This is a genomic window from Planococcus sp. FY231025, assembly GCF_052078085.1.
Lineage (GTDB): Bacteria > Bacillota > Bacilli > Bacillales_A > Planococcaceae > Planococcus.
The window spans coordinates 1-115343 of sequence record NZ_JBQJJG010000003.1 but is presented as its reverse complement, the minus strand read 5'-3'; the positions used below and the strand labels follow the sequence as shown (position 1 = coordinate 115343).

105 protein-coding genes, 1 tRNA gene and 1 other annotated feature (1 of these 107 running past the window's edge) are annotated in these 115343 nt (G+C 49.9%); of the genes, 28 read left to right on the top strand and 78 right to left on the bottom strand.

What is annotated here, in order from left to right; genetic code table 11:
* The 5 genes from ACTL32_RS02830 to ACTL32_RS02810 form a co-directional block, all read left to right on the top strand.
* On the top strand, positions 1-714 hold the 3' portion of the coding sequence (locus ACTL32_RS02830) for an ABC transporter ATP-binding protein (RefSeq protein WP_441340057.1). The gene continues 393 nt to the left of window position 1, outside the view; only the last 714 of its 1107 coding nucleotides appear in the window; the start codon falls outside the window, past its left edge; it ends in the stop codon at positions 712-714.
* Positions 704-1528: an ABC transporter permease gene (locus ACTL32_RS02825; protein WP_441340056.1), complete on the top strand. Its 825-nt coding sequence runs from the start codon at positions 704-706 to the stop codon at positions 1526-1528. Before ACTL32_RS02830 ends, ACTL32_RS02825 begins: the two co-directional genes overlap by 11 nt.
* Positions 1512-2315, top strand: coding sequence for an ABC transporter permease (locus ACTL32_RS02820; RefSeq protein WP_441340055.1), 804 nt, complete (start codon positions 1512-1514; stop codon positions 2313-2315). Before ACTL32_RS02825 ends, ACTL32_RS02820 begins: the two co-directional genes overlap by 17 nt.
* A complete protein-coding gene (locus ACTL32_RS02815) occupies positions 2312-3388 on the top strand; it encodes an ABC transporter substrate-binding protein (RefSeq protein WP_441340054.1) in 1077 nt (358 codons plus the stop codon). Before ACTL32_RS02820 ends, ACTL32_RS02815 begins: the two co-directional genes overlap by 4 nt.
* Before the next feature lie 108 nt (positions 3389-3496).
* Positions 3497-4687: an MFS transporter gene (locus ACTL32_RS02810; protein WP_441340053.1), complete on the top strand. Its 1191-nt coding sequence runs from the start codon at positions 3497-3499 to the stop codon at positions 4685-4687.
* 430 nt (positions 4688-5117) lie between these two features.
* On the opposite strand, the gene ACTL32_RS02805 is transcribed toward ACTL32_RS02810, so the two are convergent.
* The 14 genes from ACTL32_RS02805 to fadH form a co-directional block, all read right to left on the bottom strand.
* A complete protein-coding gene (locus ACTL32_RS02805; RefSeq protein ID WP_441340052.1) occupies positions 5118-7691 on the bottom strand; it encodes a VWA domain-containing protein in 2574 nt (857 codons plus the stop codon).
* Positions 7672-9408: a vWA domain-containing protein gene (locus ACTL32_RS02800; protein ID WP_441340051.1), complete on the bottom strand. Its 1737-nt coding sequence runs from the start codon at positions 9406-9408 to the stop codon at positions 7672-7674. Before ACTL32_RS02800 ends, ACTL32_RS02805 begins: the two co-directional genes overlap by 20 nt.
* Before the next feature lie 11 nt (positions 9409-9419).
* Complete coding sequence (locus ACTL32_RS02795; protein ID WP_441340050.1) at positions 9420-10277, bottom strand: DUF58 domain-containing protein; 858 nt, start codon at positions 10275-10277, stop codon at positions 9420-9422.
* The gene (locus tag ACTL32_RS02790; RefSeq protein ID WP_441340049.1) at positions 10274-11266 is read right to left on the bottom strand and encodes an AAA family ATPase; all 993 of its coding nucleotides are present in this window, start codon (positions 11264-11266) and stop codon (positions 10274-10276) included. The genes ACTL32_RS02795 and ACTL32_RS02790 overlap by 4 nt, the downstream gene beginning before the upstream one ends.
* A 14-nt stretch (positions 11267-11280) precedes the next feature.
* Positions 11281-12684 (bottom strand): hypothetical protein, encoded by a 1404-nt coding sequence (locus tag ACTL32_RS02785; protein WP_441340048.1) that lies wholly within the window; start codon positions 12682-12684, stop codon positions 11281-11283.
* Between the two features lie 12 nt (positions 12685-12696).
* The gene (locus ACTL32_RS02780) at positions 12697-13542 is read right to left on the bottom strand and encodes an ABC transporter permease (protein WP_441340047.1); all 846 of its coding nucleotides are present in this window, start codon (positions 13540-13542) and stop codon (positions 12697-12699) included.
* On the bottom strand, positions 13539-14474 hold the full coding sequence (locus ACTL32_RS02775) for an ATP-binding cassette domain-containing protein (RefSeq protein WP_441340046.1): 936 nt from the start codon (positions 14472-14474) through the stop codon (positions 13539-13541). The genes ACTL32_RS02780 and ACTL32_RS02775 overlap by 4 nt, the downstream gene beginning before the upstream one ends.
* A complete protein-coding gene (locus tag ACTL32_RS02770; protein WP_441340045.1) occupies positions 14471-16831 on the bottom strand; it encodes a hypothetical protein in 2361 nt (786 codons plus the stop codon). The genes ACTL32_RS02775 and ACTL32_RS02770 overlap by 4 nt, the downstream gene beginning before the upstream one ends.
* Before the next feature lie 561 nt (positions 16832-17392).
* Positions 17393-18508, bottom strand: coding sequence for an N-acetyldiaminopimelate deacetylase (locus ACTL32_RS02765; RefSeq protein ID WP_441340044.1), 1116 nt, complete (start codon positions 18506-18508; stop codon positions 17393-17395).
* Positions 18509-18521: 13 nt separating this feature from the next.
* The gene (gene dapD / locus ACTL32_RS02760; protein ID WP_204892647.1) at positions 18522-19235 is read right to left on the bottom strand and encodes a 2,3,4,5-tetrahydropyridine-2,6-dicarboxylate N-acetyltransferase; all 714 of its coding nucleotides are present in this window, start codon (positions 19233-19235) and stop codon (positions 18522-18524) included.
* A gap of 66 nt (positions 19236-19301) precedes the next feature.
* Positions 19302-20177, bottom strand: a complete 876-nt coding sequence (locus ACTL32_RS02755; protein ID WP_441340043.1) for a LysR family transcriptional regulator — start codon at positions 20175-20177, stop codon at positions 19302-19304.
* On the bottom strand, positions 20170-21645 hold the full coding sequence (locus tag ACTL32_RS02750) for an MDR family MFS transporter (protein WP_441340042.1): 1476 nt from the start codon (positions 21643-21645) through the stop codon (positions 20170-20172). The genes ACTL32_RS02755 and ACTL32_RS02750 overlap by 8 nt, the downstream gene beginning before the upstream one ends.
* A 68-nt stretch (positions 21646-21713) precedes the next feature.
* Positions 21714-22157 (bottom strand): cyclic-di-AMP-binding protein CbpB, encoded by a 444-nt coding sequence (cbpB, locus tag ACTL32_RS02745; protein ID WP_204892650.1) that lies wholly within the window; start codon positions 22155-22157, stop codon positions 21714-21716.
* A 104-nt stretch (positions 22158-22261) separates the two neighbouring features.
* Complete coding sequence (fadH, locus tag ACTL32_RS02740) at positions 22262-23029, bottom strand: 2,4-dienoyl-CoA reductase (protein WP_441340041.1); 768 nt, start codon at positions 23027-23029, stop codon at positions 22262-22264.
* Positions 23030-23163: 134 nt separating this feature from the next.
* Here fadH and ACTL32_RS02735 point away from each other — a divergent pair, with 134 nt between their 5' ends.
* The gene (locus ACTL32_RS02735) at positions 23164-23634 is read left to right on the top strand and encodes a YkyB family protein (RefSeq protein ID WP_441340040.1); all 471 of its coding nucleotides are present in this window, start codon (positions 23164-23166) and stop codon (positions 23632-23634) included.
* Positions 23635-23668: 34 nt separating this feature from the next.
* Here the strand turns inward: ACTL32_RS02735 and ACTL32_RS02730 are convergent, their stop codons facing one another.
* The 5 genes from ACTL32_RS02730 to ACTL32_RS02710 all read right to left on the bottom strand — a co-directional run bounded on the left by ACTL32_RS02730 (position 23669) and on the right by ACTL32_RS02710 (position 28237).
* Positions 23669-24532, bottom strand: a complete 864-nt coding sequence (locus ACTL32_RS02730) for an NAD(P)-dependent oxidoreductase (protein WP_441340132.1) — start codon at positions 24530-24532, stop codon at positions 23669-23671.
* Positions 24533-24703: 171 nt separating this feature from the next.
* Positions 24704-25927, bottom strand: a complete 1224-nt coding sequence (locus tag ACTL32_RS02725) for a hypothetical protein (protein WP_441340039.1) — start codon at positions 25925-25927, stop codon at positions 24704-24706.
* Positions 25924-27114, bottom strand: coding sequence for a DUF58 domain-containing protein (locus ACTL32_RS02720; RefSeq protein ID WP_441340038.1), 1191 nt, complete (start codon positions 27112-27114; stop codon positions 25924-25926). The genes ACTL32_RS02725 and ACTL32_RS02720 overlap by 4 nt, the downstream gene beginning before the upstream one ends.
* Positions 27080-28015 (bottom strand): AAA family ATPase, encoded by a 936-nt coding sequence (locus tag ACTL32_RS02715; protein WP_441340037.1) that lies wholly within the window; start codon positions 28013-28015, stop codon positions 27080-27082. Before ACTL32_RS02715 ends, ACTL32_RS02720 begins: the two co-directional genes overlap by 35 nt.
* 33 nt (positions 28016-28048) lie before the next feature.
* Positions 28049-28237, bottom strand: a complete 189-nt coding sequence (locus ACTL32_RS02710) for a hypothetical protein (RefSeq protein ID WP_441340036.1) — start codon at positions 28235-28237, stop codon at positions 28049-28051.
* Positions 28238-28449: 212 nt separating this feature from the next.
* Here ACTL32_RS02710 and ACTL32_RS02705 point away from each other — a divergent pair, with 212 nt between their 5' ends.
* Together ACTL32_RS02705 and ACTL32_RS02700 are read left to right on the top strand one after the other, a co-directional pair.
* Complete coding sequence (locus tag ACTL32_RS02705; RefSeq protein ID WP_441340035.1) at positions 28450-29064, top strand: CPBP family intramembrane glutamic endopeptidase; 615 nt, start codon at positions 28450-28452, stop codon at positions 29062-29064.
* A gap of 54 nt (positions 29065-29118) precedes the next feature.
* On the top strand, positions 29119-29817 hold the full coding sequence (locus tag ACTL32_RS02700) for a hypothetical protein (protein WP_441340034.1): 699 nt from the start codon (positions 29119-29121) through the stop codon (positions 29815-29817).
* A 53-nt stretch (positions 29818-29870) separates the two neighbouring features.
* Here ACTL32_RS02700 and ACTL32_RS02695 read toward each other — a convergent pair whose 3' ends face one another.
* The 10 genes from ACTL32_RS02695 to ACTL32_RS02650 form a co-directional block, all read right to left on the bottom strand.
* Complete coding sequence (locus tag ACTL32_RS02695; RefSeq protein ID WP_204892660.1) at positions 29871-30314, bottom strand: MarR family winged helix-turn-helix transcriptional regulator; 444 nt, start codon at positions 30312-30314, stop codon at positions 29871-29873.
* Positions 30315-30504: 190 nt separating this feature from the next.
* A complete protein-coding gene (locus ACTL32_RS02690; protein WP_441340033.1) occupies positions 30505-31854 on the bottom strand; it encodes a TrkH family potassium uptake protein in 1350 nt (449 codons plus the stop codon).
* A gap of 113 nt (positions 31855-31967) precedes the next feature.
* Positions 31968-33170 carry an anti-sigma-I factor RsgI family protein gene (locus ACTL32_RS02685; protein WP_441340131.1) on the bottom strand — a complete coding sequence of 401 codons (1203 nt, stop codon included), beginning with the start codon at positions 33168-33170 and terminating at the stop codon, positions 31968-31970.
* A complete protein-coding gene (gene sigI, locus ACTL32_RS02680; protein WP_441340032.1) occupies positions 33170-33919 on the bottom strand; it encodes an RNA polymerase sigma-I factor in 750 nt (249 codons plus the stop codon). The genes ACTL32_RS02685 and sigI overlap by 1 nt, the downstream gene beginning before the upstream one ends.
* A 172-nt stretch (positions 33920-34091) precedes the next feature.
* Positions 34092-34880: a TerC family protein gene (locus tag ACTL32_RS02675; RefSeq protein ID WP_441340031.1), complete on the bottom strand. Its 789-nt coding sequence runs from the start codon at positions 34878-34880 to the stop codon at positions 34092-34094.
* 217 nt (positions 34881-35097) lie between these two features.
* A complete protein-coding gene (locus ACTL32_RS02670; protein ID WP_441340030.1) occupies positions 35098-36177 on the bottom strand; it encodes an SDR family oxidoreductase in 1080 nt (359 codons plus the stop codon).
* Positions 36178-36251: 74 nt separating this feature from the next.
* Positions 36252-39311: an efflux RND transporter permease subunit gene (locus ACTL32_RS02665; RefSeq protein WP_441340029.1), complete on the bottom strand. Its 3060-nt coding sequence runs from the start codon at positions 39309-39311 to the stop codon at positions 36252-36254.
* A 153-nt stretch (positions 39312-39464) separates the two neighbouring features.
* Positions 39465-41033: a peptide chain release factor 3 gene (locus ACTL32_RS02660; RefSeq protein ID WP_441340028.1), complete on the bottom strand. Its 1569-nt coding sequence runs from the start codon at positions 41031-41033 to the stop codon at positions 39465-39467.
* Between the two features lie 109 nt (positions 41034-41142).
* The gene (locus ACTL32_RS02655; protein ID WP_441340027.1) at positions 41143-42603 is read right to left on the bottom strand and encodes a UDP-N-acetylmuramoyl-L-alanyl-D-glutamate--2,6-diaminopimelate ligase; all 1461 of its coding nucleotides are present in this window, start codon (positions 42601-42603) and stop codon (positions 41143-41145) included.
* Positions 42604-42613: 10 nt separating this feature from the next.
* Positions 42614-43669, bottom strand: a complete 1056-nt coding sequence (locus ACTL32_RS02650) for a M42 family metallopeptidase (RefSeq protein WP_441340026.1) — start codon at positions 43667-43669, stop codon at positions 42614-42616.
* A 101-nt stretch (positions 43670-43770) separates the two neighbouring features.
* Here ACTL32_RS02650 and ACTL32_RS02645 point away from each other — a divergent pair, with 101 nt between their 5' ends.
* Positions 43771-45351 carry an ATP-binding protein gene (locus ACTL32_RS02645; RefSeq protein ID WP_441340025.1) on the top strand — a complete coding sequence of 527 codons (1581 nt, stop codon included), beginning with the start codon at positions 43771-43773 and terminating at the stop codon, positions 45349-45351.
* 458 nt (positions 45352-45809) lie between these two features.
* On the opposite strand, the gene ACTL32_RS02640 is transcribed toward ACTL32_RS02645, so the two are convergent.
* The 6 genes from ACTL32_RS02640 to ACTL32_RS02615 all read right to left on the bottom strand — a co-directional run bounded on the left by ACTL32_RS02640 (position 45810) and on the right by ACTL32_RS02615 (position 51734).
* Positions 45810-46433 (bottom strand): PepSY domain-containing protein, encoded by a 624-nt coding sequence (locus ACTL32_RS02640; protein ID WP_441340024.1) that lies wholly within the window; start codon positions 46431-46433, stop codon positions 45810-45812.
* A 107-nt stretch (positions 46434-46540) separates the two neighbouring features.
* On the bottom strand, positions 46541-47248 hold the full coding sequence (locus ACTL32_RS02635; protein ID WP_441340023.1) for a PepSY domain-containing protein: 708 nt from the start codon (positions 47246-47248) through the stop codon (positions 46541-46543).
* Positions 47248-48618 carry an ATP-binding protein gene (locus ACTL32_RS02630; RefSeq protein ID WP_441340022.1) on the bottom strand — a complete coding sequence of 457 codons (1371 nt, stop codon included), beginning with the start codon at positions 48616-48618 and terminating at the stop codon, positions 47248-47250. Before ACTL32_RS02630 ends, ACTL32_RS02635 begins: the two co-directional genes overlap by 1 nt.
* Complete coding sequence (locus ACTL32_RS02625) at positions 48602-49300, bottom strand: response regulator transcription factor (RefSeq protein WP_441340021.1); 699 nt, start codon at positions 49298-49300, stop codon at positions 48602-48604. The genes ACTL32_RS02630 and ACTL32_RS02625 overlap by 17 nt, the downstream gene beginning before the upstream one ends.
* Positions 49301-49362: 62 nt before the next feature.
* Positions 49363-50751 (bottom strand): aldehyde dehydrogenase, encoded by a 1389-nt coding sequence (locus ACTL32_RS02620; RefSeq protein WP_441340020.1) that lies wholly within the window; start codon positions 50749-50751, stop codon positions 49363-49365.
* Between the two features lie 59 nt (positions 50752-50810).
* On the bottom strand, positions 50811-51734 hold the full coding sequence (locus tag ACTL32_RS02615) for a Gfo/Idh/MocA family protein (RefSeq protein WP_441340019.1): 924 nt from the start codon (positions 51732-51734) through the stop codon (positions 50811-50813).
* Between the two features lie 123 nt (positions 51735-51857).
* Between ACTL32_RS02615 and ACTL32_RS02610 the strand changes: the two genes are divergently transcribed.
* Positions 51858-52001 (top strand): hypothetical protein, encoded by a 144-nt coding sequence (locus ACTL32_RS02610; RefSeq protein ID WP_441340018.1) that lies wholly within the window; start codon positions 51858-51860, stop codon positions 51999-52001.
* A gap of 96 nt (positions 52002-52097) precedes the next feature.
* On the opposite strand, the gene ACTL32_RS02605 is transcribed toward ACTL32_RS02610, so the two are convergent.
* The gene (locus tag ACTL32_RS02605) at positions 52098-52934 is read right to left on the bottom strand and encodes a DNA-3-methyladenine glycosylase family protein (protein ID WP_441340017.1); all 837 of its coding nucleotides are present in this window, start codon (positions 52932-52934) and stop codon (positions 52098-52100) included.
* 98 nt (positions 52935-53032) lie between these two features.
* On the opposite strand from ACTL32_RS02605, the gene ACTL32_RS02600 reads away from it, so the two are divergent.
* From ACTL32_RS02600 to ACTL32_RS02590, 3 genes are all read left to right on the top strand, one after another.
* Positions 53033-53740, top strand: a complete 708-nt coding sequence (locus ACTL32_RS02600; RefSeq protein WP_441340016.1) for a thermonuclease family protein — start codon at positions 53033-53035, stop codon at positions 53738-53740.
* A 15-nt stretch (positions 53741-53755) separates the two neighbouring features.
* A complete protein-coding gene (locus tag ACTL32_RS02595; protein ID WP_441340015.1) occupies positions 53756-54277 on the top strand; it encodes a 2'-5' RNA ligase family protein in 522 nt (173 codons plus the stop codon).
* Between the two features lie 52 nt (positions 54278-54329).
* Positions 54330-54402, top strand: a tRNA-Val gene (locus tag ACTL32_RS02590).
* A gap of 88 nt (positions 54403-54490) precedes the next feature.
* On the opposite strand, the gene ACTL32_RS02585 is transcribed toward ACTL32_RS02590, so the two are convergent.
* The 5 genes from ACTL32_RS02585 to ACTL32_RS02565 form a co-directional block, all read right to left on the bottom strand.
* The gene (locus ACTL32_RS02585) at positions 54491-55186 is read right to left on the bottom strand and encodes a hypothetical protein (RefSeq protein WP_441340014.1); all 696 of its coding nucleotides are present in this window, start codon (positions 55184-55186) and stop codon (positions 54491-54493) included.
* A 325-nt stretch (positions 55187-55511) separates the two neighbouring features.
* A complete protein-coding gene (locus ACTL32_RS02580; RefSeq protein WP_441340013.1) occupies positions 55512-57545 on the bottom strand; it encodes a TRAP transporter permease in 2034 nt (677 codons plus the stop codon).
* A complete protein-coding gene (locus tag ACTL32_RS02575) occupies positions 57535-58059 on the bottom strand; it encodes a DUF1850 domain-containing protein (RefSeq protein WP_441340012.1) in 525 nt (174 codons plus the stop codon). Before ACTL32_RS02575 ends, ACTL32_RS02580 begins: the two co-directional genes overlap by 11 nt.
* Before the next feature lie 74 nt (positions 58060-58133).
* Positions 58134-59114 carry a TAXI family TRAP transporter solute-binding subunit gene (locus tag ACTL32_RS02570; RefSeq protein ID WP_441340011.1) on the bottom strand — a complete coding sequence of 327 codons (981 nt, stop codon included), beginning with the start codon at positions 59112-59114 and terminating at the stop codon, positions 58134-58136.
* A gap of 121 nt (positions 59115-59235) precedes the next feature.
* The gene (locus ACTL32_RS02565; RefSeq protein WP_441340130.1) at positions 59236-59820 is read right to left on the bottom strand and encodes a phosphatidylglycerophosphatase A family protein; all 585 of its coding nucleotides are present in this window, start codon (positions 59818-59820) and stop codon (positions 59236-59238) included.
* A 111-nt stretch (positions 59821-59931) separates the two neighbouring features.
* Here ACTL32_RS02565 and ACTL32_RS02560 point away from each other — a divergent pair, with 111 nt between their 5' ends.
* From ACTL32_RS02560 to ACTL32_RS02550, 3 genes are all read left to right on the top strand, one after another.
* Positions 59932-60654 carry an alpha/beta hydrolase gene (locus tag ACTL32_RS02560; protein ID WP_441340010.1) on the top strand — a complete coding sequence of 241 codons (723 nt, stop codon included), beginning with the start codon at positions 59932-59934 and terminating at the stop codon, positions 60652-60654.
* Between the two features lie 77 nt (positions 60655-60731).
* The gene (locus tag ACTL32_RS02555; RefSeq protein WP_441340009.1) at positions 60732-61250 is read left to right on the top strand and encodes a YjcG family protein; all 519 of its coding nucleotides are present in this window, start codon (positions 60732-60734) and stop codon (positions 61248-61250) included.
* Positions 61251-61679, top strand: coding sequence for a GNAT family N-acetyltransferase (locus ACTL32_RS02550; RefSeq protein WP_441340008.1), 429 nt, complete (start codon positions 61251-61253; stop codon positions 61677-61679). It abuts the gene before it with no gap.
* Between the two features lie 49 nt (positions 61680-61728).
* Here ACTL32_RS02550 and fabI read toward each other — a convergent pair whose 3' ends face one another.
* Positions 61729-62499: an enoyl-ACP reductase FabI gene (fabI, locus tag ACTL32_RS02545; protein WP_441340007.1), complete on the bottom strand. Its 771-nt coding sequence runs from the start codon at positions 62497-62499 to the stop codon at positions 61729-61731.
* A 79-nt stretch (positions 62500-62578) separates the two neighbouring features.
* Positions 62579-63949, bottom strand: coding sequence for a magnesium transporter (gene mgtE / locus ACTL32_RS02540; RefSeq protein ID WP_441340006.1), 1371 nt, complete (start codon positions 63947-63949; stop codon positions 62579-62581).
* Positions 63950-64046: 97 nt separating this feature from the next.
* On the opposite strand from mgtE, the gene ACTL32_RS02535 reads away from it, so the two are divergent.
* The gene (locus ACTL32_RS02535; protein WP_441340005.1) at positions 64047-64784 is read left to right on the top strand and encodes a metallophosphoesterase; all 738 of its coding nucleotides are present in this window, start codon (positions 64047-64049) and stop codon (positions 64782-64784) included.
* Here the strand turns inward: ACTL32_RS02535 and ACTL32_RS02530 are convergent.
* Genes ACTL32_RS02530 through ACTL32_RS02515 form a run of 4 tightly spaced genes read right to left on the bottom strand, consistent with a single transcriptional unit; the run spans position 64769 to position 67553 of the window.
* Positions 64769-65665 carry an RluA family pseudouridine synthase gene (locus tag ACTL32_RS02530; protein ID WP_441340004.1) on the bottom strand — a complete coding sequence of 299 codons (897 nt, stop codon included), beginning with the start codon at positions 65663-65665 and terminating at the stop codon, positions 64769-64771. The genes ACTL32_RS02535 and ACTL32_RS02530 overlap by 16 nt on opposite strands.
* A 2-nt stretch (positions 65666-65667) precedes the next feature.
* Positions 65668-66468, bottom strand: a complete 801-nt coding sequence (locus tag ACTL32_RS02525) for an NAD kinase (RefSeq protein WP_204892692.1) — start codon at positions 66466-66468, stop codon at positions 65668-65670.
* Positions 66465-67142 carry a GTP pyrophosphokinase gene (locus tag ACTL32_RS02520; RefSeq protein WP_204892693.1) on the bottom strand — a complete coding sequence of 226 codons (678 nt, stop codon included), beginning with the start codon at positions 67140-67142 and terminating at the stop codon, positions 66465-66467. Before ACTL32_RS02520 ends, ACTL32_RS02525 begins: the two co-directional genes overlap by 4 nt.
* A 21-nt stretch (positions 67143-67163) precedes the next feature.
* Positions 67164-67553, bottom strand: a complete 390-nt coding sequence (locus ACTL32_RS02515) for a hypothetical protein (RefSeq protein WP_441340003.1) — start codon at positions 67551-67553, stop codon at positions 67164-67166.
* A 114-nt stretch (positions 67554-67667) separates the two neighbouring features.
* Here ACTL32_RS02515 and ACTL32_RS02510 point away from each other — a divergent pair, with 114 nt between their 5' ends.
* The 3 genes from ACTL32_RS02510 to ACTL32_RS02500 all read left to right on the top strand — a co-directional run bounded on the left by ACTL32_RS02510 (position 67668) and on the right by ACTL32_RS02500 (position 69555).
* Positions 67668-68270: a CYTH domain-containing protein gene (locus ACTL32_RS02510; protein WP_441340002.1), complete on the top strand. Its 603-nt coding sequence runs from the start codon at positions 67668-67670 to the stop codon at positions 68268-68270.
* A gap of 92 nt (positions 68271-68362) precedes the next feature.
* On the top strand, positions 68363-68761 hold the full coding sequence (locus ACTL32_RS02505) for a globin domain-containing protein (RefSeq protein WP_441340001.1): 399 nt from the start codon (positions 68363-68365) through the stop codon (positions 68759-68761).
* Positions 68758-69555 carry a ClpXP adapter SpxH family protein gene (locus ACTL32_RS02500; protein WP_204892697.1) on the top strand — a complete coding sequence of 266 codons (798 nt, stop codon included), beginning with the start codon at positions 68758-68760 and terminating at the stop codon, positions 69553-69555. Before ACTL32_RS02505 ends, ACTL32_RS02500 begins: the two co-directional genes overlap by 4 nt.
* A gap of 394 nt (positions 69556-69949) precedes the next feature.
* On the opposite strand, the gene pepF is transcribed toward ACTL32_RS02500, so the two are convergent.
* The 10 genes from pepF to ACTL32_RS02450 all read right to left on the bottom strand — a co-directional run bounded on the left by pepF (position 69950) and on the right by ACTL32_RS02450 (position 81930).
* A complete protein-coding gene (gene pepF, locus ACTL32_RS02495; RefSeq protein WP_441340000.1) occupies positions 69950-71758 on the bottom strand; it encodes an oligoendopeptidase F in 1809 nt (602 codons plus the stop codon).
* Between the two features lie 60 nt (positions 71759-71818).
* On the bottom strand, positions 71819-72886 hold the full coding sequence (locus ACTL32_RS02490) for a competence protein CoiA (RefSeq protein WP_441339999.1): 1068 nt from the start codon (positions 72884-72886) through the stop codon (positions 71819-71821).
* Between the two features lie 70 nt (positions 72887-72956).
* Positions 72957-73613: an adaptor protein MecA gene (gene mecA / locus ACTL32_RS02485; RefSeq protein WP_441339998.1), complete on the bottom strand. Its 657-nt coding sequence runs from the start codon at positions 73611-73613 to the stop codon at positions 72957-72959.
* Positions 73614-73864: 251 nt separating this feature from the next.
* Positions 73865-74260, bottom strand: coding sequence for a transcriptional regulator SpxA (gene spxA, locus ACTL32_RS02480; RefSeq protein WP_204891158.1), 396 nt, complete (start codon positions 74258-74260; stop codon positions 73865-73867).
* A 487-nt stretch (positions 74261-74747) separates the two neighbouring features.
* Positions 74748-75956, bottom strand: coding sequence for a putative glycoside hydrolase (locus ACTL32_RS02475; protein WP_441339997.1), 1209 nt, complete (start codon positions 75954-75956; stop codon positions 74748-74750).
* Positions 75957-76059: 103 nt separating this feature from the next.
* Positions 76060-76998, bottom strand: coding sequence for an ABC transporter ATP-binding protein (locus ACTL32_RS02470; RefSeq protein WP_441339996.1), 939 nt, complete (start codon positions 76996-76998; stop codon positions 76060-76062).
* Entirely contained in the window at positions 76998-78053 is a 1056-nt protein-coding gene (locus ACTL32_RS02465) for an ABC transporter ATP-binding protein (RefSeq protein WP_441339995.1), read from the bottom strand. Before ACTL32_RS02465 ends, ACTL32_RS02470 begins: the two co-directional genes overlap by 1 nt.
* 15 nt (positions 78054-78068) lie before the next feature.
* On the bottom strand, positions 78069-79088 hold the full coding sequence (opp3C, locus tag ACTL32_RS02460) for an oligopeptide ABC transporter permease (RefSeq protein ID WP_441339994.1): 1020 nt from the start codon (positions 79086-79088) through the stop codon (positions 78069-78071).
* Positions 79088-80023, bottom strand: coding sequence for an oligopeptide ABC transporter permease (gene opp3b, locus ACTL32_RS02455; protein ID WP_204890709.1), 936 nt, complete (start codon positions 80021-80023; stop codon positions 79088-79090). The genes opp3C and opp3b overlap by 1 nt, the downstream gene beginning before the upstream one ends.
* A gap of 194 nt (positions 80024-80217) precedes the next feature.
* Positions 80218-81930 carry a peptide ABC transporter substrate-binding protein gene (locus tag ACTL32_RS02450; protein WP_441339993.1) on the bottom strand — a complete coding sequence of 571 codons (1713 nt, stop codon included), beginning with the start codon at positions 81928-81930 and terminating at the stop codon, positions 80218-80220.
* 295 nt (positions 81931-82225) lie between these two features.
* On the opposite strand from ACTL32_RS02450, the gene ACTL32_RS02445 reads away from it, so the two are divergent.
* Both ACTL32_RS02445 and trpS read left to right on the top strand, forming a co-directional pair.
* A complete protein-coding gene (locus ACTL32_RS02445; RefSeq protein ID WP_441340129.1) occupies positions 82226-82507 on the top strand; it encodes a DUF3899 domain-containing protein in 282 nt (93 codons plus the stop codon).
* 50 nt (positions 82508-82557) lie between these two features.
* Positions 82558-82767: a binding site (T-box leader), on the top strand.
* Positions 82768-82814: 47 nt separating this feature from the next.
* On the top strand, positions 82815-83807 hold the full coding sequence (trpS, locus tag ACTL32_RS02440; protein ID WP_441339992.1) for a tryptophan--tRNA ligase: 993 nt from the start codon (positions 82815-82817) through the stop codon (positions 83805-83807).
* A 404-nt stretch (positions 83808-84211) separates the two neighbouring features.
* Here the strand turns inward: trpS and fabF are convergent, their stop codons facing one another.
* Both fabF and ACTL32_RS02430 read right to left on the bottom strand, forming a co-directional pair.
* Positions 84212-85453, bottom strand: coding sequence for a beta-ketoacyl-ACP synthase II (gene fabF, locus ACTL32_RS02435; RefSeq protein ID WP_441339991.1), 1242 nt, complete (start codon positions 85451-85453; stop codon positions 84212-84214).
* Between the two features lie 27 nt (positions 85454-85480).
* Positions 85481-86413: a beta-ketoacyl-ACP synthase III gene (locus tag ACTL32_RS02430; RefSeq protein ID WP_441339990.1), complete on the bottom strand. Its 933-nt coding sequence runs from the start codon at positions 86411-86413 to the stop codon at positions 85481-85483.
* A gap of 188 nt (positions 86414-86601) precedes the next feature.
* Here ACTL32_RS02430 and ACTL32_RS02425 point away from each other — a divergent pair, with 188 nt between their 5' ends.
* A complete protein-coding gene (locus ACTL32_RS02425; RefSeq protein WP_441339989.1) occupies positions 86602-86787 on the top strand; it encodes a YjzD family protein in 186 nt (61 codons plus the stop codon).
* 30 nt (positions 86788-86817) lie between these two features.
* Here ACTL32_RS02425 and ACTL32_RS02420 read toward each other — a convergent pair whose 3' ends face one another.
* The 3 genes from ACTL32_RS02420 to ACTL32_RS02410 form a co-directional block, all read right to left on the bottom strand.
* A complete protein-coding gene (locus ACTL32_RS02420; protein ID WP_441339988.1) occupies positions 86818-88959 on the bottom strand; it encodes an ATP-dependent Clp protease ATP-binding subunit in 2142 nt (713 codons plus the stop codon).
* 126 nt (positions 88960-89085) lie between these two features.
* Entirely contained in the window at positions 89086-89394 is a 309-nt protein-coding gene (locus tag ACTL32_RS02415; protein ID WP_204890717.1) for a metal-sulfur cluster assembly factor, read from the bottom strand.
* Positions 89395-89461: 67 nt separating this feature from the next.
* Positions 89462-90229 (bottom strand): prolyl oligopeptidase family serine peptidase, encoded by a 768-nt coding sequence (locus ACTL32_RS02410; protein WP_441339987.1) that lies wholly within the window; start codon positions 90227-90229, stop codon positions 89462-89464.
* 158 nt (positions 90230-90387) lie between these two features.
* Between ACTL32_RS02410 and ACTL32_RS02405 the strand changes: the two genes are divergently transcribed.
* Genes ACTL32_RS02405 through ACTL32_RS02395 form a run of 3 tightly spaced genes read left to right on the top strand, consistent with a single transcriptional unit; the run spans position 90388 to position 93415 of the window.
* A complete protein-coding gene (locus ACTL32_RS02405; RefSeq protein ID WP_441339986.1) occupies positions 90388-91197 on the top strand; it encodes a Cof-type HAD-IIB family hydrolase in 810 nt (269 codons plus the stop codon).
* 16 nt (positions 91198-91213) lie between these two features.
* Entirely contained in the window at positions 91214-92068 is an 855-nt protein-coding gene (locus tag ACTL32_RS02400) for a DegV family protein (protein WP_441339985.1), read from the top strand.
* A 12-nt stretch (positions 92069-92080) separates the two neighbouring features.
* Positions 92081-93415, top strand: a complete 1335-nt coding sequence (locus ACTL32_RS02395) for a CoA-disulfide reductase (protein WP_441339984.1) — start codon at positions 92081-92083, stop codon at positions 93413-93415.
* A 600-nt stretch (positions 93416-94015) separates the two neighbouring features.
* Here the strand turns inward: ACTL32_RS02395 and ACTL32_RS02390 are convergent.
* From ACTL32_RS02390 to ACTL32_RS02360, 7 genes are all read right to left on the bottom strand, one after another.
* The gene (locus tag ACTL32_RS02390; protein WP_441339983.1) at positions 94016-95467 is read right to left on the bottom strand and encodes an alpha-amylase family glycosyl hydrolase; all 1452 of its coding nucleotides are present in this window, start codon (positions 95465-95467) and stop codon (positions 94016-94018) included.
* 170 nt (positions 95468-95637) lie between these two features.
* Positions 95638-96009 carry a YisL family protein gene (locus ACTL32_RS02385; RefSeq protein WP_441339982.1) on the bottom strand — a complete coding sequence of 124 codons (372 nt, stop codon included), beginning with the start codon at positions 96007-96009 and terminating at the stop codon, positions 95638-95640.
* A 69-nt stretch (positions 96010-96078) separates the two neighbouring features.
* Entirely contained in the window at positions 96079-96978 is a 900-nt protein-coding gene (locus ACTL32_RS02380; RefSeq protein WP_441339981.1) for a fumarylacetoacetate hydrolase family protein, read from the bottom strand.
* A 43-nt stretch (positions 96979-97021) separates the two neighbouring features.
* A complete protein-coding gene (locus ACTL32_RS02375; RefSeq protein WP_441339980.1) occupies positions 97022-98200 on the bottom strand; it encodes a DUF418 domain-containing protein in 1179 nt (392 codons plus the stop codon).
* Positions 98201-98210: 10 nt separating this feature from the next.
* Positions 98211-101828, bottom strand: a complete 3618-nt coding sequence (addA, locus tag ACTL32_RS02370; RefSeq protein WP_441339979.1) for a helicase-exonuclease AddAB subunit AddA — start codon at positions 101826-101828, stop codon at positions 98211-98213.
* On the bottom strand, positions 101806-105282 hold the full coding sequence (addB, locus tag ACTL32_RS02365) for a helicase-exonuclease AddAB subunit AddB (protein WP_441339978.1): 3477 nt from the start codon (positions 105280-105282) through the stop codon (positions 101806-101808). The genes addA and addB overlap by 23 nt, the downstream gene beginning before the upstream one ends.
* A 69-nt stretch (positions 105283-105351) precedes the next feature.
* On the bottom strand, positions 105352-105978 hold the full coding sequence (locus ACTL32_RS02360; protein WP_377339288.1) for a TVP38/TMEM64 family protein: 627 nt from the start codon (positions 105976-105978) through the stop codon (positions 105352-105354).
* Positions 105979-106185: 207 nt separating this feature from the next.
* On the opposite strand from ACTL32_RS02360, the gene ACTL32_RS02355 reads away from it, so the two are divergent.
* Positions 106186-106878 carry an AzlC family ABC transporter permease gene (locus tag ACTL32_RS02355; protein WP_204890728.1) on the top strand — a complete coding sequence of 231 codons (693 nt, stop codon included), beginning with the start codon at positions 106186-106188 and terminating at the stop codon, positions 106876-106878.
* On the top strand, positions 106878-107186 hold the full coding sequence (locus ACTL32_RS02350) for an AzlD domain-containing protein (RefSeq protein ID WP_204890729.1): 309 nt from the start codon (positions 106878-106880) through the stop codon (positions 107184-107186). The genes ACTL32_RS02355 and ACTL32_RS02350 overlap by 1 nt, the downstream gene beginning before the upstream one ends.
* Positions 107187-107204: 18 nt before the next feature.
* Here the strand turns inward: ACTL32_RS02350 and ACTL32_RS02345 are convergent, their stop codons facing one another.
* The 9 genes from ACTL32_RS02345 to ACTL32_RS02305 form a co-directional block, all read right to left on the bottom strand.
* Positions 107205-107462: a DUF2198 family protein gene (locus ACTL32_RS02345; RefSeq protein ID WP_204890730.1), complete on the bottom strand. Its 258-nt coding sequence runs from the start codon at positions 107460-107462 to the stop codon at positions 107205-107207.
* Between the two features lie 12 nt (positions 107463-107474).
* Complete coding sequence (locus tag ACTL32_RS02340; RefSeq protein ID WP_441339977.1) at positions 107475-108623, bottom strand: PDZ domain-containing protein; 1149 nt, start codon at positions 108621-108623, stop codon at positions 107475-107477.
* Positions 108624-108709: 86 nt separating this feature from the next.
* Positions 108710-109819 (bottom strand): trans-sulfuration enzyme family protein, encoded by a 1110-nt coding sequence (locus ACTL32_RS02335; RefSeq protein ID WP_441339976.1) that lies wholly within the window; start codon positions 109817-109819, stop codon positions 108710-108712.
* Positions 109820-109831: 12 nt separating this feature from the next.
* A complete protein-coding gene (locus tag ACTL32_RS02330) occupies positions 109832-110410 on the bottom strand; it encodes a peroxiredoxin family protein (RefSeq protein WP_441339975.1) in 579 nt (192 codons plus the stop codon).
* Between the two features lie 118 nt (positions 110411-110528).
* Entirely contained in the window at positions 110529-111968 is a 1440-nt protein-coding gene (locus ACTL32_RS02325; RefSeq protein WP_441339974.1) for a murein hydrolase activator EnvC family protein, read from the bottom strand.
* A 71-nt stretch (positions 111969-112039) separates the two neighbouring features.
* Positions 112040-112924 (bottom strand): permease-like cell division protein FtsX, encoded by an 885-nt coding sequence (ftsX, locus tag ACTL32_RS02320; protein WP_204890734.1) that lies wholly within the window; start codon positions 112922-112924, stop codon positions 112040-112042.
* Positions 112914-113600, bottom strand: a complete 687-nt coding sequence (gene ftsE, locus ACTL32_RS02315; protein ID WP_204890735.1) for a cell division ATP-binding protein FtsE — start codon at positions 113598-113600, stop codon at positions 112914-112916. The genes ftsX and ftsE overlap by 11 nt, the downstream gene beginning before the upstream one ends.
* A 266-nt stretch (positions 113601-113866) precedes the next feature.
* Entirely contained in the window at positions 113867-114211 is a 345-nt protein-coding gene (gene cccB / locus ACTL32_RS02310) for a cytochrome c551 (RefSeq protein WP_441339973.1), read from the bottom strand.
* A gap of 49 nt (positions 114212-114260) precedes the next feature.
* Entirely contained in the window at positions 114261-115133 is an 873-nt protein-coding gene (locus ACTL32_RS02305) for a YitT family protein (protein WP_441339972.1), read from the bottom strand.
* Positions 115134-115343: the final 210 nt, after the last annotated feature.

Here is a 115343-nt window from a genome sequence, read left to right as displayed (position 1 = left end):
AAACGCGAAATCGCCGAGATGTCAGGCGGGCAGCGCCAACGTGTCGCGATTGCACGGGCAATCGTCAACGACCCTGAAGTGATTCTGCTCGATGAACCGCTGTCGGCGCTGGATTTGAAGCTGCGCACAGAAATGCAGTATGAACTCCGGGAATTGCAGCAGCGCCTCGGGAAAACCTTCATCTTCGTCACGCACGACCAGGAAGAGGCGCTGGCGATGTCCGATGAAATCTTCGTCTTGAATGCCGGTGAAATCCAGCAAAGCGGGACGCCGATGGATATCTACGACGAGCCCATCAACCGGTTTGTCGCTGATTTTATCGGAGAGTCGAATATTGTTGAAGGCGAAATGGCCGCAGATTACCGGGTGCGTTTTGCCAATAAGGAATTCCAATGCGTCGACCGCGGCTTGAATCCGAACGAGAAGGTCGAAATCGTCATCCGCCCGGAAGATCTGGAAATCACTTCCGTGGCCCAAGGGAAAATGGAAGTTGTCGTGGACACCCAATTGTTCCGCGGAGTCCATTTTGAAATCTCGACAATTGACGAGGTCGGCAATGAATGGCTGGTGCATTCGACCAAGAAAGCGGAAGTCGGCGCCCGCATCGGCTTGGATTTTGAACCGGAAGCGATCCACGTCATGCGCTTGAACGAAACGGAAGAAGCATTCGACGCACGGCTGGAATCATATGGAGCAGAAAGCCATGGGGAATAATTCATCGCGCCCACTGTACCTGATCCCTTACTACCTTTGGATTGCGCTGTTCGTAATCGCCCCGATCGCGCTTATCGCCTATTATTCATTTTTCGATCTGGCAGGCGATTTTACGCTGGCCAATTACCGGAACTTTTTCTCGTCCGTCTATCTGCAATTGACGATCAGCTCGTTTTGGTACGCTTTCCTGATCACGCTGTTTTCGTTGCTGGTCGCCTATCCAGCTGCCTACTGGCTGACCAAAACCAAGCACAAGCAATTATGGCTGCTGTTGATCATCGTTCCGTCGTGGATCAACCTTTTGCTGAAAGCGTATGCCTATATCGGGATATTCGGCTTGTATGGCCCTGCCAATAAATTGCTCGAAGGGCTCGGCATCGGCAAACAGCAAATCCTGTTCACCGACTTCAGTTTCATTTTTGTATCGGTCTATATTTTTATCCCGTTCATGATCCTGCCGATCTTCAATTCATTGGATAAATTGAACCCTGCGCTGATCGATGCTTCACGGGATTTGGGTGCTTCTTCCTGGATGACATTCCGCCGCGTGATTTTCCCGCTCGCCATCAATGGCGTGAAATCGGGTGTCCAGGCTGTATTCATCCCGGCCCTTTCGCTGTTCGTCATCACGCGGCTGATTGCCGGGAACAAGGTCATCACATTAGGTACGGCCATTGAACAACAATTCCTGGTCACCCAGAACTGGGGAATGGGTTCGACCATCGCCGTCTTCCTGATCCTGTTCATGATCATCATCATGATGCTGACCGGCCCGAGAGACAAAGGAGGTGCAGCCCATGGGAAAATTAAGTAATACCGGAAAAGCCTATTTGGCCGTGGTGTTCATCATCCTGTATGCACCGATCTTCTATTTGATGTTCTATTCATTCAATAGCGGAGGCACCATGTCGAGTTTCGAAGGGTTCACACTCGAACATTATGGAGCCGTATTCAGCGACACCCGCCTGATCATCATTTTGATGAACACGGTGATCGTGGCCCTCCTTTCTTCGTTGGCCGCGACGGCAATCGGCGTGCTCGGCGCAATCGGGATCGTCTTTTTGCGAAACCCGAAAATGCGCAATGCCGTCCTGTCGTTGAATAATATCCTGATTGTCAGCCCGGACGTCATCATCGGCGCTTCTTTCCTGATTCTGTTCACGATGGTGGGCATCAAGCTCGGATTCGCTTCCGTGCTGATTTCCCATATCGCCTTCAGCATCCCGATCGTCGTCATCATGGTGCTGCCGAAACTGCAGGAAATGAGCAGTTCGCTGCTTGATGCGGCCGCTGACCTCGGCGCCTCGAAGCGGGATATCCTGACGCGCGTCATCATCCCCTACATCAAGCCGGGAATTTTCGCCGGGTTCTTCCTGGCGCTCACGTACTCGCTCGATGATTTCGCGGTCACCTTTTTCGTCACGGGCAACGGGTTCTCCACATTGTCTGTCGAGATCTATTCGATGGCCAGAGCTGGCATCACGCTGACCATCAACGCATTGTCAACGCTGATCTTCGTGGTGACGCTAGGCCTTGTCATCGGCTATTATTACTTTAACCAGCGGTCGCGGAATACTACCAGAACGGGGGCTTCCAGATGAAAAGCATCATTCAGGCCAGTGTAACGATTCTTGCCGTTTCTGCTTTGCTGCTGTTCGGCGTGTCAATGCTCGAAAAAAGCTCTGCGACAACCGGCGGCGGTTCAATCAGCATCTACAACTGGGGCGAATACATCGACCCCGAACTGATCGAACAGTTCGAAGAAGAAACGAATATCAACGTCGTCTATGAAACGTTCGATTCCAACGAATCGATGATGACAAAAATCGAACAAGGCGGCACATTTTACGACGTTGCCATGCCTTCGGAATACGCGATAGAGAAAATGAAGGAAAATGACTTGTTGATTCCGATCGACTTGGACAAGATACCGAACCTGAAAAATATCGACCCTTACTTTCTGGATCTCCCCTTCGACCCGGGCAATGAATATTCCGTGCCTTATTTCTGGGGCACCGTCGGCATCGCTTTCAATCCGGAGCTGCTCGACGGCCAGACGTTCGAGAGCTGGGATGACCTTTGGGACCCTGGTCTTGAACAGGAAGTGATCCTTGTCGACGGCGCCCGCGAAGTGATCGGCATGGGCCTGAACAGCCTCGGCTACTCGCTCAACTCAAAAGATAGCGCCAAACTGCGCGAAGCGACCGATAAATTGAAAACGCTCGGACCGAACGTCAAAGCGGTTCTCGGCGATGAGATTGTCGAAATGATGCGGCGTGAAGAAGCGGCCGTCGCCTTGACATGGTCTGGCCAAGCGGCAGATATGATGTTCGTCAATGAAAACATCGATTTCGCCGTCCCTGAAGAAGGCTCCAATCTATGGTTCGACAATATGGTCATTCCGAAGACCGCCGGCAACGTGGAAGGCGCGCATCAATTCATCAATTTCATGCTTGATGCCGAAGTTGCGGCGCAAAACACGGAATACGTCGGCTACTCGACTCCGAACCAGGCAGCCACAGAGTTGATGGATCCGGAAGTCATAGCCGATGAACGCTTTTACCCGACAGAGGAAATGCGGGAGCGCCTCGAAGTATACGAGAACCTCGGACTCGAGATGCTCGGCACTTATAACGAACTGTTCCTGGAATTCAAAATGGATATGGAAGAGTAACAGGCAGATTTTTCTGCCTGTTTTTTTATTGGGCATGCGGGTATGGTATTTCTATAACTTTGTGATAAACTTTTAGTCACACGAAATAAATAGAGAGAAGGATACGATATGGCGCAACGCTCAAATAAATTCGCATTATATGTGCTGATGTTCAATATGTTTATCGCCATGAGCGGCATCGGACTCATCATCCCGATCATGCCTGAATACCTGGACACATTCGGAGTCGCCGGACAGGCTCTCGGCACGCTGATTGCCACTTTTGCCTTAGCGCAATTTCTGTTTTCGCCGCTATCTGGAGAACTGTCGGATAGATACGGCCGGAAAAAGCTGATCATCATCGGCCTCATCATCTTCGGTTTGTCCCAGCTGGTATTCGGACTGGCTCCAAGCCTTTGGGTGTTGTATGTTGCCCGGTTCTTCAGCGGGCTCGGAGCTGCGTTTCTGATTCCGCCAATGATGGCATTCGTAGCAGACATTACCACTTATGAGGAGCGCGGCAAAGGCATGGGGCTGCTCGGCGCCTCGATGTCGCTCGGCTTCATGGTCGGTCCCGGATTCGGCGGCTTCCTTGCAGAAGTCAGCCTGCAATTCCCCTTCTTCGTGGCTACTATTGTGGCTCTTGCAGCAGCAGGCATTTCTTTCATTGCATTGCCGAATGTGGCACCGACTATAGAAGTGGCTCCCGCAAAGCGTGAAAATCTTCTTCAGCAAATGAAGCGGTCCACCTACACGCCGTATTTCGTCATGCTATTGGTGATGTTCATCTTTGCATTCGGGCTGGCGAATTTCCAATCGACCATCGCCCTGTACGTCGATAAGAAATACCAGTTCACCCCTAAGGAAATTGCGGTACTTATCACCATCGGCGGATTTGTCGGGGTCATTGTCCAGACATTTGTCATCGACAAGCTCTTCAAACGCTTCGGCGAGATGAAAGTGATTTTGGTCAACCTGCTGATTTCTGCAGCCGCCATGATCGGCGTCCTGTTCGTCAGCACATTCTGGACGATTCTTCTTGTTTCTGCGGTCTTCTTTACAGCCGCCTCCCTGCTCCGCCCGGCAATCAATACCCTTATTTCAAAACTTGCCGGCAGTGAGCAAGGGTTTGCAGCTGGCATGAACAATGCCTATATGAGCCTTGGGAATATGATTGGCCCTGCGCTTGCAGGCATCCTGTTCGATATTGATATGAGCTTCCCGTATATTTTCGGAACTGCCATTTTGATTGCTTGTTTCTTTCTCGCAAATGTCTGGTCAATGCGCAAACAAGATCTGTTGGCTGAAAGCCGGACTTAAAGAAAAGCGAAGGCGCCTTGACAAGCCCGACAAGCGCTGGAGGGCTTGGCTTGAATGGCGCTTTTTGCCATTCAGGGCAAGACCGAAGCGTCTCGAGGGCTTAGGCGCCGGAGTCTGGACAATCGAAAAGCGAAGGCGCCTTGACAAGCCCGACAAGCGCTGGAGGGCTTGGCTTGAATGGCGCTTTTTGCCATTCAGGGCAAGACCGAAGCGTCTCGAGGGCTTAGGCTCCGGAGTCTGGACAAACGAAAAGCGAAGGCGGCCATCTAGCCCTGGCAAGCGCTGGAGGACCTGCAGTGAACGGCGCTTTTGCCGTTCGCAGCAGGTCCGAAGCGACCTCGAGGGGCTGGCCGCCGGAGTCTGGACATAGAAATGCGAAGGCACCTTGATAGGCCCGACAAAATAAAACACAAAAAAAGCGAAAAAGAGGTCATCCCCTCTTTTTCGCTTTTATTAATTGTTCAATAGACGCTGGTGCAGCCCTTTGTTCCGGTTTATGCTTCGGTTTGCGGACTGGAATCTTCAAGCCAAACCTCCTGATCGTGATGTCAGCGAAAAACAGCAGCATCGCCAGGAAAACCAGCAGATGGCGGATTGGCTGCCGGGTTCCGCCTTCATACGGAATATCCCGGAAAGATGCTTCGAGCGATTCCACAACCTGCCCTCCGCTCCGTTCAGCAAGCGCAGAAAGCATTTGAAGGTTCGGCTCGCTCATCTTGTATTCGTCGCCGTAAGGGATCGTCAGGCCGGTCTTATAGCGTTCACCATTTTCATTGGAAATGCTGAAAAACACAATGCCCGGTTCTGCATCGATGGAAACTTCCACTTTCCCGGGTGCCACCGGCTCTGCTTGAAGCGGCACGTTCTTCCCTTGCTCATCCACCGCCTTCACGTCGATTATGGCCGACTTGCGCGACGGGTCTTCCACCAAATAGACGCCTTGCCCTTGGCCTGTGACAGAAAACGGGATTTCTTCGAATGACGGCAAAAGTTCAGAAACGGTCCGGTTCCAAAAAGCCGGCCAGTTTTTCCAATTTTGGAATCCGCCGCTCCACGCGCCGCTTCCGGACGTGTATGCAACGGTTCGGCCAAGGCCATAATTCCATTCAGCCAGCAACGGATCTCCCTGATCGCTCTCCAGGGCAATTGACGCTGTGCTTTTCGCTGTCGTCGCAATATAGGCATTCATTTCGGGGACTCCATCATTGAACAGGTCGGACCATCCGCTTTGATAGACAGTCGGATAGAAGGGCTCGTCGACGATATACGTCCTCGACATCATGATCGTCTCTCGCGACAGGATGGCCGGGATCGTCGTTGCGTCCGATACATCGTAATAGCGTCCGCTCCCCGTTAGCGCAAGCGATTCAAGGAGGCCTTTGTCGGCATCGTCCCCGATCGAAACGGTCGACAGCGTAATGTTATTGTCCTTGCCTCCTTCGATCAAGGCATCATAGTCATTTGACGTAGCCGACTGTCCATCTGTCAGCAAAATGATGTGCTTGCGCTGAAGCTTCAAGTTTTCGAGCTGCGCGTACGCCTCTTCCAATGAACTGTAGATTTCCGTCCCGCCGCCCGGTGTGACCGAAAGCACTTTGTCAATCGCCTCTTTCGGATCGCCGAGCTTTTCCGTCGGGATGATCTGCCACGGCTTATCATCAAACGCTATAACGCCGACCGTATCATCTTCCCGTAAAAGCTCCAGGGAGCGGGCGGCCGCTTCTTTTGCCAATTCCATTTTGACGCCGCCCATGCTTCCTGAACGGTCCATGACGATGACCAATCCAAGCGATGGCAATTCATGCTTGCCTTTCACTTCCATTTCCACCGGCAGAATCCTCTCGATCGGCGTCTTGAAATAGCCGCCAAGGCCATAGCTCTGGTCTCCGCCGGCCATCATGAATCCGACGCCGAACTCCTGGACCGCCTGTTCAATGACATTCATCTGCTGCGCGCCGATGTCTGTGCCGGATACATTATCGAAAATAATGGCATCGTATTTGAGAATAGAGGAAAGGTTCGCCGGCAATGCTGCTGCCGGCAGTTCGGTGATGCCGATATTGCTGCTGTCGACCAGTGAGGGAATCGGGCTCCCTTCGCTCCCGCTGACTACCAGCAGTTCGGGATTCCCTTCCACTTCGGTCAAACTGGCCAGTGCATTGTTTTCAATGAACCCGTCCTGCTCCAATTCGAGGCGTGTCTCATATTTCACCAAGCCTTCGCTTGCCGCTGGAAAGGTGTAGGAAAAGAGGTTCTGGCCGGTAGCCAATGCAATGTTCTGGCGGGAAATTTCCGCATCGTCAGCCCTAAACACCAACTCGCCTGTTGTTTCTTTGTCCGAAAGGATGGTGACAGAAAACGGCTGTGCTTCGCCAAGAAAAGCATCTGCAGGCGTTTCAAAGCTTGCAATCGCAGCATCGCTTCCCGCTTTCTGCTCGAGCGGCCAGACATCGATCTGGACACGGTCGGAAGAGAGGCGCGCCAACTCTTCCAGCGCCGAGCCCCGGGTTTCATTGCCATCGCTTAACAGGACGATGCGGGTCGCCAATTCTGTGTCCCCGCTATTGGCAGCGAGTTGGAGCGCTTGTTCGATATCCGTATGCCGCTGGCTGCTCTGGACCGTATCGAGCGGCAGAGGCCCGAGGTCTTCCGAGACCGGCAAAAGCGTCTGGAAATCTTCCGCAAATGAATAAACGCCTGCAAGTTGCGAGTCCTTCTTATTGGCTGCCGCTGCTTCAATCGCTGCTGCCACCTCTTTTTCCATCCCGTCCATTGATGCAGACCGGTCGAACAGGAAGATGACCTGTTCTTTAGCCTCCGGCCGAAAAAGGGAAGGTTCGGCGAGTGCGAAGACCAAGCATAATACAGCCGCAACCCTCAGCAGGAAAACAGCCCGGAAAGGACGGGCAAGCTTTTTGAAGTTCCGGTAGCCGGCAAATGCGAAATATGCGGATGCGGGCACCAGGAGCCACAGCCAAAGAGGGTTATCTACGAGCAATTCCACGGCGGTACACCTCCCACTCTGCAATTAGCAGCAAAAGAATCACAACAATCAGCCACGGCATGACATAATGGCGCACCGTTTCAGCCTTTTCGGTAGCTTCGCCGATTCTGTAGGACGTTCCTGCGGCAAGCATCTTTTCTTCATTGCTGAGGCGGACAATCAGCTTCATGGCCTCATCTTCCCCGACCACATCGTAAACGCCCGGTTCCGCCGGCGCCTTAAAGGCTCCTTGTCCTTCTAAATAAGAAGACCGATATGCATCTTCTTTGAAAATCTCCCATTCTCCGCTGTCCGATGCAAGGGCAACGGACCGGTATTCATTGGGCTGAAAGAATCCGAGAAAATCACCGCTTTGCGAAAGCGACTGTACGGCACTCCACAAGAACAGCGGAAACGACGGATTCAACGGCCAATCGGTTGACTGGATATCTGCCAGAACGGCAATGTCCCCCTCCGGCGACAGCTGGATGAACGGCTGACCTCCAATGGAAGCCAGCGTCTCATACCCGTCAAACCCAGGGTAAAGCTGCGATACAAACACCCCATCAAGCGGAGCATAGGCAAGGAGCGGATGGTCCTTCCATTCAATTTCGCCGGATGCTTCGACAGGTGTTGCATCATTCCTGCCCAGCAGCAGGACCGGGGCCGGGTTAGCCAGCAAATCGGTCTGATTGGTGGCGATAGGAGCCCCGGTGCGCTTGCCGATGGCATCCGATTCCATCAAAACAGTTTCCATGCCCAATGCACCGAATCCGCTCGACACCAATTCGTGGAGAGCGGCATCCAGGAAGATTTGATCCACCGGCTGTTGAAGAATTGCGGACATCTCGTTATCGGCTTTATAATCATCGCCGATCTGCAATTCCGCACGCCAAACATTCCCGTCCGCCAATCCTTCGAACGGCACCACAATTTCAGCCTCTGCATCAAGAACAACCGGCTTCTGCTGCCGCGTTCCGCTATCGGACGTAATGACGATTTCCCCTGTCAGCTTTTCTGTGCCATGGTTTGCCGCCTGGACGATGGCCCGCAAGCCCCCTTCTCCTTCAGCAAGGCCGAACTGCAGAACCGAGGCATTTGCAAGCGGCCGCTCCATCCCATGAATGACATAAGCACGGCCGCTTTTGCCGGCTAATCGTCCACGGTCAAGCGCGTCGGTGAACACGTGGATCACGGCCGATTCATCGCCTGCGAGCGACTCAGCATACAACAGCGCCTGTTCCATTTCTTCATTTCCATAATCCACTTCCAAGCCGTCAATCGTTTCCAGCAATTTCTCGGTTTCCCGCTCATTCCGCGCCAACACTTCCGGCGACGCTCCGGCGGTGACGATGGTCACCGGTTTTCCGCCTGCCTCTTCCGCCAGTTCCCGCATTTTTTCCTGCTGCAATTCAAATTGGCTTGGCGAACCGGCTAGCATCGTCGCTGAAGTATCCACCACGAAGATGAATTCATTGCCTTCGAGCCCTTCATCTTCCAAATAAGGTCCCATCAAGGCCAACACACAAAGCACAAGCGCCGCCAGCTGCAAATAAAACAAAAGGTGATGCTGCAATTTTTTCAAGTAAGGCGATGCCTGGATTTCCTTCATCATCTCTTCCCAGAACAAAAGTGAGGAGATCTGCCGGTCCTTGTATTTCTTGCGGAAAAAATAATACAGAATGACTGCCAACGGCATGATCGCCGTCCAGAGCCAAAGCCAATTCGAGAAATTCATGCCGCTTCACCTCATTCGATCCATTTTTTTCGGGCCAGCTGCTTGAACAGGGCATGCTGGATGCCTTCTTCGATATGGAGCTGTTCGAGCCGGACTCCATGTTTTGCACAAAGCGACTCCAATCCTTTTTGGTGCATTTCCCTTTTCTTTTCATAAGCTGCCAGGGTCTGCGCCCCTATTGTTACATTTAGGGGTTCCCCGGTTTCTTGGTCGAGAAGCCGGACATCGCCTGTGAACCGGGGATTCCGTTCGTCTTCCGTGCTCACTTGCAAAAACCGCACATCGTGGGCATAGCGAGGTGCCTGGCGGAACAGCCCATGCCAGTCCTCGAGCGGCTCCAGGCCGTCCGAGATGATGAACAGCACCGTCGAATCCTTCCCGGCATGGAAACTTGCCGTTTTTGCAAAGGAAAGTTCTTCCGGCTCCGGCAATCCGGCCATGAAGTATTCGAAAAGCTTTCGCTGGGACTTCCCTTTTTTTCGAAATGGCGCTGCAGCCAAAGAGCCGATCGACATCGACAGCCGGTCGTCGTGGCTCAGCACCATCAAGCCAAGTGAAAACGCGAGCTGCTTGGCAAACAGCCATTTGTCCGCCATCGATTTCGAACTGTCGAGCAGGAGATGGACCCTCATTTCCTGCTCATCAAGAAATCTTTTTATGTAGACCCGCTCGGTCCGTGCGTAGACATTCCAATCGATATGCCGGACATCATCTCCCGCATGATATTCACGGAAATCCGAGAAGTCGAGCGAGGAGCCGAACCGTGCGGAGCGGTGCGACCCTTTATGGTGTCCACGTATTTTGGCTTTTGTGGCAATGGAGTAGCGGCTCAGATGGCTGATCCAGTCGGCTGGCAGCTGGAGGTTCATTTCAGAACGCCTCTTCCTGCACCTTGGAGAATCGCGTCTATCAGCACATCGGCCGTCTTTCCTTCCGCTTCCCCTTCGTAATTCAGCAACAAGCGATGCCGCAGCACGGGTTTGGCGACATGCTTCAAATCTCCGATCGACACGTGGTAGCGGCCTTCCATCAGAGCGCGCGCCTTCGCCAGCTTGATCAGGCTCTGCAAACCGCGCGGGCCGCTGCCATATTGGATAAATTGTTGGACTCCGTCAATTTCAGAAGCGTGCGGATGGGTGTTCTGGATAATATCCACCGCAACCATCAAGATGTCGTCTGCAATCAGAACCGACTTCACCATGTCTTGCGCTTCCAGAAGGGACCCTGCATTCATTTTTTTATTCAAAGCGATTGACTCGGATCCGGTAGTACGCCGGCTGATTTCCGCCAATTCCTGGCGCGTCGGATAGGCAACAAGAATTTTGCATAAAAAGCGGTCCATTTGTGCTTCTGGGAGCGGATAGGTCCCTTCCATTTCAATCGGGTTCTGGGTGGCCAGGACGAAAAAAGGCCGGGCCATCGGTTTTGTGTCGCCAAGCACCGTCACGGTTTTTTCCCCCATCGCTTCAAGCAATGCACTTTGCGTTTTCGGCGTCGCCCGGTTGATTTCATCAGCTAGAACCATCTGATGGAAAATCGGGCCTTCGCGGAATGAAAACTGCTGGCGCCCCTCCATATCCCGTTCGATCAGGCTGGTGCCTGTAATGTCAGACGGCATCAAATCGGGAGTAAACTGGATCCGTGAAAAGGACAAATCCAGGACATCGGAAATCGTCCGGATCAGCATGGTTTTCCCAAGGCCGGGCAGCCCTTCAAGCAACGCATGGCCGTCTGCCAAAACGGCATACAATGAAAAATCGATCGCTTCTTCCTGGCCGACGATAAATTGCTTGATTTCCTCCCGTACCTCCTGGAGCCGGCTGCTCATCCCGATAAACTGTTCTGCTGTATACGCCATGCTATCCCTGCTTTCTATTGGTTGGACTGGATTGTTGTAAAATATTGTTCGACTATCTTCTGGAGGTCTGCCGGCAGCTTCATTTGCTCGGCGCTGGAGAAATAGGAGTCGGAATAACTCCCGACTACTTCAGAATACGGCCGTACCATCCCTCGCTCTGCCGGAACTTCACCTTCCCGTTGTTCTGCCGCTTCCCCTTCGCCTGCTTCTCCGCTGTCCACTGTGGCCTCGCTTGACCCGCCGATGCGTTCCGGAACTGTCAGCAGTTCTCTGCTGCCCTGGCCAGAACCACCTTGGAGGCCTTGTCCCTGGCCTTGTCCTTGGCCTTGGCCCTGACCTTGGCCATGTCCTTGCCCTTGGCCCTGTCCTTGGCCCTGTCCTTGGCCTTGGCCCTGTCCTTGGCCTTGGCCCTGTCCTTGTGCCTGGCCTTGGCCGGTCCCTACGCTCGGTTCCGCTCCTTCACTTTCCCCAGCATCACCCGATTCCCCGATTCCTTCTGTTGACCCTTCTCCAGAAGCAGATCCGCTTTCTTGGCCGGAAGTCTGCTCTCCAGTTGAGCCGGTTCCTGCTTTGGCTCCGTTATTGGCGATTGTCTGCTGCAGCGGGAAAGCGACCGGCTTGCCCATATTGCTTAAAGCTGTCTGGGCTTTTCCAGCTTCTCCTGCCAGCTTCCCTGCCGCCTGCCCGGCATCTTTTCCCTGTTCTTTTGCAGTTTCCGAGGCTTCAGCAGCCAACTGTTTTTCCTGCTGCGCCAACTCTTTCTGTTTCTTAACCATTTCCTTCAATGCCGCTTCAGCCGTTTCGCTTTCTTTGACCTTTTCAGCCAGTTCCCGGAGCTCTTCTTTCACCCCTTCGGTTTCTGCTTCTTTTTCAGCTTCTTCGACTTTCTTCGCCATTTCTTCAATGATTCCGCGCTCCTGCTCGATGTCTTTTGCCTGCATCTGCGTAGAGCTCGGAAAAGCGATCAAGAAACCCAAAGCAATCAAAGCGGCTATTGAACCAAAAAGCCACCTAGCCTGCAGCCACCCTTTCGGCTCTTTTTGAAATAGTTTAAAGCTATACGGCAAGAGGTCTGCCGTTTTCTTCGCCAGATCCGCTCCTAATCCGCTCTTTCCGTCCGTCTGCCATACGGTCAGCAGCTGATTATGCGGCGTGAAGCGATCGAGTTCTAAGACTGCTTCGTGGCGGCCCGGCAATTTGCGCAATGTGATGCCAAGCCAAGCGGCCAGTAAAAGGCCACCGGATGCATATGAATAAAATCCATAATAAGGAAGCACGAACAACCGGGAAATCAGCAGCATCACCACTGCAGCTGCCAGCCCCCAAAAGACGGCTTGCTGGAAGGCCTGGCTGATCGCCAAAAGCTTCAAGTGGTTTCCGGTTTTATTGACATAGCGCACGATCTCCCGATTGTTCATGTGAATCCCTCCTTATTTGTATTTAGCCATATTGACGCGCAGCTTTTTGACTGCCAATAGCAGTGCACCAGCGGTCAGCAAAGAATAAAAGACCAGATATCCGGCCCATAACGGCAAGTTGACTGATGTCATATTGACGACCTCTTCTGCAAATGCCGGATGCAGGAGCGTCAGCATGACAACGCCTGGATTGATGCTCGCCCAAAAATAAGTCATTGGCGAGAATACGGCTGTCCCGGTGCTGCCATACTGTGAAATCTGCATGGAGATGATCATGAAAAATCCAGTGACTGCGACGAGTACGATCATGGTGCCATAAGTCGTGATCATGGAAACGATCGTCTTGCGGATCAATGTCGAGTACATGACCCCAAGGCTCCCGATTGTCAGCAGGGTCAAAAAGTAAAACAGGAAAATGACGGCGATCTGGCCTGGTGAAACGCCTCCATAAAGGAAAACCATGCTATAGATCGGCAGGCCTGCAACAATCATCAGAAGCAGGAACGCGATGGAAGAAGTCAATTTGCCAAAGATGATTTGGAAAGAGGTCTGAGCCGTTGTCAGCAGTATGTTCAAAGTCTGCTTTTCGCGTTCAGACGAAATTGTCCCCGCCGTCAGCCCAGGAGTGATGAATAGGATAAGCCCAAGTTGGATATAGGTCATCATGGTAAACAGCATGAAGCTTTCAGCGGGCCGGAAAAATCCGTTGCCCGTCAACGAAGTGGCCAAAAAGATAAAGCCGAAAACAAAAATGCTCATGGCGACCAGATAAAACAGGATGCCGGTGAAGCTTTTCAGGCTGCGGAAACGCAGCTTGATTTCTTTTACGAGGACCGGATTGGCCAGGAGTTCCTTCATTTCGCTTCCGCCCCTTTCGTGATGGCCATAAAGACATCTTCGAGATCGGTCTCTTCTTCGGCGAACGACAGGATCGGCAGCCCTTGGGAAACCGCTTTGCGAAGCAGCAGGACTTGATCCTCTACACTGCCCCTGTAGAGGAATTCGATCAGGTTGCTTTCCGGCTTCTCCGTAATTTGTGTGATAAATGGATCGTTTTCAAAAAAGCTGCTTGCTGCTCCGATGCCTTCCGCCAGTTTGACGCGCACGACGCGCTCGCTTTGCAGCTGCGCCTGTATCTGCGCGACAGAACCTTGCGCAATCAACCTGCCCGAATCGATTACACCGATATTGTCGCACATTTCAGCAAGTTCCGGGAGGATATGGGAAGAAATCAAAATCGTCTTGCCCATTGCTTTCAATTCTTTCAGAATGTCGCGCATCTCGATCCTCGCACGCGGATCCAGTCCGGAGGCAGGTTCATCCAGGATCAATATCTTCGGGTCATGAATCAATGCCCGCGCCAGGCACAACCGCTGTTTCATCCCCCGTGACAGGAGATCCACATATTCATACCGCTTCCCTTCCAAATTCACGAGTTCGAGCAGTTTCGGAATGAGCACTTCCCGTTCTTTCGGCTTCAGGCCGTAGCTGGCGCCGTAGAAATCCAGGTATTCATTGGCTTTCAATTGATCGTATACGCCGAAAAAGTCAGGCATATAGCCGATTTGTTTCCTGACTTCGTGCGGGTTGTGGATCACGCTCATGCCGTTGACAAAGGCATCGCCGGCAGTCGGCTGCAAAAGGGTGGACAAAATCGAAAAAGTCGTCGATTTGCCGGCTCCATTAGCTCCCACAAATCCGAAAACCGATCCGTCCTCGACCGTCAGATTCAGATCCTGCAATGCATAAAATGAACCGTATTTTTTCGTCAATCCGATTGTTTCAATCATGGTGCCACTTCCCCTTTCAGTTTGATTTTTGGAACCGTCACTTCCGGGGAATTTCCTGAAGCATTCATTTCCAGTTGGATGGTGATCGTGCCGTTATCCGTTATAAAGTCGCTGACCGATTCCGTCAAGACAGTCTGCTTGCTTGGCAATTCGATCGCTTCTCCTTTTTTGGCATGGACAAGCGTCGCTGTCAGGCCGGGTTTCGAGCTGGAAACGGTGAGTTCATTCCATACGGTGTCTGTGCCTTGCAAGGTCTTCGGCAATTGATAAGTCATTTCATATTTGCCATTCTCCAAATAATAAAGATAGGGATCATTCGAAATCTGCTCAAAGAATGATGTTGCGCTTGTGCCAGTCAAGTCCATCCCGAATGCGTCGGAATTCAAGTTGATTTCTCCTGAGAGCTTTATCTCCGGTTCAAAAGGCTGGGCGATCAGATGGACAGCCGAAACGGCCGCGCGCTTGCCTCCAAGAGCAATCGGCACGATGGCATCTTTTGCATAGCCCGCAATATAAGGGGCTTTGGCTTCTCCATCCATTTCGTTATAGGAGACGGAAAGGACCGATTGCTTTCTTGCTTTCTGCAATTCTTCCACATCGGCAATCGGCTGGTAGGAATTTCCGGAACCGATCTGAGCGGCAGGGGCCAAGAGGTCGGATTGGATTTTAGCGTTGACCTCCAATTGTTCGCCAGGCGCCAGATCTCCGAGTGCAATCAGCCGGGTTCCAGTCCAAATCGATACATCTTCCAATGCAAACGGAAAATTGTTTTTTACTGTTCCTGAAACACGCCGGTTCTCAACCGCTAATTGGATATCGTAATTCCCCGCATCTTCGATATAGGATTCACCAATGATGGAACCGACCGACCAATAGCGCATATCGCGCACCGTCAGGCTGTTTCCTTTGGCCAGGGGTTCGACAATGGCGGCTTTTTGCGGGGATTGCTGCATGAATTCCTCGCTCCGGCTGAAAGTCATTGAAGTGGAGGCAGGTGCAGTAAACTGATAATCCCCTCCCCGGTTTGATAATAGGGTATGCATGTAATAGCCATTCAGTCCGCCAGACGGGTCCGCGATAAAAAAGCCTGTCTGCTGGACTTGCGGATTGGCGATGCGGTCTTTTGCGCCGACCGCAAACAAACCGACCGACACCAGCACTGCTGCTACCGGGATGGCAATCCAGGCCATTTCCCGCTTGTCTTTTCTTTTCAGAATGATATAAAGCACCGGGACAATCAAAACGATGTAAATCAAGATGATGGAGATGATCAAAGTTTTCGACACCTGGAAACTCTCAAACAATTCGTTTACGCTGCCAATTTCATATGAAATGACTTCCTTCAAGGGTTGGCCGTAATTCATGGCCGCCTGATTGGCTGCAGGTGTTTTGAAGAAATTCTGCATGACTGCAGCATAGGCTTCCTGTGAAGCAACCGGCTCATCGCCCAGTGAAAAGCTGGTCTGCGTCAAGGCGCCGGAACCAATCGGCATGCGCCCTGCCAGCACTTGGCCATTTGACTCCATCAACGCCTGCGCCCCTTCTGCCAACTCCGCTTCAAATGCCGGGACCGGCATTGCCAGAGACGGAATTGCCGCCTGTTCAGCGCTGCCCAACTCCAACGGCAGATATCCGCTCAGATTGCCCATCGCCAGCTGCATGTTTTCAGTGGAGCCGACAACGACATGTCCTCCTTCACGCACCCATTGCAAAACAGCCTCTTGCACAGGTTCAGGCAGATCACCGTAAGCGAATTCATCAATCAGCAAGTAATCAATGAACTCCCATCCCATCGCTTCACGCGGCAAAGCGAATTGCTCCAGCTGATTCAAATGGAACACTTCTACCGAACCCTGCCCTTTCGCTCCAAGTTCTTTCAAGGCGATCAGCCGATCGGAATTATTCGTCAACGTTCCGATAAAAAGCGAAGCGGGGTCGAACAAATTCGCTTTGAGCGCTTTCGATCCTTTGAAAGCGATCGCGTCGCCATCTTCCCAGCCGCCTTCGTACAAAAAGATCATCTGCTGCTGAGTGCCGTTCATCATGTACATATCCGTTAATCCGGGGATAGCCACCTGAAGCGTTTTTGTCTCGCCTGCTGCCAATTCCACCGGCACTGCCAACCCTGCACCCAGGTTGTACGTTTCACTATAATTGATTACCAGGTCCCCCGAAAAATCCGATCCGCTGTTTGATAGCGTAATCCGCACGGGAACCCCCTTATCATACTTCACCTTGTTTTGAATTCCGGCCTCTGTCTCGATGGTGATTTGAGGAGAGGCAAGCGGCGCCTGCGGCAATATGAAAAACAAAAGGATAAATGCGCTTGCACAGAACGCCAGCAACTTCTTCGACATGGTAACACCCCTATTCTTCTCTATAGTAAGTAGTACGTAACAGGAAGAAAATGGTTCCATGTACACATAAAAAAGACGGACAGCTTTTGCTGTCCGTCCTTAACTTGTTGAGAAAGATATAAAATACTTGTCTCTTAATCGATATTCCGCAAAACAGCTTCGTAAAACCCTGTGCTCCTGCGCGCTATGCGCTCGTCGCAAAGACTTACCCGAAGCTTGCGAAGGCAAGTCTTTGCGACGAGCTTGCGCAGGAGCAGCGCCCTTTCATGTTTCGAAGCTAGCGCAGCGATGCAGAAACAGTACGGTTTTCTCCGCCGTTTTGCTTCATATCTCAGATAGCACTGCGAAAACGGATAAAGTGACAAGTTTTTAAAGAGCGAAACCAGCGCCGGCGCGTCCACGGGCTGGGCGAAGCTATGAGACGAGTGTACTTCTCGGCTCATGGCGAAAGCCATGCCCAAAGCCGCCGAAGCGAGGTGAAAAGTTCATATTTTTATTAACTTGTCTAAAGAAGGTTTCTCAACAGCCTGAAGACGGACAGCTTTTCAGCTGTCCGTCCTGTTAGCAATTTTTGAACAATGAATACAAAAAGTCCGGCATGAAGTCCAGCAGCTTTTCATCGGGGTTCAGCTTGGCATGGTGCAGGCCGAATTCCGAGCCGGCTCCCACCCAAAACATCAGCGCGGGCAGTTCTTCTGTAAAATAGCCGAAGTCTTCTCCGGTCATCGCCGCTTCACATCTTATTGCCTGGATGCCTGCTGCTTCTCCGGCAAAGGCGAGGAATTCTTCTGCCAGCGCTTCATCGTTGTCGACCTGAAGATAGCTTGCACCGTAATCGATGGTGACCCGGCAGTTATAGCCTTCTTCAATCGCCCGACACAGTCCTTCGATCCGGCATTTGATCCGGCGCATCGATTCCGCATTCAGTGTGCGGATCGTCCCCTCCAGCCGGGCATTTTCAGCGATGATGTTCTGGACCGTGCCCGCTGAAAATTTTCCGACCGTCAGAACGGCTGAATCCATCGGATCCACATTCCGGCTGACAACCGTTTGCAGCTGGATGAGAAGGGACGCTGCTGCCACCGCCATATCTTCTGTCAAGTGGGGATAGGCAGCGTGCCCGCCTTTGCCATGGAGGTCGATGAACAATTCCGAAGTGTTGGCAAACAGCAGCCCCGGTTTTGTTGCGACAGTGCCAACCGGCAATTCCGGTGCAATATGCAATGCATAAAGACGGTCGGGCAAGAACGAAGGCATGTCATGCTTAAGCCATTCCCGGAACGGCAAAGCGCCGCCCGGCCCTTCTTCTGCCGGCTGGAAAAGAATGACCGCATCATCTTTAATTGGCTCTGCCCCCAGTTTTTCAAGCAGTCCGAGCGCCACTGCCATGTGGATATCGTGGCCGCATGCGTGCATAAATCCGGGATGGACCGATGCGAACGGAAGTCCGGTCAATTCTGTTATCGGGAGACCATCGATATCCGTCCGCCATCCGATCGTTTTCATCGGTTCGGTGCCGCGGATTTTCACCGCCAGGCCTGTCTTCCATTGGACCACTTCCAGGCGCTCCTGTGGCAATTGGCCGATCACGTTTTTCAGATAGGCCTGGGTCTTGAATTCCTTGAATCCGATTTCCGGTATTTGATGCAATTCCCTTCTGATGTTCACTAGATCCATATGGAACCGCCTCTTACAACTGGCGAAGTTCTTGCTTGATTTCTGTTTTCGAACGCGTTTTCTCGTCCATCAATTTCAGGACGCGCGCCGGTGTGCCGCCAACTACTGAGTTTGCCGGTACGTCTTCGATAACGATAGCGCCTGCTGCAACAACTGCTCCTTCGCCGATGCGTACGCCTTCCAATACGACTGCATTCGCCCCAATCATGACGTTGTCTTCCACGATGACAGGAGTCGCTGATGCGGGCTCGATGACGCCAGCCAACACTGCACCTGCGCCGATGTGGCAGTTCTTGCCGACAGTGGCACGGCCGCCCAAAATAACGCCCATATCGATCATTGTGCCATCGCCGATGACCGCTCCAATATTGATAACAGCGCCCATCATGATAATGCAGTTATTGCCGATTTCCACATTTTCGCGGATAAATGCGCCCGGCTCGATGCGGCTGTTGATGTTTTTCATATCCAATAGCGGAATCGCTGAATTTCTGCGGTCGTTTTCTACCACTGAGTCTTCAATAGCTGAAGCGTTCGCTTCCAATGCTTTTTGTACTTCCGCCCATTCGCCGAACACGATTGCGTGATTGCCTTCGCCGAAGACTTTCGAGCCTGTGCCGTAGTCCAAAGAAGCAACGTCCTGGCCTTTTACATAGACTTTGACCGGCGTTGATTTTGTCGCATTCTGTATGTACGAGATAATTTCATTTGCATCCATTTGTTTCATCAATAAAAACCTCTTTCTTTGAGTGATGGTGTTATTATAACGGATTCAGAATAATAATTCAGTACTTCAGCTTAATAAAGCAGCATGTTTTTTCACTATATCGACAAATGCCTCTACTTGCCGCAGCTGGAATGCGGATTCATAGCCGATCAGCCACGTATCGCGCGTCAGTTGGAGTTCTTCTGCACTGCTCGACAACGGGATTTTATGGACGCCTTCTTCCCCGGTAAGCGTAATGGAAGGAAGGATTGCGTAGCCGATTCCGTTCACGGCCATCTGCTTGCACGTTTCGATCTGGTCAACAGTGATTTGGCGTTTCGGGCTCGAAGCGAAATGTTTTTGCCACCATTGCTGGATTTCTTCATAATAATTCGAATCGCTTTTAAACTGGATAAAAGGGCGTTCTGTCTTTTCGACTTGGTCGAGGGAATCGATTTCCTTATCGACCAGATACAAGGTATCCCGGAAAAGGTGCATTTTCGGGCCTTTCCATTCTGTCTGCCCCCGAACGATTCCGACATGTGCTTCCCCTTCATAAAGTGCGCGGACGATTTCCGAGCTCCAACCGGTAATCAGCTGGATCTTCGCTTCCGGGTAAAGCGTTACAAAATCCTTCAGCACTTTCGGCAGCCAATTTTGCCCGATTATCGAAGCACAGGCAATTTTCAGCGTGCCATGTACTTTGGAAGTCAGCGTATGCAACACTTCAAACACTTCTTCCTTCCGTGCGAGCACGTCATTCGAATAACGGATAACAAGCTCGCCGGCAGGTGTCGGCGTAAGGCCTTTCTGGGATCGGATGAACAATTGCTGGCCCCATTCCTTTTCGATCGACTGGAGGCGCTGGGACAAGGCGGGCTGTGATAAGAACAACCGCTCTGCAGCTTTCCGCATATTGCCTTCTTCCGCCAGTATTTTGATGATCAGCTCTTCATTAGCCATTCCCGCTCATCCCTCTCTTTCTAGGCAATCCGAATATCAGCAGCAACGAGATAAGCGCAAATACCGCTGTCAATCCGTAAACGTTCTGGGAAGCTTGTGCAAGCCCTTCCTGAAGGAAATCCATTGCATCCTGCGGCAATGCCGCCCGGCCGTCTTCGGTCAGCAGCTCGTTTACTGAGTTCAATGTAAAATTTTGTCCGGTGCTGTGGAAGTAATTGAGCAGCGTCGAATTCAGGACGCTTCCGAGGAGAGCCGCCCCAATGGTCGAACCGAGGTTCCGCATGAAAATATTCGATGCGGTTGCCGAACCCCGCTGTTCATAAGAAACAGCCGCTTGGATCGATACGATGAACGCCGTTGAAGTAAGCCCCATGCCGACGCCGATAAAGAAACTCGACATCGCCGCCCACCAAGGCCCGTATTCCGCCTGCATCAGTACGAACAGCACCGCCCCGATCACCAGTGAAACTCCCCCGAGGAGGGAGGTTTGGAAGTAGCCTATCCTAATCAGGAGCCTCCCTGAGAAAAAGGCGGCGATCGGCCAGCCGATTGACATAGCCGTCAGCGTAAAGCCGGCGACAGTCGCCGGCTGTTCCATCACCCCTGTGACGTAGGCCGGCAAATAGCTGGATACCCCAATCAAGATGATGCCGGTAAACAGCGACACCAGGTTTGCGAACAAGATTGACCGGTTGCGCCAAATATCAAAAGGCATCATCGGATCAACCGCTTTTCGTTCGACTTGGACAAACCAGAAAAAGACAGCCGCCGCTCCAGAGACCAATAGCAAGGACGGCGCGGAAAGCCAGGCAAAGCCGACGCCTCCTTCAACGAGCCAATACAAGAAACCGGACAATGCGACGGTCAACAGCAAGGCACCCAAATAATCGATGGTGGGCTTTTTCTTTGCGGCCGGCTCCACCAGAAAGATCATGACGCCCATCAGCGCCAAAATTCCGAGCGGGATATTGACCCAAAAGACATATTCCCATCCGATCGTGGCAACCAGTATGCCCCCGATGGCAGGGCCGGTGACGGCGGAAATCCCCCAGACGCTCGACAAATACCCCTGGATTTTTGCCCGCTCTTCAGCGGTATAGATATCACCGACGATCGTGGTGGCAATCGGCAGAACTGCGCCTGCCCCGATGCCTTGGACAAACCGGTAGAAGATCAGTTCCTCCATCGAATTGGCCAGCCCGCACAGCAAAGATCCCGCCAGGAACAGCAAGATACCGACGGCGAATATCGGCTTGCGCCCGAATATATCCGAAAGTTTTCCGTAAAGCAGTACCGTAACGGTGCTCATAAGCAGATAAGCTGAAAACACCCAGCTGTATTTGGAGAAGCCTCCCAGTTCTGCGGAGATGCTGGGCATCGCGGTCGAGACAATGGTCGCCTCCACTGCGCCGATAAACATTGCGAGCATGACCGAAGCCAGCACCAGGGGCCGATTAGTTGTTTTCATGATGTTTTCCTCTTTTCGACTGACAGAAAAAAGGCCCCGTAAGGAGACCTTTCTTTTACAGCAAACACTTATTTTTTCAATTGGTAGATCTGTTTTTTCAATTGTTTTAAAATCACACGGCGTGTCAAGATTCCCATGAATTGATCGTCATCGTCCACGACACATAAAAAGTTCTGGTCAATCAGCAGGTCCAAAGCCCGTTGGAAGCGCTCGTTGATATGGATCAACGGCAAATTCTTTTCCATGATATCATCCACTTTAATGTCCGGAAGCCGTTCATACTCGATGTGGTCCAATCCTAAGATGGCGTCGGTGATGCGTTGGGCATTGATCAGCCCGCGGAAACGGTATTTTGGATCAAGCACCGGTATTGCGGAATAGCCTGTTTTAGTTAACACCAGCAAGGCGTGTTCTGCGCTGTTTCCGATTTGGACATGCGCAACTTTTTCAGAAGAAATGATGAATTCTTCAATGGGGGTATCCAGAAAATCTCTGCTAGGTAATGAAATCATGTACTCTACTCCTTTAATATCCTAAACGAGCCTGACTTGTTTTCTTCGATTTCATCATAACATATTCCAATTACCGAAACTATTTTTTGCCTTATCCATTTTCTTTAAAATGGAAATTTGTTCAGCCATTGCCCGCCATCAAGCGTTACAATTTCGCCGTTCATATACGAAGCTTTGTCCGACATGATAAACGAGGCAAGCTCCGCCACTTCTTCCGGTTTGCCAAGGCGGCCGAGCGGAATCGATTCCAATGTGCGTTTTGCCGCCTTTTCGGATTCCCATAGCTTGTCTGCGCCGCCGGTCCGTTCAATGGGCCCTGGGGCTATGCCATTTACCCGGATGCCATACTGGGTCCCCCACTCAACCGCCAGCGTCCGGGTCAATGACATGACCCCCGCTTTGGCAGCTGCCGAATGGGCGACGCCGGCGCCGGCATTCCATGCATAGGTTGCCAGCATATTAAGGATGTTTCCTTTAGTGCCATTTTCAATCCAGTAGTTTCCTACTGCATGGGAGCAGAAAAAAGTGCCGTTCAGGACAATATCGATGACTGAGCGCCAGCCGTTCGGCGACAGCTTCTCAGCATGGACGATGAAATTCCCTGCGGCGTTATTGACAAGTCCGTCGATTCGCCCGAATTTGTCATGAGCAAACTTCACCATCGCTTTGGCATGTTCCGGTTCCCGCACATCCATCTGAAAAGCCTCTACAGTACCTTCCTCCGCCTGAATCGAAGTAATCGCTGCATTCAATTTTTCCATATCACGTCCTGTAATGACAACATTGGCCCCTTCTTTCGCAAACCGTTCGGCCATGTGGTACCCCATCCCGCTTGAACCGCCTGTCACAATAATCGTTTGATCTTTGAACATTTCCATTTCCCCTTTGCATTTTATATTTGCTCTAGAAATCCCTTGAATCCGCTTTCACTTTCCTATACAGCCTATACGATTTTTGATATGATGGATGTGCATTAAGCTAGCCAAGAACCGAAAGGAATGAGTTCATGCCCACCCAAAAATCGGATTCCGAGATTGCCCAAGCAATTTTCACTGTGAACCGGCATGCGAAAACCGCCCCTGACAACCAGTACCTATATGCGCTGAAAAAAGAAGCGCTGTCAGCGATGATCATTCAAAACCGCGCCCAGAAAATCGGTCTTCACTTCAGTAAAAACCCCCGGAAAAGCCAACAGCAATCTTCAGTCCTCGTAAAATGCGGCAATTACTATTTTCATATGCTTCCTAAAAAAGAAGATTTTGAACAACTAGAGCATTTGGGCCAATTGGATGAATCGTACCGCAATCCGCCTAGCCGCATGAATTTGAAGACTGCCAAAGAAATTTTGAGCGATCTCACCGGCCTTCAGCCGCAAAAAAAAGAGACGCAGCAGACGCAGGCTGCCCATTATGCAAAAACGTATAAACCGCGTCAATCCGACCGGTTCTATACGCCGAAGAAATCATATTTTGATTGAAAGATGATCCGGAGACTTCCCGTCCCCGGATTTTCTATTTCCCGTAATAATGGATAAGCGCCTGTGTGCCGCTTTCACTATGGCCCGACGAAGCAAGCTCTTCGTACATGCTGAGCGACAGTTTCAGCCCCGGCAAGTCAAGGCCCATCCGGACCGCTTCCTCCGCCGCTATTTTCATGTCCTTGATAAAATGCTTTATGTAAAACCCTGGAGCAAAATCCCCTTTGATCATGCGCGGCGCCAGATTCGACAACGACCAGGATCCTGCCGCACCAGAAGAAATCGACCGCAGCACCTGTTCGGGATCCAGACCGGCTTTTTTCGCATAGATGAGCGATTCGCAAACTCCGATCATGTTGGAGGCGATGGTGATCTGGTTGCACATCTTGGTGTGCTGCCCGGCACCGGCCGCTCCTTGAAAGACGATATTTTCCCCAAGAAGTTCAAACAGGGGCAGTGCTTCGTTGAAGGTTTCCTCGTCACCGCCCACCATGATGGACAATGTACCTTTCTGTGCACCGATATCGCCTCCGGAAACTGGAGCGTCCAGCGCTTTCAAGCCGTTTTGGGCGGCTGCCTCATAGATCCGCTCCGCCAATTCCGGCTTTGATGTCGTCAAATCGATCAAAACAGTTCCGGCTTTCGCATGGTCCAGGATGCCGGTTTCCCCAAAATAAACCTCTTCTACATCTGTTGGATATCCTACCATCGTAAAAAGGACCTGTGAGTTTTGTGCGACCTCTTTGGGAGACTCCATCAATTCTGCTCCCATGGCGACCAGGTTCTCCGCTTTTTTGGCCGTGCGAGTGTAGATGGCGACATCATGCCCTGCATTCAGCAGATGTTTAACAAGGCTATTGCCCATTACCCCTGTTCCGATAAATCCGATTTCCATTATTGCATCCTCCCTTTCTTTGCATATCTATAGTTTAGCAAAAATCTTCTGTCAATTCACAGGAATTTAAAAAGCCCCAAAAAAAGAAGCCGATCCGTTATCCGGACCGACCACAAAAGGGGGAAATGAGAATGTTGCTGTGTTCAAGTATACTATCCCCTTCAAAAAGCCTGCTTAAACCTCTAAATGAAAATATTCTGCTTTTATTTTTTTTATTTCTTCCAGAAACGGAATTGCGTCCTTTTCAGCAACCGTCCCTGACCCATAGCGGACCTTTTCGTATGTCCGGAAGAATGAGGCCGATGCCGGCCACTCCATCCGGTTCATCCATTCCTTCACCGTCTCGTGCGGATTTCTGCCCAAACCGGCGGACTGTGCTTCTTGTTCGAAAAGGTGATAGGATTGCCGGATGATTTCGAGCGGCATTTCCGAGTAGCGGACCTTTTCCGAAGCTTGGACAGCTTCCTCGGTCCCGATTGACGAAAAGCGGATCTCCTCTGCCGGAGAGGCAGGCATTTCCGTTTGCAGAGCCGGTTTTGTGCGGCGCATATAAAAGAACAGAAGCAGAATGATAAGGACCGCTCCGGCGCCGAAGAACAGCTCGACCGGAAACTCGGACGGTGAATAGTCCGCTGCTGCCTGCTGCAGCTCTTCAGGGGCTTCGGAAGTCTGCAACTTGGCAAATGTTTCTTGCGCTTCCTGCGTCGAGGACAAGCCCGAAAAATAATCGGCTGCTTTTTCCATCAGCGGCGCAAATGGCCAAAGAACTCCCTGCAGGAGCCAGCCGGCTGCAGTGCCGGCGAAATTGCGGGCAGCGGGGCCGATCCAATAAACGGCAAGGGCCGCGGCGGCGGCTGCCGATAAAACCGCCGCTCCCGCAACTGCCGGCTGCCACAGTTTTGCCCCAGCAGTACGTCCATGAAGGAACCTGTGCGCCAAATGGAACAGGACGTAAAAACTGAAAGCTGCCAGGATGATGGCATTCGCTTCTCCTGCCGCGCCGCGGTCAGCGGAAAGCAGATCAATGAAAAGAACTGCCAAATAGACCAGAACCCATAAGAGCAGCGTGTTGCCGTCTTGCCCGGCATCAGCATCCCATTCTGCGAAACGGGCATGGAGCAGATACACCGCCAATGCCGCGAGGATTGCCGAAAGCCAAAGTGGCATGCCCAGAAAGAGAGCGGGTACCATACTTGCAAGAACGATTGCCGCCGCCGAACCTGAATGATAAGGGAATTTCCAGAACGCCAAAAATGCAGCTCCTGCCATTAAAAAGCTGGAGCCGAGCCAAAGGAATGCCAATGGCTGAGCCGTTCCGTTGTCAAAAATCACAAGCACCAACGATACGGAAAAAGCATCGAACAAAAATCTTCCGGAAGAGGAGAAGCGTGGCATCATGCAATTCCACTTCCTTTCGGGCTGGCGATGACCTTCAATTGGGTCCTTCTGCTCCAGGATGCAACCACTTTTTCCATGCCTTTTAGATCTTCGGCCAAGAGAAAAGTAGTCAATGGCAATTCAATATGCATATCGAGATGAGCCGCCATGGAACGGAATGGGAGCGTTGAATGGTTTTTCGAGATAAGGGCGAGCAATTCAAGCGCCCGCTGACGGTGCACCTGTCCGTCACCTGCCGGCAAGAACAAGTAAGGCATTGCTCCTGCTGACCGGATGTTGATCGCCAGTGCAAACGGGATACTTTCTTTGAAGCAGCTATCCACATAAGATGCCAGTTCTTCGATGCGCGCTTCCAGGTTCGGGATGGTTCCATAAAATGCGGCTACATCCAGCATGAACAGCATCGACTCGTTTGCTACCGGCGAGAATATTTTGGTTTGGAAACTTTGCATGCGCGCACTCGCTTTCCAGTGGATATGCTGGAATTGGTCGGTTGGCGCGTATTCCCGGGTTCCTATGGGCTGGAATGGATCGCTAAAGAGCGAATGGTTCAAATTGAAATGGCCGGGCTTTTGCAGCGACGGTGAATAAGTGAACGGTTTGGGATGGATCTTCGGATACACCAGCAGTTCTTGAAGAAGCGTTTCCCGGTATTCAATAACCGCTTCGCCTTCCCCGAAAAGAAGCGGGACGGTCAATTCCATTTTCTTCAGCCTCGCCAATCCTCTCCCGCTCCCCGTTACAGGAATCTTCAAAGACAGTTTTTCCCGGAACCCGATGGTGAACGGAACGTCCATTTCCACCAGGCCGGTATAATTGGTCAGCCCGCCGCTTGCGGGCGTCACAGCGTCCTGGAACCAGATTTTCAGATTTCCGCCCCAGATCGGCATTCCCCTGTTTTCGAAATCGAGCTGCCACTCCGATTCGCCGCCATTTAATACGCGCTTACGGTTCAGGCGGTTTGAAAATTGGAGTCTGTTGCCGGCATGCTTTGCATATTGCCATTGCAGCATGGCAATGGCCAGCGCAAAGGTGATCACACCGGCTGCGGCAAATTGAAGGAAAATAAAGGAAATGAACAAAAAGACGGCCAGCATTCCGATGACGGCTTTTGTTTTTGCATCATTGTATTCATGGCGGATCCAGTGCATTTTAAAGCGCCTCGACAGGAGATGGTATAGACTCACTGATTTCCTTCAGCACATTTTCGGGTTCTGTAACGAGCATTCCTTCCGCTGTCAGCAGCAGCCGGTGAAGCGCGACCGGTTCGAGTATGTATTTCACATCATCCGGCGTCGTATAGCTGCGGCCTTCCAAAAAAGCCCTGCCTTGTGCTGCGTGGACAAGTGCAAGAGCTGCCCGAGAACTCAGACCCATTTCGATCAACGGATGATTCCGCGTAGCCCGCACCAATTCGATGATGTACTTTTCAATATCCTCATGCACTTCCACGCGCTTGGCCGCTTTCGCCCATTCCTGGACTTCTTCGATTGAGGCGACGGCATGTATTTCTTTTTTATGTGAGGCATTATCCCGGAATTCGCGGACAATCTTCAATTCTTCCTCATAATCGGGATAGCCGATTTTCAATCGAAACAAAAACCTGTCCAATTGGGCCGCCGGCAGCGGAAATGTCCCTTGCTGGGATTCGACCGGGTTCTGCGTGGCTATGACGATAAAAGGATCCGGCAAAAGAAGTGTTTCTCCGTCTATTGTGGCCTGCTTCTCCTCCATGGCTTCAAGCAAACTGGACTGGGTCCTCGGCGTCGCCCGGTTGATCTCATCTGCCAGCAGCAGATTGGTCAGGACAGCCCCTGGGCGCAATTCAAATTCCTGGAGCTTCGGATTGAAGAAACGGATGCCGGTCACATCAGACGGCAAAACGTCGGGCGTAAACTGCAGCCGCTCGAAATTCCCGCTGAAAGACCCGGCAAATGCCTTAGCCATCCACGTTTTCCCGGAACCCGGCACACTTTCCAAAAGGACGTGCCCTTCCTGCAGCAATGCAATCAACATAAAATCCAGCTCTTTCTCCCTGCCAACTACCATTTGGTTCAAATGCCTTCTTGTCACGTTCAATTTCTCCATAACGTTCCCCCTGGCTTCTTTTAGTGAGCATGCTTATTTGGATGGCTCTTCTGTATAAGTATAGATTGTGACTCCGTGATGATAAGCCGCACCCCTGAAATGCTTGAAGTCTTCCCGCTTTACCAAGATGTTCCGGAATTCCAGAAAATCCTCTTTCTGCACCGTAATCGATGGGATTTCTCCTTGCTTCAGTTGTTCGAGCATCGAGTTATAATCGTCCATAGCCGCTTCCTCCTTTCGCTTTCGATTCCCCTTGTTTGTTCTGCTATACTGGGTAAAAGATGAAATTAATCAGTTCCATTGGAGCAGCCATTTCTTTTTCCTGAACCTTCCAGAGAAATGCCATTAACTTCAATTATACAGAACGATAAGAAGTTGAACAGTACGATTTTTTGCTGAAAATCAACCCGCGGTTTATTTTTAGGAGGATTTCCATGTTGAATTTTTTCAAAGGACATCATTTGGCTATACTCTTGCCTATTGCATTCGGATTGTATTTTCTTGCGTTCCAGAATTCTGCGACGTTTTGGTATATGTATACTTTTTCCCTCCTGGTCCTCATGTCTTTTTCCATGTTGTTCATCAGAATTTATGATGAAATGCCGACTTGGAAATCGCTCATCTATGGCTTGGGCTATGGAACGCTGATCTATGCAATCATCGCTGGCGGCTACCAGGCCTTCCGGTTCCTGCCGTTCGATGCCGGAAGTTCAGTCAACCGTTTCCTCGAAACGTATGCCCCGTCAACAATCTGGCATTTCCTGCTCTTGATGTTCGTGATTGTTCCTGGAGAAGAGATTTTCTGGCGAGGCTACATCCAGCAGAAATTGAAAAAGTACATGTCCGGCCCCAAGGCTGTTTTGGCCTCCTCCGTGCTGTTCGGGCTTGCTTTGGGATTGGGAGGATTTGTTCCCGGCATCTTCGCTGCAATAGCAGCAGGCATTGTCCTCGGCTTCCTTTATGAATGGAAAAGAAGCATGCCCCTTCTGATTGTTGCGCATTTGGTGATGATTGTTCTGCTATTTTTAATTAAGCCCTTATCGGGATGAAATGAAACGTGTTAAGCTAGTTGTGCGTCAACTAAAGGAAAGGGAGGTAATATTATGAAAAAGAATTTATTTTTAGCGGCAATCCTATTTTCCGCCGGCGCTGTTCTGGCCGCTTGCGGTACTGCTGAAACATCGAAAGAAGATAACAACTCGACAGCAGGTGAACAAACTGCGGAAGAAACGCCGGCTGCGGAGACTGAAACGCCTGAAGAGCCGGCTGAAGAAACTGAGGCACCTGAAGAACCTGCAGCGACAAAAGACACTGAGGAAGCTGAAGAATCTTCAGAAGAACCTGCTGAAACGACAACGGAAGAACCTTCAAAAGCGGAAACGGAAGGCACGTTAACGCCAAGCGATGAACAGCCTTACCAAATCAAGATTGTCCGGGGCTATGAATTGACTTCAGAAGAACCCGGAAAGGATTCGCTTTTCCTTTCTGAAGACTCCGGTGTGTTCATGCGCATCGAGACTTTCCCTAAAGAAGACATATCGTTTGATCAGGCAGTCGCTGTCATGAAAGAGACCGTACAAGCTTCAAATCCTGATGCGGAAGCTTCAGAAACAGCTGGTCCTGAAGGGGCTGCATTCTTGAATTCGGCTGCTTATGAGGTCCCATCAACTGAAGGCAAAGTGACCGGCATCGTTTTCGAAAAAGAGGACATCATTGCACGCCTTACCATTTTTGACAGTACAGAAGCTACGGCGACCGAAGACTTTATTGACATGGCCAAGACCATCGAACCGAAAGAATAACAAAAAGAGGCATGCAGGAAAAATTCCTGCATGCCTCTTTTTCACTCTTTTTTTCAATAAGATAAATCTTTGATGGAAAGCCCCAGTTTTTTCATCAATTCGATGGCCTGGTCTTTCTCTTCCGGGGTCAGCGCATTCGTCAATTCATGCAGGTTCTGTTCATGCTCCGGAAAGATTTTGCCCATAAATTCTTTGCCGTCTGCTGAAATTTCCGCATATGTTACTCTGCGGTCGGTCGGGCAATTGACGCGCGTAATGAATCCCCGCTTTTCCAGTTTATCGATAACATAAGTGATCGAACCGCTGGCCAAAAGAATTTTTCCGCCGATTTTTTGCAGGGGCTGCTTCCCTTTATGGTAAAGAAGCTCCAGCACCGCAAATTCAGTCGGATTGATGCCGTGGGCCTGAAAAAAATGATTGGTCTGTTCCGTGATCGCTTTATGGGCGCGGGACAGCACAATAAAAAGCTTCAGCGATTGTTTGATATCTTCGTTCATAGTATCCACTCATTTCCAAATTAAAGATCTGCTATTTTCAATTATAGTCCTTTTGAATGAAAAAGGCACAAAAGATTGATTGTCCATCTTTAAAATGAACGATTATTGATGCCAGCCGGCCATTTAGGGGCGGCACGAGGGCCATGCCGAGCCGATGCGGACCTTCTCATTCGGTACAGGATTTGGCCGCTTATCCGATGATTACACGCTCTTTCGGGTAATGGAATTTAGTCGGATCCGTCTTTCCGCCTATGGTGAACAGGAACGAAATCAATCCCACCCGACCGATGAACATCAACATCATAATGACGACTTTGCCGAAGCTTGAAAGATCATCCGTTATGCCGAGCGACATCCCGCACGTTCCAAATGCCGAGGTGATTTCAAAAAGGATGGCGACTGCCGAAGCATGCGGTTCGGAAATGATCAAAGCCATCGTAGCGGCAAGAACCATAAAGCCTGCCAAAATGATGACGGCAAACGCCCGAAATACATCGATCAGCTCGATTTCCCGGCTGAAAATCTGGATGCTGTTCTTGCCTCGGGCAAAATTGATCAAGAACAGGACCGCTATCGCAAAGGTCGTCGTCCGGATGCCGCCCCCCACCGAGCTTGGGGAAGCACCGATGAACATAAGGGCGCTCAGGAATACTTCTGTCGCTTCGCTAAAAGCGGTGATATCCATTGTCGTTAATCCCCCTGAACGCGAGGAAACCGAGTGGAACAGCGAAGCAAAAAATTTCTCATGCCAGGACATGCCTTTCATTGAATTGGTGCTTTCCAGCGCCAAATTCCCGACGGTGCCGATCAGCAGCAGAATTCCGAACGTAGACGTCGTAATTTTCGTGAACAGCGAAAACCGGAAATTCTTGTTTTTGTTCGACAGGAACTCTTTCAATTCGATCAGCACCGGAAAACCGATGGCACCAAGAATGATGAGGATCATATTGATGATCTGAACGAAATAATCGTTGAAATAAGGTGCCAGCGAGTTGCCTGTGATGTCGAATCCGCCATTCGTGGTTGCAGAAATCGAAGCAAACACTCCATGCAGCAGCGCTTCACTAAATGTATCGTAGTATTGGGTAAAGTAAATGGTCAGGATGATAGCCCCTACCAGTTCAATCAGCAAAAGAATTTTTATAATGTCTCGAATCAATTTTACGACACCCGACATATTGAACTGGTTGTGGTCGGCCATGATCAGCTGCCGTTCACGCAGTCCAATCCGCTTGCCGATCAGAAGCCAGAAAAAGGTGCCGATTGACATGATGCCGATTCCGCCCAGCTGAAGGATGACCATCAGCATGACGATTCCGAACACGGTGTAAGTTTCTGATACGTTGATAACAGTCAGCCCCGTGACACTGACTGCACTGATTGCAGTGAATAAAGTATCGATGAAAGATAATTCTACGCCGGTCTGATGCACTTTAGGAAGCCTCAAAAGCAAAAAGGAAATAGCAATTGCGACAAAATAATAAGAGACAATTGCTTGCGCTGGTGTTAGATTGCGGATCTTTTGAAAAGATTGGTTCATGGAGCTCATTTCCTTTCGGCCTTCTGTTCTCTACTTATTCTATGAAAAGAAAATGTAAAAAGAAAGGGGCAATTCCATTTCTTTCGAAATCCAATGAAAAAAGGGCAGAAATATCACTTCTGCCCTTTTTTGCTGTTGCTGTTCTTTTTTTGTGAATCATTGAGTTTTTTCTTCTGCTCAGGAGTTTTACGATTTTTCGTAGTTCCCTGTACCGGCGTTTTTTTCTTTGTTTCCGGCGGTTTTACTTTCTTTTCTTTCTTGGGCGGCTGCACTTTCTTTTCCTTAACGGGAGGTGCGGTTTTTTCAGCTTTTGGCTTTGTTTTTTCCGCTTCTGTTTTAACTTTCGGCGCTGCTTTTTTCGCTTTCGGTTCTGCAGCCTGTGGAGCTGCCTTGGCAGGGGTTTGTACTTTTTTCCCTGCTGCAGGAGGATTCGCTTTTTGCTCCTGTTTTGGCGGGTCTGCCTTTTTTTCCTGCTTTGGCGGATTCACCGGATTTGCGTTCACACTGCCATCCGATTTTTTCTGCTGTCCAGGCGGCACAGTTTTCTTATCCTTTTTCACTTCAGCATCCGCTTTTTTCTGTTGTCCAGGCGGTACGGCAGGCTTGGAGTCCTCTGGATGGACATGTCCGGTAGGTGCACCAAAACCTTTTGTCTTCAGCGTCCCTGTGTTTTCTTCCACAGCCACAGGCGTGAAATTCTGCACTTTTTGGCCGACCGGCACATTTTCCTGGATTGATTTTTTCCATTGTTGATGCGTCGCTTTTTTCAGATGGATGTCGACATTTTTCTTAACAGCTGCCACTGCTACCGCCAGTACTGCTTGCTCGACGGGCAATTTTTCCGCTCCCGCGACTTCACCGGGAACCGTGGTGATGGTCACTTCTTCTGTTGTCGAACCGGCAGCCAGGTCGATCGAACGTGCCAGGATTTCATCCAGGGACTCGCCCTCCCAATCGCCCAGCTTCTCGATCATCCTCTTCCCATCATTGTTCAAGTGCCTGACTGAAATCACTTCAATGTCTTCATCAATCCCAAGCTCGATTCCGGGATTCGCTTCCAATTGGATATAGGCATACGCTTCTTCTGACGGCATCATTGTCGAGAACAGGAGCATCAATACCGCAGCCAATGCAACAGCAGGGGCAACAAGTTTCGCCCAGTGCATGGCAAAGCCGCGGGAAGCGGGTTCAAAATATCCTTCTTCGCCGACTTCCGTTGCGTTGACCGGCTTCCCTTCCAAGAAACGGCCATCCTCCAAGAGGAAAATGGAGCGGCTATTATTCTTTTTAACGCATATGCCTTTTTGCATTTTCATCAAATCAACCGCTCCTTTAAATAATCTTTTAAATAATGCAGCTCACTATTGATCAATAGGGCAACCGCAATTATAAATTTCCGGTTCCGTTCAATGGTCTTACGGGAAACATCCACCATTTTTTCAATCTCTTTAATCGGCAGCTTCTTCTTTTCCATCAAATACTCCAAATACTCATCCGTCTCAGCAACAAGCAAGGCAATTTGCATGCAGGATTTCCGGGAATCTTCATGCCCCGGGGAAACTTTCACCAATGTCTCGAAACTCAAGTCAAAGGAAGAAAGCATTTCTTCATATATAGCGATTTCTTCTCTGCGCATTACTGTCTGCTGTTCTATGGTAAAACTCTTGATAGCTTCTGAATCTTCGATCCACCCATTCCCCTCTTCTTCCTCAAAAACGGAATTGAACGGGTGGCTGAATTCGTTGCGCTGGCTTTCCTTGCGGATAAAATCGATGATCCGCCTGCGGATGATCATATGGGCAAATGTCAGAAACGAGGCGTTTTTGCCCTTTTCATAGCTTTTCACCGCTTCGTGAAAAGCTGACATCGCAATGCTGAATTCATCGTCATGGTCGTCTATGTACCGTTTGCAGACTTGGGAAGCAGCTTTTTTCATGAACGGTGCGTAGGAATGGAGCAGGTTATTCAACGCATTAGCGTCGCCTTGTTGGGCAAGCAAAGCCAAATCTTCTGCTGAATACTTTTCATTCCGACCGAATAAGCCACTCAATGCAGCAATTAACACACCGTTCACCTCTTCTCAACTTCTTGCTACATCTGATTGTAACGGCAGAAATTGTAAAAGAAAAGGTATAAAAGATATTACTTTATAGGTATTCGGCCTTCAAGCGCGTTTTATGTCCGTATTTCCAAATTCTTTCATAAAAAAAATGAAGCCCCCAAAGGGAGCTTCATTTTTACTCTGTTTCTTCTTCTTTTTTATTCTGGCGTACTCCCAGAAGTGCTCCAACTACAACGATACCGATGAGCACTGTCCAGAAGGTCAATGTCCAAGGAGTCGAGTGCGGGAAATCGTGCGGCAAGACATGGACATTTTCGTGAGATAATGTCATGACAAGGAGTTTGACCCCTACCCATCCGACGATAACGAATGCTGCTGTTTCGAGCTGCGGGTATTTCTCCAGCAACTGAACAAATTTATGGGCCGCGAAACGCATGATGATGACACCTATCAAACCGCCGGCCAGCATGACGAAGAACTGTCCGGAGTTGATGCCGCCAATGTCGTCCATTCCGAATACATTCAAATGCGGCAAGGTTACAGCAAGTGCTACAGCTGCCAGCATCGAGTCGATGGCAAACGCAATATCTGCTAATTCGACTTTCAAAACTGTCATCCAGAAACCAGAACCTTTTTTCTCTACTTTTTCGCCTTTATCATCAAGAATATGATCGCTGTCGCCTTTTCGCTGATCATAAATGCTCTTTATCGAGATGAACAATAGATATGCCGCTCCCAATGCTTGTATCTGCCAGATATTGACGAGCAGAGTAATCATGAACAATGCTGCAAAACGGAACACAAAGGCTCCAAGCAATCCGTAGAACAATGCTTTCTTCTGTTGTTCCTTCGGCAAGTGTTTGACCATGACGGCCATTACGACTGCGTTATCCGCAGCGAGCAATCCTTCAAGCCCGACTAGTACTAGCAGGACCCAAGCGTACTCCAATAAAACTGCTTCCATTCTTTCTCCTCCTAATTTTTGCCAGCAAAAAAGACCCCTGCCTAATAAAAGGCAAAGGTCTCGCTAAGCAATTAAAATCGCTATCATAACCGATGGTTACTAACCATGTATTGACGATTATGAAATAGGTTTCCCTACAGCTACTCCCCCTTGACTGAAAGTCAAAGTGTATTGAGTTGTATTGTTATTATAGCATTATTTCTATCGAAGTAAAACATTAGCGTATGGCAATATGGTATTTTTTGTTCTTTTTATGTTCTTCGTAGAAACGGACCATCACCGGCATCGATTCCAGAAAATCAGCGCATCGGATGCCGCTTCCCCTAAGCAGCTCTTGGGCCGTGGAGGTATCGAAAGACGCCTGCCAGGTCAGGTAATCCAAAGTTTCTTTTTCGACCCCTAAAAATTTACGGATCGCAGGAACTGACAATGAAATCTCTGCCGCTTTATGAGGCAAGCGGGATTTGGGTAGTTTCCCTGTCATTTCCGTTACCATCTTGCGGTATACTTCCTCAACTGGGTGGGGCTTCGGATCCGTCAAATGGAGCGTCTTTCCTGCAGCTCCAGGCAGCGAGCTGACATACATGCTCGCATCTAAAATATAATCGATCGGGACTACATTGATGAACGAAACCGAACTCCCCAAATAAGGGATAAAAGGCAACTTGCGCACCCGGTCAATCATGTTCAGGAAAAAGTAAGGGCCGTCGAACTTTATCGTTTCCCCTGTTCTGGAATCACCTCGTACAATGCCCGGACGGATGATCGTCAACGGCACTTTGCTCTTGAGCCCATCCACTAGCACTTCCGCTTCATACTTTGTTTCTTCATAAAAATTCTTGAATTCGTTTGGGCGGATCAGTTCATTTTCGTAAAGCGTCCCTTCCCTTTTTCCCGCTACATAAGCTGTGCTGAAATACATATATCGCTGCAAGCCGGAGATCGTCTCGATAAAATCATTGACATGCCCCGTCCCTTCTACATTCACTTTCCAGGCGATATCACGCGGCACAGCCAAATCATAGATGGCTGCAAGATGCCAGAAGACGACGCTTTCCTGTTCATGGATAAACGCGGAATCCACAGCACTAAGACCTAAACCGCTTTTTGTTATATCGCCGGCCATTAGCCGTATCGGGCTACCGGTCTCTCCTTGAATTTTTTCTGCTTCTTTTTGCGCCTTTTCCATCTCGCTTGGCAATACGACCGCTGAAACGGAAGATCCCTCTGCAATCGACCGCCGGATCAGCTGGCTCGCGATAAAGCCAGGAAAACCGGTAAAAATGCTTTCTTTCATCATTAAACACCCCTTTTGTTCATTATACATAATATTCCAACAAAATTCACAAAAGAAAAAGATGAGCCAATGGCTCATCTTTCGGACAATCTTCTCGTCTTTCGGTCGAATAAACTATAGACAATCGGCACGATATACAACGATAGGAATGTGGAACTGATCAAGCCGCCGATAACAGTGATTCCCATCGGCTGGTTGATTTCCGTCCCTTCACCAATCCCCAAAGCCAGCGGCAAGAGGCCGAGGATGGTCGTCAGTGCGGTCATGAGGATCGGCCGCAGACGGTCCCGGACGGAAGTCACGATTGCATCGTACGAATCCATGCCTGCAGCTTTCCTCTGGTTGATGTAGTCCACCAGGACAATCCCGTTGTTGACAACGATCCCGACCAGGACAAGCAGCCCGATAACGGCTGTGATGCTGATTGGAGTTCCTGTAATGAACCAGGCAATCGAGACGCCGATAGCCATGAGCGGTACTGTGAACATGATGACGAATGGATACTTGAACGATTCGAACTGCGCAGCCATTACGATATAAACCAGTACGACCGCCAGAATGACGGCAAGCATCATGTCATTGATGGCATTCTCAAACAACTCACGGTCCCCGCCGAAGGTGATCTGGGTGCCATCGTCCAAATTGAGGCTCTCCAGTGCAGCATCCACCTCGTCCGACATGTCGCCCAATGTGACATCGGAACGGTGCTGAAGCGTATACGCTACGCTGTCAGCTTGGTCAACCCGCTTGATATCGGCCGGCCCTTGGGACACTTCAATTTCAGCGAGGTCCTGGAGTTCGACAAACTGTCCGGAGGGCGTACGCAATTGAAGGGCGCGCAATTTATCGACATTGTCCCTGAAGACAGGATCAAGCTCTGTGAAAACGGTCAGGACTTCATCCTCTTCCGTCAGCACTTGCGTCGTCAAGACGCCGCGTGTCAGATTATTGACCGTTTGGGCAATTTGCGCGGGCGGCAGCCCATTTTCCGTAGCCGCCTCCCGATCGACACGCAGCTGGATTTCATCGATGGTCTCTTCCCGGTCATTCGTCAGTTCCGTTACCGCAGGCAATGCACGAAGCTCGGAACTGATGCGCCCGATCGCTTCATCAAGCCGCGCTTTGTCAGTGTCGGTGACCGTGAAGGACAATGTATTCGGCGAAGAGCCCGCCGCTGTCTGCAAATTGAAGCTGACCTCCGCCTTCTCGCCGATTTTCTCGATGATTCCCGGCTGGACATCATCTACGAATTCGAACACTGAACGTTCCCGTTCATCTAGCGGAATCATTTTAATATAAAGCTCTGCTATATTCGTCTGGGTCGTCCCCTGAGCTTGGCCTTGCTGGGTGCTGCCGACCAGGCTGACAAATACATCGATGTCATCCTCTTTCTTCAATTCCTCTTCGATCGAATCAACTACTTCATTTGTCGCTTCAAGAGATGAACCGGTTTCGAGGGCAATCGATACACTGACGAACCCTTCATCGGTCGCAGGCAGGAATTCAGTTCCGACCCGCAGCGCACCGAAGATGCCGACTCCGAGAAGGACCAATGCGGTCATAAGAACAACGAAGCGGTGGGCCAACGCCCAAGCGACGGATCGTTCAAAATTCTTCATGCCTTTTGAACGGCGCCGCCGGGCTTCAAGATTGCCTTTTGGCTTATCCAGCATGCGTGAAGCAAGCATCGGAATCACCGTCAAAGCGACAGACAAGCTGGCAAACAAACTGAACGAAATTGTTACAGCGAATTCAAAGAAAATCTCCCCGATCAATCCGGTGATGAACACGACCGGAACGAAAACCGCAACGGTCGTCAAAGTCGAAGCGGTGATCGCTCCGGCCACTTCTTTTGTCCCTTCAGATGCGGCTTGCTTCGGATTTTTGCCCATGGCCAGATGGCGCTCTATATTTTCTATGACGACGATGGCATTATCGACGAGCATCCCGATTCCGAGCGCCAATGCGCCCAGCGTCATGATATTCAACGCAAAATCGGCAAAATACATCAGGACGAACGTTACAATGACGGAATACGGTATTGCCACGCCGATAATGATCGGACTCTTGATGCCGCGCAGGAAGAAAAACAGCACCAGCATGGCAAAGATTCCGCCGTAAACGAGCGTTTGCCCGATATTGCCGACTGCCAGTCGGACATAATCCCCTTGGTCAAAAAGGACATCTGTCTCGACGCCTTCAAACCGTTCTTCCTCCAAGAGCTCTTCCAATTTCGACTGGAACGCGCTTGAAACTTCGGCTGTATTGGCACCCGATTCCTGCAGCGCCGACAGCAAAACGGCCGGCTCTTCATTGGCCCGTGTCTCACTGCTTTGTTCCTGTTCGCCGAGTTCCACTTGGGCGACATCGCCAACCGTAATATTTTCACCTTCAAGCGGATTCACCGTCACTACCAGGTCACGGATTTCATCGACACTTGCGAGCGAAGACACAATGCGCGTCGTCAGCTGGCGGCCGTCCTCAGTCTGGATGGGTTCGCCGGGCATCGAAACATTGTTCGCTTGGATCAGCTGGACGATATCGGAAAGCTGGAGGCCTTCTTCAACCAATTTTTCCTGGTCAAGCGAAATGATGATTTCTTCGGTCAATGATCCGGAAATATTGACGCTGGCCACCCCTTCTGTCTGAAGAAGCTCTTTTTCAAGTTCTTCTGCCAGGATGCGGACATCTTCTCCGCCTTCAGCTGCACGGACTGCCAGCTGGATGACGGGAAACTGAGCCGGATCGAACTTGAAAAACTGCGGCCGGTTGGAATCTTCCGGAATCGGGGTCTGGTCAATCCGCTGCATGATATCCGTCTGGACATCGTTCATGTCGGTGGACCAGTCAAATTCCAGCAGGATGAAATTCGATCCTTCTTCGGAAGAAGATTGGAGTGATTCAATTCCCGGAAGCGTTGCAAGATTCGCTTCCAGCGGCTTGGTCACTTTTTCACTGACTTCAGTAGGGCTTGCACCCGGGTAGTTTGTCACCACGACGCCGACGGGCGGATTCAACTCCGGAATCAATGTGACCGGAATTTTAAAGAATGATACCGCCCCTAACAGAATGACAAGAAACATGATGACGATGGTAAAAACCGGACGCTTTATGGAAAAATCGCTTAATTTCATTTGCTCCAAACCCTCTCTTTATCTCGTGCTTTTATCATAGAAAAAATCAAATGGAACCGCAAACTTTAATGACCCTTTTCACAGCCATTTCCCGTTCAGAACGAGTCCTTTTGCATAATTTGGACAAAAAAACCCGCCGAAGCGGGTCTGGTTTTATAGAAGGCTATAAAGCTTGATTTCCGGATTTTTATCCTGGAACCAGCGGGTAGCAAATTCATTCTCAAACAGGAACACAAGGTTGTCATAACGGTCCTTCACAAGCATTGAGCGCCCGCTCGACATCGACTCTTTGACATCTTCTTCGTTTTCGATCCACCGGGCAATCTTATTGCCGATCGGCTCCATGCGGACTTCAACGTTGTATTCGTTTTTCATCCGGTGTTCGAACACTTCAAACTGAAGCTGTCCGACCGCCCCGAGAATCACTTCTTCCAAATGAAGGGTTTTGTAATACTGGATTGCGCCTTCCTGCACAAGCTGCAGGATCCCTTTATGGAAGTGCTTCTGCTTCATGACGTTTTTCGCAGTCACTTTAACAAAAAGTTCCGGGGTGAACTGCGGCAGATTCTCGAACTGGAATTTCTTCCCGCTCGTGATGGTGTCTCCGATTTGGTAGTTGCCGACATCGTGCAGGCCGATTATATCTCCGGCAACAGCCTCACTGACCATTTCGCGGTCATCGGCAAGGAATTGTGTGGTCTGCGTCAGCTTGAAGGATTTTCCTGTCCTCGCCAACGACACGTTCATGCCTTTTTCAAATTTCCCGGAAACAATGCGCACGAATGCGATGCGGTCCCGGTGGGCAGGATTCATATTTGCCTGGATTTTGAAAATGAAACCGGAAAACGGCATTTCCAAAGGATCGATCAATTCTGATTCCTGCGTCAGCCGCGGCTGTGGCGGCGGCGCAAACTGGAGATATGTTTCCAGGAAAGTCTCTACGCCGAAGTTTGCGAGCGCACTGCCGAAGAATACAGGCGTCAATTCGCCTTTTTTCACCTGTTCAATCGAAAAGTCATTGCCAGCTTCGTCGAGCAGATCAATATCCTCAAGCGCTTGGGTATAATACGAAGTTTTGGTCATATCATGCTCACCGGCAAGCCGGCCATTTTCGTCCAAAGGCATGAAGCGGTCGCCTTCAGAACGGAAAGGTTCGATGCGTTTGTTGAAACGGTCGTAAATGCCGAGGAATTCTTTCCCCATGCCGATCGGCCAGTTCATGGCATACGACTGGATGCCGAGCACTTCTTCCAACTCTTCCATCAATTCAAGCGGCTCTTTACCTTGGCGGTCCATTTTATTGATGAACGTGAAAATCGGAATCCCGCGCATTTTACAGACTTTGAACAATTTCACTGTCTGGGCTTCGATTCCCTTGGCCACGTCGATGATCATGACGGCACTGTCGACAGCCATCAGCGTCCGGTAGGTATCTTCACTGAAGTCCTGGTGCCCGGGAGTATCCAGGATGTTGACGCGGTGCCCGTCATAGTCAAACTGCATAACGGAAGACGTTACGGAGATACCGCGCTGCTTCTCGATTTCCATCCAGTCGGATGTTGCGAACTTGCCGCTTTTCTTGCCTTTTACCGTACCGGCATCGCGGATCGCCCCGCCGAACAGCAAAAGTTTTTCTGTCAATGTCGTTTTCCCGGCATCCGGGTGGGAGATGATTGCAAAGGTTCTTCTATTTTGGATTTCTTCTTTTAATTGGTCTGGCATCATTATACGCTCCTTTAATTCTACTCTTCCCATATTAGAGAAGGGGGCCCGAAAAGACAAGAATTTTCAACAGGCCGCCAAGAAAAAAGAAGCCTCTCTAGGCTTCTTTTCACATAAATTTCTTTATGGTTTCTTCGATGGCGATATCCTTGTCGCTATGCGGATATTTGGTCGAACCGATGATTTGGTAATCTTCATGTCCTTTGCCCGCCAGAATGATGATGTCGCCCGGCTCTGCTTGCTGGACGGCGTGCCTCACTGCTTCCGCCCGGTCTCCGATGCAGGAAAACTCCTTGTGCTTCATGCCGGATTGGAGGTCGCGCAAGATGCTGTCGTATGCTTCATCCCGCGGATCATCCGTCGTCAAGACGACGTAATCGGCAACCGATGCTTTTTCCGCCATAATCGGCCGCTTGGTCTTATCCCGGTTTCCGCCCGTTCCGACGAGGAAAATGATGCGGTTTGTCTTGAAGTCCGCAACGGCGTCTATCGCTTTTTCAATCGCATCGGGTGTATGGGCATAATCGATGAAAATCGATATCGGCGCTTCCAGCTCGACTTTCTGCATGCGCCCTTCCACCGGTTCGATGCGCGATAATGCGGCAATGACCCCTTCGAGCGGATAGCCTTCCGCATAAAGCGCGGTGATGGCTGCCAGCGCATTTGAAACGTTAAAGCTGCCTAGAAGCTTCATCGAGACATCGAACTCACCCTGTGGGCAAACCAGCGTGAACTTCGTGCCGCTGTGCCCCAGTTCAATCCGTTCCGCTTTGAACTGGGCGGGCATCTCCACTCCGTAGGTAAAGACCGGATGGGAAGTCATGTCAGCATAGCGCTTCGACCAAGGGTCATCGGCATTTAGAACCGCCTGCTTTTTGGCTTGCAGGTCTTGGCCTAGCTGCGAAAACAGCAAGCCTTTTGCGTGGCCGTATTCTTCCATCGTGCCATGGAAATCCAAGTGGTCATGCGTCAAATTCGTAAAGACTGCCGTCTTGAATTCCACGCCGGCAAGCCTGCCAAGCACTAAGCCATGGGATGAGACTTCCATGGTCATATGGCTGCAGCCTTCTTCTTTTGCCCGCGCAATCATTTGCTGGGTCGTTAGCGCGTCGCTCGTCGTATTGGCCGACTGGTGCAGCTCGCCGTTCAAATTGAACCCGATGGTGCCGGACAACGCAGATTTTTCCCCAAGTTCCATCAGCATTGAATGCAGCATCCCGGCAACGCTTGTTTTGCCGTTTGTGCCGGTCACCCCGATCATATGCAAACTTTTCGACGGGTACTCATAAAATTTCGCCGCGAGCAGACCAAGCGCGCGGTCGGTGTCTTCTACAAGAACAACAGGCGTGTCCCCCACAATCAGCGGCCTTTCCGAAACGATAAGCGACGCCCCTTGTTCAGCTGCCTGAGCGGCAAAATCATGCCCGTCGACGGTATAGCCTTTGATGCAAACGAACAATGATCCTTGCAACGCTTCACGGGAATCCATGGTGATGCTGCTGACGGTTTCCGGCAATGAACCGATGATGCTGTTATAAGGAACATTTTCGAATAATAATTTTGTGTTCATGAAAATCCTCCTACTCTGTAACTAGCGGAGACAGGACATATGCATGGAGCAATGCTGCCGCTGCCTTCAATGAATCAGTATGTGTCCGTTCATACGAGTGGGATGCTTCGATGCCCGGGCCGAATAAGGCATGTTTGACATCGTGGCCGGCGCTGATCGCCGCTGAAGCATCCGAACCGTAATACGGATAAATGTCTACTTTATAATCGATGCTGTTTTCATTCGCGAGTGCGATCAGGTGGCGGGTCAATCCGTAATGGTAAGGCCCGCTGGAATCTTTGGCGCATATGGACACGGTGTATTCATCCGAAGACTGACCGTCGCCGATCGCTCCCATATCCACCGCAATATATTCCACCGTCTCTTCGGGAATATTGGAATTGCCGCCATAGCCGATTTCCTCGTTGTTGGAAATATAGAAATGCGTTGTGTGCGGCAGTTCCTCGCCGGTTTCGCTCAAGTTCTTTGCCAACTGCAAGAGCAGCGCCGTGCTGGCTTTATCATCCAGATGGCGGGATTTGATGAAGCCGGAAGCGGTCGCTTCGTAGCGTGGCGAAAACGATACAAAATCGCCCACCTCGATGCCTAACGCGCGCACTTCATCCGCTGAGAATACTTTTTCATCCAAGCGCACTTCCATATTGTTTTCGTCCCGGTCTGCAGTTCCGGCGTCTTTATAAACATGGACTGTGGTCTGATGCATCAGGATGGTGCCGGTTGCGGTAGTGCCGTCCGCTTTATGTATCAAACAATTCTCGCCTTCGATGGCGTTGAATTTGAACCCGCCGACCAGCGACAATTTCAGGCGGCCAGAAGATTTGACCTCTTTGACCATGGCTCCGAGCGTATCGACATGAGCAGTCAACAGCCGGTGCCGGCTTGTGTCTTTTCCAGGAATGGTCGCGATGACTGCCCCTTTTTTGGTGGTTTTAAACTCGACGTTCCAATTGCCCAAATGTTTTTTAATGGTTTTCATGATCTCCATCGTATATCCAGAAGGGCTAGGAATCTCCGCCAACTCTTTCAATAAATTGAGCGCTTCTTCTTTATTCCATTCAAATGACATTCTAAACGCCTCCTTAGTCCATTAATCATATCAAAATACACCATGTTCGCACAGGAAATTATATAGTAATATTAAATCATATCGACCAATCGAGGTGTAATATGGAAAGTCCCACAATCAAACGGAACAGGAACGGACTGTTTCTCCACCTTTTCGGCATAGCCGTTTTCTTGCTTGTTCTTATCTATCTATTGGCCGGCCATGCGCTGCCTGTCTATTCCCTTGCTTTCGGCATGCCGGCATATGTCATTTTGGCTTTTCTCCAAATGCGTGATACCCCAGTCCGAATCATGCAGGCGGCCATCCTCGGCATGATGAACATTTCCGTATTCATCTTGAATATTGAAACCTTGGCGCCGGTCAATATTGTCTTTTTTGTTTTTCCGCTGATCGTATCTGCCATGTATTATGATACCATGCCTGCTATCGCACTTGGCATCATTACGGCCGTCGAAATAGCAATGCTGGCTTTTCTATTTGGCGGTTTTTCCGAACGCCCTCCAATGAGCTATGTGAACGCCCAGCTTTTCATTTTCATTTTCTTCGCCCTCATTTTATCCATTGTCCATTCGATTTTCTTTCGGCGCGTTTTGTTGGAAGCCGAAGAAAAAAACAGTTCCATGGAACGTGCTTTAAGTTCCAAGGAAGGCTATCTGCATCTGTTTTTCCAAACCGCAAAAGATGCCATCGCTGTTTTTGATTCTGACAATAAAATCATTGCGATCAATCCCGCTTTTGAAGAACTCTATGGCTGGTCGCTGCCGGAAAGCATCGGAAGGTCTTTGCCGCTGGTTCCACCCGAGCGGATGGATGAGGCCAATATCAGGACGAAGGAAGTGCAAGCCGGAAGGAGCTATTCACTGCTCGAAACCGAAGATTTGAAAAAGGATGGTTCCCGCTTCGACGCTCAGATCACATTATCCCCCATTATTGACCTTTCCGGAAATGTCGTGGCGACCTCTGTTATATCCCGAGACATCTCTTACCGGAAAGAAGCGGAAAAATTGATCCTCCAAAGCGAAAAATTGAAATTGACAGGAGAAATCGCTGCAGGCGTTGCCCATGAGATCCGCAATCCCATGACTGTGATTTCAGGGTTCGTCCAGATGATGGAAAATGATGCTTTACACCTGCAAAAAGAATACATCGGATTGATCCGTTCGGAAATCGCACGCATCGATTTGATCATTAGTGAATTTCTGATGCTGGCGAAACCGCAAGCCACCGAACGGAAGGAGATCGCCTTTAAGAAGATGGTTGACGATATTGCACTGCTTTTCGGTCCCCAACTGAACCTGGATAATATCCTGTTCACCTCCCATTTTGAGCGGGACGATTTTGTGGTCGTCGGAGAAGAGCATCACCTTAAGCAAGTGGTGATCAATTTGATGAAAAACGCTGTCGAAGCGCTTGAGGGAATTGAGCGGCAAGGCCGCATTCACATGGCGATTGAAAGTTCCACCGGCCGTTCTGTTTCTTTATCGATCAAAGACAACGGCAACGGCATACCAGACGAATCCGCCCCTTTGATTTTTGAACCATTCTATACTACAAAAGCGACTGGCACCGGGCTCGGCCTGCTGATTTCCCAAAAAATCATCAAAGAGCACGGCGGCACTTTAACAATTGAAAGCGAAGAATGCCGCGGCACTACCGCCACGGTTACGTTGCCGCTAAAATGAAAAAGGAGCCCGTGGGCTCCTTTTTGCTTGTAGACAAAAGAATATTTATTCCTCTTTAAGAATGAAGAGTCATTTAGGCGAAGCTATCCCGGATCCTCCACTTCAGGCGCACGCTTTCCGCGGGCTCGCGCCGAACTAACAAAGAACTTGTGCTCCTGCGCAAGCTCGTCGCAAATACTTGCCCTCGCAAGCTTCGGTCAAGCATTGACTGGCGTCCGAGTGGATTTCGTCACTTCGCTATCCCGCAGGGAAAACCGGTGCTCCTGCATCGCTGCGCTGCTTCGTCGCAAACAAGTCGGCCGAACTGCCTTCGGCCAACTTGCTCGCCGCCTTCCGTTCCGTATACTGAAGCCGAGCCCACGGAAAGCGACGTAGCCAGCCCGGTCGGGCTTATACATCTCTATTCATTCAAATTATACTTTGTCTACAGTCTGAAAGGAGCCCGCAGGCTCCTTTTTTTAATCATCGCCGCGGTCATCATCATCGTCATCGTTGTCATCATCGTCTTCTTGGTCCTGCTCCTGTTTCAGAATCGTTCCATCTGCAGCATTCACATAGATTTCATGTTCTGTGCGGCCATCTTCGATTTTAACTTCGTAATAGACGGCGCCGTCCTCGTGTTCCAATTCCACTTCTTCCACGGTCCCTTTAGCTGCGGCTTGTGCCGCTTTTACCGCTTCTTCCGAGGAAATCAGATTTTCTGAAGCCGCCGGGCCATCCACTCCGTCGTCATCGCGGCGGTCATCACGGTCTTCTTTTTCGCGTTTTTGTTCGAGCACTTCTCCAGAGAAGGCATCGATTTTCACATCGTATTCATAGCCTTCGTGGTCAATGTCGATTTCGTAATGTGGAGTCCGGCTGTCCCGGTCCAGTTCAACGTCTGTGATGGTGCCGTTTGCAATGGCCAAGGCTTTTGCCGATGCCTCGTCAAAAGAAAGCATTTCCTCGCTGTTGGCCACGGGTGCTACAGGCTGCTGCCCTCCTGTGCCGGCTTTTTGAGAACCATCGTCCCCGTTTGCCCAGACAATTCCTCCGAACGCTAAAGCTCCTGCAACTACCGGAATATAAATGTATTTTTTCATGTTGTTCTCCTCCTTCTATGTTATACCTTTACTTTAGCCTCCGCTTCTGAGAAGAGGGTTAAAGCATTATTAGAAAAGGATGAGAATCCCATGAAAATCTTCTTATTTTAATCGTCCCATTCGACTGTCAGCGTTTCTCCCCGCACTGCATGAATTTGGACGGTCACTTCCTTGTCCAATTGATCATTCTCGATTTCCACTAGATAAGAGCCGCCGTCGCTGTCATCCGTGAAAGTGACTTCCTGCACTTCCCCGTCCAGTGTCTGCTTGGCAATTTCAATTGCTTGGGCTTCTGTCAAAACCGGATCCGGTTCCGGAGCTGGTTCCGGCTCCGGCTTTGCTGTTTCAGCAACAGGGGTGATTTTCCTGATTTCACCCGACACCGAGGATAGAATTACAATCTGTCCCCCTGCTTCTCCGGCTAAGCGGACTTCATACTCTTCCTGATCCTTCAAGTAGCGGATTCCTTCCACTGTCCCTCCCGTTTCTTTTGCAGCAATTGCGCCTGCTTGTTCTTCCGTCAGCCGCTCCGGTTCTTCAGGAGCCGCTCCTCCCAGCGCTTCCACCTTTTCCACATCCCCATTGCCGCGGTTGACCGTAGCGATGTACCTGCCGTCTTCACGGACAAATTCCACTTTGAAGTGCTCTCCTTCAAGGATGGTCTTCTCGATTTTTCCGCCGTAGACAGAAGTCACCGCCTCTTCGGCTTGCTGTGCATCGACCGCTTCACTGGCAGGCCGCGGGTATAATAGATATGCCGCGGCCACCGCTCCAAGCAATACTGTGGCAATCGCCATGAGCATCCATTTTTTCATCACGATCCCTCCTGATTCCATTGTAGGTCACGGACATTAAAATCTGATGAGAAAGTGATGGAAACGGTCGTCCCCATCCCTTCGATGCTCTCGATGCCCAGAACCACGCCAATCGAATCGGCCAGCTGTTTTGCTAGCGACAATCCGAGGCCGAAACCGCCGGACTCCCTGCTCCGCGCCTTGTCCACGCGGTAGAACCGGTCGAACACATACGGCAATGCTTCTTTCGGGATGCCGATACCATAGTCCTGGATTTTGATGGTTGGTGCGCCTTCCATCTTCAGCTTGACCTCTACGCGGTCTGAGCTGTATTTCCGCGCATTGTCCAGAAGAATATAAAGCAGCTGTTTCAGTTTCGCCAGATCGGTTGTTACCAGCAAACCCGGTTCCTGGCTGATCAGCACAAAGTCGCGGTTGAAGGAGGTCTTCATGACTTCTACTGTGCCTTGGAGCATCCTTTCAAGATTCACTTCAGACAGTTCAAGCTGCGTTTCACTTCTTCGGGCAATGTGGAGCAGCTGTTCGATCAATTTATTCATCCGGTCCGTTTCCGCCCTGATTGCCGAAAGCCCTTCCTGTGCAATTTTTTCATCCTGCATCCCGCGGCGCTCCAGCAATTTCGCATAGCTGCCGATGATCGTCAACGGTGTTTTCAGTTCATGGGAAGCATTTGAAACAAATTCCTCCTGTTTCCGGTAATTCTCTTCAAGCAATGCCATCATTTCATTGAATGTCCGGCCCATTTGCCCGATCTCGTCATTGGCCGCTTCTTCCATCGACAGTTTTTCATACTGTCCGCTTTTCTGGATATGCGTCATTGTCCGGGTCAGATCAGCAATGGGCCTGGTGACCAACCGACCTAGAACCGCACTGGATGCCACAATCGGAATCATGGCAATCAGGATAGCGGCAACCAGAACGAATCTGAGTGTCCGCAAGTTGCCGGTCACTTCTTCCATCGATTGGGCAATCGTCAGTTCTGCCACTTCACCCCCAGACCAGATGACCGGCATGGAAGCATACGCATAGCGGGTTTCCCCGGCAACTACCGTCCCGGCACGATCCGGCAATTCGGACGGGAAATCCGCTGCCACGTCCGGGTCCCGGATATCGGGAATCAGTTGTCCCGCTTCACCTGAAACACGCGCCAAGCCATTCGCCGGGACGTAACCCCGCACTACGGCCCGGGGATCGTCGGCCGGATTGTCGCTTACAGCTTGGACCACTGCATCCAGTTCTGCTTGCAGTTGGCTGATTTCCGTGTCGTAGGCAAGACGGCTGAATGCGAAATAGATGACGATGGCCAAAAGCAAAAGGATAACCAGCATCAACAAAGTTGACCAAAGATGGATTTTATTCTTCAGCTTCATTGCGGTGCTCCTTCAGGACATAGCCGACTCCGCGAACTGTCTGGATGTAGGTAGCAGGTTCGCCGGCGTCGATTTTTTTCCGCAAATAGCGGATGTAAACATCGATGACATTTGTGTCTCCGTAATAATCGTAGCCCCAGACCGCATTGAGCACCTGTTCCCGGCTGAGAACCTGGTTGGGATGCTGGAGCAGATACAGCAGCAAGTCGAACTCGCGCGGCGTCAGTTCTATCGGACGGTTGCCCCTGCTCACTTCCCGGGTGCTTTCGTTCAGCTTGAGCTCTGCAAAACTATGGACTGCCGGATTTGCACTCCCTTTTGAAAAGCGGAGGTTCGCCCGGATCCGCGCCAGCAGCTCCTCAATTTCAAACGGCTTGGTTATGTAGTCATTCGCACCCAGATCCAGCCCGGCCACTTTTTCTTTGACATCGCTTTTGGCTGTCAGCAAAATTACCGGTATTGCCGCGTCAGCCGAGCGGATGCGCTTCAATACATCAAGTCCATGGATTTCAGGAAGCATCAAATCGAGAAGGACAAGATCCCACTCCTGTTCGCGAAACTGGATCAGCCCTTCTGAACCCGTATATGCCATTCCGGTTTCGTATCCTTCGAAGGACAGTTCCAATTCGAGGACGCGCGCAATGCTTTTTTCATCTTCGACAATCAGAATTCGTTCAGCCACTGCTACCACTCCTTTTTACCATCATATCAGGAGAAAAAAGAAAAAAGCGACCCGCAGGCCGCTTATTTTAATAGTCTTCTGACAAACCGCACTTTCTTCTTGTAAGGCGGGAATAAAATATTCGTTGACAGCTTTGTCGACTTTTTCAGAATGGATTTCGTATGGGTAAATGTCTCAAAACTATATTTCCCGTGATAGGAATTCACTCCGGAAGTCCCGATTCCCCCGAAAGGCAGATGCGCACTGCCGACATGCGAAACGGTATCGTTGATACAGCCGCCGCCGAAAGGCAATTCGTCTAGGAAAAACTCGATCGCCCGGTCGTTCTCCGAAAACATATAGGCTGCCAGCGGCTTCGGCAACGTCCGGATTTTCCGGACCAAAGCAGGCAGGTCGCTATAGGTGATGACCGGCAGAATCGGGCCGAACAATTCGTCCTCCATCGACGGGCTGCTGAAATCGATATTATCCAAAACCACCGGTTCGATGTAAAGGTCTTCCCGGTCCATATATCCACCGGAAACAATATTCGCTTCTTCCTGTTTGACAATGGCAGCCAAACGGTCGAAATGCTGGACGCTGACAATGCGGCCGTAATCCGGGCTCGCTTGTACATCTTTCCCGTAGAAACTGCGGATGTTCTTGATCAATTTGTTCATGAACTCTGTCTTGACCGATTCGTGTACGCAGACATAGTCGGGCGCCACGCATGTCTGGCCTTTGTTCATCAGCTTGCCCCAGGCAATGCGCTTGGCCGCCAGGTCGATATTGGCTGTCTGGTCGACGATAGCCGGGCTCTTGCCGCCCAGTTCCAGTGTAATCGGCGTCAGCCGCTCAGCCGCTGCTTTCATGACCACTTTCCCGACATTGACGCTGCCAGTGAAGAAAATATAATCGAACGGCGCGTGGATCAGCGCTGTCACTTCTTCCCGCTCACCTTCAACGACGCGGACATAGTAGGGCGGGAACGCATCTTCCAAGACCTTGCGGATGGCTGCTGCCACATTCGGCGTCGTTTCGGAAGGCTTGACGATGGCGCAATTTCCGCCGATGATCGCGCCGATGAGCGGTTCCATGATCAGCTGGAACGGATAATTGAAAGGCCCGATGATCAAGACCGATCCGTAAGGCTCCCGCATGATGAAGCTTTTGGCCGGCTGCAGGTGAATCGGCGTCTTGGCCGGTTCCGGCTCCATCCATCCCTCCAGGTTTTCACTCATATAATTAATGCTGTCAAGCACAAAACCGATTTCAGTTGCATAGGCCTCAAATTCGCTTTTGCCCAAATCCTTTTTCAATGCATCGACAATGATCTCGTCATTCGCCTGGATCGACTTTTTCAGGCGCGCAAGCTGCGATTTCCGAAAAGCGGCCGGCTTCGTAGCGCCGGTATAATAAAACTCCTTTTGCTCTTCAATCATCCGTTCAACATCAACCGCTGTAAAATTCATCTAATGACCTCCTGTTTTCAATTGCTTCTAAGTACTTTACCCTGCTGCACGGAAAAAAATCATTCTTGCAAGAGAAGGTCGATATAACGCTGCACCACCAGGCCTTCTTCAAACGGCACTAGGAAAGTCGATTGCTGCTGCATCGCTTCAAACAGCGATGGCACTTCCGCAAAACCGTCCAGCAGCTCGCGTTCCTGGTATTTCCGCTCTAAATAAAGGTCCGACCAATTCTCCAGCGTCAGCACCCCTTCTTTTCCGTAGACCTTGAACTGAAGCAATTCTTTCTGCCCGGTGCCGCTTATGCCCGCGAGCAGGAAAGGAATTCTGCCGGCTGTGCGGCCATGGGCGATGATGCCTGTTTCGCATAGGTCCGCTTGCTCCGGATAAGAAACGAGATGGGAGTGGATATCCAGCTCCCCGAAAATGCGATGGATCAGCTGCAGGTAATGCGGGAAGACTTCGCGCACAAAGCCGCCTTGGCTTCTCGAAGCGATCCACGGGTTCTGCTGCCATAACCGCGGCCAATCCGGAAAATGCGTCTGCAGCTCGACACGCACCACTTCGCCGATATCCCCGCTTCGGATCCGTTTCGCCATTTCGTGGACTGCCGGCTTGTACATCAGCGGAAAATGCATCGCCGTCTGGATGCGGTTTTCATGTGCAGCCGCCACCATCTTCTCCCCGTCTGCAGCATCATGCGCCAACGGCTTTTCACTGAGGATATGGATGCCGGCGCTCGCAGCCAGATTCGCGACTTCCGCGTGGTAGGCGGGCGGCGTGCCGATATAGAGCCAGTCGATGCCGGCATGCAGCACTTCATCAAGCGACCCAGCCACGGGCACCCCATACGCCGACGCCAAGAATTCCAGGCGTTCCGGCTGTTCATCATAAACCGCTTTGATGGCAGCTTTTCCTTCTTGCTGGATTTGTTTGATGATCCGTTCCCCGACAATGCCGGCTCCGATAATGCCAATCGATATCACAAAGCATTCCTCTTTTCTGAATGGCCCAAAGGCTTATTTTTGGTTTCTCTGTTTATAAGTGTAACCTTTCGGGGTATAGAATAGTCAAACAATTAGAACAGCAAAATTCGAGGAGGAATTACAATGCAAAAAGAAGCGAATTGGTGGGAACCTATTTTTTCCGGTGAACTGGAAGTTGGATTGAACAAAGAACGATTGGAAGACCTGGAACAGGAATCGTTCCTTTATTATGGATCTGCACCTTCTGAAATGGAGACCCACGCCTAATTGAAAGCCTATAATGCCGCAACCCGACGCAGAAATACATAGAAACGCCTTTTCCAGTCATTGGACCGTGGAAAAGGCGTTTTGTTGTGGAATTTTTTATTCGATGCTGCGCCATAGGTAGAGCGCGGCATATGACAAATACGGCGACCAATCCGGCAGATGCCGCATGATTTCTTCAGCTTTCGGCTTTTCCTTCAGCTGCCACTGGATCTTCAATGCATTTTGCAGGCCGATATCCGCAATGGGAAACAGATTCGGCCGGCCCAGGCCGAACAGCAAAAAACTCTGGGCAGTCCATGGGCCGACTCCCCGGTAGGATACCAGTTCTGCAGCGACCTCCTCATCGGCTTTTAATTCCATTCCGTCAAGATCGAGCTTCCCCGATGCGATCGCTTCCGACAAGCCGATAACGTACTCCGCTTTCCGCGTACTGAACTGCATCTCCCGTAAATCCTCCGGCCGGAGCCTGGCGATGGTTTCCGGTGCCGGATAAAACCAAACGCCGTCGTTTTCATGGCCGAATGTCCGGACAAACCGGCTTGTCAGCGTGTGGGCGAACGACAAGTTCAATTGCTGATGGATAATGCTTTTCATCAGGGATCCATAAAGCGAAAATTCCCGGACGATCGGCGTGCCTTGGTGTTCGCTGAACAGTGCTGCCAGATTCGTATTGGCGAAATGTGCGTTGACCGCATCCAAAGAAGAGCTGAAATGGAAGATGTCCTTGATCCTGCCCAACTGCCCTTCTTCCAGGTTTTCCAGTTCGAAAACCGGCCGTCTGGAATTTCCTGCCGCCTTCACTTCCACGACGTTCCCTTCAGCCATCGGCACCCGGACGCTTTTAGCGGAAAGCGATACCGCGTGCAGCGGATCCAGCGACAACCGCTCAAGCACCCTGTCAAAATCATAATGGAAAGGCAATGTAATCTCCACTGCGCCCCCTCCTTTTCCTCCACCGTAGCCCAACCGGATCCGGTTTGCAAGAGCTGCACCGACAAAATATAATAGAACTAACGAAAGCAGGGATGTTCATGAAAAAGATTATCGGTTTAGTTGCAGCGATGTTTATAGCCGGCTGCAGCTCCTTCGATCCGACCGGCACGGGCGGCACCCAGGACCAGGTTCCTGTCGATGTGGTTTCCGTCATTGACGGCGATACCATCAAGATCGAATACGACGGAAAAGAAGAAACGGTCCGTTATCTGTTGATCGATACGCCGGAAACCAACCACCCCCGGCTTGGCGAACAGCCTCTCGGGCCCGAGGCGACCGCTGAAAACAAGCGGATCATCGAGTCCGGCGATGTTACCATCGAGTTTGACGTCGGCGGCCGGTTTGATGATTACGGCCGGATGCTCGCCTATATCTATGTCGACGGCGAAAGCGTCCAGGAACAGCTGCTCGAATCGGGTTATGCCCGGGTCGCTTATGTGTTCCCTCCGAATACGCGCTACGTCGATGAGTACGAGGAAGCGGAGCAGATTGCCAAAGAAGCCGGAATCGGCATTTGGGAGTACAGCAGTTATCCAACCGAACGCGGTTTTAATGAAGATGCGTATGGCAATACCAGTCACCAGCCAGAAGCCGGCGACTGCCGGATCAAAGGAAATATAAACCGCAGCGGCGAAAAGATCTACCACATGCCGGGCGAAGGCTCTTACGGCAATACCAACCCGGAGCAATGGTTCTGCTCCGAGCAGGAAGCCCAAGACGCCGGCTTCCGGAGTACAAACAATTAAGGAAAGGAGAAACCCATGCAACTACTCGTATTGCGGCTCGATTACCGGGCGTCCACTCAGATAGAATACCTGCAGCAGCAAGGGCAGACAGCTGCTCTACAGACAGAAAAAGCCTTGCCTCCCCACATTTCGCTTCAGTCTTTTGAAGGAGCCAATCCCTTAGACCTGAAAGGGGCCGTCGCCCAATTGGCGGAAGGAGCCAAAGCGGTCCCTTTGACGTTCGGCTCGCTCGGTTTTTTCAAACAAAAAGGAACGTTCTTCGCTTCGCCTGCCGTGACCCCTGCGTTGTCCGTCCTCCATCAGACAATCAATCTGGCTACACGGGATTTCTCTGGGCAGCAAGCTTATTACCAGCCTGGCAGCTGGGTTCCCCATGCCACCATCGTAAACAACATTGCCGCACCTTTCTGGGGGCCGATGTTTGCCCGGCTGTCGATGGAATTCGAACCATTTGCCGGGAAAGCGATCGCCTTGGAATGCTGGTCGATTGTAAATGGAAAAACAGCAACCGAATGGAGTATATTTTTAGCAGAATAGGTGTTGACTTTTGCTGTGGGCGCGATATAATTATATTTGTCCTGGTAATTGAGATTCCTTAGCTCAGCTGGGAGAGCGCTACCTTGACAGGGTAGAGGTCGCTGGTTCGAGCCCAGTAGGAATCATAAAATCTTCATGAACGTTGGGTTCAGAAGTACAAGAGGTCCGAGAGCATGTGCTCTCGGACCTCTTTTTTATTGCTGTTTTTTATCGTCATAAGATGCCTTTTAATCTGTGGAGCAATGGCTGTCCGACGGATTCAACAAAGTTTTCGTCCGCCTCGCCTATATCTTCCCCATGCATCGCGGCTGATGTTATTGACCAGACTTCGAGGATGGCGTTTAACATGTTCGGTTCGAATATACCTTGCTGGCTTAAAGTTTTAACTAATTGGAGGACTGGCTTTTTATTTGGATCGCTAATATGGTCGACGGCTATCCGCCGTATTTCCTTTTCCAGCAAATACCGGATGGCAAAAAAGTTTATGACCGTTTTTTCAGCCGAGATAAACTCATGGATTGCACTTTCTTCTGTATGGACAGCTGATTCAAAGCTGTTCCCGTCTCGTACCTCTAAGCTTCTCTTGAGCTGCGCTCTTTGCTCCTCTGTCAGTTGTGGGTCTGCATTAAAGTAGACGACATTGCTGTTGGTATTGCTGATTACTAAAGACTTAAGGTCATTGACACTTTCTTCTACCGACTCGATTTCCCGCTTGAGCGAAAAACCGAACATGCTCATTTCCGAATAAAGCGGCAGGAAAACCAGGATGAACAATAAAATCAGGATGATGTAATCGAACAAGATCAATGTGTTTGAAGTGAAGTGATCAAATCTGGCGATAAGGATAATTCCGAATACAATTAGGAGCATGATCCACCAGCCAATAATGAATTTATTTGTAAATTTCATATATTCCCCTTCCTGAATAGGTTTTTGAAGTCATTTATATCAAATCAAGCTTTACATTTAGATTCTTCAAAACGGTGTACTAATCCTGCAAATGCTTCTGCCGTCTAGCTTCGCCGTCTGTAAAGACTAAATTAAAACCCCATGAACTCAATGTTCACGGGGTTTTCTTGTAGATTTTATGGTGTTCACTATACTTTTGCTTCATATACACCTGCACCCATTCCACTCCTTCGATGATGCCGATCATCCCGTTCTTTCATTTTGCTCAAGCCGTAATAGGAAAAGCCCTGTCCGGCTGCAAATTGCAGCCGGACAGGGCCCATAGTTAAGCTTCTGAAGTTTTCGGCTCTTTCTTATCGCGTGCCATCCACTGGATAGCAAACAAGATGATGAACGCGATGGCTCCGACGGTATCGGAAAGGCCTTCTGGATAGATGAGCGCAAGGCCTGTTGCCACGGCCAGAATCCGCTCGATCCAATTCAGTTTGCGGTACCAGAATCCAATCAATCCCGCCCCGATGGCCACCATGCCGCTAAGCGCCGTAATCAGCACCCAGATCAGTTCCGGCATTGTCGTATCAATCATCAAGAGAGACGGCGACAAGACGAACATATACGGAATGATAAACGCTGCTGCTGCCAGCTTCGCAGCGATAAAGCCGGTTTTGATCGGCTCTCCGCCGGAAATCCCGGAAGCTGCAAAAGCTGCAAGCGCCACTGGCGGTGTGATATCGGCGATGATGCCGAAATAGAATACGAACAAGTGTGCAGACAAGGCAACAACGAGCGGCACTGCCGCACCAAGAGGTTCATCAATCATGAGCAAAGTAATGATCGCCGGTGCCGCGATGGTTGACGTAATAACGTAGTTTGCCGTAGTTGGCGACCCCATGCCAAGTACGATTGCCGCAAGCATCGTAAAGAATAGCGTCAATAAGATATTTCCGCCGGAAGCGGATACCAGGCCGTTCGCCAAACTCAAGCCGAGGCCTGTCTTTACGACCACCCCGACAATGATTCCGGCAGCAGCTGTGGCAGCGGCTACCGCCAAGGCTGTCCGTGCGCCGTCAACTAACGCGTGGATCATATCCTTGAAATTCATGCGCGTGTCTTTATTGAATGAGCTGACGAGAATTGTCAGCACAATTCCGTAAAGTGCGGCATGCATTGTAGGAATACCGACCAAAAGGAATACAATGATGGCCACAATCGGCAGAAGCAGATAAATCTTCTTCAAAACTTCTTTGCGGTCAGGCATCTCTTCTTTAGTAAGCCCCTTTAAGCCGATCCGTTTGGCTTCAAAATGCGTCATGATCCAAACGCCTGTAAAGTATAGGAGTGCTGGAATTGCGGCAGCTTTTGCGATTTCCCAATAAGTGACCCCGCCGATAAACTCTACCATCAGGAAAGCGGCAGCTCCCATGATTGGCGGCATCAGCTGGCCTCCGGTTGAAGCTGCTGCTTCGACTCCGCCTGCAAACTCTTTCTTATAACCAAGTTTTTTCATCATCGGGATCGTATAAGAGCCCGACGTTACAACGTTTGCAACCGAACTCCCTGAAATCGTCCCTTGCAGGGCGCTGGAGAAAATCGCCACTTTAGCTGGCCCACCAGTTAAGTGGCCCGCCAAGGATACAGCCAAATCATTGAAGTATTGGCCGACTCCGGTTTTCACCAGGAACGCGCCGAACAGCAAGAAGACAAAGATGAACGTAGCAGATACGCTGATCGGCGTCCCTAAAATTCCGTCTGTTGTATAGAACATCAGCTGGATTACCGATTCCAGGTCTTGCCCTCTATGCCGGAGGAATCCCGGGAAATAAGGTCCGAAGAACATGTACGCCAAGAATACGGACGAGATGATCGTAATCGGCATTCCGACTGCCCTGCGCGTCGCTTCAAGCACGAGAACGACGGCAAGTATTCCGACAATAAGGTCCATTTCCGTGACCCGCCCTAAGCGGAATACCAGGTCATTGTAGGCAATCGGCCAATACAAGCCGACACCGATCGAGAGCAGCGCCAATATAAAATCGTAGAATGGCACTTTGCGCCGGTCCCCTTTGCGCTTCATGGCAGGGAACAAGAGGAAGATCAATGACAAAGCGAACCCTAAGTGGATGGAACGCTGGATGTAGGCCGTATACTGGCCGAAAATCGCGGTATACAATTGGAATAGCGAAAAAGCCAGCAATCCGAAGAAGACGATGTGTTTAACAATGCCTCCCAAATCGCGTGTATTCGATTCCGGATCATATTTCTGCAGGATCTCCTTCTGCTTTTCTTCGGAGACGAAGCTGTCGTCTTCCGGCGGCAGCTTCATTTCTTCTCTTTCGTCTGGCGGCAATTTATTGCTCATTAAGATTCACTCCTTCTAGTTGCTGAAAAAGGGACAGCCGTTGCACCCGGAACGTATAGGATTTCCCCCGTTCAAGCGTTTTCTTCAAGTCGAATTCGCTTCCGGCGGAAATCAGCGCCAATCCCGCATCCACATCTCCGACAAACAAGCGGAAATCAGCAAGTTCCCTATCCATATTTTTGATAAAGTATTTCCCGTCTTTTTCGACAAATGTCTCGCCTTCTCCTGCATTGGAAGGCATCCCTATATTAAAATCTTCGTACTGCAGCTCCACCATTTTCAGCGTGCCGTCCGGCAGCGCCTTGTAGCTTTCCAGGACGTCGGAAAGATGGATTGAATGGGTATATTTGATCTGGAAAAACGGGCTTTCCATTCTTAAGAACGCCGCAATTTCATCATTGTCATTGTCGATAAAAACAAACGTTTTTTGAATCGGTGCAAAAACAAATGCGAAGAGGATGAGAATGAGGGCAATCAGTAAAAGAAGAGAACGCTTCACTGGCTTAGAATGCATCGTCGGTGTCCTCCATAGAAATAAATAACGACGATAAAGCTTGCGCTTTATCGTCTATTATTCCAACGCTTCTTTTAGTTTACTTCGTCAAAATACTTTTGTGCACCCGGATGGATATCGATACCGATGCCGTCAAGAGCTGTTTCAGACTTGATGAATGCAGCTTTGGCATGTTGGATCTGATCCGTGTTTTCGTAGATTGCTTTTGTAATATCATAGACCAGGTCTTCTGACAGGTCATTTTGAACGACCAGCATCGCCAATACAGAAACCGTCGGCACGTCTTCAGTCAAGCCGTATGTCCCTGATGGCACTGTGTCATTCGCATAGTATGGATATTTCTCGATCAATTCAGCAGCTTTATCTTCTGCCACAGGAACGATGACAACATCTGAAGTTGCGCTCAAGCTTTCAACAGCTCCAGTAGGCGTACCCGCTGTGATGAACGCTGCATCGATCTGTCCTGCCTGCAAACTTTCCTGTGATTCGCCGAAGTCCAAGTTCTGTGCTTCAATGTCATCCATTGTCATGCCATGGATTTCAAGAAGCTGTTCCGCATTGATATACGTACCAGATCCTGGCGCACCGACAGAAATGCTCTTGCCAGCCAGGTCGTCAAACGTCTTGATTCCCGAACCTTCAGTCGTTACCAACTGGATCGTTTCAGGATAAAGAGCGCCGATAGCCGATACTGTATCGATTTTTTCCCCTTCGAACATGTTCGAACCTTCTGCAGCATAGAATGCCGTATCGGTTTGTACAAAGGCAATTTGTGCGCCTCCGTCAGCAAGCGCTGTCATATTCGCAGCAGATGCCTGGGAAGATTCGGCCGTTGTATCGATGCCTGTCTCGTTTTCGATGATCGTTGCCATCGCTCCGCCAAGCGGATAATAAGTACCGGTTGTTCCGCCTGTCAGGATGCTCAGGAATTCAGGATTTTCTGAACCGCCTGATTCTCCTTCAGTAGCCGTTTCTTCTCCGCCGCCGCATCCAGCAAGAAATACTGATCCTGCCAAAGTCAATGCCGCGAACAATCCAAATTTCTTTTTCTGCATAATTTGACCTCCCCTTTTTGTTTGATTAGATGGTGCCAAATTAATCATAGCATTACTTTCTATCCAATTGCCATAACATTTTAGCAATTGGTTAACCCCTTTCTCCTAGAAAACCCGGTCCTTAGGTGTCAGCGCCTTCCACATACACTTCCGGAGCAGTCTCTTCCGGCTTGATGTCTTCGAATGTCAGGCCTTTTTCTTCAAGATCGCGCGTCCGGTGCGCAATGCGCGCTGATGCGCAAGCTGCAATGCTGGCCACCAAATCATCCAGGAATGTGTGCACTTCTTCGCCGACATGCGAATTCAGGCGGTGGATGATGCCCCCTTTGTTCTTGTCGAGATGCCCGAAAGTGGTCACTGCGATGCTGCCGTATGTAAGCACCGCTCCCAGCCCGATCATTTCGTCGACGCCAAACAGGCCTTCGTCCGATTCAACGATCTGCTGAAGCGGCCGAGACAATTTCCCTTGTTCCGATAACTCGTCTAATTCAATGCCCACTAGCAGCGCATGCTGCATTTCACGCTTCTGGAGCACACTTTCAACCGACTCGACGCAATGCGCCAGCGTCAAGCCTTCATTGAACGGCAATTGCATTTCCAGCACAATTTCAGCGATGTCTTTCACTGTGACCCCTCTGCGCTCAAGTGCATTATGCGCCGCTTTTGTTACCTCTTCTGAATGAATGCGTGAATTTCCTCCGTCCATAGAAACCATAGAAAAATCCCCTTTCGCTAGTTCGTTGGCTTGCCCCTCCATTATACCTCTCGCCCGGGATATGTTACAATTTTCGTACAGAAAGCACGAGGAGGCAGAAGGATGGAAAGAGGAACTGTACAGGATATCAAGCTCTACAGCAATGCACTGCAGGAGGAAATGCAATTGCTGGTGTATTTGCCGGCAAATTATTCCCCTTTATATAAATATACGTTATTGATAGCGTCAGACGGAAAAGACTATTTCCAGTTGGGGCGCATCCCGCGTGTAGCAGATGAACTGCTGGCGGACAGCCAGATCGAAAACCTCATTATCGTCGGAGTGCCGTATAAGAACGTCAAAGACCGCAACAGCAAATACGAACCCACCGGCGAAAAGCACGCGGCTTATCTGCGCTTTTTAGCGCACGAGCTCGTGCCGTATCTGGACGAGAACTACCCGACCTACCAAGTCGGAATGGGACGGACGCTGATCGGCGATTCGCTTGCTGCGACAGTGTCCCTCGATGCCGCATTGAAATACCCGAATATTTTCGGCCGGGTGATCCTCCAGTCCCCGAAAGTCGGCAAAGAACTTTTGGATGCTGTTGATAATTTCAGCTCCGCACATCCGTTCACTGTCTATCATGTAATCGGCAAAGGAGAAACGGCGGTGAAATTGTCCAGCGGAGGCACGGAGGACTTTGTCGAACCGAACCGTCAATTAAATAAATCCATGAAAAATAAAGGGTTTCCCATCTTCTATGAAGAATTTGATGGAGACCACACCTGGACCTATTGGCAGCCGGACTTGCGCCGGGCACTGCTCCAAAACTTCGGGGTTTAATCCAGGGTTTTCAATTCCCGATTCTTTTTTGATATAATAAAACGGAACCAGTTACTACTGACAAGGAGGCTATTTATATGAAATATGGTGTTGTTGTATTTCCATCCAAAAAATTGCAGGACTTGGCGAACTCGTATCGCAAGCGGTACGATCCGCATTATGAACTGATCACGCCTCATATGACGTTGAAAGATGCATTTGAAGCAGATGAAACGGAGATTAAGGGAATAATCGCGGAAATCGCTGAAATTGCGAAGCGGCACAAGCCCTTCACGCTGCATACGACACGGGTGAGCACTTTTGCGCCTTTGACGAATACACTGTATTTCAAAGTGGATCCGAATCCTGAAATCATAGCTATCCACGAGGACCTCCATTCCGACTTTTTCGGCGGCCCTCCGAAGTTTTCCTATGTGCCCCATATCACGATCGCGCAAAAAATGTCCGACTCGGAACACGCTGATATTTTCGGGCAATTGAAGATGGTCGGCGTCGACCACGAAGAAACGATTGACCGATTCCATATCCTGTACCAACTGGAAGACGGATCTTGGACTGTGTATGACACATTCCGTTTAACTGGAGATGAAAAGTAATTGCAGAAAGTCAAAATCGTTGAGACACCTATTGAAAAAGAGCATGCTTTTGATGTCAGAAGGAAAGTTTTTGTAGACGAACAAGGCGTACCGCTTCATGTCGAGATGGATGAATACGATGATTCAGCTGTCCACTTTATCGGCTACAATCTTGAGCAGCCCATCGCCGCTGCACGGATCCGCGAAATCGAGTCCGGCATCGGAAAAATCGAGCGCGTCTGCGTCTTGCCGGAATTCCGCGGCCAGCATGCCGGCGTGTTGATGATGAACGAAATGGAAGATTACGCTCGATCGGCCGGATTTTTCACACTGAAACTGAATTCGCAATCTTATGCAATCCCTTTTTATGAAAAACTCGGCTACGAAGTGAGTTCCCCTGAATTCATGGACGCAGGCATTCCGCACCGTGCATTGAACAAAACTCTATAAATAGAAAAAAAGCAGTTCCGCATTTTTTGCGGAACTGCTTTTGTTTTGCCTACAGAATATGGTAGCCGCTGTCGACGTGGATGGTTTCGCCTGTGATGCCGCGAGACATGTCGCTGAACAGGAAGGCGGCTGTATCGCCCACTTCTTCCGGCGTCGTATTGCGGTGAAGCGGTGCTTTCTCTTCGATTTCATGCAGGATTGAATTGAAATCGCTGACGCCTTTTGATGACAGCGTGCGGATCGGGCCGGAGGAAATCGCATTGACGCGGATTCCGGCTCTTCCAAGGTCAGCTGCCAGATAACGGACGGACATTTCCAGTGAAGCTTTTGCGACACCCATGACGTTGTAGTTCGGCATGACGCGTTCGCCTCCGATATAGGTCAGCGCCACGATGCTGCCACCTTCCGACATCAACGGTTTCGCGTGCTTCGCGATGATCGTCAATGAGTACGAGCTGATATTTTGCGCTAGCAAGAACCCTTCGCGTGAAGTGTCTGAGAAGTTCCCTGCCAGCTCTTCCGTTTTCGCAAACGCGATGCAATGTGCGAGCCCGTCGATGCTGCCTGCCTGCTCTTTGATCGCAGTGAAACATTGTTCGACACTTTGGTCATCTGTCACGTCACACGGCAAAATCAGTTCATGATTGCCATCGAGTGTTGCGACAAGGTCGCGCACCGATTTTTCAAAGCGCTCTCCTGCATATGTAAAGATCAACCGTGCTCCCGATTGGTCAAGCGACCGGGCAATCCCCCAAGCGATGCTGCGTTTATTGGCAACGCCCATGATGACGTACGTTTTTCCTGCTAATGAAATCGACATTTAAATTCCCCCTGCACCTATTATTATAACCTGGTACTAATAATACCTCATAAAAAAGAAAAGTGCAATTTGCACTTTTCTAGAGGCTGCCCAGGAATGTCGTTGCAAGCCCCAGGTAGATCAAAATTGAGATAATATCATTCAAGGTGGTGATGAATGGGCCAGAGGCGACCGCCGGATCGATCTTCAGCCGGTGGATCAATAACGGGATAAAGGACCCCGCCAATGTCGCTACGAAAATTGAACCTGCTACAGCAGTTCCTACCAATAGGCCAATCAGCAGTTCACCCTTCCAGAAATAAACGAGGCCGACAACCACGACGCCGCAGACCAGGCCGGTGATCAGGCCGGTCCCGGCTTCCCGGAAGAGCAGTTTCACTTTGCTTTCTTCTTCAATGTCGCCTGTCGCAATCCCGCGCACTGCAACCGCAAGCGCCTGGGTTCCGCTGTTCCCTGCCATCCCGGCAATCAGCGGGATAAACACGGCAAGCAGCGCCACCTGGTCAAGCGTTGCTTCGAACATGCCCATCAAATTCGCTGTCAGCATCCCGAGGAATGTCAGCAGAATCAGCCACGGCAAACGTTTTTTCGCTGCCGTCAATGGCCCGCGGTCAAATGTATCCATGTCGGAGACAGCTGCCAGTTTGGAGTAATCATCAGAAGCCTCTTCATCGAGAACATCAATAATATCATCGACGGTGATGATCCCGAGCAAATGATTCTGGAAATCGACAACCGGCATCGCCAGGAAGTCATAATCCTTGATCATCCGTGCAACCTCCTCCTGGTCCTCCCCAACCGAGACGCTGACGACCCGTTCATTCATGATTGAACTGATCAGGGTATCTTCATCGGAAATGATGAGATCCCGCAGCGTCACGATGCCGGACAGCCGGAGATCTTCATCGACAACGAAGACATAATAAATGGTTTCAGCATTCGGTGCTGCGTTCCGAAGAATATTCATGGCCGAGCGGACTGTGGAATTCATAGGGATCGAAACAAACTCGGTTGTCATGATAGATCCTGCCGTATACTCTTCGTAATGCAGCAAGTCCTTGATCTGCCGTGCAGATTCCTTGTCCATGATGGTCAAATAAGTAGCGACCTGTTCTTTGTTCAATTTATTCAGCACATCGACCGCGTCATCGGTGTACATGGCAGAAAGCAGATCCGCCGCGTAATGCGCGTTCATTTCCTTGAAGAGGCTTTCGTATTCATCATCATCGAGCTCGATGGCTTCGTAGATGTCTGCCATCTCTTTAGGAGAGAGGTACTGGTACATCAGCTGGCGGATTTCGAGTTCCGCTTTTTCATAGAATGTCGCCTGGTCATACGGGTGGTGCGAAAGAAATTCTTCCCGGAAACTTTCAACGTCTCCAGTCTGGAGCAGATTATTCAGCAGCTCCTCATTCAATTCCTGTTCGTGCTGTATTTTTTCTTCCATCATGAGCACTCTCTCCTTTCCTTCCAGATTGCTATTGCTGGTACATTCTTTACGTTACACTATGAATAAAGATAATCAAGATTTGCGAGGTGAAATTAACATGAAATTTGATATTATTGGCGATATCCACGGTTGCTATGATGAACTTCTAGAATTGCTGGAGTCGCTTGGCTATGAAGAAAGCCGTGGAATCTACCGCCACCCTGAAGGAAGGCAGCTTTCCTTTGTCGGGGACGCCATGGACCGCGGCCCTTATTCGCTGGAAGTGCTTCGGCTGCTGTTCCGGATGCAGGATGTGGACTTGCTCAACTACTCGCCAGGCAATCATTGCAATAAGCTTTACCGCTTCTTCAAAGGAAATTCGGTCCAAATCAATAATGGGCTCGAAACAACATTGGAAGAATGGCGTGCCTTGCCAAAACCGGAACAGCGCCGATTCCGTGCGCGCTACATCGAATTCTACGGCCGCTTGCCGCTGTACCAGAAACTTTCCCTGGACCTTGTCGTCGTCCATGCAGGCATCCGTGAAGATATGCTGGGCAAGCCGCCGTCCAAAGGGGTTGAGAGCTTCGTGCTATATGGCGATACCAACGGCAAATTCCATGCTGATGGCCGCCCAGTCCGGCGCGATTGGGCAAAATCATACAACGGCTTTCCCTGGATCGTTTACGGGCATACACCAACCGAAGAACCTTACCTGATCAACCGGACGGCAAATATCGATACCGGCTGTGTTTTCGGCGGCGCTTTGACGGCTTACCGCTTTCCTGAAAAAACGCTGGTATCCGTCCCTTCACGACAGCCTTATCAGCCGGACCGGTTTCACCGGTTCACATAAATCAGAGAAGCCATGTCCGCTTTCAGCGGCGCTTCAAAACGCAAGGGGTTCCCCGAAACGGGATGCACAAGTTCAAGAAGCCGGCAATGAAGCGCTTGGCGCGGCAAAATATCCCGGCTTCCGCCATATAGGTCATCTCCGAGAAGCGGATGGCCGATATGGGCGAGATGGACGCGGATCTGATGGGTCCGGCCGGTGTTGAGCTGAAGCTTCACATGGCTGAATTCTGGAAATTGATGCAGCACTTCCACTTCCGTCTCGGCAAACTGGCCGTCGGGACGGACTTCCCGCTCAATGATGCTCGTGCCTTTGCGGCCGATCGGTTCGGTGATGGTGAACCGCTGCGACTCGAAGATGCCGTGGGCAAAAGCTTCATACTGCCGCTTCATCCGCTTGTCTTTCTGCTGCATCGACAGCATATGGTGGATGTGACGGTTTTTTGCAATGCACACAAGACCGGAAGTATCCCGGTCGAGCCGTGTAGCAATATGGAGGGTGGCAGGAATGTCGTTCGCCGCAAAATGGCCGGCCACGAGATTTGCCAAGCTTCCTTCCGGATGCTCCCTTGACGGGATAGTGTTCTGCAGCGCCGGCTTATCGACAATCAGCAGCGCTTCGTCCTCATAGACGATATCAAGCGGCCCTGTTTCCGCCTGAAGTCCTGCACCCAATTCTTCAATCGGAAAAATAACGGTCACGGCATCGCCTATTCCGAGGACATGCCGGACCGTTACTTCTTCACCATTCACTAAAATCGTTCCTCCGCCATATTTGACGGATGCCAAGGTTCTTTTGGAAATCCCCCAGCCGTTAAGCGCTTCGCGGAGAATAACCGATTTATGGGCTTTATAAGTTAATTGAAATGGCTTTAATGATTTCACCTTTAAACCTCGCTATCGATAAATGAATCATGGACCCGTTTCCAGAACGGAAATGCCCGGAACCGCGCAAACCGGACTTTCTGGTCCGCTACCCGGTATTCGATTGATTTTACATCTTTATGGAGCAATTGCAAATGGTCGACAGTGACCATGAAATCTGGTGCTTTCACCGGACGCAAAGCACAACGGTGATGCGCCGGCAGAACCAGCGGGGAACCCACCGTCCGGAACACCCGATTATTGATCGAAGCCATCTCCGTCAGCTGCATCGACTCAAGCGACGGATGGATGATGGCGCCGCCAAGTGCTTTGTTATAGGCAGTGCTGCCTGAAGGCGTCGACATGCAAAGGCCGTCGCCGCGGAAGCGCTCAAAATGGCTTTCATTCAAAAAGACATCCATCACGAGAGTGACGTCCGGCGATTTCACTGTAGATTCGTTCAAGGCCAAGTAAACGGCCGGAGTTTCCTTGTTTTGATAATGGATGCTCACCTCGACCAACGGATATTCAATCACCTCGTACTCCTTCTTCGCGATCGACAGCACCAGCTTTTCGATTTCAATCGGTTTCCAGTCTGCATAAAAGCCGAGATGCCCCGTGTGGATCCCGACGAACGCTACACTTGCCAATTGGTCCCGGTATTTATGGAACGCATGGAGCAGCGTGCCGTCCCCTCCGATCGACAACACGACATCCGGTGACTCCTCGTTCCATTCCATGCCGAATTCCTGCAGATACCCGCGTGCGGTCGCCATCAATTCGTTTGACAGATCATCGCTTCTTGATTGGATATAAAATTTCATGGCTTTGGTTTGCCCCCTTCCGGTTCTGTCGGATAATGCTTGCTTGTCGAGTCCTTGAATTCTGTGAAATAAGCTTGCGCTTCCTGTATTTCATCCCGGATCTGCGACATTTCCTCATCAAGCTGGAAAGCCGCTTCGGCTGCCCGCTGCAAGCGGATCTTGATTTCTTCCGGGAACACCCCTTTGTATTTATAATTCAACGAATGCTCAATGGATGCCCAGAAATTCATCGCTAGAGTCCGGATCTGGATTTCGGCCAGGATCAGCTTTTCACCTTTGATGGTCTGGACCGGATACTCCACGATGACATGATACGACCGGTAGCCGCTTTGTTTTTCGTGGGAAATATAATCTTTTTCTTCGACTATCCGCAAATCGTTGCGCTGCCGCAGCAACTCCACAACTGTCTTGATATCCCCGACGAATTGGCACATCATCCGGAGCCCGGCGATGTCCTGCAATTGGTGTGCCAGGTCATCGGAAGGTTCGAAAGGAATTCCTTTTTCCAGTGTCTTATCATAGATGCTTGCCAAAGGCTTTACCCGCCCCGTGACAAATTCGATCGGCGAATTGGTGTTGTCCGTCTCGAATTGCTGGCGCATCCCTTTGAATTTTATCTTCAGCTCATCTACAGCTTGTTTGTACGGCGCTAAAAACCGATCCCATTGACCCATGCTATGCCCTCCCCAAGTTCTTTACGCCCGCGAGTCGAAAACCTCACGGAATGCTTCTTCTACGGCCGTCCGGAACGGTACGCCGTAATTATCGTTGTCTTCTATATTCTCCAGAAGCATCCAAAATTCCTCGTGGAACGAGGCAAGCGGCATGATCTGCTCTCCCCATTGCAGCAGCGGAACCCCTTCCCGCTGCATGGCTGCTCCGAGGGCCTCCCAAACCGGCTGTTTGAATTGGGCGTAGATATAGTCGGTGCCGGTATCAAGCAGATAGATGAAGGCACCTCCGTCTGAATCGGCAATCATCTGCCCTGCCGCTTCAATTGCTTCTGCCGGCTCCTGGGACTCGATGGCAAATAAAATTTCGTTTTCTTGAACAATCGCTTTTTGGACTTCCACTAATTTGCGCACTGAGAGTCTCCCTTTCTTGCTATTTTTCTATAGTGACATTTTAACACAGCTCTGCCATTCGTTGCAGTTTGCCGGAAACTATTCAATAATAGAAGGAACAGTGAGGTGTTTTCCATGACAAAAGAACTTGAGATCGAATTCAAGAACATGTTGACGCAAACCGAATACGAAGGATTGCTGACCCATTTCAAACGCACAGCCGAAGAAGCCGAAACACAGGAGAACTATTATTTCGACACGCAAGATTTCCAGTTGAAACGGAAAAAATGCGCCCTGCGTATTCGGCGTAAAGGGGAATCCTTTGAATGCACGCTGAAGACGCCGGCTCCGGAAGGAAACTATGAAATCACGGACAGGCTCCCTTCCGGGCAAGCAATGGAGATGATCGAAGGGCGTTCTTTCCATTCGCCTGAAGTACAGGCCGCGTTGGAAGAGCTCCAAGTGAATTCCGCTAAGCTGCACATGATCGGCAAACTGACCACTCACCGGACCGAGTTGGAAATAGACGGCGGCCTGCTCGTCCTCGATCATTCGGAGTACGGGGGCAAGGAGGATTTCGAAGTCGAATTTGAAGTGGCGGAAGCTGCTGCGGGCAAGACACGATTCCTGGGACTCCTGCAAAGCCACACCATTCCCGAGCGCCCGGCTGATAAAAAAATAGCCCGCTTTATGGCAGCTGCAAAAGAACAGGCAGCGCGGAAAACGGAAGCCGATTGACTCTCGTGCCTCCTCCGCTCAATCGATTTGTTTGAGAAATTGCCGGCGCGTTGTTAGAATGAATTTACAGCTAAAGCAAAGGAGATACGATGATGACTGGAAAACCGATAATTCCGTACGATGAAATTGGTGCGGAACGCTTGTCGCTGCTGATTGATGCATTTTATGCACGAGTAGCCGAGCATCCAAAGCTGAAGCCTATTTTCCCTTCTGATCTTTCTGAAACTGCGAGAAAACAAAAGCAATTCATGACCCAATACTTAGGCGGTCCTAACCTCTATTCGGAAGAACACGGCCATCCGCGTCTGAAAGCACGCCATCACCCTTTCCCGATCACCCCTGAACGCGCCCAGGCATGGCTCGAATGCATGCACGAGGCAATGGATGAAATCGGTCTGGAAGGGAAATTCCGGGAAGTCTTTTTTCAACGGCTTGTTATGACGGCTCATCATATGGTGAATGAGCAAGATAGCGAGGAGGAATTAGAGTGAACGATTTAGACCTGCTCCAACAGATCGACAATCCGGCAAGGACTCTAAAGCCCATGGAATTATATGTTTTTTTGGATCCGTTAAACCCGCAATGCTGGGAGCTTCAAGCTATTATACGCAAACTCCAAATTGAATACGGCCATTATTTTTCTATTCGTTTCGTTCTTAGCACCAAACTCTTCAGTTTGAACGGATTGAACCAGACGCCCAACATCGACACCGACAACCTGTCGCATCCTGTACTGGCTTCGGTCGCAGTTAAAGCGGCGGAACTTCAGGGCAAACGCGCAGGCAACCGCTATCTGCACAAACTGCAGGAATACCTGATGATCCAGGCCAAAGATGTCTCTTCCTATTCATTCCTCCTGCAGGTAGCTGAGGAAGCCGATTTGGACCCCGAAGAATTCAAGAAGGATTTCCATTCCGTACATACGGCAAGAGCTTTCCAATGTGACTTGCATATCACGCGTGAAATGGAAATCGACGAAGTTCCCAGCATCGTCTTTTTTAACGAATGCATCGAGGACGAAGGCGTCAAAGTATCCGGCCTTTATTCGTACGAAGTCTACCAGGCCATTTTGCAGGAGATGCTCGGCGAAGAAAACTTGAACCGCCAGTCCCCCCCGGCGCTAGATGAATTATTCTTAAAATATTCCACATTGGCAACGAAAGAAGTTGCTTCGATATATAATATTTCCGAACAGACTGCAGAACGTGAATTGAAAAAACAGGTGCTCCAACAGAAATTGGAGCGTATCACGATGCCTGAATATACGTTATGGACGTTAAAATAGCCTTCCGGCTCCGGAAGGCTCCTTTTTATATGTAAATTTTTCTGGCAGATACGCCGCTTCACCAAATCGGCTTACGCCGGCCGTGGCTGCACGGCTGCCTTCATTTTTCTTCATAAAACGTGAAAGGCGCCTTCCACGTCCGGAAGGCGCCTTTCCATATTACACAAAGGGGATGGGAGAAATGTTCACGCTCAAACAAAGGGGTGTATGTTTGTATGTGATTTATTTCACAACCTTATAATATCACGCGATAATTGTTAATGCAATAATTCACAAAGGATTTCACAATTTTGTCATAAAGAAAAGCGCTTTCTTTTATGTAGGCCTACTTTTAATTATATTAAAATAACTAAAAAGAGAGCTACTGGAATCCATGCAGCTCTCTTTTTGCATTTTATTTTTTCAAAAGCAGTTTTTCAAGTTCGTTCAATTTTTCTTCAAAGACCTTGCAGGCTTCTTCCACCGGCTGCGGGGAAGTCATATCGACACCGGCTTTTTTCAGCACTTCAATCGGATAATCCGAACTTCCCGCTTTCAGGAATTCGTTGATATAGCGGTCGACAGCCGGCTGCCCTTCTTCAAGGATCCCTTTGCTCAACGCAGTTGCTGCACTGAATCCTGTCGCATACTGGAAGACGTAATAATTATAGTAGAAATGCGGAATGCGCGCCCATTCAAGGCCGATCTCCTCATCCACTGCCACTTCGTCCCCGAAGTATTTCTTGTTCAGTTCATAGTACACTTCTGTCAGGCGGTCAGCGGTCAACGCTTCGCCGTTTTGGTCCATTTGGTGGATGGTATGCTCGAATTCCGCAAACATCGTCTGGCGGAAAACCGTCCCACGGAACCCGTCAAGCCAGTGATTCAGCAAGTAAATGCGCTCCTGGTCGTCTTCCGTAGTCTTCACCATGTATTCGTTCAGCAGGGCTTCATTGGTCGTAGATGCCACTTCCGCCACAAAAATTGAATAATCTCCGTATACATACGGCTGGTTGGCACGCGTGTAATAGCTGTGTACACTATGTCCGAACTCATGTGCCAATGTGAATAAATTATCGACATTGTCCTGCCAGTTCATCAGGATATACGGATTTGTGCCGTAAGCACCGGACGAATAAGCTCCGCTGCGCTTTCCTTTGTTCTCTTTGACGTCCACCCAGCGGCTGTTGATGCCTTGTTCGACGATGCCGGTATATTCCTCTCCAAGTGCTGCGAGCCCTTGAAGCATCGTTTCTGTCGCTTTTTCATAAGGGATCTCCATTTCCACTTCTTTTACAAGCGGCGTATACATATCCCACATATGGACCTTATCCAATCCGAGCACTTCTTTCCGCAAGGCTGCGTAACGGTGCAATAAATGAAGATTGGCGTTGACGGTTTCCACAAGGCTGTCGTAGACGCTTTCCGGAATATGGTCATCGGCCAAGGCGGCTTCGCGTGCCGATGAAAATTTGCGGATGCGCGCGTTGACATTATCGCGTTTGATGTTCCCCGCAAGAGTCGATGCGAATGTATTCCGGAACTTGCCGTACGTCGCATAAACCGCCTTAAAGGCATCTTCACGTACACGGCGGTCATCGTTTTCCAGGAAGCGGCTGTAATTGCCGTGCGTGATTTGGACCTTCTCGCCTTTTTCATTTTCGATTTCGGGGAACTCGAGGTCGGCATTGTTCAGCATCCCGAATGTTTCAGAAGCTGAGTTGACCACTTCGGACATCTGGGCCAGAAGCGCTTCCTGTTCAGCCGGCAGGACGTGCGGGCGGTGGTTGTTCAATTCCTCAAGCGCATGCTTGTACAAACCAAGGCCTTCGTGCTCTTCGATATAGCCATTTAGCTTCGCTTCATCCAGGCTCAGGATTTCCGGCGTCAAGTAGGACAAGCCTGTCGAAACTTTCGCATAAAGCGACTTGATGCGGCTGTCCATTGCCTGGTATGTGGAGTTGGTCGTGTCTTGGTCATAGCGCATATGCGAGTAAGTATAAAGCTTCTGCAGGCGCTGCAATAATTCATCTTTGTACACGAACACATTGTAAAGGGCTTCTGCGCCTTGATCCAATGTCCCTTTAAAGGACTCCGCTTTTTCGGACAATGCGGCTACTCCTTTGAACTCTTCTTCCCAAGCATTGTCTGTTTCAAAAATATCTTCCAACTTCCAAGTCAATTCGGTTGGAACTTCGTTGCGCACCAATAATTTTTCAACCATATTATTTCCTCCTTTGCTCCACTGTTTCGGGAGACGAACTACGTTCCATTTTCTCAATTTTCATACGGTTTTGCAATAGATAGCGTATAAAAGTTCCAGCGCTTCATCCTGTGTATGGCGCCGGCCCTTCACCTTCGCCACGAACTCCAGGTAATCGCTGACGAGCCGCTTCCTGGCATTTTCCGCAGGAGAAGCGTCTGCAGGCGGCAGCATCTGTCCTTTAGCTTGATCGGCCAAGGCCTGCAGCTGCCACACGACGGCATCCACACCGAAGGCTTCGGCTCCCCTGATCGGCACCCCGATATACAAAGGCAGGCGGCTCCGGTCCAAGCCCAGTTCATAGCAAAGCAGCCAGTATGGATTTCGGTACCGGTTTTTGGCAAAATGCTGGCGATGAATGAAACGCGCCCTTTCATTGCTTGCGATGGCAGCCACTTCAGCAAATTCGGCTGCAGACAATTTTTTCGGCACCCCGAACGGGAATCCCTGTTTATCCGCCGGCAAGGCTTTTGTTTTAGCGATCCAAATCGCTCCGCGGGCAAAAAATAAAGCCGAACGGTAGAAGAAAAGATTGCTTTCGGGATGGTAATCGATCAAGTACTGATGGCCTCCAGTTTGCTGCAGCATGGCCAGTTCAAACGCACGAAACCTCATGTCAGCGATGCCTTCCTTCGGCGCCTCGCTGATTCCCCGGATCCATAACGCCGTTAGGCCAATAGAAGAGTAGCCTTCCGAACGGGTACGGATCAGCCCCGGGGAAATGGAACTGCACTGATATTCCAGCGCAAACTTTTTTTCAACGAGCACATCCGCCCGCTGTTTGATGGAAGGGAAAAATTTTTCAAGTTCTGCGTGATGGTTTTTAGCTGAGAAGAATTGATGAAGAAGCGTTTTTCCGCTTAAATGCAAAGGGGTTTCAGGCTCACTGGATGTATCGCATCCCGCGAGTGAAAGGTGCGCAAAATGGGGGATTTTCACGTCACCGTCTTTCAAGATCAGTGCACTGCCGCAGCCGGGACAGAAAAACCGGTGCTGTTGTTTGAGGATGGCAATCCGTCTCTTGGCAGAGGCGGACGCAAGATTTACGAGTTCTCCTGTCTGTGTTCTGGCGATTAAGATAATGACCACTCTCCTTTTCTTGATTGTAGAAAAGCAGAGCGGTTTTGGCAATAAAAAAAAGACCTCCTGATAGGAGGCCTTAGCCGAAATAATGCAGCACATTGGATAACGCGTCTTCTTCAAAGATCGGCGTACCGTATTCTTCAAGGCGGTGAATCGTAATCGGCGATCCCTGCAAGTATTCCGCAAAGATGCTGTTGTAATTCTTCACGTCATCTTCAGTGTGCAATAATTCATCAAATGAGATATGCAAATAGTATTTATTTTCGAAATGATAGATGGCCGATTCGATCGGAACATATTCCAAGCGACGTGCCAACGGTACCAGCTCTTCAATTTCAGAGAAGATAAATGTGTACTCCAGCTTTTTGATGGCATGTTCGTCGAAGACCGGCTCAAACTCGTCAAAGTCTGGCGCAATCGTATCATCGCTTCCGAACATTTTGCGGCGTTCTTCTATGTCATCAGGCAAGTCTAGCTTTTGGCCGTCTTTTGTCATTTGCGCTCGCGTAACCGTCACTTCAAGCCCTTTGTCCATCGCTTGGACTTGAATCCAAAGCGGGCCTTCCATAACAAAGTCTGCTTCTTCATTAACTTCATCCATCATTTCCCAAAAAAGCTCTTCGCTTTTATCTCTGTTAAACCATATTTCATCACGGCTGAAACCACGTTCTTCAACATCAAGATAGGAAATGTAAAATTTAACTGTGTTGTCATTGATTCTTTCAATCTCCATTTTACACCTCTCCTTTCGAAATGGGCTAAGAGGATCTTCCCCGTAGGCCGTGCCTTATAGCTGTAGTGCTGCTTCCATTATATCCTGTTTGCGGCTATAAGAAAAAATTTATGCCTGCCACCTTATCCTAAAGAATAAGGTCCTTAGATTGTAATGAATCCCAATGGATTTTGCAATGATTGTGGGTAAAGAAAAGCTGCCCAGAATCCATTATGAATCGTCATAAGGGCCGGACAGCTAGTTGTTCAAGTTCAATTCACCATACGCTGAGCTTCGAGCAATTGATATGCTCTCACTTTACGAGGAAGGAATCGACGGATTTCGTCTTCGTTGTATCCAACCTGTAAGCGTTTCTCATCCATGATGATCGGACGGCGAAGCAGACCAGGATATTCTTGGATCAATTCATATAAGCGCTGAAGCGGTAAGCTTTCGACATCCACATTCAGTTTTTGGAATATTTTAGAACGGGTAGAAATGATTTCATCTGTCCCGTCTTCAGTCATGCTCAGGATTTCTTTGATCTCACTGATTGTAAGCGGCTCTGAAAAAATATTGCGCTCTGTATATGGAATCTCATGCTCTTCCAACCATGCTTTTGCTTTACGGCAAGATGTGCAGCTTGGAGAAGTAAATAGTGTAACCATCATTGTGAAGCACTTCCTTTCGGATTCAAGTTAATCATCATTAATTCTTAAATTAGAATCACTATAATTTAGAAGCTGTACATTCATTATACAATACTTGCGTTCAATTGCATATACTCTTATAAGAAAAAGATACATTTATTGTTGTCTTGTCACAAATCCGCAATAAAATTCAGTTTCTACAGCAAAATTTATATATTAATAAAATACCCGTGCGGACTGTCGCTAAACCTGCTTTCCAAAAAAAACATTCTCAATTACTTTTTCTTTTTGAAAATCAAACAGGGGTATTCCACCTTCTTTTAGGACGTTTCGGCATAAGATATGTTCCCTCTGGCAAAGAAGTGCTTTCTGGCGCCATTCTCAGCAAACAAGCATGCCTCTACAACATTAGGCCGGAAGCTTATATAAATAGAAGGAAATCAAAAAGCCGATTGAGAAAAAGTGCTGCTTTTTCTCAATCGACCCCAAATGATATGCTGTTAAATCACGGCGTATAATCCACTCCGCTTGAATAAGTATTTCCGGCATTCCATAGCAAGTACTCATTGATGCCATTCTCATTTAATGCTTTGATCTGCGCTTCAACTTCCGCTTTTCCGTATTTCTTATAATTCCCCGCCCCTAGATAAGAAGCAGTGAAATCCTGGAGCCATGGCCGCGAAACCGGCGGGCTTTTCAATTCATCCAATTTCTTGTTTTCCATTTTCGCATATTCCGTCACCAATTTATACGGCTCCAGATCGGGCTTCGCAATACCGAAATACGAAGTCCAATGGCTTGGATAAATCATTGAAGAAATCACATCGACGTTCTCAGAGATCTTAGAGAAGTTCTGGCCGATGCCTGGCGCTTCTGGCAATGTAGCCGAGTAGCCGAAGATATCCACAGACACCTGGACGTCATAAGGCTTCAGCTGCTCTCTTGCGTAGGCGACAAAATCTGTCACAGCTGATACACGGCGCTGTACAGGATCCAACTCTGATTCCGTGTATTCGCCCATGGAATATTTGAGTGTGTCCGCCCGGTTTTCAAATCCTTCAGGAAAGCGGACATAATCGAACTGGATTTCCTTGAATCCGAGTTTCGCAGCTTCGATGGCAATCTGGACATTATAATCCCATACTTCCTTCAGGAACGGATTGACGAATGATTCTCCGCGTCCGTTCTTCCAGACCTTCCCGTTGTCGACAAATGACAGTTCCGGCTTCTTCTCGGCAAGTATGGAGTCTTTGAATACTACTACACGTGCAATCGGATAGATCTGCTTCTCTTCCATGCGCTCAAGCACTACGCGCGGATCTTTGATGAACGGCTTGCCGATTTCAAGCTTTGCAAGCTCGGAACCTTCCTCCGGCATGTACGTCAAATGGCCAAGATCTTCTTTGACATCAATGACCATTGCATTCAAATCGGTTGTGTCAACCAGCTTTACGAGCTTTTCAAAGCGGTCCCCGCCAGCTGAGTTCCCGGTGACAAAAATGCCGCGTACAGCATCGGGGTATTCGAAAGTCAGGCCCGAATCGTATGTATACAATTTCGAAGAAGCAATCGCTTCCATATTGATGCCATTTGGTTGATAGCTCCGCACCGTAAACTCGGGAGCGGCTTCCTCATTTCCTTCAGCGGCAGCTGGGACCGCACCTAAAGAACTGATCAGCAAAGCGCTTGCAATAATCCAATTTTTTCTTTTCATAGCATTTACATCCTCTCGACTAATCTTCTTCAATTTTATCACTTTTTCGAAAAAAAGAAATAAAAAAACAGCAATACCATATGATGGCATTACTGTTTTTCGTTTATTGTACAGCTGCTGCTGCTTTTAACGATTCAAATTCACGATCTGAACATTGTACAAAATGGCCAGGCGTAATTTCTCTCATATAAACGTTGTCTTGCTCTGTGTAGTTATGGCTCGCCGGGTCATAAGACTTCCGTACCCGGTTGCGCTCGTAGTTCGGATCCGGCAGCGGAATAGCTGACAGAAGCGACTGTGTATACGGGTGCATCGGATTTTTGTACAAGTCTTCAGCTGGCGCCAATTCAACCATTTTCCCGAAGTACATAACCCCGATGCGGTCAGAGATATACTTGACCATTGAAAGGTCATGGGCAATGAACAAATACGTCAGCCCTTTTTCTTCTTGTAGCTCTTTCAACAAGTTTACTACCTGTGCCTGGATCGATACGTCCAGTGCAGAAATCGGCTCATCGGCAATGATGAAATCCGGGTCTACTGCCAGTGCACGTGCGATGCCAAGACGCTGGCGCTGTCCGCCTGAGAATTCATGCGGATACCGGTTCGCGTGCTCTTTGTTCAAGCCGACTGTCTCCAGCAGGTCAAAGACCATCTTTTTGCGTTCGTCCTGGTTCTTAGCCAAGCCATGGATATCGATGCCTTCTGCGATGATGTCCATGACTTTCATACGCGGATTCAAGGAAGCATACGGATCCTGGAAAATCATTTGCATTTTGCGGTTGAATTTCTTCAAATCGCTTTTCGATTTTTTGCCGTGCACGTTTTCGCCTTCGTAGAAAACGTCTCCCGAAGTGGCGTCATACAGGCGGATGATCGATCGTCCAGTAGTGGATTTGCCGCAGCCAGACTCTCCAACCAAACCGAGTGTTTCCCCGCGGTAGATATCAAAGCTGATATCGTCTACCGCTTTCACTTCGTTCGCTTTTCCTACATTGAAATGCTGTTTCAGGTTTTTGATTTCCAATAATTTTTCTGCCATTAGACCAAGCTCCCCTCATAATATCTGCTGCCCGGGAACTTTTTCATCCGCTCGATAACTGTTGCCGGCGGCTCGACTTGAGGAGCATCCGGATGCAATAGCCATGTTGCTGCGGAGTGAGTTTCGCTCACTTTGAAGAATGGAGGGTTCTGTTCCATATCAATCTGCAGCGCGTATTCACTCCGCAGCGCAAATGCGTCACCTTTAGGCGGTGCGATAAGATCCGGCGGCGTTCCAGGAATTGCATATAGTTTGGCATCTTCCGTATCCAATGAAGGCATGGAGCTCAGCAAGCCCCACGTATACGGGTGTTGCGGGTTGTAGAAAATCTCATCCACAGTTCCGATCTCGACGATTTTGCCGCCGTACATGACGGCAACGCGGTCAGCAACGTTAGCAACGACGCCCAGGTCATGCGTGATGAAAATGATCGAAGTATCGATTTTCTTTTGCAGGTCTTTCATCAATTCCAGGATTTGCGCTTGGATTGTTACATCCAAAGCCGTTGTCGGCTCATCCGCAATCAGGATCTGCGGATTGCAGGCCAATGAAATCGCGATAACGATCCGCTGGCGCTGCCCGCCTGAGAATTGGTGCGGGTATTGCTTCATGCGAAGCTCAGGCTTCGGCATGCCTACTAGGCGCAGCAAATCGATCGCCACTTTTTTCGCTTCTGACTTACTGATTTTTTGGTGCTTCAAAAGCGGTTCTGTAATTTGGCGCCCGATTGGCATTGTCGGATTAAGTGAAGTCATCGGATCCTGGAAAATCATCGAAATGTCTTTCCCGCGGATCTTTTGCATTTCTTTGTCCGACAGCTTTGTCAGGTCACGGCCTTCAAACAGGATTTCGCCGTTCTTGAATTCTGCCGAATGCTCCGGCAGCAACCGCATGATGGATTTTGTCGTTACAGACTTTCCTGAACCCGACTCCCCTACGATCGCCAATGTTTCCCCTTTATATAAATCGAAGTTGACTCCCCGTATTGCTTTTACTTCCCCGCCAAATGTATTAAAGGAAAGTTCGAGGTCTTTGACTTGTAAGATCTTTTCCATTTTTAACTTTCCTCCTTAATCTTTCATCTTAGGATCAAGTGCATCGCGAAGCCCGTCACCGATCAAGTTGAAGCAGATCATGATCAAACTTAACAATGTCGCAGGAATCGCTAAAATATGCGGCTGGTACTGGATCAGTTTGTAGCCGTCATTGATCAGCGTACCCAGTGATGCGTCAGGCGCTTGAAGGCCTAATCCGATAAAGCTTAAGAACGCTTCAAAGAAAATCGCTGTTGGAATCGTGAACATCGTGTTGATGATGACAATCCCAAGTACGTTTGGCATCAAGTGTTTCCAGATGATGCGGGAATCGCTCGCTCCAAGGGTTCTGGATGCCAGAACGAATTCCTGGTTTTTGTATTTCAGGACCTGGCCGCGCACAACCCGCGACATCCCGGTCCAGCCGGTGATGGTCAAGGCGATGATGATGGCCAAAATCCCCGGGTCCATGATTAGGATGAACAAGATAACGACTACCAAGTTCGGGATACCTGTCAAAATTTCAACAATACGCTGCATAACGTCATCGATGCGGCCGCCGAAATAACCGGAGATGCCGCCGTAGATAACACCGATGAACATATCGATAGCTGCAGCGACGAATGCGATGAACAATGATACTTGAGTTCCTGCCCATAGGCGGGAGAACATATCGCGGCCAAGGCCGTCTGTGCCGAACCAGTAGTTCACTTCAACGTTTTTCATTTCATACAAATCGACTTCCGTTCCGCCGAGGTTGCCGACGCCATCAAAGATTCCCAAGTTCTCGATTACTGGAATCTTCGGGGGCAAGTTTGCGTGGGTGATTGTCTGGGCATTCGGCTCGTAAGGGCTGATGATCGGTCCTACAAACGACATGATGACGATCAGGGCGAACAAGACCAAGCTGACGATAGCCCCTTTGTTTTTTCTGAAACGGTACCATACATCCTGCCAGAAAGAGACACTCGGTTTAGAGATTCGCTCAGCCGCCGCGGCGTCGATCGTGATTCTCTCAAACGAACCTTTCGGCAATTTTTCTAGATTTTGAGTCATTAGCTTTTACCTCCTGAAAGACGGATCCGTGGATCGATGATTCCATATAAGATATCTACAATCAAAATGACGGCAATCAAGAAGACCGAGAAGAAGATTGTCGTGCCCATAATGATTGAGAAGTCATTCACCATGATCGATTTAACAAACTGCTCGCCGATTCCAGGAATCGCGAAGATTTGTTCAACAACCAATGAACCTGTCAAGATTCCGACTGCCATCGGCCCAAGGACCGTAACCAAAGGAATCAATGCATTTCGGAATGCGTGTTTGAAAGCGATTTCAGAACCGCTGGCGCCTTTTGCTTTCGCAAGCGTGATATAGTCCGAACCGAGAACTTCGATCATTTCGGTACGGATAAAGCGGGCGGCAGTGGCGAGTGGGAACATTGCCAAGGCAATTGATGGCAGGACGCTCGACATGAAGCCCTCTTTCCAAAGAGCAACCGGGAACCATTCAAATTTGATGGCAAAGAAGTATTGAAGCATTGATGCGAAAACGAACGACGGAATCGAGATCCCGATGATCGCGACCAATGTACTTGAATAATCGACCCAAGTGTTTTGCCGCAGGGCAGCAATCATGCCTAACAATATTCCAAGGATCGTACCAATCACCATGCCTTGGAATCCGATTTGTGCGGATGGGCCCATCCGGCTAAGGATCAAGTCTGTAACACTTGCACCTTTAAACTGGTTGATTGAAATTCCTAGATCCCCTTTTAAAAGGCCAAACATATAATTGAAATATTGTTCAGGTAAAGGATCATTTAAGCCATATCTTTCTTCAACAACTTCTCGTTGTTCAACAGACAATTTACTAGCGGATGCGATCGGAGAACCCGGTAAAACTTTCATCAAGAAGAATGTGAATGTAGCGATCAATGCTAAAGTGAGTATCATGTAGATTAAACGTTTGCCTATATATCTAGCCATGTTGCACCTCCAGAAAGAATAAATCTATTTTACAAAACTTTAGGACAAATGCAAAGCTTTGTTTTTTTCAAAAGTTAGCAGAAAATGTTCAATTTTCCGTGAATTTTAATACATTAGAAAAGAGAGTATATCGACCTTAAAACTGCGATATACTCTCTTTCTATTTGTTTTTCAGAGTGGCCAGTTAATAAAACTTATTCTTTGCCTGAGATGTATGCCCACTTGTAGCTGTAATCTCCACCGAATGGGTGAGAAACGATGTTGTGGACATAAGGTTTTTGAAGTGACATCAAACCGCGTTGGTAGATCGGCGCGATAGCAGCATCTTCTTCAATCAGGATTTTTTCTGCTTGAGCCATTGCATCCCAACGGCCTTCTAGATCTTGAGCAAGTTCACCTTTAGCAGACTCAACCAATTTGTCGAATTCAGGGTTAGAATAAGACATCAAGTTGTGTGATGCACCAGTTACGAACAAGTCGATGAAAGTCATAGGATCCTGGTAGTCAGGGCCCCAGCCAGAGTTTTGGATGTCATAGTCTTGAGCTTCGTCAAGTTCTAGACGTACTCCGAATGGTACAGCTTTAAGGCTTACAGTCAAGCCTTCAAGGTTTCCTTCAAGTTGTGATTTCAAGTACTCATCCATCTTCTTAGCAAGTTCAGAGTCCCCGCCAAGCAATTCAAGTTCAACTTCAGTAACGCCTAGCTCTTTCAAGCCAGCTTCCCAGAATTTCTTCGCTTCTTCAGCGTTGAATCCAGTCAAGTCGCCATTCACTTCGCGGAAATCTTCACCAGCTTCGTTGAATGTAAACTCAGTTGGTACAAGGTAGTTAGCTGGAAGTGAACCGTTAGCCAATACCACGTTCGTCAAATCTTCTTTGTTGAAAGCCATAGAGATCGCTTTACGGATGTTAAGGTTAGCAAGTGGAGTTTTTTCTCCATTGCGTTCTTGGTTGAATTTCAAGTAGAACAATGTTGGTTCAAGTTCTTTAACAACTTCTTCGTTATCAGCATATTGCATTGCGAATTCACCAGAAAGTCCTGCGCGGTCTTTCTCGCCAGAAGTGTAAAGGTTGATCGCTGTACCAGTTTCTTTTACTACGTCAACATTGATTTTATCAAGTTTAACTGTTTCTGCATCCCAGTACTCAGGGTTTTTCTCCATTGACCAAGTCAGGCCAGTGCCATCCCAGTTCGTCAACATGAAAGGTCCGTTGTAAAGTAGGTTATCAGAGTTTGAAGCATAAGCTTCGCCTTTTTCAGTTACGAAAGCTTCTTTTTGCGGGTAGAAAGTTCCGAATGCCATCAATGACATGAAGTAAGGAACTGGACGCTCAAGTGTTACAACAAGCGTTTTTTCGTCAGTAGCTTCTACGCCAAGTTCTGCTTTGTCCATTTTGCCTTCAGAAATAGCAGTAGCGTTTTTAACTGTTCCGCCCATCATGTAAGGACCGTAAGGAGATCCAGTTGCAGGGTCAACTGCACGCTGCCATGAGAATACGAAATCTTGTGCTGTTACAGGTGATCCATCAGACCATTTTGCATCGCGCAATTTGAAAGTGTAAGTCAAGCCGTCTTCGCTGATTTCTGGCTCTGCTTCAGCAAGAGCTGGTTCAGCAACGTTTTCTTCGTTCAAACGGAACAAACCTTCGTTTACGTTGTTCAAGATGTTGAATGCTACAGAATCTTCAGCGATAGCTGAGTCCATTGATGGAATTTCTGCGCCTTCCACAAGGTTAAGTTCTTGCACTGAATCCATTTCGCCTTCAGCGCCTGCTTCTGGTTCTTTCTCTGGTTCTTTCTCTGTTTCGTTACTAGTTCCTTCTTCGCTTCCGCCGCCACATGCAGCTAAAAATGCGCTAAGAACCAAAACGAGGCTAAGTAGCCAAAAAATCTTGCTGTTCTTCACTTGCGTGACCCCCTTAAATTTTCTGAAAAATTGGTACACTGTTAATTATACATATTCTTTTTTTCTTGTACAGAGTTTTTTTTCAGGAATTTACATTTACATGACAGAGAGATTGCAATTACATTACCGGAAGTAGCGTGAATATTGGATTTGTAAGCGTTTTCTATTGAATTATTTTTTATTAAATTTTGATTTTTTTTAGGTTTTCTTCTACAATAAACAAGAACTGAGGTGCAAAAAAATGAAAAAAACCTTTATTGGAATATTAATTATACAAATTCTTATCTTTCTGACGATGCTAGTGAGAAACGAACCTTTCTCTCTTTTGTCCTATATCAACAATTCCTTTATTTACGGAGGGACGCTCGTCTTTATCGGACTATGGATCTTTGTCGTACGGACAGGCGTTTTTGATATTTTCACGATGAGCATGAGAAAAGTGTTCAAAGGCAAGTCTACATTAGAGGACGACGAAATGCGCCTGCCTTCCGAGATCCTGTCTTTCTCCAGCTTCCCTATCCTGATTATCGGCGGGGTTACGCTGGCAGCGATGGCAATTGGCCTTGCATTTTATTGAGCCAGGGCATTGCAACAATTTTCCACTATGTATTATAATAGACTCAATATTGATAAGCGCTGAGAAAGAAGAGTAGGTGCCGTTCCTTCTATAGAGAGTCTGTGGGTGGTGGAAACAGATGCTGGGCGTCATCGAATGGGCTTTTGAGCTGAACCGGTGAACTTAGAGTAGCTGGTTCCGTGATCTTCACGTTATGAAGAAGAGTGGCCGGCAACGGCAACTAGGGTGGTACCGCGGAAAACACATGATTCGTCCCTTCTATACAGGGATGTGTGATGTGTTTTTTTATTTTGAGGAGGAATGGTTCATGAAGAAAATTTTTTCAGGCGTCCAGCCTACCGGTACAGTGACACTCGGAAATTATATCGGTGCATTCAAACAATTTACGGAAATGCAGGATGAGTACGATTGCATCTTCTGCATTGTTGACCAGCACGCAATTACAATGCCGCAGGACAGCAAGGAGCTGCGCAAGAACATCAAGGCGCTTGCCGCCCTTTACTTAGCGGTGGGCATTGATCCGGAGAAAGTGACGCTGTTCATCCAATCGGAAGTTCCCGCCCACGCACAGGCAGGATGGATGATGCAATGCATTTCCACAATCGGTGAACTCGAGCGCATGACGCAATACAAAGACAAGTCCGCCAAGAATGAATCCGTGTCATCCGGCTTGCTGACATATCCGCCGCTGATGGCTGCTGATATCCTGCTTTACCAGACGGATATCGTTCCGGTCGGCGACGACCAGAAACAGCATATCGAGCTGACGCGGGACCTGGCGGAACGATTCAATAAAAGATTCAAGAAAACGTTTAAGATCCCTGATATCCGCATCCCAAAAAACGGCGCACGCATCATGTCGCTGCAGGATCCTACTAAAAAGATGAGCAAATCCGATCCGAACAAAAAAGCGGTCGTGACATTGCTTGACGACCTGAAGACTATCGAGAAAAAAATCAAAAGCGCAGTAACCGATTCGGAAGGCATTGTCCGCTTTGATCCGGAAAACAAACCGGGCATTTCAAACTTGCTGACGATCGAAGCGGCTTTGACCGGCAAATCGATCGAAGAACTGGTTGCAGGATATGAAGGAGCCGGCTACGGCGACTTTAAAGCTTCAGTGGCACAAGCAGTCACTTCCCACCTTGCCCCGATTCAGGAGCGGTACCGGGAGTTGGTTGAATCCGAAGAGTTGGATGCCATTCTCGACCGGGGAGCCGAAAAAGCGAATATGCTTGCCGGACGGACATTGCAGAAGATGGAAGATGCCATGGGCCTTGGACGTGCGAAAAAAAGATAAAAGAAAAGACTGCCGTTGGGGCAGTCTTTTTCTATGCAGTCTAAAGTAATTGCACTTTTTCATCCTACTCTTATTTTGACCTTGTTGATACATAATTGCTGATAACCGTTTTATTAATTCTACTTTCTTCCTAATTTCAAGGAAGCTAAAAAAGAGCTTTATTACATGGTTGCTCCTATATTTCATCTCTCACTGCTTTTACAAGATTACGATTTGTTGAAATCCGTAAATAGTGCAGCCATTTTTCGCACCTTTACGGTAAATCATTAAAGCAAGAATATCTGCTTCTTTTTCTAATTCTCAAAGAAAAAAGGGCTAAGTAATTTTGAGTTTCTTCTATATTAATAGTGATTTCGGGAATAAAAAAATCACCTTATCTTATGACAAGGTGATCGAAGTATTTTTTAAGCGTTATATTTTTTGAAGACGAGCGATGCATTGTGTCCGCCGAAGCCGAGCGAGTTGCTCATGGCATACTGCAAATCCGCTTTGCGGGCTTCGTTCGGGACATAGTCCAAATCGCATTCTTCATCCGGTGTTCCGTAGTTTGTTGTCGGCGGCATAATGCCTTCCTTCAAAGCGAGCGCTGTAAAAATCGCTTCGATTCCGCCTGCTGCACCCAATAGATGGCCAGTCATCGATTTTGTCGAACTCATTCCCAAATTATAGGCGTGTTCTCCGAAGACTGTTTTAACTGCCATGGTTTCGAAAAGGTCATTGTACGGTGTGCTTGTACCGTGAGCATTGATATAACCCACCGCGGTTTTTTCAACGGCAGCGTCATTCAACGCTTGTTCCATCGCACGTGCCGCCCCTTCCCCGCCTGGCGCCGGTGCAGTGATGTGGTGTGCATCCCCTGTGGAACCATAGCCGACAAGTTCCGCATAGATTTTCGCTCCGCGGGCTTTCGCTTGTTCGTATTCCTCTAGAATGACGATTCCGGCACCTTCGCCGATTACGAAGCCATCTCGGTTCTTGTCAAACGGACGTGAAGCTGTTGCCGGATCCGGGTTTGTCGTCAATGCCGTGTTGGCGGTAAAGCCGGCTACTGATAAACGCGTGATCGGCGCTTCTGCTCCGCCTGTAATCATCGCATCCGCGTCGCCGCGCTGAATCACTTTGAACGCATCCCCGATAGAATTCGTTCCTGAAGCACAAGCGGTTACAGAGCACGAGTTGATTCCTTTGGCGCCGAAATAGATGGACACTTGCCCTGAAGCCATATCCGGAATAATCATCGGAATCAGGAATGGGCTAATGCGCCGCACGCCGCGGTCATTCATGACGTCCATCTGATTTTCAATCGTTTCCATCCCGCCGATCCCTGATCCGATCCATACACCCGTGCGGAGGGCGTTTTCTTCATTCAATTCCAAGCCCGAGTCTTTCATTGCCATGATGGAAGCGGCCAACGCGTAGTGAGTGAAGCGGTCCATTTTTCGCGCTTCTTTCTTTTCAATGTATTCTTCAATTGAAAAGTCTTTCACTTCCGCAGCGATTTTTGCCGGATACTTTTCCGTATCCAGACGGGTCATCGGACCAATTCCCGATTGTCCGTTTTTCACTGCTTCCCATGTCGATTCGATATTGTTTCCTAAAGGAGTCACTGCCCCAATGCCTGTAATTACTACTCGACGATTCGCCATTCTATATTCTTCCTTTCGCATACACTGTTATTTGCCCCATCGCATTGCAATTGCGCCCCATGTCAGTCCGCCGCCGAACCCTACCATGACAACCAGGTCATCATCTTTGATCCGCCCTTCTTCTACATCCTCGACAAGCGAAATCGGAATGGACGCGGCTGAGGTATTGCCATACTTATGGATTGTTTTCGACATCTTTTCAACCGGCAGCGCCAAACGTTCACGCGACGCTTCCATTATGCGGATATTCGCTTGATGCGGGATGAGGAAGTCCACATCTTCTTTCGTCAACCCGGCTTTTTCGATCACATTCAACGCAGATTCGCCCATTTGGCGCACTGCAAATTTGAATACTTCCCTGCCATTCATCACCAAGTATTCATCCTGGTACAAGTGCTTTCCACCGGTGCCATCAGCTCCCAATTCGAAAGAAAGGATCCCCCGTCCTTCAGAAACTTTGCCGATGACAGCAGCTCCGGCGCCGTCACCGAACAGGACGGCTGTATTGCGGTCTTCCCAATTGGTGATCTTCGACAGTTTTTCAACTCCGACCACCAATACATATTTGTATACATCAGACTCAATAAATTGCTTTGCAGTCACTACACCGTACATGAACCCCGCACAGGCCGCAGAAATATCCATTGCCGCTGCATTTCGCGCACCGATCTGCTCCTGGATCATGCAGGCTACAGAAGGGAACGGCTGGTCGGGCGTCACCGTTGCAACCAAAATCAACCCAATTTCCATCGGATCGATTGCTGCATCTTCAATAGCTTGCTTCGCCGCAGCATACGCCATATGGGAAGTATCCTGATCATCCCCTGCGATTCTGCGCTCCTCGATTCCAGTCATAGTCCGGATCCATTCGTCCGATGTATCCATGCGCTGCTCCAAATCGAAATTCGTTAGCTTTTCCTCCGGCAGACATCTACCGATTCCGATGATTCCTGCATTCATTATTGGTCCCTCATTTCAATTAACATCAATTATTAGTACCTGGTATTAATAATACGCCATTCGACTTTTTTTTTCAACCAACTGACATACTTCGGACAAATTATCTTCAAAAACCGCAAACATCCTTTCTGTCTTCGGGGTGTTATGATATGATTAACGAAGATATTTTTATGTTGAGGTGAAAATAGATGCAATATATTGGAACATTCGTATGGTCTTTCTTATTGATTTCGTTATTGAATTACGTGGTCAGCGCGGTTCAAAACGTGCACTTTGACTTTATGCTCGGTGTTTATCTTTCGTTAGCCGTGTCGATCCTGGTTTTCGTGCTAGGCGCTCTGATTCCGGAAGGCCCTGCTCCTGAAAAACATTAATCAAAAAAGAAGCGTAATCCGGTATCCGGATTACGCTTCTTTTTTAATGATGTTCAATTTTTCCCCATCCATTTCCAGATGAAGGGTGGAATTCGGTTCAATATCGCCTTTGATCAATTCGCGGGCAATATTCGTTTCGATCTCCCGTTGGATAAACCGTTTCAGCGGCCGTGCCCCAAAGACGGGATCGGTGCCGGCTTCTACGATATATCGGACGACGGAATCGTCTACGTCAAGCTTCAATTGCTGCTGACCGAGCCGCTTGCCGAGTTCGCCGAGCATTTTCTTGGCGATTCCATAGAAATGGCTATTATCAAGCGGATGGAAGATGACAATATCGTCAATCCGGTTCAATAATTCGGGCTTGAAGTGCTTGCGGAGTTCCCCCATGATGATGTCTTCAAGCGAATGTTCCTTCGTCTCCTGTCCGATAAAGGCGGAACCGATGTTTGACGTCATGATGACAACCGTATTCGAGAAGTTCACAAGGCGCCCATGGCTGTCGGTGATGCGGCCGTCGTCTAGGATTTGCAGCAGGATATTCGCAACATCCGGATGGGCTTTTTCGATCTCATCGAGCAAAACGACCGAGTACGGGTTGCGCCGCACAGCTTCTGTCAATTGCCCGCCTTCCTCATAGCCGATATAGCCGGGAGGTGCGCCGACAAGCCTGGAAACGCTGTGCTTCTCCATGTACTCGGACATATCGATGCGGATGAAATGGTCTTCCGAATCAAACAGATTGGCAGCAAGCGCCTTCGCAAGTTCCGTCTTCCCGACGCCTGTCGGGCCTAAAAAGATGAATGAACCGATCGGCTTTTCTTCGTCTTTGATGCCTGCTCTTGCACGCCATACCGCTTCTGTCACCAGCTCGACCGCCCGGTCCTGTCCGATGACCCGCTCCTTCAATGTTTCGCCGAGACGCAGGAGCTTTTCTCGCTCCCCTTCCACAAGTTTAGTTACCGGAATGCCGGTCCAACGCGCCACGATTCCCGCAATTTCCTCTTCGGTCACTTCTTCCCGCAGCAAGCGTTCGGCCCCTTCATTCTGGAGCTCGCCTTCTAATACAGCGAGCTCTTTCTCAAGCTCTGGGATCTTGCCGTGCCGAAGGACGGCTGCTGCATTCAGGTCGTATTCGTTTTCTGCTTCTTCCAATTGGCGTCTCAACACATCCAGCCCTTCACGTTTTTCCTGGATTTTTTTAAGCGCCTCTTTTTCTGAATTCCATTGCTGCTTCATGCCTTCGGTGGATGTTTTCAATTCAGCAATTTCCTTGCGCAATGTTTCGAGCCGCATTTTGCTTGCAGCGTCTTTTTCCTTCATCAATGCCTGCTCTTCGATTTCAAGCTGCATCAGGCGTCGAGTCACTTCATCAAGCTCCTGCGGCATTGAATCGATTTCTGTGCGGATCATTGCACATGCTTCGTCGATCAAGTCGATTGCTTTATCCGGCAGGAAGCGCTCGGTGATATACCGGTCGGACATTGCAGCAGCCGCGACAATCGCACGGTCATGGATCCGGACGGCGTGGTGCAATTCAAAACGCTCTTTCAATCCTCGCAGGATCGACACAGTGTCTTCCACCGACGGTTCGCGGACCATGACCTGCTGGAAGCGGCGTTCGAGTGCCGGATCTTTTTCAATATGCATCCGGTACTCATCAAGCGTCGTAGCACCGATGCAGTACAACTCGCCGCGGGCCAGCATCGGTTTCAGCATGTTGCCGGCATCCATCGCACCTTCCGTTTTCCCGGCGCCTACGATGGTATGGATTTCATCGATAAATAGAATGATCTGGCCGGCGCTGTCTTTCACTTGCTTCAACACGCTTTTCAGCCGCTCTTCGAATTCGCCGCGGTATTTTGCGCCGGCAATCAACGCGCTCATATCGAGTTCATAGATTTCCCGGTTCTTCAGGCCTTCCGGCACGTCATTACGGACAATGCGCTGGGCTAGCCCTTCTACGATAGCCGTTTTGCCGACGCCCGGCTCCCCGATTAAAACAGGGTTGTTTTTTGTCTTTCGCGACAAGATGCGGATGACATTCCGGATCTCCTGGTCCCGGCCGATGACGGGATCCATCTTTCCGGACTTGGCCTGTTCGACCATATTCCGCCCGAACTGCTCGAGCGGTGATTGCTGCTCCTGGTTTTGGTTGGTGAATTGAACCATGCTTTTCACTCCCTTGAAAGTTTGACCTTCTTTGACTAATTTAATTATAGGCAATGGGAACAGGAAAAGCAAACCATATACACATAAAAAAAGCCTCCTGGAAAAATTCCAGGAAGCCGGTCCGTTTTAGCGGACGCCAAGCGCCATTTTAGCATAGCGCGACATATTCTCTTTGCCCCAAACCGGCTGCCAGACGATTTTCACATCGACTTCTTCCACTTCAGGCAATTCATATAGGGCTCTTTTCACCATATCGACGATCTGGGGTCCCATCGGGCATCCCATTGAAGTAAGGGTCATGGTAACGACCGCAAAACCATCTTCGGATAAATCCACATCATATACCAAGCCAAGGTTGACGATATCCACTCCCAGTTCCGGGTCGATAACGTTTTCCAGCGCTCCCATCATGCTGTCTCTCATATCTTGATCCATACCTATTCCCTCCTTTTCATGCTCCCTTTATCTTAACAAATTTCTCGCAGAATTCAAATTCATGCGCTTACGCCTTCGTATGCTTCGCCAGCCACTCGGTTGCAGCCAGCATGCCGTCCCGGCTGACCGCATGCCCGGCTTCACTGTCCCGCATGAAATACAGGCGTTCAGGCACCTCAGCATAATCTTCAGCCAGCGCCTTGTAAAAACTCATGATCGGCGAGAACGGCACTGTCGTATCCTGCTCGCCGTGCCAGAAGAACACCGGCCGGCGCGCCAAGACTGATTTGTTTTTTGTAGCATCGAACCGCTCAAGCGTCGTCAGCATCGCCTTGCGCTCATCATCAGTGATAGGCAATTGGAAGCCTTTTGATTCAAATTGTGCCATTTGCGCTTTTGCCAGTTGCACGTAATTGGCAGCACCCATCATGACAGCAGCCGTCTTGATCCAAGGATAGACTGTCAAGGCACCAAGAGCGGTAATGCCGCCCATTGAGGTGCCGCCGATCCCGATCTCATCTTCGGCCAGCCCTTTTTTATGTACTTCTTCATTCAAAAAACCTAATTCTTCTATCGAAGTCAGGACAATTTCCCAAAAACGGAGGCTCATTTGGACAGCGTCCATCCCCTCTTCCCGTTCGCCGTGCAACAGAGCATCAGGCAGCAAGACCCGTATCCCTTTAGTTCCCAATTGGTATGCGTAATGGAGATTATGCTCTTTGGCGCTCATGTGGCCATGGAAGAATACGACCGTCGGCAATCGCTCGCTTTCTTTGCCGTCCGGCATCACATGCAGCAGCGGAATTTCGCCCCACACTTCCCTTTCAACTCTCATTTTTTTCACTTCCTTTATATTAATCCTATCAATCTTCTGGCAGTCCGGCAAACAATCCATTATTTCCCTGAAAAAACTCATATATAATGAAGTTTTTTTGACGGATGGCTTCCCTTATCGCTACACTATATAAAGAGAGAAAGGAGACGGAATTCCATATGAAACAGCATTTAATCGTACTTGATCTGGATGGCACTTTGCTGACCGACCAGAAAGTCATTTCACCTAAAACCAAACAGACATTATTCAAAGCCGTAGAAGCGGGGCATCAAGTCATGATCGCCACCGGCCGGCCTTACCGTTCCAGTGAACCTTATTATAAAGAACTGCGGTTGAATACACCGATTGTCAATTTTAACGGGGCGTTCGTCCACCATCCGATTGATAACAGCTGGGGGCTCTACCATACGCCGATTTCATTGGAAGTCGTCCATGAAGTTGTCGAATCAATGCACGATTTCAATTTCCATAATATCGTAGCCGAAGTGCTCGATGATGTCTACGTCCATCACCACGACGAGAAATTGATGGATATTTTCAGATTCGGCGACCCTCAGATCACGACAGGGGATTTGCGCAATTACCTGAAAGTGGATCCGACATCAATGCTGATCCATGCGCCGGTCGAAAAGGTCCAGCTTATCCATGACCATTTGACATCGGTCCATGCAGAAGTAATCGACCACCGCCGATGGGGTGCGCCATGGCATGTTATCGAAATTGTCAAAAGCGGCTTGAGCAAAGCGGTCGGGCTGGATCAGGTTTCAAAATCGCTTGGTATTGCAAAAGAGAACATCATTGCATTTGGCGATGAGGACAACGATCTTGAGATGATTGATTTTGCGGGTGTCGGCGTCGCAATGGGAAATGCCATTGACCCGCTGAAAAACATCGCGAATGAAATCACGCTATCTAACAACGAAGACGGCATTGCAGAATTGCTGATCGACCGCTTGAAATTGAAATGATTAAAGGAGGATTTCTATGAGATTATTTGCTGACAGTGCGTCTGATCTACCAAAACAATTTTTCAAGGATGAAAGCGTCGAGTTGTTCCCGCTGCGCGTCCATATTGGCGAAAAGGATTATGAAGATATCCGGACCATCCACTCGAAAGTGGTTTATGATGCCATCCGGTCAGGCGACCAGCCAAAAACGTCGCAAGTGTCTCCTGAAGAAGTCATGCGGGCATTCGAGCAATTGGCGAAAGATGGTGAGGAAGGCTTTTACATCGCTTTTTCATCAGAGCTATCGGGTACATACAGCACAGCCGTCATGGTGGCTGAACAAGTGCGCGAAGAATATCCGGAGCTGAAGTTGACGATCCTTGATTCCAAAGCGGCTTCTCTCGGCTATGGTCTATTGGTCAAAGCAGCTGTGAAGCTGCGGGATTCCGGAATTCCGCTCAAAGAGATCATCGCTGAAATAACTTTCATGGCTGAACACATGGAAAGCCTGTTTACCGTTGAGGACCTCGATTATATGGCTAAAGGCGGACGTATTTCAAAAGGCAGCGCCTTTGTCGGCGGCTTGCTGAACATCAAGCCCCTCCTGCATGTTGAAGACGGCAAACTCGTACCGATCGAGAAGCTGCGCGGGCGCAAAAAAGTGCTGAAGCGGATGGTCGAATTGATGAAGGAGCGCGGCAGCAGCTGGAGCAATCAAACTGTTGCCATCAGCCACGGCGACGATATCGAATTTGCGCTTCTCCTGAAGCAGGAAATCGAAGAACAGCTCCAACCAAAGAACATTGAAATCTTTATGATCGGCTCTGTTATTGCAGCCCACACCGGGCCTGGAACTTTGGCCGTGTTTTTCCTGAATCAAGTAAAAGCCTGAGGTGAAAAAACTATGAAGAAGATTGTCATTATCGGCGCGGTCGGCGGCGGAGCTACGGTGGCCAGCCAAATCCGGTTTTACGATGAAGAAGCGAAAATCACCGTGTATGACCGAGATGACACGATGAGCTATGCCGCTTGCGGCACTCCCTACGCTATTGGCCAAGTAATCGAAGATCCGGAATCTCTGCTGGTTGCTGACGCGCAGTCTTTTAAAGACAAACGGAATATCGAAGTGTTCCTAAAGCACGAAGTTGTCGAAATCCACCGGAACGAAAAATGGGTGACCGTCAAGAATTTGCAGACAGGCGAAGTTTTCAACGAGCCCTATCACACGCTGATTCTTGCCCCCGGCGGATCTGCCGTCATTCCGGACATCGAAGGCTTGTCAACTTCCGAAGTATTTGTCCTGCGGAGCTATGGGGACATGCAAAAAATAAAAGATCATATAGCACGGCATAAGCCAAGGAGCTGCGTCATTTCGGGCGCCGGCTTTATCGGCATTGAAATGGCGGAGAATCTGAAGCATCTTGGCATTGATGTGCAGATCGTCCATCGATCGCCTTACGTCATGTCGATACTTGATGAAGACATTTCGGAGCTCGTCAGAAAAGAACTCGAAGCAAACGGAATTACCATCCATACCGATACATCCATCAATAAAATGGATCGGCGCATTGTGACATTGGAGAATGGAAAAACACTCCAGGCTGATTTCCAGATCATGAGCATCGGGATCCAGGCTAACACTAAGCTTGCAGAAGAAGCCGGGCTTCCTATCGGCCCTACCGGCGGCATCGTGACAAACGAATTCATGCAGACTGCCGACCCGGACATCTACGCGCTTGGCGATGCAACGGAAAATATTGATTTTGTCACCGGCCGGGAAAAGCGGGTTCCGCTCGCTTGGCCTGCACACCGGCAAGCTTACCTGATTGCGCGCCACTTGACCGGCACGGCGATTGCCAAAAAAGGCCTGCTTGGAACTTCCGTAGTGAAAGTCTTCTCGCAGACGGTCGGCATGACCGGCTTGAGTGAAACCATGATCAAAGAAAATGGCCTGCCGTATGCGACCGTCATTCACCGCGGCAACTCAAATGCAGGCTATTACCCAGACCATGCGGAATTGACGCTGAAGATCCATTTCAATACCGAAACCCGGAAAATCTTGGGGGCGCAATGCTTCGGAGGAAAAGGCGTAGACAAGCGGATCGATGTCATCGTTACCGCCATGTATGGAGGTTTGACTGTCGACGACCTGCAGGCGCTCGAACTGAGCTATGCACCGCCCTACTCTTCTCCAAAAGATCCAATCAATATGGCCGGCTACAAAGCCGTGTCCAAATAAAACAAACCGTAGACAAAATTTAATTAAGATGAATAGTGATGTATAAGCCCGACCGTGCTGGCCACTTCGCTTTCCGTGGGCTCGGCTTCAGCCGCTTCCCTTGCTCCTGCGATTACTCGTCGCAAATAAAAAAAACATTCGCTTCGCTCAGTCCAGGGTATTCAGCTCGAGTCGCTTCGCTGCTCCCACAGGAGTCTCGTGGCCAACCTGGTCGGGAGCGTCACCTGTATCTAAAAGATGAGATTAGGACTCTGATTCTGCTTTGATCTACCAGGAACAAGTTGCTGGCTTCAGGATCCGCAACGAAAGGCGGCGAGCAAGTTGGCCGAACGCAGTTCGGCCGACTTGTTTGCGACGAAGCAGCGCAGCGATGCAGGAGCACCGGTTTTGCCAGCGGGATAGCGAAGTGCCGAAATCCACTCGGACGCTAGTCCGAGTTAATTCGGCGCGAGCCCGCGGAAAGCGTCCGCCTGAAGTGGAGGATCGGGTATGGACTCTTCTATATGTATGGTCATTCATTAAGAAAATAAATATCCTTTTGTCTACAAGCTACAACAAACCGGAATCTGCAATCAGATTCCGGTTTGTTTTTTATACTTTTTATGCTGTTTTTTTCGCTGCTTCGTCAGCTTTCCGCTGCTTGCCTTTTCTCCAAACAAACCAGATGAAAAGCATAAAGACGACATACAGGACAGCCAATGCCGCGAAATATGCGGTATTCAAGCCGCGTTCTTCAGTAATGTGGAAAGTTTCCCCGATTTCTCGGTCGAGTGTGATGCGGTACTCGCCATTACCTTCCTGCCGGACAACGTCCCCTTCAAACAACCCGCGCATTTCTTTGTCGCTCCCGATGACATCGGCAGGCAAATTGATGCTTTTTGTTTCTGAAGAGTTATTGATGGCAATGATCCAGCTTTCTTCATCATTAAAGCGCTTGTAGACAATCCAGCCGTTTTCGGCATGAAGTACTTCTGTCTCACCCGTCCGCATCGCTTCTGACGAATTCCGGAGCTGGGTCAGATTGGTGATATGGTCGATCAATTCCGCTTCAACCGCCAAATCAAGGATTTGGTGGGATTCAGGCAGTTGTGTGCCGTTCATCGCCGTTTCGGAACCGTATTGGATGACTGGAATGCCTTCCATTGTCATTAGCTGTGTCAACAAAAGCCGCCAGCGTGTCGGCGGGAATCCTTTTTCCGCTACGACGTCAGCCGTAAAGCGGGAGCCCAGTAGCGAATCGACTCGGACCAGTTGTCCGCCGCTTTCTTCCAGCAGTTCAGGCAATCCCGAAGCCGGCTGGTCGAAATTCTTGTATGCGCTGCGAAGAAGCTCTTCCGCTCCAGGCATGACCACGGCATCTAGGCCAGAAGTCTCTTCCATTTCCTGGTCGCTGATTACATAGATATCCCGGACGTTCTTGATTTCCTCAGAGAATCGTTCGATGAACCCTTTATCCAACTCTGGAGCATCCTGGAGACGGAGGCCATCGATTTCGTATTTCTGGATAAATGCGTTAGCTGCAGCAATCAATTCTTCCTGGACTAACGGATTAGCCGTATCAAGCGCTAATGACCCGTTCTCGTTCTCCGTGAACCACTCGGGGTTCTCAGTCGCCCAGATATGGTCCTTGCTGACACTTTGCGTCGGAAGGTCGACCATCAGCCGGACTTCCTGCTGGTGGGCAGTCTCGATCAGCGTCTGCAGTTCTTCCTCCGTGCCGAAATGGCGTTCCAGCTGGGCATAATCCAGCACTTGCTTGCCGTCATATGTAGCGGATGCAAACACAGGGCCGATGGACATTAAGGTGAAGCCCATGTCTTTTACATGCATCAACTGGTCCGCTGCACCGGCAAAATCTCCTCCGCTGAAGGCAGCAGGATCTTGCGCCCTGACTTCATAGTCATTCTGGATGCCTTTATTGAAAAACCGGTCGATCAATACGTCGTAAATAATTTCATCTTCAATACCCTGTTCTTCTGCTGCCGCTGCCGGCTGAATCGGGCTTATTGCCATAGCGCCTACTAAGACGCCTGCTAACCATTTTGCTTTCAATTCCAAATCCTCCCTTAATGAGGCCGATAAAATCCGTTCCACTCGGTCTATTTTATCAAACTCGACTAGCCCCCGCTATTCAAATATCGGGATTTGCCTAAGCTCCCGCGGAGTTTCGTCTAAACTGTGAAGTTCCATACAAAAAAAGCAGACGCCAGAGCGCCTGCTTCTTAGAATAATACGATTCCGATCGGCAATAGGAAACCGAGGAACATGGTCACGAACAGGGATACCGCGAAAAGCGCCCAAAACATCGTTACCGGTTTTTGTTTTTTCGAACGCACAAGCACCATTTCCATCATGCCGATGGTCACAATGCCGAATAGGAATTTCAAGCCGTACATCATCGCATCTGCAGAAGAATGCTCGATGAACAAAGTGAGTCCGGTGATGATAATCAAAATGTAGAACAAGCGCAGGACCATGTGCACAATTTTGCGTCCTTTGCTTTCACGCGCCATGAAGGCAGCTGCCAGGAACAGCACGATGCCGATCACCCATGTCGTGATGTGCAAATGTGTAGTATCAGTTAAAAAGCCCAAATCGTCACCTCTTTTAATATAGTCCTTAACAGTTTAGCACAACTAAGGGACTAATAGACAAATTTGCCGTTATGACAAATGTGTGACGAGCGTGCCGATCGATTCGATCGAAACTTTGACGGTATCTCCCGCTTTCAAGAACTTTGGCGGGTTGAACCCTTTACCGACTCCTGCCGGTGTGCCGGTCAATAGGACATCGCCGGGCTCCAATGCCACATATTTCGACACTTCCGAAATCAAATCGTCAACGCGGCGGATCATGTTTTCCGTATTGCCGTTCTGGCGGAGTTCGTCGTTCACTTTTGTGACAATCGATAAATTCTGTGCCTGCGGGATTTCGTCCTTCGTGACGAGGTACGGCCCCATCGGGCAGGAGCCTTCAAGGCTCTTGCCAAGGAAATACTGCTGATGCTTGCTCTGCAGGTCACGGGCCGTCAAGTCATTGGCGATCGTATAACCGAACACGTAATCGTAAGCCATCTGCTTCGGAATATTTTTTCCGGCTTTGCCGATTACGACAGCCAGTTCCCCTTCGTAGTCATATGCTTCGGTTACGTCGCTGTGGACAGAAACCGTCTGCTCATCTGCAGCAATCGTATTCGGCGCTTTTGTGAAAACCACCATTTCGACAGGCGCATCAGCCCCCATCTCCTTGGCGTGGTCCGCATAGTTCTTGCCGATGCAAATGATGTTTTTTGGAGTTCTTGATATCGGCGCTAGCCATTCGATATCCGAAAAAGAGAGTTTGAATTGTTCAGGTTGTTCCGATTTGGAAGCCGCTTCAGTCAGCTTGCGTATCTGTTCCACAAATTCCATGCCTTGCGGAAGCCCTTCAATCAACCGGTTCGGAAAAGAAGGCAAAATTTGCAATTCCTGCTGAATCGCCAAAACATCCCATACCGCTTCCTCTTTCTTCACTTTCGGGCCAAAACGTTCTTTTCCTTCAAATCGAAAAGATAACAGCTTCATTTCTCAAACACTCCTTTTCTTTGATTCCATTTATTATACACATTCACGGTTTTGAATTGTTGCTTTTTTCAAAATTTCTTCCGTAAGCCGCTCGTCGCCATAATTTTTCAAGCGGGCCTTGGGAGAATTTCGAAAACCACATTTCTGCGAAAATCAGCTGAATGGCAAAAATCCCTAAGGCGATCCACGTCCCGGTGACAAGATCCACTTGGCCGTATAAACCTAATCCATATGAATAAAACAGGAGTGTGGCGATGACCGATTGGGAAATATAGACCGTCAGCGACATGCGCCCAGCTTTCGCAAGCGGTCGCATGGCTTTGCGGAAGGCGCCGCTTTGCGCCGCCAGGACAAAGAGTGCTGCATAGCCGATTGAAAGGAGCGGCCCTCCGAAAGCATCCTGTACGTGTCTGAAGGCATAATTCTGCTCAAACAGGAAAGGCGTCGATTTCAAGAATAGCCCTGCTAAAAGCGCAAGTCCTCCAACGGCCAGCCAGCCTTTCTTCATGTCGGCTGCCCGCTCGACCAGCCGCCATTTTGCTGCGGCCGCCCCAAGCATCATATGCGGCAAAATCGTGATAATCAACAAAAAGTAGACCGACGGGTTGTTGCTGTGGAGCCAGTCTTCCAGCCGCTGACGGAATATCTCAGCAAACGTCCCGGTCGGATAGGCAGCCAGGGAACTCTGTACTTCCTGCATGCCTGTGTAGAAATTGGGGTCGACCGATACTGCGATAAAGAGGAGCAGCGCCATGAAAGCTTGCGGAATCGTATAAAGCAGCGCCGCCAACCCCAGCAGCCAAGCTGGAGGCAAGCGCAAAAGCCCGATCAGCAAAAAGCCGGTCACGGCATAGGTGATCAAAATATCCCCATACCAGATTAAAAATGCGTGGACAATGCCGATCAACAGAAGAAACAACAGCCGCTTGGCCGCCAATGGAACGAACGGCTGCTGTTTAGCCTTCGCTTTCATGAACTGCATTGCTAAACCATACCCGAATAACATCGCAAATAACGGATAAAAGCTCGCCTGAACAAAAATATCAAGAAATGCGAACATTTCCGTGTCCCATTTGCCGGCAAACCACGTATATGGATCAATGTAAGAAAACGGCGAGTGGAAGGTCGGCATATTGATCAGCAGGATGCCCAAAAGCGCAAACCCTCTCATCAAATCGATCGCTTCCACCCGTTCGTGTAATGCTACTGGTTGTAATTTCACGGGAAACCTCCTAAATCTTCACGAGCTGTTCAGCGGCAAATAGATAAAGCAGCCGCTCCTTGATGCGTATCTGGAGAATCGCTTCGACAGCCTCCTGATAAACAGCGAGCTGCACGCCATAGCGGGCTCCCATTTCCTTTTCGACGTCCGCCAGCTGGAACACGCTGTCCGTTTTGTAATCAAGCAGCACCCAGCCGCCTTCTTCTTCGAACAGGCAGTCGACAATCCCTTGGATGATTTGATGGTCGCCGTCATGGTCCGGCTTAGCGTAAGTAAATGGCACTTCCCTTTTGACATTCGAAGCATTTGCAAGGCGTCCAAAAAGAGCACTGGCATAGAATTTTTCAATATCCCTGGCACGGACCGCCTTCCCTTCTTCAGGGGAAAGGATTTCCTTGCCGACCAGTTCTTCGATGAATTCCTTGATTTCCGTGAAGTTCATCTTCCGGTCAAGCGGCAAATGCTGCATCACCGCGTGGACGGCAGTCCCGACATCAGCGGCAGACAAGCGTTGTTCCTGCATGAAATCCGGACGGTGGAACAATGGATTCCGGGATGGACCGCTAATCGGCCGGCTGGCTTGAATAAAAGATTCCGGTTCATCGAGGCGCTGCAGCATCTGCAGTCGCTTGATCTCGGAAACCGATTGTTTGGAACGCTTTTCAGTCGCTGCCAAATGTGGATACTGGTAACCGAAGCGCTTTTCCACTTCTTCCGTGTAATCCACATCCCCGGTTTGGGGCTGAAGCAGCTCTTCCACGTCGAGCGGAGCCGGCAGCAGAGAAGCCGATTCGACCACACTGACGCGGAAACGGGAGTGGTGCGGAAGCGCTTGCCCCTCGGCCTGAAAAATTTCCGCCGCATCCGGATGGCGGGAAAGTGCAGGGCCAATCCAGTCCAGATAGCCTTTCGCCCGTGAACGCATAAAGTCCGGCAGCAGCGTCAACGGGGAATTCACTTTCCATTTTTCTACGAGCTTGTCGATATCTTTGACCGAAGCCGTGATGAACAGCCGCTCTTTGGCCCGTGTCATTGCGACATACAACACGCGCATTTCCTCCGCTTTCATCTGCAGCTGCTTCATTTCCTTAACCGCTAAAAACGGCAGCGACGTGTATTCCAGCCGCGTGTCCGGATTGATCGCTTTGACGGCGAGGCCGTATTTCTGGTCGAATAGATAGGATTTCCGGAAATCCATTTCATTAAAGGACCTTCCCGCCCCGGCGAAAAACACGACCGGAAATTCGAGCCCTTTTGACTTATGGACTGTCATCAGGCGGACGACATTCTCTTTTTCGCTCAATGATTTGGCAGTTCCCAGGTCGTCGCCGCGCTCACGCATCCGGTCGATAAACCGCAGAAAGCGGAACAGTCCGCGGAACGAAGTTTTTTCATATTCAAGCGCCCGGTCATGGAGCGCGCGCAAATTTGCCTGCCGTTGCTTGCCGTTCGACATGGCGCCTGCCATTTCATAATAATTCGTATCCAAATAGACTTGCCAGATCAGTTCAGCAAGCGACCCGCGCCGGGCGAGATTGCGCCAGTCTTCCAATTGAAGCGTAAAGCGCCGGAGCTTTTCAGCAGCTGCTGGATCGATGCCGGTCCCGCTGCGGATGAATGCTTTGACTGCGTCGTAGAATGAAGCATTGGGCGCTGCCAGCCGGATCTCGGCCAGCTCGTTCTCCTTTAATCCGATGAATGGTGCCCGCAAAACCGAGACCAGCGGGATGTCCTGGAACGGGTTGTCGATGACACGCAGGGTATTGAGCATGATCATCACTTCAAGCGCATCGAAATAGCCGCCGGTCAATTCTGCATAGAGAGGGATGCCGGCCGCTTTGAACTCGTCCACAAAATCGCCGGACCATGTCATCGACCGCATCAGCACGACGATGTCGCTGTATTCAAGCGGCCGGTTCTGCTGCTTCCACGGATCATAGACCAGCGTCTCCTGCTCCATCAGCTCCCGGATCTTCGCAGCGATATAGCGGGCTTCCCATTGCGATTTCGCAAGATCGTCCTCAGGTTCTTCTTCAGTTTCCGGCTCATGGATCAGCGTCAATTCAATCGGTACATCCGATTCCGGAAAAGGCGCCTGGTGCTTCAGGGCAGCTGCTTCGTCATAGGTGATTTCCCCGACGCGCTCGCCCATGATCTGGGAGAAGATATAATTGGTGCCGTCCAAGATTTCCTTTCGGCTGCGGAAATTGGCATTCAAATCGATGCGCAGGCCGGTGCCTTCTGCTTCTTTGGTGAACCGGCTGTATTTGCCCAAAAACAGCATCGGTTCTGCCAAACGGAAACGGTAGATCGATTGTTTGACATCACCGACCATAAACAGATTGCCGGTTTCTTCCGTCCCCGATTTCACCAGCGACAAGATGGTTTCCTGGAGCATATTCGTATCCTGGTATTCATCAACGAGGACTTCTTTAAATTGTGCCTGGTACTCCTTTGCAATGGCGGAAGGTTTTCCGCCCTCACTCAAAATTTCCAGGGCATAATGCTCCAAATCCGAAAAGTCGACGATTGCGCGGTCGATTTTCAGCGACCGGTACTGGGCGGCAAAGGTTTTCGTCAAGCCCACGAGCGTTTCCATCAGCGGCGCCATTTCCCGCATTTCCGCCAACAGCCGTTTCGGGCTCCGGATGAAATAGGATTCGAAAATGCCATTGACGATTTTCTTCACTTCATTGCGCCGCCCTTTGGCTTCTTCTGCCAGACGCGGGTCGCACGTGTCCTTCCGGATCGTGGCGGCTTTCGGCCAACTGAACGATTTGCTTAGTGCGTACAGGCCCTCCCATGATTCCTCGAGTGCTGCGATGGCGGTTTCAATCACTGCCAGATCCAGATCGAACGTTTCCCCCAACACCTCGGGCCCGTCCGGCTGAAGCGTCAGCATCTTGCCTTCAAGGGCAATCTGGAGCGCTTCTTCAAACGCGTGGCGGATGGTCATCTTCAGGTCTCCGATAAACGGCAGATCATCGATTGTAGCCCCTTCGGGAACCGCATAAAGTGCCGGCACCCCTTCGAGCCAGCGTTCCGGCTCAGGATGGACCCTTGAATAATCGTATAGCTTGCTTAAGAGCACTTCCATCGCCTGGTCGTTCCGGTCGGAGGTGAAACTGTCGGCCAACCGGTAAACCGCTTCTGCGCCTTCGCCTTGGTAAGCGTTTTCGAGAACAGCTTCCAGCACATCATCCCGCAGCAGGGCCGCTTCCGTTTCGTTGGCGATGCGGAAACCCGGATCGATTTCCAATAAATAGGCATATTGCTTCACGACTTGCAGGCAGAACGAGTGCAGCGTCGAAATCTGGGCTTTATTGATCAGCCGGAGCTGTTTTCTCAAATGCTTGGATTCCGGATTTTGCGCTACGGCTTCTTCCAGCGCCCCAAGCATCCGGTGGCGCATTTCGGCAGCCGATGCGTTCGTGAATGTCACGACCAGCAGCTCATCGACCGAAATCGGGTCTTCCTCGGCGATCACTTTCTCAATCATCCGGTTGATCAGTACCGCCGTTTTTCCGGAGCCGGCAGCAGCTGACACGAGCATATCCTGCCCTTTTGCCCAGATGGCCTGCCATTGCTCGTCAGTCCATGTGGCATCAGTCGGTTTGTTCGGAATCATCGTCTGTCGTCTCCTTTCGAATCAATTCTACTGCTTTGTCGTTGCTCAAAGCAGGAAGTTTCCGGTAATGCTGGTCCGGGTCCGCCGGGTCAAACTGGCAGATGGAACGGTAAGAGCAGAATTGGCAAGGCGTATCTTCCTTCACTTTATAAGGCGTGATGCGCGTATCGCCATCTAATATGCCGTTCCCGGCGCTTTGGTGCTTGTTGCGGACAAAGCGCCGAATCGCTTCCATGTCTTCTTTTTGGACCGTTTTGGACTGGGATGCGGAGATGGTTCCGCTTTTGTTCATCCTTACCGGCACGACATTCGAATAGCCGTCGATGCCGCTGTCCATGGCGCGGATGACGTCCGGATCCTCGACGAGCAGCCCGTTCATCTTGAATGATTTTGCCACCTCTTCTTCCACTTCTTCAGCTGTCATCAGCTTGGTGAGCTTCAGCATCGGATTGTGCATATGGAAATACAGGACGCCTGCCGGTTCCGCCTCACGCTCCAGCCAGCGTTCCGCGTTGTCCAATGCGACATCGAGATAAGTGAACGTCTGTAGGGCAAGCCCGTGATAGACGTCGCCCAGCTCCAATCCCTGCTTGGAAGACTTGTAATCGATGATCCGCAGATACGGCTTTCCATTGATTTCGGTGGCATCGATGCGGTCGATGCGCCCGCGGATGTTCATGCTGCGCCCGCCTTTCAAGCCGATGGCAAGGGGCGGCACGGCTTCCTTCAAACCGAAGCCGACATCCAGTGCGACCGGCGAAAAGCCGGTGACCTTGGCATGCTTGCCCAGCATGAACGCAGTCTGGCGGATGATTGCTTGCAATTTATGCTGGATATACCGGTAACGGTGCGAACTCATCAGGATGTGGTTGACGAAGTAAGGCGACAATTGCTCGACGGCCTGTTTCGACAATTCCTGCGCCTGCTTCTGCGTGATTTCGGACCACGACAAGCCCAGGCGCGAAACTTCATCTGATATCCACTTGATGGCCGCATGGAACAAATCGCCCATCGCGGGAGCCGCCAATTTATACTGGTCACGCTCTTCAAGCCGGAGGCCGTAAGCGACATACTGGGCAAACGGACAGCCGAAATAAGTTTCCACACGCGACACACTGGCAGCGACCGGTGTGCCGTATAACGGCTCTGCAATGTCTTCCCGCAGCGGATCGGCTTTATTGGGCTTGGCCGGTTCGAGTATACGCGCTACGACAGAAGCCCACAAGGGGTCTCCGCGGTAATAGGAGAGGACGGCCTTCCATTCGGCACTTAACTCTCCTCCGCGCAGCTGTGACGTTAAATAGGCAAGTGTCGCGCGCGGATGGGAAATGTACGCAAGCGGCTCCGCCCCGGCCAGGTCGGCCGGATCAGTTGCTGCCGGAATCACATCTAGTGCGAACATATCCCGAAGTTTCTGGATATAAAGCGACGGCAGGAGCGCCTTTCCTTCTTCATCCGCAATCGGATAGGAAACCGTCAACAGATCGGACCCGGACGTGAATGCGCGGTAAGCCATATACGTTTCATCCATCAACCGCATTCTGGAGGTGGGCGCAAGTTCAAAACCGACTTGCGCAAACCATTCGCGGTCGGTATCTGTCAAGAGGCCCTCCTGTTCGACGCGCCGCGGCAGAACACCATCGTTTGCGCCAATGACGAAAACGGATTTGATGTCCATCAGACGGGCGAGATCGAGTTTGGAGACTGTCACTTGGTCAAGCGATGGCGGAATCCTCGAGAACTCCAGCGTTTCAAATCCTTCATCGAGGATTTTGACAGCCGTGCTCAGGCTGATTTCCTTGTCCCCGAACATCAGAACGAACTGGTCGAGCACTTCCACCCATTGGTTCCAGGCCTGCTCATGCTCTGTCGCCGACAGCAGGCGGTGTTCCGCTTCTTCTCGCTCTTTCAGGCTCTGAAGCTTGCTGTAGACATCCTGTTCTTCAATAAAGAGGAAAAGCGCTTCAGCGAAGTCACGTCCTGTGCGGCACTCATCCAGCCGCCCTTTCAGGCGCTGCATGGGTTCGCGCACAAGGTCGCGGACGGCGTGCAGCTCCACTTGGGCCGCCAATTCTTCGTCGGTCTGGATGCCAGTATGCATTTCAAGGCCGCGGTACTTTTTGTAGAACCAGCGCTTTTCATCAAACCAGCGCTCCCCGTAAATGCCGTTCGCGATGATGAAATTCTCCAGGAGGTCGCTCCGTTCGCGCCATTTCGATACACTGCCTTCCGGAAAGAACAGATCCGTCTTGACTGCGCGGAACACAGGCTCGTAGGAATAATTGGACTGGACGGCCTCAAGGACCGACCGGCTGAATTCGATCAGCGGATGGTGAAGCATCGATTTTTTTCGGCTGATAAAGTACGGAATATCATATTGAGGAAAAATGGTATTGATCAATTCATCGTATACTTCGGGCTGGCGGTACAGGATCGCGATGTCCTTAAAGCGCATCCCTTCCATGGCCTGCTGCCTGATGGAGCGGGCCATGGCATGGACTTCCGCCCGCCTGTTCGCCGCTTCTACCAGGCCGATATGGCCATCGGATCCCGAAGCCCTGACGGGGTATTCATCAAAATGGCGTTCAAGATGCGCCAATTGCGGATTGTTGAAGCGCAGGGGCTGTTCCAGGTAATGCGGAAAATCCTCTTCGACGCCTTCTTTTTGCGCCATCTCTTTCAAACGGCGCGCCGTATTTGCCGGCTGGTAAAAAAGCGCCTGCTCATCGAACGGGTCGCTCTCCTCGTCCATCGGCAAAGCAATGGTGACGTTTTTGGCATATTTCATCAATTCGCGGATGATTTCGTATTCGCGGACGGTGAATGTCACAAATCCATCAATGTATATATCGGCTTCTTTGATAAGCCCGGAATGTTTGATCTTTTCAGCGAGAAGCGCCAGATGGCCTTCCGAATCGACAAACACTTTTCCGAGCCGGCTCTCGATCTGGGCCAGGATCAATTCCAAGTCTGCCGCTTTGTCGAGCAATGTGCGTGGGGCGCCGACCGATGCCAGCGACGACCGGATATTGGTGAACTCGCCGCAGTCGACGCAATACCGTGCGAATTCCTTGACCAATTGCTCGATCTGGTCGGTGAATCCGCGCTTGCCGGCTGCTCTGCGGAACAACTGGAAGTCTTCCCGGTGCTCTTCCAACAAGCTGCGGATCAGCATGCGGTAGCCGAACGTATCAACTTCCTTCCGGCTGATGCCCCCGACTTCCTGCAGCACGCGCCACGCCAGGCGCTTGAATGTCACAGCCTGTGCGCGGATCATGCCCTGCATGCCATAGGCAGATGACAGCCGGTATTCTGTCGAGAAGGACATCTGATCCGGAACAATCATGAAAATCGGATCTCCGTCCCGGCTGCGTTTCAGCTCTTCCGCTATTTCCTCCTGGATAAATCGGGTTTTCCCCGAACCTGCTCGGCCGTACACGATTCGCAATGCCATAAATTCACTCCCTTTAAATAGAACGTATGTTCTAATTTTATAAGAAATTCTTGCTGGACGCCACTATGATCACTTTTCTTTGCTGCGTTCTTCCCGCACTTGGCGGAAATCCTCTTCCACTTTCTTATGCAGCCGCTTCTCGAGTACCTTCCCGATAATATAAAGCGCTGCGATGACGGCGACAACTATTGCCGTACGGAGCGGCTGGGTAAAAAGCGCACGCAGGTCGTAGCCGACAAACGAGATCATGAAAACCATGACGAATTTCCCCGCCATGACCGTCAATAAATAATAATGCTTGCTGATGTTCGAAAGCCCTGCCACCAAATTGACAAGGGCCGATGGCGTGAACGGAAAGCACAGTAAGAGAAACAGCGGCGCGAAGCCGTTGCGCTCTACCCAATGGATGAGCTTTTGCACTTTGTCATGCCTTGTCATGAAATTCATAAACCTGGCGCGTCCGTATTTCCGGACTACTAAAAACACAGCATATGCGCCAATCACGGTGCCCCCCCAGGAAATCAGGAAACCGAGCCATAGCCCGTAGGCGGTCGCATTCGCAAACACGAATACAAATAAAGGCAGAAACGGCAGAAATGCTTCCAGAAACGGCAGCAAAAAACCGATGAGCGGGCCGAAAGCCCGGTATGACTGCGTCAACTCTAAAATATTTTCCATCGAAAAAAAGTCTGCCATGAGTTCCATCCTTTACCAGTCCAATTTGAATGCCATTATTGTGCTATAGATAATCTCCTGCATTCCCGATGTTCATTTCTTGCCGGAAGCAGTTTTTGAAAATCTTCTTCAAAAAACGAATTATTGTATGATAGACTATATTGATTACTTTACACTCTTTCCACACGTTTGGAAAAGAGAAATACTTTTACATAAGGAGCGAGTCAAATGGAAGCGCGTGGATTTTCTGCAGGCCTGAAAGCCGGTATGAGTATTGCCATCGGCTATTTCCCTGTGGCCCTGACATTTGGATTGCTTGCCAAGACCACCGGGCTGTCGTTGATCGAAGCGACAGCGATGAGCATTTTCGTTTTTGCGGGAGCTGCTCAATATATCTCCTTGTCCCTGATAACGGCTGGCGTCGCACCAATCCTCATTGTCTTGAATACGTTTATTGTCAATATCCGTCATTTTCTGATGACCGCTGCATTGAATGAAAAGATGGAGCCGGCCCCAGTCTGGAAAAAGGCGTTGTATGCTTTCGGCATCACCGACGAATCCTTTGCTGTACTTGCCATCCAGCGGGAGGAGCGGGTGAAGACCTCTTTTGCGGCCGGGGTCATCCTCATTTCGTACGGCAGTTGGGTCGTCTTCACTTCGCTCGGCCACTTGATCGGTGCGAATCTTCCCCATTTCCTGCAATCCGCGATGTCCATCGCACTCTACGCCATGTTCGTCGGCTTGCTCGTGCCATCCATGCGCGGCAACCGAAAAGTCGTCAGCCTGGCGCTGATTGCCGGCATGATCAACTCCGTTTTCTATTTTACAGGCTGGCTTTCGACCGGCTGGGCGATTTTGGTTTCCACGCTGGCATCAGCCATCATTATTGAACTCATATCCTCGAAAGGCGGTAATTCTTAATGGGTGCTTGGTTCTGGTGGATGATTTTCGGCATGGCGGCAGTGACCTACCTGCCCCGTGCCATTCCGTTGACATTACTAGAAGGACGCGAACTTCCGGCCCCTGTGCAGCACGTTCTTCGGAATATCCCGTATGCGGTGCTTGGTGCGCTTATCTTCCCGGCCATATTCTTCATCCAGGAAAACATCTGGTTCGGCGTCATCGGCGCCATTGCGGCATTCGCGATTGCGCTGACTGGGGCAAACGTCGTCTTCGTCGTCCTTGGGTCCATCGCCGTACTTGCGGGCTATAGCTTGTTCTTCTTTTAGAAAACAGAAAAAAAGCCGTCACTCATCTTCATGAGTGTCGGCTTTTTTCGACCGGTGATACATATTGGATGCGTACCAGAACCCGAGGGTCAAGGAAGCCGCATTTACGACATATAAAAACCAGGTATTTGTATATCCTGCATAGACTGCCGCTGCTATCAGCGCGACAGTCAGGATCAATCCAATGATGTGATTGAACGTGACTCGTGTAAACAGTACGACGAGCAGCCCCGGCAGAAGCAGGGACAATAAAAATTTCGTGGCCATCGATTCCATTTACATTGCTCCTTATTTGACGACGATCAGCCCAAGGCGGTGATGGTCGTGCCGGAAAATGACGTGCTGGCGCAGCCTGACTTCCCGGCTGTGGTCCAGGACTTCGAGGCGGCAATGGGCCGCATTGACTTGGATGGCTTCATACAATTCCATTTCGTTGGATACGGAAAGCCCATTGACTTTGCGGATCACTTCCCCGCGCACAAGGCCCATCTTATGTGCCGGTGAATCCGGCAGCACGTCGACGATCATGACGCCGAGCGGCTGCGGAGCCACCACATTATTGCCTTGCCGTTGTTTCATTTCAAAATAGATGGTGACTGCCAGGCGGCCGGCTGCGCCAGCCACAAGCGCCGCCAAGGCGAGCGGTGCCCAGAACAATGAGCACAATGCCAACAGGAGCGTTGCTGCTCCCGTTTTCCAGACGGCATTTCCGATTTTCGGATAAAGGTATGCCGGCAAAGTGTTGCGCGAAAGCCCTTGAAATCCGAAAACGACCGGGAACAGGATCAGCGAGAAGGAACTTCCGCCAATCGGTAGCTGCGGCCAGTAAGGCAGCGCCTCAATCACCGTGCTCGGCACGACGAAGAGGATCGGCAAAAGCCATAACCGTTTCGACATATAGGTGGCGGCTAACAGCCCCCGGGACGATTTCTCAAGGCGTGGAGACGCTGATGCTGCCCCGTGGCGCCGTACCAGGATCCCTTCCACTACAAGGAGCGCACCGGCGATCAAAGCCACCGGAATGAGCCATGCCCAATCGACGAACAATCCGTTGTATTCAGCGAGGAGCAGGTCGGCAGACCATTCCTGGTTGCTGGCGAGCCAGCCAAGAATCACGGCCCCGAGCGCCAAATAGATGAAAGACCCCAGGTAGTAGATGCCCGAAATCATCATAAGCGCACTGATGATGCTCAGCCCGATCAGCCACTGGAGCGGCACGGCCAAACCGATCCCAGCAATGGCGGCAGAAAGGATCAAGGCAAACAGCAAGCCGTCTTTGATCAGCCCGGCGAATTCCGTGCCGCCCCATTCAATCCGCGTGCGGAACATTTTCCGTTCCCGCTTGACGCGGAAGTACCCCAGCAGGATTGCCGCCAGCAGCGCTATGTACAAAACAGGATTTACAAAAAACTTTCCTATGTCTAGCAACAAATCCATTATCACTTCTTTTACACCATCCTATTCACTGCAACAGACGTTTCTTATCATTGTACCAAAGAAACAGCGGTTCCGGCACTTCTTTTTCAGTTAGCGAATGCGGTGCCGAGCTGAGCGATGATATCGTCGGCCCCTTCGATGCCGGCTGATAGGCGGACCACTTGCTTCGTCACGCCGACTTTCTCTTTCTCTTCTTCCGACAACGCCCGGTGCGAGGTTCCATACGGATAAGATACCGACGTCTCAACTCCTGCCAGTGTCGGAACGATCTTGATCCAGCCAAGCGAAGAAAAGAAGCGGTAAATATCCATTTCTTCCGGCAAAGCAAACGTGACGATGGCTCCGATGCCCGGGTACCATACTTCTGCCTTGCCTTTTAGGAAATCGGCGATTGCCGCTGCGTTCTCCGTCTGCGTTTTCATTCGGAGCGCCAAGGTCTTGATGCCGCGGACTGCCAGCCAGGCTTCAAACGGGCTTAAATTCATGCCAAGGTTGACAATGCGGTTTTCGGCGATGCGGATCAGTTCCTTGGACCCCACCAAAACACCGGCTGTTACATCACTATGGCCGCCGAGGTATTTGGTCGCACTGTGGGCCACCATGTCCGCTCCTAAAGTGTACGGCTGGATGCTGTAGGGCGTAGCGAATGTATTGTCGATCATGAGCTTTGCTCCGTAATGTTTCTTCAGCCCTTCCAGTACAGTGATGTCTTCCACCCGTAAGAAGGGATTGGTGATGGATTCGCTAAAAATCAGCTTGATTTCCGGGAAATCGATCAGCACCTGCTCAATTTCACCGACCTTGGAAAAATCAGCGAAATGCACGGTGATCCCGAGCCGTACCAATTCCTCTTTCAGGAGATGGAAAGTTCCGCCGTAGACATCTTCTGCAGCCAGCACGTGGTCGCCGCTGCCGACGACGGCAAGGATGCCGGCCAGAATCGCTGCCGTTCCGGAAGAGGCTGAGACGCCGCTCGGTGCTCCTTCAAGGCCGGCCACTGTCTGTCCTAGTGCATCGGTATTCGGATTGGCGGTACGCGAATACAAATACGTGCCGTTCCCTTCGTAATAGCCTTCCATTTCTTCAAGCGAAGAAAATGCGAACGCTGACGTTTGGTAGATTGGCATTACGGCCGGTTGGATCGACCGTTCTTTCATTGCTGCTGTTTGGACCGATTTCGTTTCAAAAGATTTCATCCGCTCATCCCCTTATTCGATTTTTCCGATCAGTTCTTCAATGGTTGCCTGATCCATCGGGCCGACAAATTTATTCTGGACCCGCCCTTCCGTATCCAGGATATAGGAAGTGGGAATGGTCACCGCTTGGTAGACCGCCCCCATATCCCCTTCAGCGTCCAGAAGAATAGGAAAAGCCAAGCCATATTCACTGACGAAAGAAGTGATCTTTTCCATGCCATGGTCCGCAGTCGTCAAATTGACGGCTAGAATTTCGACATTATCCTCTTTTGCCTTCTGGTCATAATAATCCTGCATATGCGGCATTTCAGCCCGGCATGGCGGACACCAGGTCGTCCAGAAATTCAAAATCACTTTTTTGCCCCGGTAATCGGAAAGCTTGGCGGTCTCGCCTTCAAGTGTTTCCAGTTCGAAATCCGGTGCTGTTTCCCCGAGCGCCAGCCCTTCTTTCGTAGCCAGGAATTCCACTTCGCTTCCGAGCGCCACATTATCAAATTCCGAAGTTTCTTCAATATTATCTTTGACAACGCCGACCACCATCACCCCGATCAGCACGGCCACGATCATTAATCCGACTATTTTCTTCGACATCATTTTCACCCCGTCCAGCTTTCATCATACGATAGATCCTCAGCAGAATTCCACTATGCCAAATGCCTAAATGTGAATAAAATCAAAAAACCGGCATCTGTTAGGATGCCGGCGAAACTTATCTTAATGAAACGAAGTTTTCTGGATTGACTGCATTTGAACGGGCGCCATTCCAAGGGCCGACATGGATTTCAAAATGAAGGTGCGATCCGAATGAACGCCCTGTATTCCCCATCTGGCCGACGCTTTGCCCCTGCCCGACCGACTGGCCGACAGAAACGCCGATTGAGTTCAAGTGTGCATAAACAGTCGCATGCGTCTGTCCATTAATGGAATGGGTAACGATGACCACATTTCCATAGCCGCCCATTGAGCCGGCATAGGACACGAAACCGTTCGCTGCTGATACAACGTTCGTCCCAACACTGTTTGCAATATCCACACCTTGGTGGAATTCAGGGCCGGAACCGATGTTTCTCCATCCGAAATCGGAAGTGAAGCGGCCGGTTGTCGGACGGATAAAGTCCGCGCTCACAGGAGCCGTGTAGGCTGCCGCAGGAGTTGGTGCCGGTGCCGGTGCCGCGCTTCTCTTAGGCGCAGCTGCTTTTTGTGAAGAAGCATCGGCTTTCCGTACTGCCGCTTGTTCAGCCGCTTCCTGGCGTGCACGCTCTGCTGCGGCACGTTCTGCTGCAGCGCGTTCAGCCGCTGCTTTCTCCGCCGCTGCGCGTTCCGCTGCTAATTTCCGCTGGCGTTCTTCTTCCGCTTTCCGCGCAAGTTCTGCCAATCGCTCTTGTTCTGCGATAATCTGCTTTTCGAGTTCGGCAGAAACTTCGATCGCTTCATCACGCTGCTGTACAAGCTTCGACTTTTCACTTGCCAAACGCTTCTGCTCTGCCTGCAAATCTTTTTTCAGGCCAGCTTGTTCCGCTTTTTGGCTGTCCAGTGAAGCTTTCAGTGATTTCAGTTCTGCACGGCGGTTTTCCTGCTGCGCCAACTTTGTTTCCACTTGGGCTTTTTGTTCAGCCAGAAGTTTTTTGTCTTCTGCTTGCTCGCGCATGATTTCACGGTCCGCTTCAATCAATGTGTTGACGGCTGAGAAACGGTCGATAAAATCGATAAAGCTGTTTGCGCCAAGCAATACGTCTATGTAATCAACAGATCCGCCGCTCAACTGGATAGCGCGGGCTCTTTCTTGAAGCAATTCGGTGCGCTCAGCGATTTTCCGTTCCAATTCGGCAATGGATGCCCGAAGTTCTTCAATTTCTGTTTGGGTTACATCAATATCGCCTTCGACACTTGCGATTTTTGCTTGGGTCTCTTTGACTTTTGCCACTAGCTTGTTGATTTCAGCCATGATTTTCTCTAATGTTGACTGATTCTTGGACATCGCTTTTGTTTTCTCGCTGATGCCGGAATTCAATTGGTCCTGCTGTTGTTCAGCTTGCTGTTGCTTTTGTTCAAGCTCGTTCAGTGAATCTGCGTTGGCGGCCGGCATGATGACCGACAGCGCCAATACAGAAGCTAAACTCGCCATGGCCCATTTTGGCTTGGAGGTCAAGTTCGTTTTCCCCTTTCGGTTTTACGTTCTTTTCTATCTCTCTTTTTCTCTCTGTAATCTCATTTGCTCTATTATACACGAAGGAATTTACGGATTGACATGAAACTTCCCCACACGCCGATAAAAACACCCATCAACAGGATCAAACCGCTGACTTGGTAGATGAACGGAGTGAAGTCAAGCAATGAAAACAGCTCGCCGCTCAGTTTCGGCTGTGCAAAGTCGAGCACGTTGTAATAAAGTGCAGCAACCAGGCCAATCGGTACGATTGATCCCAACAGTCCGAGCCACATGCCTTCCAAAATGAATGGAATGCGGACAAACCAGTTTGTTGCGCCAACCAATTTCATGATTTCAATTTCACGGCGCCGCGCCACGATGGTGATGCGGATCGTATTGGAGATCAGGAACATTGCCGTAAACAGCAAGGCAAGGATCAGGACCAGCCCGACATTGCGCCCGGCGTTCAAGAAACCGAATAGCTTCTCGATTTTGCCTTCGCCGTATTCCACATCTTCAATGTTCTCGATGGCGGAAATTTCTTTCGCTACCGTCTCCGTTTTCTGCGGATCGGTTGCTTTTACATAGAAGACGTCGAACAATGGATTGCTTTGTTCAAACAAGCTCAATTCGTCCCCGAAATCAAGGACCAAATCAGTCAGTTCTTCTTCCTTTGTGGAATAATCAACCGATTCCACGCCCGGCATACTGCTTATATCGCCTTCCATCTGGGTGATATCAGCATCTTCTGCTTCCAGCGAAACGAAGACTTTGATCTCGACATCATTTTCGAGATCGTCCGCCACTTTGTTCAAGTTCATCATGATCAACACGAAGACTCCTACGAGCAGCAATGTGACTGTAACGGCACTGACGGATGCAAATGTCATCCAGCCGTTTCTTCCAAGGCTTTTCAAGCTTTCACGGAAATGGCGCGCTAATGTTCTAACCTTCATAGCCGTAGTCACCTCCGTCTACATCACGGACAATCAGTCCGCCTTCGATCGCAATGACACGGTGGCGCATGGCGTTGACAATTTCACGGTTGTGCGTCGCCATCAGGATGGTCGTCCCGGTTCTGTTGATCCGTTCAAACAGATTCATGATATCCCAAGAAGTTTCAGGATCCAGGTTTCCGGTCGGTTCATCTGCGATGACCACTTTCGGTTTGTTGACGATGGACCGCGCAATCGATACCCGCTGCAGTTCGCCTCCGGACAATTCTGTCGGGAACATGCGGGCTTTATGTTTTAGGCCGACCATGTCGAGAACACTCAGAACGCGTTCACGGATTTTTGCCGGCGGCTCTTCAATTACTTCAAGCGCAAAAGCCACATTCTCATAGACATTCAATCGCGGAAGCAATTTAAAGTCCTGGAATACGACGCCGATCTGGCGGCGCAGCAAAGGCACTTTCTTATTTTTCAACGTAGCGATATCGATGCCGTCCACTAACATCTGTCCTGAAGAGGGGCGTTCTTCCCGATACATCATTTTGATGAATGTCGACTTTCCGGCTCCACTGGGACCCACTACATAAACGAATTCACCTTGCTCGATTTCAACGTTCAAGCCGTTGAGAGCAACAATGCCGTTCGGGTATTTTTTGTAGACGTTCTTCATTTGAATCATTTGCTAACCACCTATATTAATTGAGTTTCCTTAAATCCAGTTCTGTCTGAAAAAATCCGGCAGACTCATTATAACATTCTAAACCTCTATTTTTATTACATTTTTGTATCAATTGGTCTTCATGAATAACTATAGAGAGATACGAAAATCGGATTTCCTTTGGGGAAAGTAAAGGCGAATCCGCGCTTAAACTTAACACAAATATACCTGAAGGGCAAATTATTATCATTTTCGCACAAAAAGAAAAACCAGCCTTTTTGGCTGGTTTACTTCTTCTCGGACAACCATTTCGCTACAGCGTCCGCTTCTTCACCTTCGATGATGTCAGGCGGCATTGCACCTTGGCCGTTGTCAATGACCCCTCGGATCTCCTCTTCGGATAATCGGGCACCGACATCATTCAACGGCGGAAAGTTTCCTGCACCTTCCAAGTTCTCACCATGGCAAGAGATGCAATTCTGCTGGACGACCGCTTCTGCATCCACGGATGATTCACTGCCGCTGTCTCCGCCAGAATCAGCCGGCGGTTCTGCTGTTTCTTCGCCGCCTCCGCCGCATGCGCCAAGAACCAGCGATGTTCCGAACAATAAAACCATAAGCTGTTTTTTCATGCATTGCTCCTCCTCTGCTATTTAACTTACATATTACAGTATACCTGACCTACGCCCGTTTAAAACCCTCACCGAGCACTTCCGCCGCATCGGAGACGATGACGAAGGCTGAAGGATCGACAGTTTTCACCAATTGCTTCAGCCGGGAAAATTCCGTCTGGTGCACGACGACCATAATGATCGGCTTTTCTGCATCGGTGTAGCCGCCGGTTGCCGGCAGTTTCGTCACGCCGCGATCAATTTCTTCATAAATCGCATCACGCATTTCAACCTGTTTGTTCGTTATGATGTAGACAAGTTTGGAGCGGCCGAAGCCGACCTGTACAAGGTCGATCGTCTTGCTCGTCACATACAGGCCGATCAGGGCATAAAGCCCTTTCTCAATATCAAACACCAAAGCTGCCGCAAGCACAATCATGCCATCGATCAACGCAACACTTGTGCCCAGCGTCATGCCGGTGAATTTCGTGATGATTTGTGCCGCCAAGTCCGTGCCGCCCGTCGAAGCCTTGCCGCGGAAGACAATGCCTAATCCCAAGCCGACCATGATGCCGCCGATCAGCGCTCCGAGGAGCGGATTAAGCGTCCAGGGCTCCCAGCTTTCGGTCATAAAGACCACAAATGGCAGGAATACAGTTCCTACAGCTGTTTTGATGCCAAAATTTTTGCCGAGCAAGATGACGCCTGCCACGAACAATGGAATATTGAATGCCCATTGCACAAAGGCCGGCTTCCAATCGAATACGCCTTTTAAAATCGTACTGATTCCGCTGACGCCGCCTGATGCGACTTCATTCGGCAATAACAGCACGTTAAATGAAATCGCTACGATGGCCGAGCCGACGATAATGCTGAAGTAATCCAGGAATATTGTCAGCAGCGGATGCGGCTCTTTGCGGTTTCGCTGTTTTGTTTTCATCATTATTTTGTTTCCTCATTCCGTTATATGCTCTGTTAACCCTGTCAGAGTATAGCAGACACTTGCGCTATTGTGAACTTCATTTCGGTAAAGCAAAAACCCGGGAGCAACTCTGCTCCCGGGTCCAGGCGTTCTGCAGAAGCGCTCGCCGCTTCCGCTTTTCTTATTGTCCAGCTGCAGCGGCTAGCCCCTCGAGGTCGCTTCGGTTTCGCC

Bases quoted from the DNA above. Each gene is read 5' to 3' on its own strand.
- ACTL32_RS02825 (WP_441340056.1), top strand. From the start codon at position 704: ATGGGGAATAATTCATCGCGCCCACTGTACCTGATCCCTTACTACCTT.
- ACTL32_RS02820 (WP_441340055.1), top strand. From the start codon at position 1,512: ATGGGAAAATTAAGTAATACCGGAAAAGCCTATTTGGCCGTGGTGTTC.
- ACTL32_RS02815 (WP_441340054.1), top strand. From the start codon at position 2,312: ATGAAAAGCATCATTCAGGCCAGTGTAACGATTCTTGCCGTTTCTGCT.
- ACTL32_RS02810 (WP_441340053.1), top strand. From the start codon at position 3,497: ATGGCGCAACGCTCAAATAAATTCGCATTATATGTGCTGATGTTCAAT.
- ACTL32_RS02800 (WP_441340051.1), bottom strand. From the start codon at position 9,408: ATGAATTTCTCGAATTGGCTTTGGCTCTGGACGGCGATCATGCCGTTG.
- ACTL32_RS02795 (WP_441340050.1), bottom strand. From the start codon at position 10,277: ATGAACCTCCAGCTGCCAGCCGACTGGATCAGCCATCTGAGCCGCTAC.
- ACTL32_RS02790 (WP_441340049.1), bottom strand. From the start codon at position 11,266: ATGGCGTATACAGCAGAACAGTTTATCGGGATGAGCAGCCGGCTCCAG.
- ACTL32_RS02785 (WP_441340048.1), bottom strand. From the start codon at position 12,684: ATGAACAATCGGGAGATCGTGCGCTATGTCAATAAAACCGGAAACCAC.
- ACTL32_RS02780 (WP_441340047.1), bottom strand. From the start codon at position 13,542: ATGAAGGAACTCCTGGCCAATCCGGTCCTCGTAAAAGAAATCAAGCTG.
- ACTL32_RS02775 (WP_441340046.1), bottom strand. From the start codon at position 14,474: ATGATTGAAACAATCGGATTGACGAAAAAATACGGTTCATTTTATGCA.
- ACTL32_RS02770 (WP_441340045.1), bottom strand. From the start codon at position 16,831: ATGTCGAAGAAGTTGCTGGCGTTCTGTGCAAGCGCATTTATCCTTTTG.
- ACTL32_RS02765 (WP_441340044.1), bottom strand. From the start codon at position 18,508: ATGGATCTAGTGAACATCAGAAGGGAATTGCATCAAATACCGGAAATC.
- dapD (WP_204892647.1), bottom strand. From the start codon at position 19,235: ATGAAACAAATGGATGCAAATGAAATTATCTCGTACATACAGAATGCG.
- ACTL32_RS02755 (WP_441340043.1), bottom strand. From the start codon at position 20,177: ATGGCTAATGAAGAGCTGATCATCAAAATACTGGCGGAAGAAGGCAAT.
- ACTL32_RS02750 (WP_441340042.1), bottom strand. From the start codon at position 21,645: ATGAAAACAACTAATCGGCCCCTGGTGCTGGCTTCGGTCATGCTCGCA.
- cbpB (WP_204892650.1), bottom strand. From the start codon at position 22,157: ATGATTTCATTACCTAGCAGAGATTTTCTGGATACCCCCATTGAAGAA.
- fadH (WP_441340041.1), bottom strand. From the start codon at position 23,029: ATGTTCAAAGATCAAACGATTATTGTGACAGGCGGTTCAAGCGGGATG.
- ACTL32_RS02735 (WP_441340040.1), top strand. From the start codon at position 23,164: ATGCCCACCCAAAAATCGGATTCCGAGATTGCCCAAGCAATTTTCACT.
- ACTL32_RS02725 (WP_441340039.1), bottom strand. From the start codon at position 25,927: ATGATGCCACGCTTCTCCTCTTCCGGAAGATTTTTGTTCGATGCTTTT.
- ACTL32_RS02715 (WP_441340037.1), bottom strand. From the start codon at position 28,015: ATGGAGAAATTGAACGTGACAAGAAGGCATTTGAACCAAATGGTAGTT.
- ACTL32_RS02710 (WP_441340036.1), bottom strand. From the start codon at position 28,237: ATGGACGATTATAACTCGATGCTCGAACAACTGAAGCAAGGAGAAATC.
- ACTL32_RS02705 (WP_441340035.1), top strand. From the start codon at position 28,450: ATGTTGAATTTTTTCAAAGGACATCATTTGGCTATACTCTTGCCTATT.
- ACTL32_RS02700 (WP_441340034.1), top strand. From the start codon at position 29,119: ATGAAAAAGAATTTATTTTTAGCGGCAATCCTATTTTCCGCCGGCGCT.
- ACTL32_RS02695 (WP_204892660.1), bottom strand. From the start codon at position 30,314: ATGAACGAAGATATCAAACAATCGCTGAAGCTTTTTATTGTGCTGTCC.
- ACTL32_RS02690 (WP_441340033.1), bottom strand. From the start codon at position 31,854: ATGAACCAATCTTTTCAAAAGATCCGCAATCTAACACCAGCGCAAGCA.
- ACTL32_RS02685 (WP_441340131.1), bottom strand. From the start codon at position 33,170: ATGAAAATGCAAAAAGGCATATGCGTTAAAAAGAATAATAGCCGCTCC.
- ACTL32_RS02675 (WP_441340031.1), bottom strand. From the start codon at position 34,880: ATGGAAGCAGTTTTATTGGAGTACGCTTGGGTCCTGCTAGTACTAGTC.
- ACTL32_RS02670 (WP_441340030.1), bottom strand. From the start codon at position 36,177: ATGAAAGAAAGCATTTTTACCGGTTTTCCTGGCTTTATCGCGAGCCAG.
- ACTL32_RS02665 (WP_441340029.1), bottom strand. From the start codon at position 39,311: ATGAAATTAAGCGATTTTTCCATAAAGCGTCCGGTTTTTACCATCGTC.
- ACTL32_RS02660 (WP_441340028.1), bottom strand. From the start codon at position 41,033: ATGCCAGACCAATTAAAAGAAGAAATCCAAAATAGAAGAACCTTTGCA.
- ACTL32_RS02655 (WP_441340027.1), bottom strand. From the start codon at position 42,603: ATGAACACAAAATTATTATTCGAAAATGTTCCTTATAACAGCATCATC.
- ACTL32_RS02650 (WP_441340026.1), bottom strand. From the start codon at position 43,669: ATGTCATTTGAATGGAATAAAGAAGAAGCGCTCAATTTATTGAAAGAG.
- ACTL32_RS02645 (WP_441340025.1), top strand. From the start codon at position 43,771: ATGGAAAGTCCCACAATCAAACGGAACAGGAACGGACTGTTTCTCCAC.
- ACTL32_RS02640 (WP_441340024.1), bottom strand. From the start codon at position 46,433: ATGAAAAAATACATTTATATTCCGGTAGTTGCAGGAGCTTTAGCGTTC.
- ACTL32_RS02635 (WP_441340023.1), bottom strand. From the start codon at position 47,248: ATGAAAAAATGGATGCTCATGGCGATTGCCACAGTATTGCTTGGAGCG.
- ACTL32_RS02630 (WP_441340022.1), bottom strand. From the start codon at position 48,618: ATGAAGCTGAAGAATAAAATCCATCTTTGGTCAACTTTGTTGATGCTG.
- ACTL32_RS02620 (WP_441340020.1), bottom strand. From the start codon at position 50,751: ATGAATTTTACAGCGGTTGATGTTGAACGGATGATTGAAGAGCAAAAG.
- ACTL32_RS02610 (WP_441340018.1), top strand. From the start codon at position 51,858: ATGCAAAAAGAAGCGAATTGGTGGGAACCTATTTTTTCCGGTGAACTG.
- ACTL32_RS02600 (WP_441340016.1), top strand. From the start codon at position 53,033: ATGAAAAAGATTATCGGTTTAGTTGCAGCGATGTTTATAGCCGGCTGC.
- ACTL32_RS02595 (WP_441340015.1), top strand. From the start codon at position 53,756: ATGCAACTACTCGTATTGCGGCTCGATTACCGGGCGTCCACTCAGATA.
- ACTL32_RS02585 (WP_441340014.1), bottom strand. From the start codon at position 55,186: ATGAAATTTACAAATAAATTCATTATTGGCTGGTGGATCATGCTCCTA.
- ACTL32_RS02580 (WP_441340013.1), bottom strand. From the start codon at position 57,545: ATGAGCAATAAATTGCCGCCAGACGAAAGAGAAGAAATGAAGCTGCCG.
- ACTL32_RS02575 (WP_441340012.1), bottom strand. From the start codon at position 58,059: ATGCATTCTAAGCCAGTGAAGCGTTCTCTTCTTTTACTGATTGCCCTC.
- ACTL32_RS02570 (WP_441340011.1), bottom strand. From the start codon at position 59,114: ATGCAGAAAAAGAAATTTGGATTGTTCGCGGCATTGACTTTGGCAGGA.
- ACTL32_RS02565 (WP_441340130.1), bottom strand. From the start codon at position 59,820: ATGGACGGAGGAAATTCACGCATTCATTCAGAAGAGGTAACAAAAGCG.
- ACTL32_RS02560 (WP_441340010.1), top strand. From the start codon at position 59,932: ATGGAAAGAGGAACTGTACAGGATATCAAGCTCTACAGCAATGCACTG.
- ACTL32_RS02555 (WP_441340009.1), top strand. From the start codon at position 60,732: ATGAAATATGGTGTTGTTGTATTTCCATCCAAAAAATTGCAGGACTTG.
- fabI (WP_441340007.1), bottom strand. From the start codon at position 62,499: ATGTCGATTTCATTAGCAGGAAAAACGTACGTCATCATGGGCGTTGCC.
- mgtE (WP_441340006.1), bottom strand. From the start codon at position 63,949: ATGATGGAAGAAAAAATACAGCACGAACAGGAATTGAATGAGGAGCTG.
- ACTL32_RS02535 (WP_441340005.1), top strand. From the start codon at position 64,047: ATGAAATTTGATATTATTGGCGATATCCACGGTTGCTATGATGAACTT.
- ACTL32_RS02525 (WP_204892692.1), bottom strand. From the start codon at position 66,468: ATGAAATTTTATATCCAATCAAGAAGCGATGATCTGTCAAACGAATTG.
- ACTL32_RS02520 (WP_204892693.1), bottom strand. From the start codon at position 67,142: ATGGGTCAATGGGATCGGTTTTTAGCGCCGTACAAACAAGCTGTAGAT.
- ACTL32_RS02510 (WP_441340002.1), top strand. From the start codon at position 67,668: ATGACAAAAGAACTTGAGATCGAATTCAAGAACATGTTGACGCAAACC.
- ACTL32_RS02505 (WP_441340001.1), top strand. From the start codon at position 68,363: ATGACTGGAAAACCGATAATTCCGTACGATGAAATTGGTGCGGAACGC.
- pepF (WP_441340000.1), bottom strand. From the start codon at position 71,758: ATGGTTGAAAAATTATTGGTGCGCAACGAAGTTCCAACCGAATTGACT.
- mecA (WP_441339998.1), bottom strand. From the start codon at position 73,613: ATGGAGATTGAAAGAATCAATGACAACACAGTTAAATTTTACATTTCC.
- spxA (WP_204891158.1), bottom strand. From the start codon at position 74,260: ATGGTTACACTATTTACTTCTCCAAGCTGCACATCTTGCCGTAAAGCA.
- ACTL32_RS02475 (WP_441339997.1), bottom strand. From the start codon at position 75,956: ATGAAAAGAAAAAATTGGATTATTGCAAGCGCTTTGCTGATCAGTTCT.
- ACTL32_RS02470 (WP_441339996.1), bottom strand. From the start codon at position 76,998: ATGGCAGAAAAATTATTGGAAATCAAAAACCTGAAACAGCATTTCAAT.
- ACTL32_RS02465 (WP_441339995.1), bottom strand. From the start codon at position 78,053: ATGGAAAAGATCTTACAAGTCAAAGACCTCGAACTTTCCTTTAATACA.
- opp3C (WP_441339994.1), bottom strand. From the start codon at position 79,088: ATGACTCAAAATCTAGAAAAATTGCCGAAAGGTTCGTTTGAGAGAATC.
- opp3b (WP_204890709.1), bottom strand. From the start codon at position 80,023: ATGGCTAGATATATAGGCAAACGTTTAATCTACATGATACTCACTTTA.
- ACTL32_RS02445 (WP_441340129.1), top strand. From the start codon at position 82,226: ATGCTAGTGAGAAACGAACCTTTCTCTCTTTTGTCCTATATCAACAAT.
- trpS (WP_441339992.1), top strand. From the start codon at position 82,815: ATGAAGAAAATTTTTTCAGGCGTCCAGCCTACCGGTACAGTGACACTC.
- fabF (WP_441339991.1), bottom strand. From the start codon at position 85,453: ATGGCGAATCGTCGAGTAGTAATTACAGGCATTGGGGCAGTGACTCCT.
- ACTL32_RS02430 (WP_441339990.1), bottom strand. From the start codon at position 86,413: ATGAATGCAGGAATCATCGGAATCGGTAGATGTCTGCCGGAGGAAAAG.
- ACTL32_RS02425 (WP_441339989.1), top strand. From the start codon at position 86,602: ATGCAATATATTGGAACATTCGTATGGTCTTTCTTATTGATTTCGTTA.
- ACTL32_RS02420 (WP_441339988.1), bottom strand. From the start codon at position 88,959: ATGGTTCAATTCACCAACCAAAACCAGGAGCAGCAATCACCGCTCGAG.
- ACTL32_RS02415 (WP_204890717.1), bottom strand. From the start codon at position 89,394: ATGGATCAAGATATGAGAGACAGCATGATGGGAGCGCTGGAAAACGTT.
- ACTL32_RS02410 (WP_441339987.1), bottom strand. From the start codon at position 90,229: ATGAGAGTTGAAAGGGAAGTGTGGGGCGAAATTCCGCTGCTGCATGTG.
- ACTL32_RS02405 (WP_441339986.1), top strand. From the start codon at position 90,388: ATGAAACAGCATTTAATCGTACTTGATCTGGATGGCACTTTGCTGACC.
- ACTL32_RS02400 (WP_441339985.1), top strand. From the start codon at position 91,214: ATGAGATTATTTGCTGACAGTGCGTCTGATCTACCAAAACAATTTTTC.
- ACTL32_RS02395 (WP_441339984.1), top strand. From the start codon at position 92,081: ATGAAGAAGATTGTCATTATCGGCGCGGTCGGCGGCGGAGCTACGGTG.
- ACTL32_RS02380 (WP_441339981.1), bottom strand. From the start codon at position 96,978: ATGAAGCTGTTATCTTTTCGATTTGAAGGAAAAGAACGTTTTGGCCCG.
- addA (WP_441339979.1), bottom strand. From the start codon at position 101,828: ATGATTCCGAACAAACCGACTGATGCCACATGGACTGACGAGCAATGG.
- addB (WP_441339978.1), bottom strand. From the start codon at position 105,282: ATGGCATTGCGAATCGTGTACGGCCGAGCAGGTTCGGGGAAAACCCGA.
- ACTL32_RS02360 (WP_377339288.1), bottom strand. From the start codon at position 105,978: ATGGCAGACTTTTTTTCGATGGAAAATATTTTAGAGTTGACGCAGTCA.
- ACTL32_RS02355 (WP_204890728.1), top strand. From the start codon at position 106,186: ATGGAAGCGCGTGGATTTTCTGCAGGCCTGAAAGCCGGTATGAGTATT.
- ACTL32_RS02350 (WP_204890729.1), top strand. From the start codon at position 106,878: ATGGGTGCTTGGTTCTGGTGGATGATTTTCGGCATGGCGGCAGTGACC.
- ACTL32_RS02345 (WP_204890730.1), bottom strand. From the start codon at position 107,462: ATGGAATCGATGGCCACGAAATTTTTATTGTCCCTGCTTCTGCCGGGG.
- ACTL32_RS02340 (WP_441339977.1), bottom strand. From the start codon at position 108,623: ATGGATTTGTTGCTAGACATAGGAAAGTTTTTTGTAAATCCTGTTTTG.
- ACTL32_RS02335 (WP_441339976.1), bottom strand. From the start codon at position 109,819: ATGAAATCTTTTGAAACGAAATCGGTCCAAACAGCAGCAATGAAAGAA.
- ACTL32_RS02330 (WP_441339975.1), bottom strand. From the start codon at position 110,410: ATGTCGAAGAAAATAGTCGGATTAATGATCGTGGCCGTGCTGATCGGG.
- ftsX (WP_204890734.1), bottom strand. From the start codon at position 112,924: ATGAAGGTTAGAACATTAGCGCGCCATTTCCGTGAAAGCTTGAAAAGC.
- ftsE (WP_204890735.1), bottom strand. From the start codon at position 113,600: ATGATTCAAATGAAGAACGTCTACAAAAAATACCCGAACGGCATTGTT.
- cccB (WP_441339973.1), bottom strand. From the start codon at position 114,211: ATGAAAAAACAGCTTATGGTTTTATTGTTCGGAACATCGCTGGTTCTT.
- ACTL32_RS02305 (WP_441339972.1), bottom strand. From the start codon at position 115,133: ATGATGAAAACAAAACAGCGAAACCGCAAAGAGCCGCATCCGCTGCTG.